75 protein-coding genes and 1 pseudogene are annotated in these 85310 nt (G+C 67.3%); 47 read left to right on the top strand and 29 right to left on the bottom strand.

Translation table 11 applies throughout. The annotated features are described in order from the left end of the window. Nucleotides 1-263 precede the first annotated feature (263 nt). A pseudogene (locus VLK31_RS32020) lies at nt 264-518 on the bottom strand (transposase); the annotation flags it as partial. Between the two features lie 311 nt (nt 519-829). Here VLK31_RS32020 and VLK31_RS32015 point away from each other — a divergent pair. The 18 genes from VLK31_RS32015 (at nt 830) to VLK31_RS31930 (ending at nt 22037) form a co-directional block, all read left to right on the top strand. Next, entirely contained in the window at nt 830-2023 is a 1194-nt protein-coding gene (locus VLK31_RS32015; RefSeq protein WP_409172525.1) for a porin, read from the top strand. 55 nt (nt 2024-2078) lie between these two features. After that, entirely contained in the window at nt 2079-2615 is a 537-nt protein-coding gene (locus VLK31_RS32010) for a nuclear transport factor 2 family protein (protein WP_409172524.1), read from the top strand. A gap of 158 nt (nt 2616-2773) precedes the next feature. Further along, entirely contained in the window at nt 2774-4435 is a 1662-nt protein-coding gene (locus tag VLK31_RS32005; protein ID WP_409172523.1) for a flavin-containing monooxygenase, read from the top strand. Between the two features lie 150 nt (nt 4436-4585). After that, the gene (locus tag VLK31_RS32000) at nt 4586-5344 is read left to right on the top strand and encodes an SDR family NAD(P)-dependent oxidoreductase (protein ID WP_409172522.1); all 759 of its coding nucleotides are present in this window, start codon (nt 4586-4588) and stop codon (nt 5342-5344) included. A 2-nt stretch (nt 5345-5346) separates the two neighbouring features. Beyond that, nucleotides 5347-7467 (top strand): acetate--CoA ligase family protein, encoded by a 2121-nt coding sequence (locus VLK31_RS31995; RefSeq protein ID WP_409172521.1) that lies wholly within the window; start codon nt 5347-5349, stop codon nt 7465-7467. Nucleotides 7468-7488: 21 nt separating this feature from the next. Next, entirely contained in the window at nt 7489-8196 is a 708-nt protein-coding gene (locus tag VLK31_RS31990; RefSeq protein WP_409172520.1) for a TetR/AcrR family transcriptional regulator, read from the top strand. Nucleotides 8197-8257: 61 nt separating this feature from the next. Continuing rightward, nucleotides 8258-9040: an SDR family NAD(P)-dependent oxidoreductase gene (locus VLK31_RS31985; protein WP_409172519.1), complete on the top strand. Its 783-nt coding sequence runs from the start codon at nt 8258-8260 to the stop codon at nt 9038-9040. Between the two features lie 44 nt (nt 9041-9084). Continuing rightward, complete coding sequence (locus tag VLK31_RS31980) at nt 9085-10731, top strand: 3-(methylthio)propionyl-CoA ligase (protein ID WP_409172518.1); 1647 nt, start codon at nt 9085-9087, stop codon at nt 10729-10731. Between the two features lie 83 nt (nt 10732-10814). After that, nucleotides 10815-13163, top strand: coding sequence for an acyl-CoA dehydrogenase (locus VLK31_RS31975; RefSeq protein ID WP_409172517.1), 2349 nt, complete (start codon nt 10815-10817; stop codon nt 13161-13163). 60 nt (nt 13164-13223) lie between these two features. Beyond that, nucleotides 13224-14459, top strand: coding sequence for an ABC transporter substrate-binding protein (locus VLK31_RS31970; RefSeq protein WP_409172516.1), 1236 nt, complete (start codon nt 13224-13226; stop codon nt 14457-14459). Nucleotides 14460-14476: 17 nt separating this feature from the next. Further along, the gene (locus tag VLK31_RS31965) at nt 14477-15715 is read left to right on the top strand and encodes an ABC transporter substrate-binding protein (RefSeq protein WP_409172515.1); all 1239 of its coding nucleotides are present in this window, start codon (nt 14477-14479) and stop codon (nt 15713-15715) included. Nucleotides 15716-15735: 20 nt separating this feature from the next. Then, a complete protein-coding gene (locus tag VLK31_RS31960; protein ID WP_409172514.1) occupies nt 15736-16887 on the top strand; it encodes an NADH:flavin oxidoreductase/NADH oxidase in 1152 nt (383 codons plus the stop codon). Continuing rightward, the gene (locus VLK31_RS31955; RefSeq protein WP_409172513.1) at nt 16884-17795 is read left to right on the top strand and encodes an SMP-30/gluconolactonase/LRE family protein; all 912 of its coding nucleotides are present in this window, start codon (nt 16884-16886) and stop codon (nt 17793-17795) included. The genes VLK31_RS31960 and VLK31_RS31955 overlap by 4 nt, the downstream gene beginning before the upstream one ends. Continuing rightward, nucleotides 17792-18577, top strand: coding sequence for an ABC transporter ATP-binding protein (locus tag VLK31_RS31950; protein WP_409172512.1), 786 nt, complete (start codon nt 17792-17794; stop codon nt 18575-18577). The genes VLK31_RS31955 and VLK31_RS31950 overlap by 4 nt, the downstream gene beginning before the upstream one ends. Then, a complete protein-coding gene (locus VLK31_RS31945) occupies nt 18570-19286 on the top strand; it encodes an ABC transporter ATP-binding protein (RefSeq protein ID WP_409172511.1) in 717 nt (238 codons plus the stop codon). The genes VLK31_RS31950 and VLK31_RS31945 overlap by 8 nt, the downstream gene beginning before the upstream one ends. A gap of 67 nt (nt 19287-19353) precedes the next feature. Next, nucleotides 19354-20238: a branched-chain amino acid ABC transporter permease gene (locus VLK31_RS31940; RefSeq protein WP_409172510.1), complete on the top strand. Its 885-nt coding sequence runs from the start codon at nt 19354-19356 to the stop codon at nt 20236-20238. A gap of 16 nt (nt 20239-20254) precedes the next feature. Further along, entirely contained in the window at nt 20255-21217 is a 963-nt protein-coding gene (locus tag VLK31_RS31935) for a branched-chain amino acid ABC transporter permease (RefSeq protein WP_409172509.1), read from the top strand. A 16-nt stretch (nt 21218-21233) separates the two neighbouring features. After that, the gene (locus VLK31_RS31930) at nt 21234-22037 is read left to right on the top strand and encodes an SDR family NAD(P)-dependent oxidoreductase (RefSeq protein WP_409172508.1); all 804 of its coding nucleotides are present in this window, start codon (nt 21234-21236) and stop codon (nt 22035-22037) included. Nucleotides 22038-22091: 54 nt separating this feature from the next. On the opposite strand, the gene VLK31_RS31925 is transcribed toward VLK31_RS31930, so the two are convergent. The 8 genes from VLK31_RS31925 to VLK31_RS31890 form a co-directional block, all read right to left on the bottom strand. Beyond that, nucleotides 22092-22859, bottom strand: a complete 768-nt coding sequence (locus VLK31_RS31925; RefSeq protein WP_409172507.1) for an enoyl-CoA hydratase/isomerase family protein — start codon at nt 22857-22859, stop codon at nt 22092-22094. A gap of 34 nt (nt 22860-22893) precedes the next feature. Continuing rightward, nucleotides 22894-23580: an SDR family oxidoreductase gene (locus tag VLK31_RS31920; RefSeq protein ID WP_409172506.1), complete on the bottom strand. Its 687-nt coding sequence runs from the start codon at nt 23578-23580 to the stop codon at nt 22894-22896. Nucleotides 23581-23611: 31 nt separating this feature from the next. Continuing rightward, nucleotides 23612-24367, bottom strand: a complete 756-nt coding sequence (locus VLK31_RS31915) for an SDR family NAD(P)-dependent oxidoreductase (RefSeq protein ID WP_409172505.1) — start codon at nt 24365-24367, stop codon at nt 23612-23614. Between the two features lie 2 nt (nt 24368-24369). After that, a complete protein-coding gene (locus tag VLK31_RS31910; RefSeq protein WP_409172504.1) occupies nt 24370-25371 on the bottom strand; it encodes a Bug family tripartite tricarboxylate transporter substrate binding protein in 1002 nt (333 codons plus the stop codon). A gap of 66 nt (nt 25372-25437) precedes the next feature. Continuing rightward, a complete protein-coding gene (locus tag VLK31_RS31905) occupies nt 25438-26427 on the bottom strand; it encodes a Bug family tripartite tricarboxylate transporter substrate binding protein (protein WP_409172503.1) in 990 nt (329 codons plus the stop codon). After that, the gene (locus VLK31_RS31900) at nt 26424-28112 is read right to left on the bottom strand and encodes an AMP-binding protein (protein ID WP_409172502.1); all 1689 of its coding nucleotides are present in this window, start codon (nt 28110-28112) and stop codon (nt 26424-26426) included. The genes VLK31_RS31905 and VLK31_RS31900 overlap by 4 nt, the downstream gene beginning before the upstream one ends. Continuing rightward, nucleotides 28109-29311 carry an acyl-CoA dehydrogenase family protein gene (locus VLK31_RS31895; RefSeq protein WP_409172501.1) on the bottom strand — a complete coding sequence of 401 codons (1203 nt, stop codon included), beginning with the start codon at nt 29309-29311 and terminating at the stop codon, nt 28109-28111. Before VLK31_RS31895 ends, VLK31_RS31900 begins: the two co-directional genes overlap by 4 nt. Before the next feature lie 3 nt (nt 29312-29314). Further along, a complete protein-coding gene (locus tag VLK31_RS31890) occupies nt 29315-30499 on the bottom strand; it encodes an acyl-CoA dehydrogenase family protein (protein WP_409172500.1) in 1185 nt (394 codons plus the stop codon). A gap of 235 nt (nt 30500-30734) precedes the next feature. Here VLK31_RS31890 and VLK31_RS31885 point away from each other — a divergent pair, with 235 nt between their 5' ends. From VLK31_RS31885 to VLK31_RS31865, 5 genes are all read left to right on the top strand, one after another. After that, a complete protein-coding gene (locus VLK31_RS31885; RefSeq protein ID WP_409172499.1) occupies nt 30735-31505 on the top strand; it encodes a TetR/AcrR family transcriptional regulator in 771 nt (256 codons plus the stop codon). A gap of 90 nt (nt 31506-31595) precedes the next feature. Next, the gene (locus VLK31_RS31880; protein ID WP_409172498.1) at nt 31596-32354 is read left to right on the top strand and encodes an SDR family NAD(P)-dependent oxidoreductase; all 759 of its coding nucleotides are present in this window, start codon (nt 31596-31598) and stop codon (nt 32352-32354) included. Nucleotides 32355-32363: 9 nt separating this feature from the next. Then, nucleotides 32364-33467 carry an amidohydrolase family protein gene (locus VLK31_RS31875; RefSeq protein ID WP_409172497.1) on the top strand — a complete coding sequence of 368 codons (1104 nt, stop codon included), beginning with the start codon at nt 32364-32366 and terminating at the stop codon, nt 33465-33467. 49 nt (nt 33468-33516) lie between these two features. Next, nucleotides 33517-33969 carry a hypothetical protein gene (locus VLK31_RS31870; RefSeq protein WP_409172496.1) on the top strand — a complete coding sequence of 151 codons (453 nt, stop codon included), beginning with the start codon at nt 33517-33519 and terminating at the stop codon, nt 33967-33969. A gap of 342 nt (nt 33970-34311) precedes the next feature. Then, the gene (locus VLK31_RS31865; RefSeq protein WP_409172495.1) at nt 34312-36468 is read left to right on the top strand and encodes a putative bifunctional diguanylate cyclase/phosphodiesterase; all 2157 of its coding nucleotides are present in this window, start codon (nt 34312-34314) and stop codon (nt 36466-36468) included. A 31-nt stretch (nt 36469-36499) separates the two neighbouring features. On the opposite strand, the gene VLK31_RS31860 is transcribed toward VLK31_RS31865, so the two are convergent. The 4 genes from VLK31_RS31860 to VLK31_RS31845 are packed head-to-tail and all read right to left on the bottom strand — an operon-like array spanning nt 36500 to nt 43032. Then, the gene (locus VLK31_RS31860) at nt 36500-37129 is read right to left on the bottom strand and encodes a TetR family transcriptional regulator (protein ID WP_409172494.1); all 630 of its coding nucleotides are present in this window, start codon (nt 37127-37129) and stop codon (nt 36500-36502) included. A gap of 7 nt (nt 37130-37136) precedes the next feature. Beyond that, entirely contained in the window at nt 37137-38636 is a 1500-nt protein-coding gene (gene adeC / locus VLK31_RS31855; protein WP_409172493.1) for an AdeC/AdeK/OprM family multidrug efflux complex outer membrane factor, read from the bottom strand. Nucleotides 38637-38649: 13 nt separating this feature from the next. Next, a complete protein-coding gene (locus VLK31_RS31850; RefSeq protein WP_409172492.1) occupies nt 38650-41805 on the bottom strand; it encodes an efflux RND transporter permease subunit in 3156 nt (1051 codons plus the stop codon). A gap of 18 nt (nt 41806-41823) precedes the next feature. After that, nucleotides 41824-43032, bottom strand: a complete 1209-nt coding sequence (locus VLK31_RS31845) for an efflux RND transporter periplasmic adaptor subunit (protein ID WP_409172491.1) — start codon at nt 43030-43032, stop codon at nt 41824-41826. A gap of 154 nt (nt 43033-43186) precedes the next feature. Here VLK31_RS31845 and VLK31_RS31840 point away from each other — a divergent pair, with 154 nt between their 5' ends. Then, a complete protein-coding gene (locus tag VLK31_RS31840; RefSeq protein ID WP_409172490.1) occupies nt 43187-43819 on the top strand; it encodes a TetR/AcrR family transcriptional regulator C-terminal domain-containing protein in 633 nt (210 codons plus the stop codon). A 23-nt stretch (nt 43820-43842) separates the two neighbouring features. Here VLK31_RS31840 and VLK31_RS31835 read toward each other — a convergent pair whose 3' ends face one another. Together VLK31_RS31835 and VLK31_RS31830 are read right to left on the bottom strand one after the other, a co-directional pair. Beyond that, complete coding sequence (locus tag VLK31_RS31835) at nt 43843-46389, bottom strand: excinuclease ABC subunit A (RefSeq protein ID WP_409172489.1); 2547 nt, start codon at nt 46387-46389, stop codon at nt 43843-43845. A gap of 141 nt (nt 46390-46530) precedes the next feature. After that, nucleotides 46531-46791 carry a hypothetical protein gene (locus tag VLK31_RS31830; RefSeq protein ID WP_409172488.1) on the bottom strand — a complete coding sequence of 87 codons (261 nt, stop codon included), beginning with the start codon at nt 46789-46791 and terminating at the stop codon, nt 46531-46533. A gap of 469 nt (nt 46792-47260) precedes the next feature. Between VLK31_RS31830 and VLK31_RS31825 the strand changes: the two genes are divergently transcribed. The 8 genes from VLK31_RS31825 (at nt 47261) to VLK31_RS31790 (ending at nt 55669) form a co-directional block, all read left to right on the top strand. Beyond that, nucleotides 47261-48211 carry a hypothetical protein gene (locus VLK31_RS31825; protein WP_409172487.1) on the top strand — a complete coding sequence of 317 codons (951 nt, stop codon included), beginning with the start codon at nt 47261-47263 and terminating at the stop codon, nt 48209-48211. A gap of 112 nt (nt 48212-48323) precedes the next feature. Then, complete coding sequence (locus VLK31_RS31820) at nt 48324-49637, top strand: cation:proton antiporter (protein ID WP_409172486.1); 1314 nt, start codon at nt 48324-48326, stop codon at nt 49635-49637. A gap of 379 nt (nt 49638-50016) precedes the next feature. Then, entirely contained in the window at nt 50017-51738 is a 1722-nt protein-coding gene (locus VLK31_RS31815; protein WP_409172485.1) for a molecular chaperone HscC, read from the top strand. A gap of 8 nt (nt 51739-51746) precedes the next feature. Further along, nucleotides 51747-53150, top strand: a complete 1404-nt coding sequence (locus VLK31_RS31810) for a hypothetical protein (protein WP_409172484.1) — start codon at nt 51747-51749, stop codon at nt 53148-53150. A gap of 137 nt (nt 53151-53287) precedes the next feature. Then, nucleotides 53288-53935, top strand: a complete 648-nt coding sequence (locus tag VLK31_RS31805; protein WP_409172483.1) for a hypothetical protein — start codon at nt 53288-53290, stop codon at nt 53933-53935. A 73-nt stretch (nt 53936-54008) separates the two neighbouring features. Further along, nucleotides 54009-54299 (top strand): DUF1330 domain-containing protein, encoded by a 291-nt coding sequence (locus tag VLK31_RS31800; protein WP_409172482.1) that lies wholly within the window; start codon nt 54009-54011, stop codon nt 54297-54299. Between the two features lie 51 nt (nt 54300-54350). Beyond that, the gene (locus VLK31_RS31795) at nt 54351-54929 is read left to right on the top strand and encodes a dihydrofolate reductase family protein (RefSeq protein ID WP_409172481.1); all 579 of its coding nucleotides are present in this window, start codon (nt 54351-54353) and stop codon (nt 54927-54929) included. 101 nt (nt 54930-55030) lie between these two features. Continuing rightward, entirely contained in the window at nt 55031-55669 is a 639-nt protein-coding gene (locus tag VLK31_RS31790) for a VOC family protein (protein ID WP_409172480.1), read from the top strand. Here the strand turns inward: VLK31_RS31790 and VLK31_RS31785 are convergent. Further along, nucleotides 55636-56562: an NmrA/HSCARG family protein gene (locus VLK31_RS31785; protein WP_409172479.1), complete on the bottom strand. Its 927-nt coding sequence runs from the start codon at nt 56560-56562 to the stop codon at nt 55636-55638. The genes VLK31_RS31790 and VLK31_RS31785 overlap by 34 nt on opposite strands. 76 nt (nt 56563-56638) lie before the next feature. Then, nucleotides 56639-57574, bottom strand: a complete 936-nt coding sequence (locus VLK31_RS31780; RefSeq protein ID WP_409172478.1) for an NADP-dependent oxidoreductase — start codon at nt 57572-57574, stop codon at nt 56639-56641. Nucleotides 57575-57720: 146 nt separating this feature from the next. On the opposite strand from VLK31_RS31780, the gene VLK31_RS31775 reads away from it, so the two are divergent. Beyond that, nucleotides 57721-58596, top strand: a complete 876-nt coding sequence (locus tag VLK31_RS31775) for a LysR family transcriptional regulator (RefSeq protein ID WP_409172477.1) — start codon at nt 57721-57723, stop codon at nt 58594-58596. Between the two features lie 43 nt (nt 58597-58639). Here the strand turns inward: VLK31_RS31775 and VLK31_RS31770 are convergent, their stop codons facing one another. After that, nucleotides 58640-59542, bottom strand: a complete 903-nt coding sequence (locus tag VLK31_RS31770; protein WP_409172476.1) for a LysR family transcriptional regulator — start codon at nt 59540-59542, stop codon at nt 58640-58642. A gap of 130 nt (nt 59543-59672) precedes the next feature. Here VLK31_RS31770 and VLK31_RS31765 point away from each other — a divergent pair, with 130 nt between their 5' ends. After that, nucleotides 59673-61130 (top strand): aldehyde dehydrogenase, encoded by a 1458-nt coding sequence (locus tag VLK31_RS31765; protein ID WP_409172475.1) that lies wholly within the window; start codon nt 59673-59675, stop codon nt 61128-61130. Between the two features lie 73 nt (nt 61131-61203). Then, nucleotides 61204-61635 (top strand): ester cyclase, encoded by a 432-nt coding sequence (locus VLK31_RS31760; protein ID WP_409172474.1) that lies wholly within the window; start codon nt 61204-61206, stop codon nt 61633-61635. Nucleotides 61636-61650: 15 nt separating this feature from the next. Here VLK31_RS31760 and VLK31_RS31755 read toward each other — a convergent pair whose 3' ends face one another. Further along, nucleotides 61651-62787, bottom strand: a complete 1137-nt coding sequence (locus VLK31_RS31755; RefSeq protein ID WP_409172473.1) for a pyridoxal-phosphate dependent enzyme — start codon at nt 62785-62787, stop codon at nt 61651-61653. Between the two features lie 12 nt (nt 62788-62799). Next, nucleotides 62800-63708 carry an amino acid ABC transporter substrate-binding protein gene (locus tag VLK31_RS31750; RefSeq protein WP_409172472.1) on the bottom strand — a complete coding sequence of 303 codons (909 nt, stop codon included), beginning with the start codon at nt 63706-63708 and terminating at the stop codon, nt 62800-62802. A gap of 173 nt (nt 63709-63881) precedes the next feature. Here VLK31_RS31750 and norR point away from each other — a divergent pair, with 173 nt between their 5' ends. Then, nucleotides 63882-65480 carry a nitric oxide reductase transcriptional regulator NorR gene (gene norR / locus VLK31_RS31745; RefSeq protein WP_409172471.1) on the top strand — a complete coding sequence of 533 codons (1599 nt, stop codon included), beginning with the start codon at nt 63882-63884 and terminating at the stop codon, nt 65478-65480. Nucleotides 65481-65525: 45 nt separating this feature from the next. Here the strand turns inward: norR and hmpA are convergent, their stop codons facing one another. Beyond that, the gene (gene hmpA / locus VLK31_RS31740; RefSeq protein ID WP_409172470.1) at nt 65526-66713 is read right to left on the bottom strand and encodes an NO-inducible flavohemoprotein; all 1188 of its coding nucleotides are present in this window, start codon (nt 66711-66713) and stop codon (nt 65526-65528) included. A 165-nt stretch (nt 66714-66878) separates the two neighbouring features. Continuing rightward, nucleotides 66879-67487, bottom strand: coding sequence for a hemerythrin domain-containing protein (locus tag VLK31_RS31735; protein WP_409172469.1), 609 nt, complete (start codon nt 67485-67487; stop codon nt 66879-66881). 105 nt (nt 67488-67592) lie between these two features. Here VLK31_RS31735 and VLK31_RS31730 point away from each other — a divergent pair, with 105 nt between their 5' ends. After that, the gene (locus VLK31_RS31730; protein WP_409172468.1) at nt 67593-68102 is read left to right on the top strand and encodes a universal stress protein; all 510 of its coding nucleotides are present in this window, start codon (nt 67593-67595) and stop codon (nt 68100-68102) included. Between the two features lie 10 nt (nt 68103-68112). On the opposite strand, the gene VLK31_RS31725 is transcribed toward VLK31_RS31730, so the two are convergent. Then, nucleotides 68113-68997 (bottom strand): MBL fold metallo-hydrolase, encoded by an 885-nt coding sequence (locus VLK31_RS31725; protein WP_409172467.1) that lies wholly within the window; start codon nt 68995-68997, stop codon nt 68113-68115. Between the two features lie 102 nt (nt 68998-69099). On the opposite strand from VLK31_RS31725, the gene VLK31_RS31720 reads away from it, so the two are divergent. The 3 genes from VLK31_RS31720 to VLK31_RS31710 are packed head-to-tail and all read left to right on the top strand — an operon-like array spanning nt 69100 to nt 70315. Beyond that, nucleotides 69100-69429, top strand: a complete 330-nt coding sequence (locus VLK31_RS31720; protein ID WP_409172466.1) for an ArsR/SmtB family transcription factor — start codon at nt 69100-69102, stop codon at nt 69427-69429. Next, on the top strand, nt 69429-69863 hold the full coding sequence (locus tag VLK31_RS31715) for a YeeE/YedE family protein (protein ID WP_409172527.1): 435 nt from the start codon (nt 69429-69431) through the stop codon (nt 69861-69863). Before VLK31_RS31720 ends, VLK31_RS31715 begins: the two co-directional genes overlap by 1 nt. Before the next feature lie 11 nt (nt 69864-69874). Then, nucleotides 69875-70315 (top strand): DUF6691 family protein, encoded by a 441-nt coding sequence (locus tag VLK31_RS31710; RefSeq protein WP_409172465.1) that lies wholly within the window; start codon nt 69875-69877, stop codon nt 70313-70315. On the opposite strand, the gene VLK31_RS31705 is transcribed toward VLK31_RS31710, so the two are convergent. Continuing rightward, the gene (locus tag VLK31_RS31705) at nt 70306-71490 is read right to left on the bottom strand and encodes a fatty acid desaturase (protein ID WP_409172464.1); all 1185 of its coding nucleotides are present in this window, start codon (nt 71488-71490) and stop codon (nt 70306-70308) included. The two genes, VLK31_RS31710 and VLK31_RS31705, sit on opposite strands and share 10 nt — an antisense overlap. A gap of 187 nt (nt 71491-71677) precedes the next feature. Here VLK31_RS31705 and VLK31_RS31700 point away from each other — a divergent pair, with 187 nt between their 5' ends. The 3 genes from VLK31_RS31700 (at nt 71678) to VLK31_RS31690 (ending at nt 76983) form a co-directional block, all read left to right on the top strand. Further along, a complete protein-coding gene (locus VLK31_RS31700) occupies nt 71678-74050 on the top strand; it encodes a phosphoketolase (protein WP_409172463.1) in 2373 nt (790 codons plus the stop codon). Between the two features lie 82 nt (nt 74051-74132). Beyond that, on the top strand, nt 74133-74888 hold the full coding sequence (locus tag VLK31_RS31695) for a winged helix-turn-helix domain-containing protein (RefSeq protein WP_409172462.1): 756 nt from the start codon (nt 74133-74135) through the stop codon (nt 74886-74888). Further along, on the top strand, nt 74881-76983 hold the full coding sequence (locus VLK31_RS31690; RefSeq protein ID WP_409172461.1) for a PAS domain S-box protein: 2103 nt from the start codon (nt 74881-74883) through the stop codon (nt 76981-76983). The genes VLK31_RS31695 and VLK31_RS31690 overlap by 8 nt, the downstream gene beginning before the upstream one ends. 38 nt (nt 76984-77021) lie before the next feature. Here VLK31_RS31690 and VLK31_RS31685 read toward each other — a convergent pair whose 3' ends face one another. Then, entirely contained in the window at nt 77022-77786 is a 765-nt protein-coding gene (locus tag VLK31_RS31685; protein ID WP_409172460.1) for a Crp/Fnr family transcriptional regulator, read from the bottom strand. Nucleotides 77787-78062: 276 nt separating this feature from the next. Here VLK31_RS31685 and VLK31_RS31680 point away from each other — a divergent pair, with 276 nt between their 5' ends. Further along, nucleotides 78063-78584, top strand: a complete 522-nt coding sequence (locus VLK31_RS31680) for an ornithine carbamoyltransferase (protein WP_409172459.1) — start codon at nt 78063-78065, stop codon at nt 78582-78584. A 33-nt stretch (nt 78585-78617) separates the two neighbouring features. On the opposite strand, the gene VLK31_RS31675 is transcribed toward VLK31_RS31680, so the two are convergent. Further along, on the bottom strand, nt 78618-79448 hold the full coding sequence (locus tag VLK31_RS31675) for a universal stress protein (protein ID WP_409172458.1): 831 nt from the start codon (nt 79446-79448) through the stop codon (nt 78618-78620). A 152-nt stretch (nt 79449-79600) separates the two neighbouring features. Here VLK31_RS31675 and VLK31_RS31670 point away from each other — a divergent pair, with 152 nt between their 5' ends. The 3 genes from VLK31_RS31670 to VLK31_RS31660 all read left to right on the top strand — a co-directional run bounded on the left by VLK31_RS31670 (nt 79601) and on the right by VLK31_RS31660 (nt 83434). Further along, entirely contained in the window at nt 79601-81187 is a 1587-nt protein-coding gene (locus VLK31_RS31670; protein ID WP_409172457.1) for an oleate hydratase, read from the top strand. Nucleotides 81188-81228: 41 nt separating this feature from the next. Beyond that, the gene (locus tag VLK31_RS31665; RefSeq protein ID WP_409172456.1) at nt 81229-81513 is read left to right on the top strand and encodes a hypothetical protein; all 285 of its coding nucleotides are present in this window, start codon (nt 81229-81231) and stop codon (nt 81511-81513) included. A gap of 646 nt (nt 81514-82159) precedes the next feature. Continuing rightward, complete coding sequence (locus tag VLK31_RS31660; protein ID WP_409172455.1) at nt 82160-83434, top strand: M20/M25/M40 family metallo-hydrolase; 1275 nt, start codon at nt 82160-82162, stop codon at nt 83432-83434. Between the two features lie 207 nt (nt 83435-83641). Here the strand turns inward: VLK31_RS31660 and VLK31_RS31655 are convergent, their stop codons facing one another. The 3 genes from VLK31_RS31655 to VLK31_RS31645 all read right to left on the bottom strand — a co-directional run bounded on the left by VLK31_RS31655 (nt 83642) and on the right by VLK31_RS31645 (nt 85230). Further along, nucleotides 83642-84106 carry a suppressor of fused domain protein gene (locus VLK31_RS31655; protein ID WP_409172526.1) on the bottom strand — a complete coding sequence of 155 codons (465 nt, stop codon included), beginning with the start codon at nt 84104-84106 and terminating at the stop codon, nt 83642-83644. 180 nt (nt 84107-84286) lie between these two features. Continuing rightward, nucleotides 84287-84604, bottom strand: a complete 318-nt coding sequence (locus tag VLK31_RS31650; protein ID WP_409172454.1) for a hypothetical protein — start codon at nt 84602-84604, stop codon at nt 84287-84289. Nucleotides 84605-84816: 212 nt separating this feature from the next. Continuing rightward, nucleotides 84817-85230 carry a hypothetical protein gene (locus VLK31_RS31645; RefSeq protein ID WP_409172453.1) on the bottom strand — a complete coding sequence of 138 codons (414 nt, stop codon included), beginning with the start codon at nt 85228-85230 and terminating at the stop codon, nt 84817-84819. Nucleotides 85231-85310: the final 80 nt, after the last annotated feature.

Raw genomic sequence — 85310 nt, 5'->3', positions numbered from 1 at the left:
CGCATCGACATGGTGATAGTTGCCGTGGATGTGGCCATCGCTGTACCTCGGATCCAGAAGCTGGACCGGGCCAACGATGCGACATTTCTATTTAGTCAAAACACGACATTACTAATCAGCCACTACAGTTAAAAATCACACAATAAAGCTTATGTTAAATAAGTTGCCTTGCCTTCTTTCGAGCTTGGCTACGCCGCGACACCCGCGTCACAGTTCCGCCTTGCGGCAAGGCTCACCGCGGCTGTCATCGGCGAGTTGCCCGCCAGAATGTCGCGTTCCATCTTCACCCGGGCCAGCTTGGCACGCAGCCGGCTGATCTCCATCTGCTCGACGTTCACGGGCTTGCTCTCAGCGCCTGTGAGCTTGCCCTCGCGATGCGCCTTGACCCAGTTGAACAGCGTTTGCTCAACCACACCCAATGTGCGCGCCGCCGCCGCGATGCTCTGTCCGCCTTCGAACAGCCGCACCGCCTCGTGCTTGAACTCCAGCGTGTAACGCGCTCTCGTCGTCTTCGTCATCTACGCAGCTGCCGCCTCACTCTGACGACGTCATTTCTTCAATAACTACCTGCCGGCCGGCTTTCCTCGTCCATGTTGTTGCATAAACCAGAATCGACCACTTCATCTAGTGGTTTTCCTTCTGAAAACAGCCCTGCGCCTGGCCTTTCAGTGCAGCGATTCTTCAATACACTCTACCTGTCGCACGGTTAGTAAAAGTAGTTCGAAGCGCAAGGCTCAATGTCATCGTGGACGCCCGGAAGGCATCACCAAACCTGTTTCCGTTGTCGCAAGACCCGCCAACACATCACAGTTCATCACTGAAAACAAAAATGAAACTTGCAATCGTCGGGATCGCAGCGCTCCAAGCTGCGAGCATCGCTTCCGCTCAATCGTCCATCACGCTCTTTGGCATCGCAGATGCAGGCATCAGCCGCTATGAGGCCACGGCGCGCAATCCGGTGACCGGTGGGGCAATCACTCAACGGCAATGGGCGTTGTCATCGGGCGGGAATGCGACGAGCCGACTGGGAATGCGAGGCACGGAGGACCTGGGCGGGGGCCTGTCTGCCGGTTTTTGGTTCGAGAGCGCAATCGCCCTGGACACCGGTTCGATCGGCGGGCCGGCCACTGCTGGCGCACCCTCGGCAACGGCCTTCTTCAATCGCCGCTCAACGCTGTCGCTGGCAGGGGGTCTAGGTGAACTGAGGTTGGGACGCGACTACAACCCGACCTTCTACAACGACGCGATTTTCGATCCTTTCGGAAACTGCGGCGTCGGCTCCAGCGTTTTGTTCACGCTCGGAAACTCGGCTGCCGTGGGTAACGCGAACTATGTTCGCGCCAACAATTCGGTGAGCTACTTCTTGCCCGCCGACCTGGGCGGCGTCTACGGCTCTGTGATGTACGGACTCCCGGAAAACACGAAGAGTTCGGGCTCCAGCGTTGCAGCCGAGAACGACAGGTCGGGCACGTACGTCGGCGGCCGTCTCGGCTACCTGGCGGGCCCACTGGACATTGCTATCGCCCACGGCGAGAGCAAGGCCAGTGACACAGCGGTGCTGCAGCGCGATTTCCGGACCACCAACATCGGCGCGTCGTATGACTTCGGTCTGGTCAAGGCCTTTGGGGAGTTGTCCCGCACGCGCGACCAGCGTCGAACGCCGTTGACTGCAACCGAAATTCATTTCGATGGCTATCTTGTGGGCGCAAGCGTGCCGGTCGGTGTGGGTCTGATCCGTGTCTCGTATTCGGCGGTCCGTTTCAAATCGGACGAAGGCTTCACGGGTTCCAGCGCACCACGCGTCAACAAGTTCGCAATCGGGTACACCCACAATCTTTCCAAACGCACGGCCATCTATGTCACGGCCGCGCGCGTCAACAACAAGAACGATGGGGCGTACGCCGGTCGGTTGCCAAGCGCCGCCATCACTGCCGGAGGCGCAGCATCTTTTTCTGGCGCTGGACAGGGCTATCTTGCGCAAAAGGCGACTGGCTACGACGTTGGCATCCGTCACGCGTTCTAAGCCAGCGCCAAGGGTCAGACCGACCCTCCGTCTCCACCCACCTCAGGAAAATCGTATGGACACGACCCGTGAAGCTGAACTGACCGAACTGTTGGACCGAGAGCGCATTCGCGATTGCATTCATCGCTACTGCCGCGGCATCGACCGCCGAGACGAGGCCGCGCTGCTCAGCTCCTACTGGCCCGGGGCCAAAGAGCGCCATGGCGCCTACGTGGGCAACGCGGAAGGCTTCATCAAGGTGGCCATGGCGCGCATGCAGGTGGGCGAGCGCTACATCCATTTCGTCAGCAACAGCACGTTCGCGTTCCGCGGCGCGGCAGCAGACGTTGAAAGCTACTTTCTGGTGCTGATTCGCGAGCCCGACGCGCACAACGTGCAGCAAGACGTGCTCCTGGCCGGGCGCTACATGGACGTGTTCAAAAAGCGCCAGTCCGAATGGCGCGTTGCCGAGCGCACGGTGCTGTTCGACTGGTTTCAGCCACTGGGCGCACCGGCAGGCACCGAGGCTGAGCGATTCGGCGCGCGGCTGCCGATTGGCTCGTTCTACCCGGACGACCCCACAAGCACCCTGTTTGCCCCGCATCACGGCTGATTCGCGCCGGCAACTCCTGGTTTTCCCCATGTTTACTTGCCGGTCGGCAAGTAAATTGGCATGATCCGCCACAACAAACAAGCCGCCCTGCGCTTTGGCCTTGCCGCCGAAGACGCTCCGGGCCCATTGCACTATTCCACCAATCCCAGGAGACAAACGTGCCGGAACTCAAGCCCTCTTCCTCTCAAGCTCAAGCAGACCCGCAGGCCCAGCGCCTCGACGTGATCATCGTCGGCGGCGGCTTCGGCGGCATGTACGCCGTGCACAAGTTCAACAAGCTGGGGCTCAAGCTGCAGGCCTTCGAGTCCGGCGGCGACGTGGGTGGCGTGTGGTACTGGAACCGCTACCCAGGCGCGCGCGTGGACCTGCCCAGCATCGACTACAGCTATTCGTTCTCCAGCGAGATCGAGCAGGAGTGGACCTGGTCCGAGCAGTTTGCCGCGCAGCCCGAGCTGCTGCGCTACATCGACTTTGTTGCCACGCGGCTCGACCTGCGCCGCCACTTTCAGTTCAACACCCGCGTCGAAAGCGCCGTGTGGGACGAAGAGCGCCAGCTCTGGACGGTGAAGACCAACCGCGGCGCCACCTTCGAGGCGCCCTGCTGCATCATGGCCACCGGCCCGCTCTCGGTGCCCAAGAAGCCGGAGTTCGAAGGGCTCGACCGCTTCAAGGGCCGCCTGCTGCATGCAGCGCGCTGGCCGCATGAACCGGTGGACTTTGCGGGCAAGCGCGTGGGTGTCATCGGCACTGGCTCGACCGGCATCCAGATCGTGCAGGAAGTGGGCCGCCAGGCTGGCGAACTTTTCGTGTTCCAGCGCACGCCCAGTTTCACGATGCCCATGCGCAACGTGCCGATCGAGGCCGAGTACATGGCCGAAATCAGGCGCCACTACGCCGGCATCCGCGAGGTGGCGCGCAACACCCACATCGGCGGTGTGCGCCCGACGTCCACGCGCGCCTTCTACACACTGGCGCCGGCCCAGCGCGCGGCACTGCTCGAAGACTCCTGGAAGCAGGGCGGCCTGGCGATGCTGGGCACCTTCGGCGACCTGATGATCAACGCCGAGGCCAACGAGCATGTGGCCGAATTCGTGCGCGGCAAGATCGGCGAGGTGGTGCAGAACCCACTGACGGCGGAGCAGCTCAAGCCCCGCGGCTACCCCATCTTTGCGCGCCGTCCGTGCCTGGACACGGGCTACTACGAAACCTACAACCTGCCCAACGTGCACCTGAAGGACTGCATCGCAGACCCGATCGTCGAGGTCACCGAAACAGGCGTGCGCACGCAGGCCGGCGTGACGGAGCTGGACATCCTGATTCTGGCCACCGGCTACGACGGCCTCACCGGCGCGCTGATGGCCTTCGACGTGGTGGGCCGCGACGGCCGCACGGTGCAGCAGAAGTGGAAGGACGGCGCGCGTTCGCACCTGGGCATCATGCTGGAAGGCTTTCCGAACCTGTTCATGACGACCGGCCCCAACGGCCCGGCGGCACTGGCCAACATCATCCGCATGAGCGAGCACGACGTCGACTGGATCGCCGATGCCATCACCCACCTGCGCAAGAACGGCCTGGGCAGCATCGAGCCGACGCGCAAGAGCGAAGACGACTGGATGGAAGTGGTGCGCACGCTGGCCCAGCACTCGCTCATCAACAAGGCCAAGACCTGGTGGACGGGCTCCAACGTGCAGGGCAAGCCGCAAGGGCTGACGCAGTTCATCGGCGGCTTCACGAAGTACCGCGAGCATTGCGCGGCGGCCGCAGCCAACGGCTATCAGCACTACACGCTCGAACCCGTGCGCCAGGCCGTCGCGGCCTGACCACCCCCGGCCGGGCGCGACCCAAAGGCGCCCCGGCCCGCACCGCACCCGAATCCCCTGCCCCTCGGCAAGGGGCTGTCCAAGGGTTATTGCCGACCAATTTTTTACTATCCGGCCGGTAGAATTTCTGCAACTGATGGGAACGATTTCATGGGAACACGACTGAACGGCAAGGTTGCGCTTGTCACTGGTGGCGCACAAGGCATCGGGCGCGGCATTTGCGAACGCTTTGCTGCTGAAGGCGCCGTGGTCGGCGTGCTCGACATCAAGGCCGACAACGCCGAGCGCGCCGCGCAGGCGCTGCGCGAGCAGGGCGCACAAGCCTTCGCCTACGCGGGCGACGTGGCCCAGCGCGCCACCTTCGAGGCCGCGGTGGGCGACCTGGAGCGCCGCTTCGGCCGCTTCGACATCATGGTCAACAACGCCGCCTGGGTGCGCTACGGCCCCATCGACGCCATTACCCCGGAAGTTCTGGCGCGCATGACGGGCACGGGCTTTCACTCGGTGGTGTGGGGCATTCAGGTTGGCGCGGCCGCCATGGCGCGCAGCGGTGGGGGCGCCATTGTCAACATCGCCTCCGCGGCGGGCTTTCTTGGCATTCCCTCGGGCATGGTGTACTGCGGCGTGAAGGCCGGCGTGCTGGGCCTCACGCGCTCCTCCGCCGTGGACCTGGGGCCGAAAAACATCCGCGTGAACGCCGTTTGCCCAGGCTCGGTGGCCACCGAAGGCGTGAGCATCAACGTGACCCCCGACATGGAGGCCAAGCGCGTGGCTCGCGCGCCGCTGGGCCGCATCGGCGCGGTGGGGGACATTGCCTCGGCCGTGTGCTTCCTGGCCAGTGACGAGAGCAGTTTCGTCACCGGTGAATCCCTGTTGGTCGACGGCGGCGTGACCCACGCCCTGCTTTGAACATGTCAACCGAATCCGACGCTACCCAGCCCGCCATGCACTCCCTGCACCCTCTGTTCTTTCCACAGTCCGTGGCATTGATCGGCGCCTCTTCCGACCCCGAGCGCATTGGCGGCCGGCCGCTGCGCTTCCTGCTGGAAGCCGGCTTCCAGGGCAAGCTGCACCCCGTCAACCGCAGTGGCGCGGCGCAAGTCCAGGGCCTGCCGGCGTACGAGAGCCTGCTCGACGTGCCCGGCCCCGTGGACCACGCCATCATTGCGGTGCCCGTGCAGGGCGTGGAGGCCGCGCTGCTGGAATGCGCGGCCAAGGGTGTGAAGGCCGTGCAGGTGTTCACCTCCGGCTTCGCGGAGGTGGATGCCGCCGGCGCCGAACTGCAGGCGCGCCTGGTCGCCATCTGCCGCGAGGCCGGCATGCGCATGGTCGGCCCCAATGCACTGGGCCTGCTGAACCCCTCCCACAATTTCTACGCGACCTTTTCCACCGCGCTCAACGGCCTGCGCCCCAAGCACGGCGTGATCGGCCTTGCAACGCAGAGCGGCGCCTTCGGCTCGGCCACCTACGGCATGGCCACGCTGCGCGGCATCGGCCTGTCGCGCGTGATTGCCACCGGCAACGAGGCAGACGTGGACGTGGCCGAGTGCATCGACTACTTGGCCGACGACGCCGACACGCACGTCATCTGCGCGGCCATCGAAGCCTGCAAGGACGGTGCGCGCCTGCGCGCCGCGTTGCGCAAGGCCGCGTCGGCAGGCAAGCCGGTGGTCATCATGAAAATCGGCAGCACCGACGTGGGCGCGGCCGCCGCGGCCACCCACACCGGTTCGCTGGCCGGCAACGACGCGGTGTACGACGCCGTGTTTGCCGAATGCGGCGCGCACCGCGCGCGGTCGGTGGAAGAAATGCTCGACATCGCCCACCTGTGCGCGGTGCTCAAGACGCTGCCCGCCAACGAGGACATCGGCATCATGACGGGCTCGGGCGGCATCGGCATCCTGATGGCCGACAACGCCACGGAGTCGGGCATGGGGCTTCCGGCCCTGCGCGAGCAGGCCAGCAGCGCACTGCGCGAACTGCTGCCCTATGCCGTGCCGGCCAACCCTTTCGACACCACGGCCCAGGTGACTGCGGTGCCCGACGGCGTGGCGCGCACGGTCGAGATCATGGTGCAGGCAGACGCGGCCTACGGCAGCCTGTTCGCCTACCTCGCGCACGTGGGGCTGTCGCCCCAACGCTTTCAGGCGACCGAAGACCGTTTGATTGCCATTCACCGCGACCGGCCCGCGTGCGCGCTGGTGGTGGTGATGCTCGCCGATGAAGGTGTCACACGCCGCCTGGAGGCCGCGGGCGTGGCCGTTTTTGCCGACCCCACGCGCGCCGTTCGCGCGGTGGCGGGCGCGGCGCGCATGGCCCGGCTGCGCCGCAACCTGCGCACCGTGGATGCACCCATCGAGGCCGCCGTGCAGAAGCTGCCGCTGGCCGCCACCGAGACCCAGGCCAAGAGCCTGCTCAGCGCGGCCGGCATTCCGGTGCTGGCCGAGGCCACCTGCACCAGCGCCAGCGCGGCGGTGGCCGCCGCCAATGCCATGGGCTACCCGGTGGTGGCCAAGATCGTCTCGCCCGACATTGCGCACAAGACCGAAGTTGGCGGCGTCATCGTCGGTCTGCAGAACGCAGACGCGGTTGCCGCGGCGCACGACACGCTCATGTCGCGTGCCGCCGAGCGCGCGCCGCACGCGCGCATCGACGGCGTGCTGATCGCGCCCATGGTGCGCGGGGGTGTGGAGACCATCATCGGCATCCACATGGACCCGGTGTTCGGCCCCATGGTCATGTTCGGCCTGGGCGGCACGGCCGTGGAGCTCTACAAGGACGTGGCCTTCGCCTCGGCCCCGCTGTCGCCGGCACAGGGCCTGGCGCTGGTGGACTCGGTGCGCGCATCGGCCCTGCTGAAGGGCTGGCGCGGCGGCCCGGTCTACGACACGCAGGCACTGGCGCAGACACTGAGCCACCTCTCCATGTTCGCCATGCGCCATGCCGACCAGCTGGCCGGCATCGACATCAACCCCTTCGTGGTGCAGACACAGGGCGGCGTCTGCCTGGACGCCCTGATCTCCACACGCTGAGCCTGAGAACACCGCAACGCCATGGCAACCGCCTCATCGGGGGACGCAGTCGATCCACTGGATTCGCGCGAGCACCAGTTGCTGGCCATCGCGCGTCGGTTGTTCGCGCAGCACGGGTACGACCGAACGTCGCTGCGCGACATTGCGCAAGCTGCCTGCATCACCAAGTCCGCGCTGTACTACTACTTTCCGAACAAGGACGCGCTGTATGAGCGCATCGTTCTCGAATCGGTGCAGTTGCTGCACGACCGTGTGGCGCGCGCCGTGGCGCAAGAGGTGGGGGGCGTTGCGCGCGTGCGGGCGTTCATGGCCGCGTCGGCGCAGGTGCAGGACCAGGGGCGCGACGGCTGGATCGCGGGCTCCAACGCCTTCTGGCAAGCGGCCACCGGCGGCCGCCGCATGGCCGCGCTCGAACTGCGCGACAGCTACGAGAACCTGCTGCGCCAGTGCATCAACGACGCCATGGCCGCCGGCGAGCTGCGCGCGGCGGACCCCGCCATGGTGGGCCGCCTGCTGCTGTCCGCGTTGAACCACATGCCGCGCTGGCACAAGCCCGGCGGCACGCTCAGCGGCGTCGAGGTGATGCAGCAGTTTGTCGACATGCTGCTGTACGGGCTGCTGCGCGAATCCAAGTCCGCCGTGCTCGCCGAGCCCGCCGAGCCTGCCGTAGCAGAACCGGCCGCCATTTTTTTGGCCCGTTCATTTACCGGCCGGCCAGTCAATCCATGAGCCGCACACATTCGCCGACGCACACCCGCGTGCGCCCTCCCCATTTCCGCATCGCTCCACCATGAACAACCCACACCCCCATCCGCCCTTCAATGCCGCCACCGCGCAGGTTGCCGGCCGCCTGGCGGGGCGGCGCATTCTGGTGACGGGCGCGGCCTCCGGCATTGGCCGTTCCGTTGCCGAGTTGTTCGTGCGTGCCGGTGCCTGCGTGGTGGCGCTCGACCGCCGCCGGCCCGTCGACCTGGCAGGCCCTGCATCGCAATGGCTGGCCGTCGAGGCCGACATCACCGACACATCCGCCGTGGCAAACGCCGTGCAGCAGGCGGTCGAGCGCTTCGGCGGGCTCGACGGTGTGGTCAACGCGGCCGGCATCGCCAACACCGACTGGGCCGACGCGGTGTCGCACGAAGACTGGCAGCGCGTGATCGACGTCAACCTCACCGGCACCTTCAATGTCTGCAGCGCCGCCATTGCGCAACTGCGCGCGGCCGGCGCGGGCACCATCGTGAACGTCTCGTCGGGCCAGGGCCTGCAGCCCTTCAAGCAACGCAGTGCCTATGCGGCCTCCAAGGCCGGCGTGATTTCGTTCTCCAAGTCCATTGCCATGGAATGGGCGCCGCAGGTGCGCGTGAACACCATCTGCCCCGGCGCCATCGACACCCCCATGGTGCGCGGCGGCTACAGCGCCGAAGAACTGCATGCGCGCGTGGGGCCCCGCTATGCGCTGGAGCGCATCGGCGAGCCGCAGGAGATTGCCATGGCCGCGCTCTACCTCAGCAGCGCCGAGTCTTCTTTCGTGACCGGCATCGTGCTGGCCGTGGACGGCGGGCGCAGCTACCACTGATGCGCACCGCCATCCCCACAACCCATTTCTGAAGGAACACTCACATGCAAGGCCTGATGCAGCAACACCAGCTGCTGCTCTCCGGACTCCTGGACCACGCTGCGGCGTTCCACGGCGAGCGCGAAATCGTGTCGCACATGGTGGACGGCAGCATCCACCGCAGCAACTGGCGCGAGGTGCGGCAACGCGCCAAGCGCCTGGCCAACGCGCTCACCACGCTGGGCGTGCAACCCGGTGAAAGGGTCGCCACGCTGGCGTGGAACACGCACCGCCATGTGGAGCTGTACTTCGGCGTCTCCGGCATGCAGGCCATTCTGCATACGGTGAATCCGCGGCTGTTTCCGGAGCAGATCAGCTACATCCTGAACCACGCGCAGGCGGGCTACGTTTTCTTCGACACCAGCTTCGGCGACGTGCTCGCGGCGCTGGCACCGCAGTTGCAGCATGCCAAGGGCTTCGTCGCCCTGTGCAGGCGCGACCAGATGCCGGCGCTGGATCTGCCCAACCTGATGTGCTACGAAGACCTGCTGGACGCTGCCTCGCCAGACTACAGCTGGCCGCGCTTCGACGAGAACACCGCTTCTTCGCTCTGCTACACCTCGGGCACCACGGGCAACCCCAAGGGCGTGCTGTACAGCCATCGCTCCACGGTGCTGCACTCGTTCACGGCCTGCACCAGCGACGGCCTGGGCCTGTCGGCGCGCGACAGCGTGCTGCTGGTGGTGCCGCTGTTTCACGTCAACGCCTGGGGCATTCCGTATGCGGGCGCCATGTGCGGGGCCAAGCTGGTGCTGCCCGGGCCCAACCTCTCGGGCGAGAACATCTACCGGCTGCTGCGCGAAGAGCGCTGCAACTTCTCGCTGGGCGTGCCCACGGTGTGGCTGGGCCTGTTCGACTACATCGAGCGCCACCGCGCGTCGCTCGATCTGTCGGAGATTGCGCTCAAGCGCCTGGTCATCGGCGGCTCGGCCTGCCCGCGCGCCATGATCGAAAAGTTCGAGACGCTGTTCGGTGCCTATGTGATCCAGGCCTGGGGCATGTCCGAAACCAGCCCGCTGGCCAGCATCGGCACGCTGCTGGACAAGCACCGCGGCATCGACCTGCAGCAGCGCTTCGACCTGCAGGCCAAGCAGGGCCGCGCCATCTACGGCGTGGACCTGGAAATCTTCGGCGAAGACGGCCAGCCGCTGCCGCACGACGGCAAGGCCTTCGGCGACCTGAAGACGCGCGGCCCCTGGGTGGCCAGCGGGTACTACCGCGCCGAGGGTGGCAGCGTGCTCGATGCCGACGGCTGGTTCGCCACCGGTGACGTGGCCACGCTCGACGCCGACGGCTTCGTGCAGATCACCGACCGCTCCAAGGACGTCATCAAGTCGGGTGGCGAGTGGATCTCGTCGATCGACCTGGAGAACGCCGCCATGGAACACCCCGCCGTGCACGAAGCCGCCGTGATTGGCGTGGCGCACTCGCGCTGGCAGGAGCGCCCGCTGCTGCTGATCGTGCGCAAGGACGGCCAGCGCGGCACGCGCGAGGAGATCCTGCAGTTCATGGAGGGCAAGGTCGCCAAGTGGTGGATGCCCGACGACGTGGTGTTCGTCGAATCGCTCCCGCACACCGCCACCGGCAAGCTGCAGAAGCTCAAGCTGCGCGAGCAGTTTCGGGGCCACACGCTGCCTACCGACAAGGCCTGAAAGCGCTTCGCCTCGCCCGGCCCTGCTCTGCCCCACATCACATCGCTTCGCCCCTTCCGCACCGCACCGCACCGCATTCCCTCATGACCCTTCTCGACGACACCCAGACCATGCTGCGCGACAGCGTGCAGCACTTTCACACACGGCACCCCGCGCCTGCACGCGTGCGCCGCCTGCGCGACCGGCCGGTTCCCTTCGACCGCGCGGTGTGGCTCGCCATTGCCGAGGCAGGCTGGCTCGGCGTGCTGGTGCCCGAGGCGCTGGGCGGCCTTGGCCTGGGCGCGGCAGAGACCGCATTGATCGCCAGCGAGCTCGGCCGCGGCCTTGCGCCCGAGCCCTATGTGGCCAGCGGCGTGCTGGTGGTGCAGGCCCTGGTGCACCTGGCGGCGGACGCCGACCATGCCGCGAAGGTGCGCCCGCTGCTGGACACCGTGACCGCGGGCACCACGCTGGCCGCGCTCGCCTGGCAAGAAGAAGCCGGCGCGCTGGACCTGGCCACCACCCGGCTGCAGGCGCTGCGCCATGGCGACGGCTGGCAACTGCAGGGCGCGGTGAAGCGCTTCGTGCCGCTGGCCAGCGCTGCCGACGGCTTTCTGGTGTACGCGCTGGCCGACACCACGCCAGCGCTCTTCTGGGTGGCCACGGGTACGGATGGCCCGCGCGTGCGCAGCACGCGCACGGTCGACGGCCTGGACTTTGGCGAACTCGCGTTCGACGGCCTGACGCTGCCGGCAGACGCCATGCTCGCGCGCGGCCCGGCCGTGCGCCATGCCGTGGCGCAGGCCATCGAGCTGGCCCGCCTGGCGTCGGCCTTCGAGCTGGTGGGCGTGGCGGAGCACGCACTGCAGACCACCGTGGCCTACACCACGCAACGCGTGCAGTTCGGCAAGCCCATCGCCTCGTTCCAGGTGTTGCAGCACCGGATGGTGGACATGTGGATGCACTGCCAGCTGGCCCGCGCGTCGGCTGAAAACGCGCTGCTGGACTGGACCGCGCCAGCCGACGAGGCCACCCGCCTGCAATCGCTGCGCGCAGCGCGCGCGCGCACCGGCAGCACCGCGCTGATGGTGGGCAAGGCGGCCATCCATCTGCATGGCGGCATGGGCATTGCGGACGAGACCGACATCGGGCTGTGCCTCAAGCGGGCGCTGGCACTGTCGGCCTGGCTGGGCAACCCGCTGTGGCAGCGCGGCCAGTTCCTCGACGCACTGCACCAGACCGGGCGCGTGCGCCAGGCCGAGGGCGGCGAGGCGATTGCGCCGCACGACGACGCAACCGTTGGCGAACTGCCCGACGCGCAGTTCCGTCGGGTGCTGGCCGAGTGGATCGCGGCCCACTACCCGACCGAAAAACGCTTCATGAAAAAGCGCGCCTTCTACAACGACATTTCCGACTGGTACCAGGCGTTGTCGAAGAAGGGCTGGCTCGCGCCGTCCTGGCCAAAGTCGCACGGCGGCATGGGGCTGTCGCCGGCCAAGCAGGTCATCTATGCCGAAGAGATGGCGCGCCACGGCTGCGCACGCATTCCAGACCACGGCCTGGCGCTGGGCAAATTGCTGCTCATGCACGGAACGCCCGAGCAGTTGAACCACCATCTGCCGCGCGTGCTCAACGGCGAGATCATGTGGTGCCAGGGCTACTCCGAGCCGGACGCCGGCTCCGACCTGGCGAACCTGCGCACCCGCGCGGAGCGCGAGGGCGACGAGCTGATCGTCAACGGCCAGAAGATCTGGACCACGCTGGGCTCAGGCGCGGACTGGATGTTCGCGCTGGTACGCACCAGCAAGATCGAAGGCGCCAAGCAGCGCGGCATCACCTTCTTGCTGATCGACCTGAAGACGCCTGGCGTGAAGGTGCGCCCCATCGTCAACCTGAAGGGCGAAGGCGAGTTCAGCGAAGTCTTTTTCGACAACGTGCGCGTGCCCGTGGCCAACGTGGTGGGCCGCATCGACGACGGCTGGAACGTTGCCAACTCGTTCCTGCGCGAAGAGCGCATCTTCTTCGGCACGCCGCGCCAATGCGAATCCGCGCTGACGCAGCTGGACCGGCTGGCCGATGCATCGGGCGCCATGGCGCAGGCGGATTTTCGCGACCGCTATGCCCAGCTGGTGCTGGACGTGCGCGACCTGAAGGCGGCCTTCGAGCGCTTCATGGGCCTGCTGCGCAGCGGCGAAGAACTGGGGCCCGACGTGTCGTACCTCAAGGTGTGGGGCACCGAAACCTACCAGCGCATCGCCGACGAGCTGGTGCAGCTTGCAGGCGACCACGGCGGCCAGATGGACGACGTGGTCGTCAACGGCATTGCCACCGACGTGATGGGCCAGTACCTGGACTCGCGCATGTCCCCCATCTTCGGTGGGTCCAACGAGATCCAGCGAAACATTCTCGCCAAGCAGATTCTGGGTTTGCCTTCGGGCAACCCGAGGCCCTGAGCCAGGCCTGCCGCCGCGGCGCTGCGCTCCCCCCATTTCCAGAAAAACCAGGAGACATACATGACAAGCTCGACAAAACTCAACACCGCAGTGCGCGCAGCCCTCACGGCGCTCGCGCTCGCAGGGGCCGCTGGCAGCGCCTGTGCCCAGATATCGGACAACGTGGTGCGCATCGCCGTCATGAACGACGCCAGCGGGCCTTACTCGGGCATCGGCGGCCCCGGCGCCGTGCTGGCCGCGCGCATGGCCATCGAAGACTTCGGCGGAAAAATCGACGGCAAGCCGATCGAGCTGCTTTCGGTGGACGACCAGAACAAGCCCGACGTGGGCCTGAACGCCGCGCGCAAATGGCTCGAGACCGACAAGGTCGACACCATCCTGACCGGCTCGACCACGTCCATCGCCCTGGGCGTGCAAACGCTCATGAAGGAAAAGCAGAAGCCCTTTCTGATCGCAGGCGCCTTGTCGTCCGATCTCACGGGCAAGGCCTGCTCGCCGATGAGCGTGCAGTTCCTGAACGACAGCTACGCGCTGCCCAAGGCCGGCGTGCAGGTGCTGGTCAACAAGGGCTTCAAGGACTTCTTCTTCATTACCGTGGACTACGCCTTCGGCACCGCGATGCAGGCCGAGGCCACGCGCTTCATTCAGGCCGCGGGCGGGCGTGTGGTGGGCTCGGTGAGGCACCCGCTGGGCGCCACCGACTACTCGTCGTACCTGCTGCAGGCGCAGGCCAGCGGCGCCAAGGCCATCGTGATCCTGAACGCGGGGCAGGACCAGTCCAACGCGCTCAAGCAGGCGGCGGAGTTCCGCATCACGCGCGGTGGCCAGACGCTCAGCGTGTTCGGCATGACCATCAACAGCGTGACGGCCATGGGCCTGGACATTGCCCAGGGCCTGACCATGACCGTGCCCTTCTACTGGGACCAGAACGACGCCACGCGCGCCTGGAGCAAGCGCTTCATGGAACGCAACAGCGGCGGCGCGGTGCCCACCTACATCCAGGCCAGCGTGTACAGCGCGGTCACGCACTACCTGAAGGCGGTGAAGGAAGCCGGCACCGACGCCGGGCCCGCCGTGGTGGCCCGCATGAAGGCCATCCGCGTCAACGACTTCATGACCCAGAACGCGCCGGTGCGCGAAGACGGCCAAGTGATGCGCGCGGTGTATCCGGTGGAGGTCAAGACGCCGGCGGAGTCCAAATACAAGTACGACTACTACAAGGTTGGCGCGGCCATTCCCGCGGAGCAGGTCTTTCGCCCGCTGGCCGAAGGCGGCTGCGATTTTCTGAAGAAGTAACCCACGGCAAGACTCCCATGGCACAACAACAGAATTTCAGCTTCAGCCCACTCGGCACCTGCCTGGCGGCAGCAATGGCACTCGCCTTGGCAAGTGGCGCGGCCCACGCACAAATCTCCGACAACGTGGTGCGCATCGGCGTCATGAACGACATGAGCGGCCCCTACTCCAGCGCGGCTGGCATGGGCGCGGTGATGGCCGCGCGCATGGCCATCGAGGACTTCGGTGGCACGGTGGGCGGCAAACCCATCGAGCTGCTGCTGGTGGACGACCAGAACAAGCCCGACGTGGGCCTGAACGCGGCACGCAAGTGGCTGGACATCGACAAGGTCGACACCATCGTCACCAGCTCGGCGTCTTCGATTTCGCTGGGCGTGCAGACGCTGATGAAGGAAAAGCAGAAGCCCTTTCTGCTGTCGGGCTCGCTGTCGTCCGACTTCACCGGCAAGGCGTGTTCGCCGATGAGTGTTCAGTTCCTTAACGACAGCTATGCGCTGCCCAAGGCCGGCGTGCGGCTGCTGATGGACAAGGGCATCAAGGACTTCTATTTCATCTCGGTCGACTACGCCTTCGGCGCCGCCATGCAGGCCGAGGCCACGCGCTTCATCCAGGAGCGCGGCGGCCGCGTGGTGGGTTCGGTGAAGCACCCGCTGGGCGCGACCGACTTCTCTTCGTACCTGCTGCAGGCGCAGTCCAGCGGGGCCAAGGCCATCGTGGTCGTGAGCGCGGTCAACGACCTGGCCAACGCGCTCAAGCAGGCGACGGAGTTCCGCATCACGCGCGGCGGGCAAACACTGAGCGTGTTCGGCATGACCATCGACAGCGTGACGGCCATGGGCCTGAACGTTGCGCAGGGCCTGAACATCACCGTGCCCTTCTACTGGGACCAGAACGAGGCCACGCGCGCTTTCAGCAAGCGCTTCATGGCCCGCCGCGACGGCGTCGTGCCCACCTACACCCAGGCCAGCACGTACAGCGCGGTCACGCACTACCTGAAGGCCGTGAAGGCCACCGGCACCGACGCCGGGCCTGCGGTCATGGCCAGCATGAAGGCCACGCCGGTCAACGACTTCATGAGCCAGAACACGCCCATCCGCGAAGACGGCCAGGTGATGCGCGTGGTCTACCCGGTGGAGGTGAAGTCGCCGGCCGAGTCCAGATACAAGTACGACTTCTACAAGCTCGGCGCGGCCATTCCCGCCGAGCAGATCGTTCGCCCGCTGTCCGAAGGCGGCTGCGACTTCCTGAAAAAGTAGACCCCCGCAAGGCAAGCACCATGACAAAACTCTTCACGCCCTACACGCTGCGCGGCATGCACGCGCGCAACCGCGTGGTGATCTCGCCCATGCAACAGTTCACCGGCGTGCACGGCATGGCCACGGACTGGCACGTGGGCCATTTCGCGCGCTTCGCGATGGGCGGGGCCGGCATCGTGTTCGTCGAATCCACCGCGGTGGAAGAGCGCGGGCGCAACACCCATGGCGACACCGGCCTGTGGAACGACGCACAAACGGCGCCGCTGGCACGCATTGCCGAGGTGCTGCGCATCAACGGCGCGGTGCCCGCAATTCAGCTCGGCCACACGGGCCGCAAGGCCGGCATGCAGAAGTCGTGGCAAGGCCACGGCCCGCTGAACGACGCCGACCGCGCGCGCGGCGAAGCGCCCTGGCCGGTGATTGCGCCGAGCCCGCTGCCGCTGGGGCCGGGCTGGCCCACGCCGCAGGCGCTGGACACCGCGCAGGTGGAAGCCCTGGTGCAGACCTGGGCCGACGCCGCGCGCCGCGCACGCGAGGCAGGCTTCGAGGCACTGGAGGTGCACGGCGCGCACGGCTACCTGATTCACCAGTTCCTCTCGCCGGTGACCAACCAGCGCAGCGACCGCTTCGGTCAGAACCGGTGGCGCTTTGCGCTCGACGTGGCCGAGGCCGTGCGCCGCGAATGGCCCGACACGCTGCCGCTGTTCTGGCGCGTGTCGCTGGCCGACGTGGTGGACGGCGGGCTGGAATTCGACGAAATGGCCGGCCTGCTGCGGGCCTTGAAGGACCGCGGCGTGGACGTGGTCGACTGCTCTTCGGGCGGCGGCATCGCGGGCTACCCGACGCAGGGGCGCTCGGTGTCCAACAGCCTGCTGTTTCGCGCCGAGCTGGCGGCGCAGCTGCGCGAGGCCAGCGGCCTGCAGGTGATGGGCGTGGGGCTGGTCGTCGACCCGCAGACCGCCGAAGACTATCTTCAGGCGCAGCAGGCCGACCTGATCGCCGTCGGCCGCGAGGCCCTCTACAACCCCAACTGGGCCGTGCATGCAGAAGCCGCGCTGGGCGCCAACCAGGACTACGCCACCTGGCCCCGCCAGTACCGCACGTACCTGAGCCGCCGCGCCGATGCCGCCGATGCACTGCGCAAGACACACGCCGCCAGGAGCACTGCATGACCAACACACCGCACCACGCGTCGGCCGTCACGCCACACATTGAAGTTCTCGGCAGCCGCCGCGACCGCCTGGGCGAATGCCCGCTCTGGGACACGCGAGACCAATCGCTGTACTGGATCGACACCAAGGGGCGCCGGGTGCGCCGGCTGCAGGGCGACAGCTACACCGAATGGGCGACGCCAAGCGACATCGGTTCCATTGCCCTCACGCGACGCGGGTGCCTAGTGCTTTCGCTCGAAGACGGCTTCCACCTGCTGGAGCTGGCCAGCGGCGCCACGCGCCGCCTGGCCGAAGTGCGGCACCCCGGCCCGTCGATGCGCATGAACGACGGCCGCACCGATCGGCAGGGCCGCTTCGTCGCGGGCTCCATGGTCATGGGGCGCCACGACCGAGATGGCGCCTACTACCGCCTGGAGCGCGACGGCAGCGCCACGCAGCTCTTCGACGGCATCGCGCTGGCCAACGCCACCTGCTTCAGCCCGGACGGCCGCACGCTGTACCACGCGGACAGCTTCAGCGACGAGGTGAGCGCGGTCGACTACGACCCCGCCAGCGGCACCACCGGCCCCCGCCGCATGCTGTTCAACACCCGCGCCCACGGCTCGGCGCCCGACGGCACCACGGTGGACGCCGACGGCAACCTGTGGGTGGCGCTGGTGCAGGCCGGCAAAATCGGCTGCTTCACGCCCGATGGCCAGCTGCTGCGCCTTGTCGATGTGCCGACGCCCTACCCCACCTGCCCCTGCTTCGGCGGGCCGGCACTGGACGTGCTCTACGTCACCAGCATCCGCAACAGCGGCAACATGTTGAACAGCGACCACCCGGACGCGGGCGCCGTGTTCGCAATTCACGGCCTGGGCGTGCGCGGCCTGCCCGAGGTGCTGTTCGACGACGAGGGCATCGCATGACGACGCTCCCGGCCAACAACCCAGCGGGCGCCGACGTCATCCTGCGCACCGAAGGGCTGAGCAAGCAGTTCATGGGCTTCCATGCGGTGCGCAACGTGTCGCTGGCCATCCGGCGCCACAGCGTGCATGCGCTGATCGGCCCCAACGGCGCGGGCAAGACCACCTGCTTCAACCTGCTGACCACCTCCATCCCGGCCAGCGCGGGCCGCATCCACTACAACGGGCGCGACATCACGCGCAGCGACCCCGCCAGCGTGGCGGCCAGCGGCATGGTGCGCTCGTTCCAGATCTCGGCCGTGTTCGGCCACATGAGCGTGCTCGACAACGTGCGCGTGGCGCTGCAGCGCCGGGCAGGCGGCACCTTCGCCTTCTGGCGCAGCGACAAGGTGCTGGACCGCCACACGCCGCGTGCGCGCGAACTGCTGGCCAGCGTGCACCTGGAGCGCTACGAACTGCACAGCGCGGCCGACCTGTCGTACGGCCGCAAGCGCGCGCTGGAGCTGGCCACCACGCTGGCGCTGGAGCCCGAGCTGATCCTGCTGGACGAACCCATGGCGGGCCTGGGCCACGAAGACATCGGCCCCGTGACGCGGCTCATCGCCGAGGTTGCCAGGCAACGCACCGTGCTGATGGTGGAACACAACATGAAAGTCGTGGCCGAGCTGTGCGACCGCATCACCGTGCTGCAGGCCGGCGAGGTGCTGGCCGAGGGCAGCTACGAAGAGGTATCGAACGACGCGCGTGTGCGCGAAGCCTATGTAGGAGGTGGCGCCCATGGCTGAGCACAACCCAACGCCTTGCCTGGAGGTGCGCGGCCTCACCGGCCACTACGGCGAAACCCAGGCGCTGCACGGCATCGACTTTGTGGTGCAGCCCGGCGAAGTGGTCTGCCTGCTGGGCCGCAACGGCGCCGGCAAGACCACCACGCTGCGCGCCATCGTGGGCCTGCTGGCCAGGCGACAGGGCCACATTGCGGTCAACGGCCGCTCCACGCAAGGCATGTCGCCCGAAGCCATTGCGCACCTGGGCGTGGCCTACTGCCCCGAAGAGCGCGGCATCTTCGCCAGCCTGAACGTGGAAGAAAACCTGCTGCTGCCCCCAGTGCTGATGCCCGGCGGCATGACGGTGGAAGAAATCTACGCGCTGTTCCCCAACCTCAAGCTGCGCCGCAAGAGCCCGGGCACGCGGCTGTCGGGCGGCGAGCAGCAGATGCTGGCCATCGGGCGCATCCTGCGCACCGGCGCCAAGCTGCTGCTGCTGGACGAATGCACCGAGGGCCTGGCGCCCGTGATCATCGACAAGATCGGCGAGGCCATCGCCTTGCTGCGCGCGCGCGGCTTCACGGTGCTGATGGTGGAGCAGAACTTTCGCTTCGCCTCGGGCGTGGGAGACCGCTTCTATGTGGTCGAAGAAGGCTGCGTGGTGGAGCAGTTCGACCGCCAGGCCATTGCGAACGACCGTGCGCGCATCGAAGCGCTGCTGGGCGTGTAGCCACGCGCACGCGCCGCACCGCACCCATCCGCTTCGCACAAGAACAACCACCCTGGAGACTTTCACAATGCCCGACACTTTGTTCGGATACCCGCTGGCCGCCATCTCGGGCCAGTTGCTGGTGGGCATGATCAACGGCTCGCTTTACGCGCTGATGAGCCTGGGCCTGGCCATCATCTTCGGACTGCTGCGCGTGGTGAACTTCGCGCACGGCGCGCAGTACATGCTGGGCGCCTTCGTGGCCTGGGGCCTGCTCGAATACGCGGGGCTCAACTACTGGTGGGCGCTGCTGCTGGCGCCGCTGCTGGTGGGCCTGTCGGGGGTGGCGCTGGAGCGCTTTCTGCTGCGCAGGCTCTACCACCTGGACCATGTATACGCGCTGCTGCTCACCTTCGGCTTCGCGTTGATTCTGGAGGGCAGCCTGCGCTACAAGTTCGGCGCCACCGGCCAGCCTTATCCCAACCCCATTGCCGGTGGCCTGGAAACGCCGATGGCCTTCTTCCCCTGGTACCGGCTCTGGGTTATTGCGGCGTCGCTGTGCATGTGCCTGATGACCTGGTTCGTGATCGAGCGCACCAAGCTCGGCTCTTACCTGCGCGCGGCCACCGAGAACCCGAACCTCGTGCGCACCTTTGGCGTGCGCGTGCCGCGCATGCTGATGCTCACCTACGGCCTGGGCGTGGCGCTGGCCGGCTTCAGCGGCGTGATGGCCGCGCCCATCTACCAGGTGAACCCGCTGATGGGCTCGCAACTGATCATCGTGGTGTTCGCCGTGGTGGTGATCGGCGGCATGGGCTCCATCGTGGGCGCCATCGTGGCGGGCTTCGGGCTGGGCGTGATCGAAGGCATCACCAAGCTGGTGTACCCCGACGGGGCCGGCATCGTGGTGTTCGTGGTGATGCTCATCACGCTCGCGGTTCGCCCCAACGGACTGTTCGGCAGCACCAAGTAAACACAAGGACTCCCAGATGACCCCCGCTTCCTCCCCCATCGCCCGCTACCGGCCCGCGCTGCTGATGGCCGGCGCCGTCGTGCTGCTGATTGCGCCGCTCGCCGCCTACCCCATCTTCCTCATGAAGCTGCTGTGCTTCGCTCTGCTGGCGGCCTCGCTGAACCTGCTGGTGGGCTACGTGGGGCTGCTGTCTTTCGGCCACGCGATGTTCTTCGGATCGGCCGGGTACGCCACCGCGCATGCGGTCAAGGTCTGGGGCCTGGAGCCCGCGCTGGGCGTGGCATTCGGCGTGGCGGCGGCGGCGGCGCTGGGTGCCGTTACCGGCTTGCTGGCGATTCGCCGCGCGGGCATCGCGTTCTCCATGATCACGCTGGCCAGCGCGCAGCTCGTGTACTTCATCGCGCTGCGCGCGCCTTTCACGGGCGGGGAGGACGGCATTCAGAACGTGCCGCGCGGCAAGCTGCTGGGTTTGTTGGACCTGTCGAACAACCTCACGCTGTACTACGTGGTCATGCTGACGGTGGTCGCCGCCTTCTGGCTGATCTGGCGCATCGTGCACTCCCCGTTCGGACAGGTGCTCACGGCCATTCGCGACAACGAGGCGCGCGCCATCTCGCTGGGCTACCGGGTCAACCGCTACAAGCTGCTGGCCTTCACGCTGTCGGCGGCGCTGGCGGGCCTGGCGGGCAGCATGAAAAGCATCGTGTTCCAGATTGCCACGCTCAACGACGTGAGCTGGGTGACCTCGGGCGAGGCGCTGCTGATGGGCATCGTCGGTGGGCTGCAGACCCTGCTGGGCCCGGTGGCGGGCGCCATCGTGGTGGTGACCATGGCCAATTCGCTGTCGGCGGTGGCCGAAGCCGTGCTGATCGTGCAGGGCATTGTGTTCGTGCTGGCCGTGATGCTGTTCCGGCGCGGCATCGTCGGCGAGCTGAACGCCTGGCTCGCGCGCCGTGCGGCACGCAACCCCCAACCCTGAAGACCGGAGTGAACCCATGACTGCTGAAACATCGCCTGCGCACCTGCTGGAGGGCAGCTTGCCGGAAGCCCGCTTGCTGGAAGGCCGCCTGGCCCTTGTCACCGGCGCCGCCGCCGGCATCGGCCGCGCCATCGCCGAGCACTACGCACGCGCCGGCGCGCGCGTCGTCGTGGTCGACCTGCGCGCGCAAGACTGCGCCGACACGGTCGCGGCCATCCATGCGGCAGGCGGCCAGGCCTGGGCCTTTGCGCTGGACATCACCGACGTGCCGGGCTGCGCCGCGCTGGCCGAAAGCGTGGGCCGCGACATCGGCTGCGTGGACACGCTGGTCAACAACGCCGCCATCCTGATCCGCGAGGGCATCGACACGCCCGACGTGCACCGCAAGATCCGCAAGGTGTTCGACGTGAACGTGATGGGCGGCTTCAACGTGCTGCACGCCTTCTTGCCCGCGCTGCGCAAGACGCGCGGCTGCGTGGTCAACATTGCCTCTGGCGCGGCGTTCATCGCGCAGGGCGGCTGCATCGGTTACTCGGCGTCCAAGGGCGCGGTGAAGATGCTCACGCAGACGATGGCGGTGGACCTGGCGCCCGACGGCATCCGGGTCAACGCCATTGCGCCGGGTGTCATAGAAACCGCCATGACAGTGGCCACGCGCGCGGATCCGCGCCGGCTGGCGTATTTCCTGCGCCGCACGCCGTCGGGCCGCCTGGGCCTGCCCGACGAAATTGCCGCGCCCGCCGTGTTTCTGGCCTCGCCGATGGCGAGCTACATCAACGGCGTGACGCTGCCGGTGGACGGCGGGGTGCTGGCGACCTGAGAAGGTGAGGTGGCCGCCCTGCCGCTGGCAACGCCGGCGACAGGGCGTGCGCTCTCAGCGTCCGTGGAACACCGGCGAGCGCTTCTCGGCGAAGGCGCGCATGGCCTCGCGCGAGTCTTCGGTCTGACCCAGCTCGGCCGTCATGTTCTGCTCGAAGCGGTAGCCGTCGCGCAGCGTCATGTTCTCGATGGTGGCGGCCGAGTTCTTGGCCGTGCGGCTGGCAATGGGGCTCTTGGCCGCAATGCGCGCGGCCATTTCCATTGCGGTGGCCATGAGGTTGTCGCGGGGCACGCAGGCCTCCACGATGCCGCGGCGGTACAGCTCATCGCCGCTGATGCGGTCGCCCGTGAGCATCATGCGGCGCGTCAGCGAATGGCCGCACACGCGCATGGCATGCCGGCCGCCGCCCATCAGGCCCACGTCCACTTCGGGCAAGCCGAACGATGCGTTGTCCGAGCACATCAGGATGTCGCAGGACACGGCAATGCCCATGCCGGCCCCCAGCGCAGGGCCGTTGACCGCGGCAATGACGGGCTTCTTGCACTCCATGATGGAGTAGCTCAGCTCGCGCGCGCGGCGCGAGTGGGCCCAGCGCTCGCCGGGCTCGAAGACCTTGTTGGCGCGGCTCTTGATGTCGGCGCCGGCGCAGAAGATCTTGCCCGCGCCGGTGAGCACCACGACGCGCACGTCGTCGCGGTCGCTCATCTGGTCGAAGGCGGCGATCATCTCGTCCATCAGGCCGGCGGACACGGCGTTGACGGGGGGTGCGTCCATGGTGATCACGGCCACAAAATTCTCGACGTTCAGTTTCAGGTATTCCATAGGTTCTCCTCGGGTGGATGGGGTCAGGGGGGATTCAGTTGATGGGTAGCGTTGGTGGCACTGGTTGCACTGGTGACGCCGCCATGGGGGGTCGGCGCGCTTCGCTCATGCGCATCGAGGCCAGGCCGTCGATCACCATGCACTGGCCGGTGATGCCGCACCGCGGCGCGGCCAGCATGCTCACGGCATGCGTCACGGCCTCGCGGTTGCGCGGCGTGTCCTGGCGCTCGTGGCTGAACTCGCTGGCCACCAGGTTCACGCAGTGGCCTTCGGGCTGCAGCTCCAGCGCCATGGATCGGGTCATGGCGGCCAGGCCGGCGCTGGCGGCCATCTGGTGCACGCCGCCCCAGGCGCCCTGGTGGCCACGAGAGCCCACGTGCACGATGCGCCCGCCTTCGCGCAGGCGCGGCAGCACGGCCTGCGCCGTGCGCACCACGGCCAGCAGCTGCGACTCGACGGCCGCCTCGAAGGTGGCATCGTCGATCTCGTCGAACGCGAGGTTGGCGCGCGCGGTGGGCGTCAGCGTGACCAGCGCGTCGATCAGCGGTGCCGCCGACAGCGCAGCCTGCAGCGCGGCATCGTCGCCGCCCTGCACCGCAATCACGTGGTGGCCGTCGCGCTGCAGGCGCTCGCGCACGCTGTCCGCCAGCGGCTGCTGGCTGCCCACGAGCAGCAGCGTGCCGGGGCGGGTGTCGTCGAAGGGGGCGGGAGTGGGGTTCATGGTTGGGGTGTGGGGGCGTGCGGTGCGGCGCTCAGAGCGGCGGCATGCCCACGCTCTTGCCGCCGTCCACAAACAAGACCTGGCCGGTGCACTGCGCGGCCTGCGGCGAGGCCAGGAAGGACACGGCGTGCGCAATGGTCTGCGGGCTGGCGGCGGCGCCGGCGGGTTCGCGCTGCTCGAGCGCGCGCCGCATCTCGGGCGTGAAGCCTTCGAGCATGCGGGTGTCGACCATGCCCGGCGCCACGGCATTCACCGTGATGCCGCGCCAGCGCAACTCGATGGCCATGGCGCGCACCATGCCCACCACGGCGGCCTTGCTGGCCACATAGTGCGCGGCGCCGGCACCGCCCAGGTAGCCGCGCGAGGCGATCTGCACCACGCGCCCGCCCTGCGGCATGCGGCGCACGGCCTCCTGCGCCACGATGAAGCTGCCCATCAGGTTCACGCCCAGCATGGCGCGCAGCTGGGCGGCGTCGAGTTCGCGAAACGGCAGCATGGACGAGGCGATGCCTGCGTTGTTGACCACCACGTCGATGACAGGCAGCGTGGCGAACAGGGCTGCCACGGCGGCACGGTCCTGCACGTCGAGCACGGCCGCGCGCACGTTCAGGCCCTGGGCCTGCAGGCGCTCGGCCTCGGCCTGCGCCACGTTGCCGTCACGGTCGGTGGCAAGCACCTGCAGGCCGTCGCGCGCCAGTTGCTCGGCAATGGCCAGGCCAATGCCGCGCGCCGCGCCGGTCACGACCGCGCAGCGCGCGGCCAGGGCAGTTGGGTCTGCTGCGGCCATGGTCACTCGAGCACGATGTGGGTCTTCTGCAGAATGTCGGCCCACTTGACACGCTCGGCCTCCACGCGCCGGCCCAGCGCCTCGGGCGTGCTGCCCACCGGCACCACGCCCACGGCGGCAATGCTGTCGCGCACCGACGGTGTCGCCAGCGCTTCATTGATGAGCTTGCTAAGGCGCTCCACGATCGGCTTGGGCGTGCCACTGCGCATGGCGATGTAGTTGATGGCGGTGACGTCGTAGCCCGGCAGGGTCGCGGCAATGGGCGGAATGTCCGCGGGAATGCCGGGCAGGCGCCTGGCCGCCGACATGCCGATGGCGCGCACCTTGCCGGCGGCGACCTGCGGCAGCGCGGCGGCGCTGCTGATGAACGCCGCATGCACCTGGCCACCCATGGTGCCCACCAGCGCGGGGCCTTCTCCGGTGAAGGGCACCATGGTCATGGTGGTGCCGGCCAGCAGGTTGAAGTAGGCCCCCATCAGGTGGCCCTGCCCGCCGATGCCCGCCGTGGCGTAGTTGATGGTGTCGGGCTTGGCCTTGGCGGCGGCCACCAGGTCGGCCACCGAATGAATCTGCAGCTGGGGGTCGACGACGAGGATGTAGGTGGCGTCCACCGTCTGGCTGACCGGAGCGAAGTCGGCAACTGGGTCGTAGCGCACCGACTTGGGCGCGAGGTACTGGGCCGCGGGGGTGCACCAGATGATGGTGTAGCCGTCTGCCGGCTGTGCAAGCCCGTAGCGCACGCCCACGGTTCCGGCGCCGCCGGGCTTGTTGTCCACCACCACGGGCTGGCCCAGCTGCCGGGACAGCACGGTCGACAATATGCGCGCCACGGAGTCGGAGCCACCACCGGGTGGAAAGGGCACGATCATGCGCACCGGCCGGTTCGGCCAGGTCGCCTCGGGGCTGGCGGCCAACGCGGCCACGGGCGTGGCAAGCGCTGCGACGCCGGCCAGCAGGGCGTCGCGGCGGCGCAGGCCCGTGCACGGAATCAGGGGGTGGCTCATGTCTCGGTGTCCTGTTGCTTTGTTTTTCTGTTGTGCGGAGAGAAGCAATTGCGGCGGCTTGCGCGGCTACTGCAGCACGATGCCCGCGCGCCGCACCGTCTCCTGCACGCGCTTGCGTTCGGCTTCGACGCGGCGGCTCACCACGTCGGGCGTGCTGGCCACCGGTGTCACGCCCAGCGCCAGCACCCGCTCGCGCACGGCCGGCTTGGCCAGCACCGCCTGCACGGCCTGGCTGAGCTGGTCGACCACGGGCTGCGGCGTGCCGGCGCGCACGGCCAGGTAGTTGATGGCCACCAGGTCGAAGCCCGGCAAAGCGTCCGCCACGAACGGAATGCTCTTGGGCACGCCCTCCATGGGCGCTGCCGCGGAAACGCCGAGCGCGCGCACGCGCCCGGCCGTTACTTGCGCCAGGGCGCCCGCTGCGCTGATGAAGCCCATCTGTACGTCACCACGCATCAGGGCCAGCATGGCGGGGCCTTCGCCGGTGTAGGGAATCTGAACCAGGTCGGCGCCGGCCGCGAGCCCGAAAGATGCCGCCATGTAGTGGCCGAACGAGCCCGTGCCCGCGGTGCCGTAGTTGATGGCGTGGGGGCGGGCGCGCGCGGCCTCCACCAGCTCACGCGTGCTGTGCCAAGGCTGCTGGTTGCCCACCACCAGCAGGTAGGACGCGGACACCAGCATGCTGACGGGCGCCAGGTCTTTCACCGGGTCGTAGCGCACGCTGCCCGCCGCCATGATCTGCGCCGAGGGCGTGCACCAGATCAAGGTGTGGCCGTCCGCCGGCGCCTGCAGGCCGACCGTCACGCCCAGCGTGCCCGCGGCACCGGCCCGGTTGTCCACGATCACGGGCTGGCCCAGTTGCTCGCCCAGGGCCTGCGCCACGATGCGCGCCACGGCGTCGGAGCCCCCGCCCGGCGCGGCCGGCACGATCAGCGTGAGAGGTTTGTACGGCCAGGCCCGCTCCGCGGCGTGCACGCGCGGCGCGGCCAGCCAGCTGGTGCCGGCCACGCAACCCAGCAGCGCACCGGGCAAGGCCTGAAGCAGGCGGCGTCTCATGGCGTGCGCAACAAGCTGTCGGCCAGCGCGCGCGCCGCCCGGTAGTCGCCCTTGCCGCTGTCGGCGCGCGGCAGCTGGTCCACGGCCAGGTAGTGCCTGGGCATCTTGTAGCCGGCCAGGTGCGGGGCAAGGTGCGCGCGCATGGCCTGCGTGTCGGGCAGGCCGCCGGGGCCGGTGCGCAGCAGGGCCACGATGGCGCTGCCCCAGCGCACGTCGGGCACGCCCACCACCAGCACGTCCTGCACGCCGGGCACGCGCTTCAGGGCTTCTTCCACCTCTTCCACATAGATCTTCTCGCCGCCCGAATTGATGACCAGGCTGCCGCGGCCCAGCAGTTGCATGGAGCCGTCGGCGTGGCGCTGCACGCGGTCGCCGGGCACCGAGTAGCGCTCGCCGTCGATGGTGCGAAACACCTCGGCCGTCTTCACCGGGTCACCGAAGTAGCCCTCGGGCAGCGGCTCGCCGCGTGCCAGCCAGCCTTCGCCCACCTGGCCTGCCGGCACGATGCGGCCGTCGTCGCCCACCATCACCGTGCGCGGGCCGGGCTCGAAGCGGCCCGTGGGCGTGGCGCGTTCGGTGGTGGTGATCGAATAGCCCAGGCCGGCGGCCTCGGAGGCGCCATAGATGTCGGCCAGCACCACCTTCGGCAGGTGCCGCAGCAAACCGGCCTTGACCTCTTCGCTCCACATCAGGCCGGCCGAACTGATCACGCGCAGTGCGGACAGGTCGTAGCGGCCGGGCTGCTCGTCCAGCGCCTGCAGCATGGGGCGCGCGAACACGTCGCCCACGATCAGGATGCGCGTGGCGCGCTCGTGCTGCGCCAGTTGCCAGAGTTCATGCGGATCGAAACTGCGCTGCGCCAGCAGCAGCGCGGTGCCGCCGCTCAGCAACTCGCTCAGCGTGCTGCTGATGCCCGCGCCGTGCATGAGCGGGCAGGCCGGCAGCACGCGGCCCGGCGTGTCGTTGGCCGCCACGGTGTCCAGGTGCTCCTGCAGGTTGGCCGGCCGGTGCTTGGCCAGCGGCGACTCCAGGTGGCATTCGCGGTAGCGGTTGCCGGGCCAGATCACGCCCTTGGGCTTGCCCGTGGTGCCGCCGGTGTACAGCAGCAGCGGGTCGCTTTCCGAACGCACGATGTCCAGCGCGCTGCCGTCGCCCTGCGCGGCCAGCGCCTGGAAGCTGGCCGTGGCCTCGCCCAGGCCTTCGCCGTCCAGGCACATGCGCGTGCGCAGCGCCGAGCCGCGTGCGGCCAGCGCGGCCACCAGCGGTGCAAATTCCTGTTGGTAGAGCAAGGCGGTGGCGCCGGCGTCGTCTAGCACGCCGGCCACCTCGTCCACCGTGTAGCGGTAGTTCAGGTTCAACGGAACCAGGCGCGCCTTGAGGCAGGCGACAAAGCCTTCGATGTAGCCGGGATGGTTGCGAGACAGAATGGCCACGCGCTCGCCACGGCCGTGCCCCAGCGTGAGCAAGGCGCGCGCCACGCGGTTGCTGCGCGCATCGAGTTCACCCCATGTCACCACGTGCGTGCCGTGCACGATGGCGGGTCGATCGGCGGGCACCCGACGGGCCACGCCGTCCAGGATGTCGGCCATGTTCCAGCCGGTGGTGGCGGTCGCGGTCGTGGTCGCGGTGTTGGTGGTGGTGGTGGTGGCGGTGGCGGCAGTGCCGATGGTGGTGGTCGCGCTCATGCGAATTGCTCCTGGTGTGCCGACGCGGGTTGCGTGGCGGGCGCGGGCATGGCCTCGGGCCCGGGCGCCGCGTCCGACAGCGCAATGAAACGGTCGCGCTGGAAATCTGCATTGCCGTAGGCCACGTCGATCATGGCCAGGCGCTTGAGATAGTGGCTGACGGCCAGCTCGTCGCTGGTGCCCACGCCGCCATGCAACTGCACGGCCTGATGCCCCACGTACAGGCCGCACTGCCCCACACGGGCCTTGGCGGCGGCCATGGCGCGCTGGCGTTGCGCGGGCTCCGCGTCCAGGCTGGCGCGCGCCAGCTGCAGCATGCCGCGCGACTCCTCGCACGCAATGCGCATGTCCACCATGCGGTGCTGCAGCGCCTGAAAGCTGCCGATGGTCACGCCGAACTGCTTGCGCACCTTGAGGTAGTCCAGCGTCATGTCGCTGACCGCGTCCATGGCGCCGCAGGCTTCGGCCAGGCGCGCCGCAATGGCGTGGTCCACCGCCTCTTCGAGCAATGCCAGCCCGCCGTGCAGCGGCCCTAGCAGCGCCGACGCAGGCAGCTGCACGCCCTCCAGCTGCAACTGGCTGATCTGCTGGTGGTCGGGGGCGCGAAAGTCCGTGCGCTGCAAGCCCGCGGCATCGGCCGGCACCAAGAACAGCGAGATGCCGGCGCGCTCGTCGACGGCGCCCTGCGTGCGCGCGGGCACGATGAGCCACTGCGCCGTGCTGGCGTCGGGCACCCAGGACTTGTGGCCGCTCAGGCGGTAGCCGGTGCCTTCGGCGGCGGCGCGCGTGTGCACGTGGTTCAGGTGAAAGCGGCCCGAGGCCTCCGCCAGCGCGGTGGCAATGCGCACGCTGCCGTCGGCAATGCCTTCGAACAGCTCGCACTGCTGTGCGGTGCCGCCGCGTGCCAGCAGCCGCACGGCCAGCACGCAGGTGCTCACGAAGGGCTCGCGCAGCAGGCCGCGCCCCATGCCCTCGGCCACGATCATGATCTCGGCCGCGGAGGCGCCGAAGCCGCCGTGCGCCTCGGGGATGGCCAGTGCCAGCCAGCCCATGTCGGCCATGCGGCGCCAGTTGCCCTCGTCATAGGGCCGGCCGGCGGCCGTGAGCTTGCGCCAGTCTTCGAAGCGCGCGTGTTCGCGAACGAAGCGATCGACGCCGTCGGAGAGCATCTGCTGCTCGGGTGTGTGGTGAATGTCCATGCCTTAGAGCCCTAGCGCGCGGCGCGCGATGATGTTGCGCTGGATTTCGTTCGAGCCACCGTAGATGCTGGTGACCCGGCTGTGCAGGTAGGCCGTCATGGGCCCCGACTGCTCGATCGGCACGTCGCCGGGGGTGGCGCCCACGGGTGCGAAGCGCGTGGCGTCGTAGCCCATGGTTTCCACCCACAGTTCGGTCGCACGCTGAAGCAGCTCCGACCAGCGCAGCTTGAGCATGGAGCCGCGCGGCCCGGTGTCCGCGCCCGCCACGTTGTCGGCGAGCATGCGCAGGCCCATCTGCTCGATGGCCTGCACTTCGATTTCGAGCTGCGCGAGCTTGGCCCGGAACACCGGGTTGTCGTACAGGCTGCGGCCACCGTCGGGCACCCGGCGTGCGTGTTCGCGCACCTGGTCGAGTTGGCGTGTGAGCCGCACGCCCAGCGTGGCCGTGAGGGCGCGCTCGCGGTCGAGCAGCACCTTGCCGTAGCTCCAGCCCCGCCCTTCCTCGCCCACCAGCTGGCCCACGGGCACGCGCACCGCATCGAGGAACACCTCGGTCACGTGCGCCTGCTCGTCCAGCGTGTGAAACGGGCGCACCGTGATGCCGGGCGTGGCCATGTCGATCAGCAACAGCGAAATGCCGTCCTGCTTGCGTGACTCTTCGCTGGTGCGCACCAGGCAGAACATCTGGTTGGCGGCGTGTGCGTAGCTGGTCCACAGCTTCTGGCCGGTGACCACGTAGTGGTCGCCGTCGCGCACGGCACGGGTACGCAGTGCGGCCAGGTCCGAGCCGGCCTGCGGCTCCGAGTAGCCCTGGCACCACCAGTCCTCGCCCGACAGAATGCGCGGCAGGTAGCGCGCCTTCTGCTCGGGCGTGCCGTAGGTGAAGATGATCGGGCCGATCAGCTCCAGGCCCTGGTGAAACTGGGGCGGCGCATCGGCGGCGGCGGTCTCTTGCTCGAAGATGTGGATCTGCACCGGCGACCAGCCCGCGCCCCCGTGTTCGCGTGGCCATGTGGGCGCGCCCCAGCCCTGGCGAAACAGAATGTCCTGCCACTGACGAAAGCCGGCGGGCGTGGCCCGATAGCCGGCGCGCACGCGCTGGCGCAGCGCCTGCGGCACCTGCTGCTCACAAAAGCGGCGCACCTCCAAGCGAAAGGCGCGGTCTTCTTCGGTCTGGTCTAGTGTCATGCGTGTTTACCTGTCGATCGGCAAGTGAAATCGTCTACGGTTTGATTTCTTCACTGCTGCTGGAGGCGCATTGCGCTGTTTGTTTTTACTTGCCGACCGGTTAATATTACAGCGCCGACCCCGCACACACAAGCCAGACGCCCCATGGTTAACCCGAACCGGGCGGTGGCGCTGGCATCTGCGGGACAGGTAACCTCTGGGCTTTCCGCCCTCCTCCCTCCTGAAAGTACGTTCCATGGCTACACGCGCCAGCGCCGATCCGAAGCAGTCTCCCGGCACCCGCGAAGAGCAGTTGCTGGACATCGCGCGCCGACTGTTCGCCAACCGCGGCTTCCACGCCACCTCGCTGCGCGACATTGCGGAGGAAGCAAAAATCACCAAGGCCGCGCTGTACTACCACTTTCCCAACAAGGACGAGCTCTACGAGCGCGTGGTGATTCAGTCGCTCGACGCGCTGGTGGCGTCGGTCGGGGCGGACGTTGCACGCGCCCACTCCCCCACCGAGCGCGTGCGCGCATTCGTGCGCTCTTCGGCCCACTTTCTCGACGAGCACCGCGAGCACTGGCTGGCGGGTGCCAACGCCTTTCGCGAGGCCGGCCAGACCGAGCGCCGCGGCGTGGCCCTGCATCTGCGCGACACCTACGAGAAGTTGCTGCGCCGCTGCATCACCGAGGGCATCGAGTCGGGCGAGTTCCGCCACCTGGATGCCGGCATGACCACGCGCTTCTTGCTGTCCGCCCTCAATTACGTGACACGCTGGCATTCGCCCACCGGCAAGCTCAACGTCAAGGAAGTGATGGCGCAGTTCGTCGACATGGCGTTGCTGGGCATCACGGTGCGCGAAGCTGAAGTCGGGGCTGTGGGTGGGCTTCCGACGTCCGCTGCCACCACCAGTTCGACACCGGCCGCGCAACCCGCAGCGCCGTCCACCAAGCGCGCGGCCGTGAAAACCGACACACCCAAAGCACCCGCGCCGGCACGCAAGAAAAGCGCTGCCAAAACCTGAGTCGGCTGGCCAGAGCGGCCGGCTTTTTTTTGCCCATTTACTTACCGGCCAGCCGGTATTTTTTCCAAAAAATCCTAGAGGAGACAAGCCATGGAACAAGGTCTGAAGAACAAGGTGGCGCTGGTCACCGGCGGTGCCCAGGGCATCGGTCGCGCCATCGCGCAGCGCTTTGCGGACATGGGCGCCACCGTGGGTGTGCTGGACATTCAGCTGGACCGCGCCGAACAGGCCGCGCAGGAGATCCGCGAGAGCGGCGGCAACGCGCAGGCCTTCGGTGGCAACGTGGCGCTGCGCGAAACCTTCACCTCGGCCGTGGCCGCCCTGGAGCAGCAGCACGGCCGCTTCGACGTGCTGGTGAACAACGCCATCTGGGTGCGCTACAGCCCCATCGATGCCATCACCCCCGAGATGCTCGAACGCATGACGGCCACGGGCTTTCATTCCATCGTCTGGGGCATCCAGGCGGCCACCCCCGCCATGGAGCGCAATGGCGGCGGCTCCATCATCAACATTGCGTCGGCCGCGGGCTTCCTGGGCATTCCGGGGGCGCTGGTCTATTGCGGCGTGAAGGCGGGAGCCCTGGGGCTCACGCGCTCGGCGGCGGTGGAGCTTGGCCCGCGCAAGATTCGTGTCAACGCCATTGCGCCAGGCTCGGTGCCGACCGAGGGCGTGCGCATGCACCTCGACGACACCTTGACCGCCAAACGCCTCGCGCGCACGCCGCTCGGGCGGCTGGGCCATGTGGACGACATTGCCGCGGCGGCGGCCTTCCTGGCGTCGGACGAGAGCAGCTTCATGACCGGTGAATCCATGCTGGTCGACGGCGGCGTGACCCACGCCTTGCTCTGAGGCTCAGCCATGCCGGACGCCATTCGCCAGGGGCCGATTGCGCCGGGCGGTGCCCCCATCGGCACCACCACCACCACCACCACCACCACCGTCACTGCCGCGCACCGCACGATCGCCTCGCCACGCGCAGACTGGCTGGCCCTGCACAGCGAGGACATCCTCGACCCGGCCCAGCCCATCGTGGACGCCCACCACCACCTGTGGGCACTGCCCGGCGCCACCTACCTGCGCCCGCAACTGCTCGAAGACCTGGACAGCGGCCACGACATTCGGGCGACCGTGTTCGTGGACTGTCACTCGCACTACCTGAGCAGCGGCCCGGCCGCTTTGCGGCCCACGGGAGAAACGGCGTTCGTCGTGGCGCAGGCACCGGCCGACGACGCCACGCGGGGCGGGCTTTGCGCCGCCATCGTCGGCTGGGCCGACCTGATGCTGGGCGAGCAGGTGAGCCCCGTGCTCGAAGCGCACATGCAGGCCGGGCAGGGCCGCTTTCGCGGCATTCGCAGCCGCCCTACCTGGCACGACGATGCCGAGGTGCACCCTTCGCGCGAAGGAAGCGCCGGCTTGCTGCGCGAACCCGCGTTGCAACGCGGCGCGCGCGCGCTCGGCGCCATGGGGCTGTCGCTCGACCTGTGGATCTATCACACCCAACTCGATGACGTGGCGCACCTGGCGGCGCACTGCCCCGACACCACGCTGGTGCTCAACCACTGCGGTGGCCCGTTGGGCAACGGGCCTTTCACCCACCGGCGCGCCGAGGTGTTCGACGACTGGCGCCAGCGCATCCGCAGCCTGGCGAGCCATCCGCAAGTGCACATCAAGCTCGGCGGGCTGGCCATGCCGCGCATGGGCTTCGGCCTGGAACTGGCGCAGCGGCCACTCGATTCGTCAGCGCTGGCCGCCGCCTGGGCGCCGTACTTCGAGACCTGCATCGAGGCTTTCGGCACGCAGCGGTGCATGTTCGAGAGCAACTTTCCGGTCGACAAGACCGGCTGCAGCTACGCGGTGCTTTGGAACGCCTTCAAGCGCGTGGCCGCCGGTTGCAGCGCCAGCGAACGCACCGACCTGTTCATGCGCACGGCCACACGTACCTACGGCATGGCGCAGCGGTGACGCCGAGGGGCTGCTTCTTCTGTGCATGGGTAGCGGCTCCATAACCGCCATGCTGCTGACCGGCTTGCTGAGCGCGCGCTTCGGCAGCAAGCCCGTCATCCTGGCAGGCGGGTTCGGGCTGGCCGTTTTGCTGCCGTTGCTGTCGGTCGCAACGACGCCGTGGGCCCTGGCCATCGTGCTGCTTGCGGCTCCGGTCCACCTGGTCAGGATGTCGGGCTTTCTTCTGACAGGGCTTGGCGCGTCCAATATCGTGCCTGTTCTCTTTCGCAAAGCAGGCGCGCAAACCGTCATGCCCTCAGCGTTGGCCGTAGGTGCCATCACCACTTCAGGGTACGCCGGCATCCTGGTGGGCCCAGCGGGCATCGGCTTCGTTGCGCATGCGCTCGGCCTGCACGCTGCTTTCTGGATCGTCGCAGCTTTGATGTGCCTGGTTCCTCTAACGGCTTATCTTGTCGCAGGTGACCCGCGCACTTTGGCCAATGACTCGTCGCTGCCCGAATAAGCGCCAAAAAACTGCACTGGCGCATCGTTCTCGCTCCTTCAGTATTCGCAATCAGCTTTCAATTCGTCTGTCGGTGTGATTGACGCGCCGTTCCCTACGCGGCACCAGCCGCTGTGCCATCCCTTGTTTGTGGGATATGTGCGATCGCACGCCCACGCCTTGGGTTTGTTGTCGATATTTGGCGTTACAAAAATGCAATGCCCCCCACAATGCGCTGATGAAAATCAACGACTTGTGCGCGTCCGGGCGTTGGCGTGCCATGGCGACATGACCGCACACCGCGCGGCACAAGGTCGGTCCCATCGATCGCAGCGGCCCTGGCACCTGCCCCGTGCAGCCCGCATGGCGGGCACCGCCCTCAGCGGCGGCATCGCTCTGTGGGTGTTGCTCGGTTACGCGATCAACGCGCCGGGCATGTGGCGCCCCGTGTCCGACCTGCCACCCACGCACCCCTACACCGCGCTCTGCCTGCTGATCCTCTCGGTCGCGCTGCTGCCCGGCAAGTCGACCGGGCTCCCCCGCGCGGTCGCGCGCGTCGCAGTGGTGGTTGCGCTGTGCCTCGTCGCAATCCGGCTGCTGGTGCCCCTGACCGGTAACACGCTCTTCAGCGCGTTGACGCCGTTCGCCGGCACGCTCGAATCGCAGCGGCAGGCCACCGGCAAGGGCATTGCGATGCCATTGAACGTGGCGTTGACCTTGTTGCTGCTGTGCCTCGGCGACATCGCAAGGCGCATGCGGTACTGGCTGGTGTCGCAGTTGCTGGCCACCGCCGCGCTGGCAATGCTCTTCGTGGCCTTCACCGGTTACCTGGGCGGCCTGCTGATCTTCAAGGGTGCGATGGCGCCCTTCACCGTGGCGGGCATCACGTCGCTGGCGCTGGCGCTTCTGCTGGCAACCTCGCGCCGGTCCTTCATGCGAGCCCTTACCGCGCGCTCGGAGCCGGGCCGCCTGGCGCGCCGCCTGCTGGGCAGCACGACATTGATACTGGCCGTCGGCGTGTGGCTCGTGGCCAAGCGCCTGCACAACCCCGGCATGCAGCTGCCTTCAGACGGCGTGCTGCTGATCTATCAAAGCGCATTCATCATCGGGTTGATCTGGGTGGTGGTCACCATCGGCACCGTGCGCGCCGACGGCGTGGACCGGCTGCGCGGCATTGCCGAACGCCTCACGCAGCGAGCGGCCGACCGTGACGCCCTCACCGGCCTGCTCACGCGCAACAAGATGATGCACATGCGCCGAAGCGCGACGCCCGCCGCGGTGTCGTGCGCCAGCGAGTTGCTCATCGACCTGGACGGCTTCAGGGCTGTCAATGAAGCCTTCGGCACCGAAGAAGGCGACCGCGTGCTGGTCGAGGTGGCAACGCGGCTGCGCAGTGTTGCCAGCGGCCACCCGGTGGGCCGCATCGGGGGCGACGAATTCGCCATCTACTGCGCGGACCTCACGGCCGACGAGGCCGAGGAGCTGGGCCATGCGGTCAGGCAGGCGCTGGCGCGGCCGTATGCGGTGCGCGGGCGCAGCTTTCGGCTGGCGGCCAGCGTAGGCACCGCCCACGCCAAGGAAACCGACGGCGCCAACCTGGCGCAAGCCGCCGACCAGGCCATGTATGTCGCCAAGGCCCGGGGCGGCAACCAGGCCGTGACCTTCGAGAACGCCATGCACGACCTGCGCAAGCAGGAGGTGGAGCTGGAGCAAGACCTGCATCAGGCGTTGATCAACGACGGCGAGCTCTGGCTTGCCTTCCAGCCCGTGGTGCGCGTGGCGGATCGCCAGATCGTGGCCGTGGAGTCGCTGGCGCGGTGGCGCCATCCGCGGCTGGGCGCCATTCCGCCCGACCGGTTCATTCTTCTGGCGGAACGCAAGGGGCTGATTGCGGCGCTGGGGCGCAAGCTGCTCGGCCTGGCGGTCGACCAGGCCGCGGCATGGGAGCAGGCGTCACCGGGCCAATGGCCCGTGATCAACCTGAACGTGTCGCCCGCGCAATTTGCCGCTGGCGACGTGGTGGCGGAGCTTCTGGCGCTCCTGGCACAGCAGGGCCTGCCGCCCGCACGCTTCTGCATCGAAGTGACCGAGGGCGTGTTCGCCGACGGCAACGCGGTGGCTGCGCTGGAGCGTGCGCGCCGGCACGGCTTCAAGGTGGCGATGGACGACTTCGGCGTGGGCTACTCCACGCTGTCGCAACTGCCTCGCATGCCCCTCACCTCGCTGAAGCTGGACCGCAGCTTCATCGTGAACGCCGGCGAGAGCGAGGGCGACGCCGCCGTGTTCAGCTCCATCGTTCAGCTCGCGCATGCGCTCAAGCTGCTGGTGGTCGCCGAAGGCGTGGAGACGCAGGCGCAGTTCGACCTGGCGGCCAGCTGCGATTGCGACGCCATTCAGGGCTACTTCATCGCGCGCCCCATGGCGCCTGCGGACTTCGACCGCTGGACAAGAGACGCGCTCGAAAGGCCCTCCTCCTCCACCGCCGCCGCCTCCTCCGCCGCCGCGCCAAGCTGCGCATAGCCGGCGAACGGATGCAGTCAATGCCGCAGGTTCATTCCCGCGCCGGCCGGCCCTGCGCACTCGCGCCCGTCAGAAACAGCTCGAAGCACAGCGCCAGAGTGCCTTCGTCGCAGGCAGCGCCCCGCGCCCATTCCGACAGCACGCCGACACCCATGGCGTGCAGGCACCGGCCGGCCTCCGACGGCGTCAGGCCGCCACGCAACTGAGCGCGCGCCTGCGCGATCTTCATCACGCGCACGAGCCGCACCACGCTGCGCGCCATGGTGTGTTCGACATGGGCTTGCGCACCGGGCGGCAGTTCCGGGCGCACACCAAGGCAAAGCGCCAGTTGCACCGAGCGCCATTGCATGGGGTCGTTCATGCACCGCGCCACCTGCGCGCACAGCTGCTCGCGCAGCAGCCGCAGCGGGTGGGCATGCGCCTGGTAGGCCGAGACATCGGCGCCGATGTCCAGCGGCCAGCGGCCTGCGTCCACCGCTTCAGCCACCAGCGCGGCCTTGTCCGCAAAGTGCCAGTACACAGCACCGCGCGTCACGCCCGCGCGGGCAGCCACGGCCTCCAGCGTGGTGGCGCGCACGCCGTCTTGCGCAAAGGCCGCGAGCGCGGCCTCCAGCAGCCGGGTGCGCGTGAGCGCGGCCTCGGCCTTGGTGTGCCTCGCCACGGTTTTTTCAGGGCTGCTTGTCAGTACTTGCCGCGGCCACCGGCGACCCCGTGTGCTCTACCCAGCCGCCGCCCAGCGTCTTGTAGAAGGTCACGAGGTTGGTGAAGCGCGAGAGCCGCGTGCTGATCAGGTTCTGCTGCGCGGTGTAGAGCGAGCGTTGCGAGTCGAGCACGCTCAGGTAGCTGTCCACGCCGCGCTTGAAGCGCGCGTCCGACAGGCGGTAGCTGTCTGCGGTGGCGTCCACCAGGGCCTGTTGCGCGGCAAGCTGTCGCCCCAGCGTGCCGCGCTGGGCCAGCGCATCGGACACTTCGCGGAACGCGGTCTGTATCGCCTTTTCGTACTGGGCCACGTAGATGTCGCGCTCTGTCCTGGCGATGGCCAGGTTGGCACGGTTCGCGCCGCCGTCGAAGATCGGCAGCGACACCTGCGGCGCAAAGCTCCAACTGCGCGAGCCGCCCTGGAACATGTTCGACAGGCTGGCGCTGGCGCTTCCCGCCGAGGCGGTGAGGCTGATGCGCGGGTAGAACGCGGCGCGCGCGGCGCCGATGTTGGCGTTGGCCGCCTTCAGGTCGCGCTCGGCCTGCAGGATGTCCGGGCGGCGTTGCAGCAGGTCCGACGGCAGCCCCGGCGGAATGCTGGCCAGCGGGCTGGCCGCGGCCGTGGCGGCATCGGGCAAGGCGTTCGGCAGCAGTTCGCCCGGCAGGTCTGCACCCACCAGCAGCACCAGCGCATTGCGGTCCTGCGCCACTTGGGCGGTGAACTTTTCCACGTCGACGCGCGCCGTTTCCACGCTGGTCTGCGCCTGGCGCAAGGTGAGCGCGGAGGCCACGCCCAGCTCGAAGCTGCGCTGGTTCAGCTTGTAGGTGTTGCCCTGGCTGGCCAGCGTGTCTTGCGCCAGCTTGAGCTGGTCCTGGTCGGCGGCCATGGTGAGCCAGGCGTTCGCCACTTCGGCCACCAAGGTGATCTGCGTGCTGCGGCGCGCCTCGGTGGTGGAGAAGAACTGCTCCAGCGCCTGCGCGTTGAGGCTTCGCACGCGGCCGAACAGGTCGAGCTCGTAGGCGCTGAAGCCCAGCGTGGCGCTGTAGCTGTGCGCCACCGTGGAAGCGCCCGATGCAGACAGGTCGCCCGGCGTTCGGCTGCCGTTGCCGCCGGCGCTCGCATTGACCGTGGGGAACAACGCGGCGTCTTGCACGCGGTACTGCGCGCGCGCCTTTTCGATGTTGAGCACCGCCACGCGCAGGTCGCGGTTGTTGGCCAGCGCCATGTCGATCACGCGCTGCAGCGCGGGGTCGGTGAACACATCGCGCCAGCCGAGCTCGGCCACGGGCGCGGTGGCCGTGCCACCGCTGCCACCGGGGTCACCTGCGAAGGTGGCCGGCACCGGCGCGGCGGGCTGCTGGTAGGCCGGCATCAGGCTGCAGCCCGCGAGCAAGGCGGCCAGTGCCACAGGAACGAAAGGAGCGAAAGGAACGAAAGGGAAAAACGGGGTAAGGATGAAGCGAGACATGTCTTGCACCTTCTTAAACGGCCGCGGCCGGTGGTTCGTGCGCAGGCGCCTCTTCGGGCGGCGCGGGCTTGCGCTGGAACAGGCCGCGCACAAGAACGAAGAAAAGCGGCACGAAGAAGATCGCGAGGATGGTGCCGGACAGCATGCCGCCGATCACCGCGGTGCCCAGCGCGTGCTGCGCGCCGGAGCCCGCGCCGCTGCCCAGCACCAGCGGCAGCACGCCAAGAATGAAAGCCAGCGAGGTCATCAAAATAGGGCGCAGCCGCATGCGCACCGCTTCCATCGCTGCCTCCACCAGGCTCATGCCCTGCTCGTGCAGGTCCTTGGCGAACTCGACGATCAGAATCGCGTTCTTCGACGCCAGGCCGATGGTGGTGAGCAGGCCCACCTGAAAGTACACGTCGTTCATCTTCCAGGTCAGGATGGCGCCCAGCAGCGCGCCGAACACGCCCAGCGGCACGACCATGATCACCGAGAACGGAATCGCCCAGCTCTCGTAGAGCGCGGCCAGGCACAGGAACACGATCAGGATCGACAGCGCATACAGCAGCCCCGTCTGCCCGCTCGACGCCTTCTCCTGGCGCGACAGGCCGGTCCATTCGTAGCCGATGCCCGGTGGCAACTGGGCCACGGCACGCTCCACGATGGCCAGCGCCTCACCGCTCGACGCAGTGCCCGGCTTGGCCATGCCCAGAATTTCCACCGACGGCACGCCGTTGTAGCGCTCCAGCCGCGGCGAGCCCGACTGCCAGCTGGCCTTGGCGAAGGAGGTGAAGGGCACCATGGTGCCGGCGCTGTTGCGCACGTACCAAAGGTCGATGTCCTCCGGCAGCATGCGGAACGGCGCATCGGCCTGCAGCAGCACCTTCTTCACGCGGCCCTTGTCGATGAAGTCGTTCACGTAGTTGCTGCCCCACGCGGTGGAGAAGGTCTGGTTCACGTCGCTCATGCTCAGGCCGAGCGCACCCACCTTGTGCGGGTCGATCTCCAGGCGAAATTCAGGCGTGTCTTCCTGCCCGTTGGGCCGCACCGCCACCAGGCCGTTCTCTTTCGAGAGCATGCCCAGCAGCTGGTTGCGCGCCTGCATCAACGCCGCGTGGCCCAGGTTGCCCTGGTCCTGCAGCATCAGGTCGAAGCCGGTGGCGTTGCCCAGCTCCGACACGGCCGGCGGCGAGAACGCGAACACCTGCGCGTCGCGAATTGCCGCAAACGCCGCGCTGGCCTTGGCCGCCACGCCCGTCACGCTCAGCGCTTCGGTCTTGCGCTCGTCCCACGGCTTGAGCTTGACGAACGCAATGCCGGTGTTCTGGCCGCTGCCCGCAAAGCTGAAGCCCGACACGGTGAACACACCGGCAACCGCATCTTTCTGGTCGACCAGAAAGTGGTGCTCCACCTGGCGAATCACGTCCTGCGTGCGCGCATCGGTGGCGCCCGGCGGCAGCTGAATGAGCGTGAACAGTGTGCCCTGGTCTTCGTCGGGCAAGAAGCCGACCGGCAGCTTCATGAAGCCGAACACCACCGCGGCCAGCAGCACGGCATAGATCGCCATGTAGCGCCAGCCCTTGCCCAGCATGTGCCGCACCACGCCCTGGTAGCGGTGGTTGCCGCGGTCGAAGCCGCGGTTGAACCAGCCGAAGAAGCCGGTGGTTGCCATGGCGTGGCCCTTTTTCACCGGCTTGAGCAGCGTGGCGCACAGCGCCGGCGTGAGCACCAGCGCCACCAGCACCGACAGCGTCATCGCCGCCACGATGGTGATGGAAAACTGCCGGTAGATCACACCCGTGGAACCCGCGAAGAACGCCATGGGCACGAACACCGCGGCCAGCACCAAGGCCACACCCACCAGCGCGCCGGTGATCTGCCCCATCGACTTGCGCGTGGCCTCCTTGGGCGACAGGCCTTCTTCGGTCATCACCCGCTCGACGTTTTCCACCACCACGATGGCGTCGTCCACCAGCAGGCCGATGGCCAGCACCATCGCGAACATGGTCAGCGTGTTGATGGTGAAGCCAAAGGCCGCCAGCACGCCGAAGGTGCCCAGCAGCACCACCGGCACCGCAATGGTGGGGATCAGCGTGGCGCGGAAATTCTGCAAGAACAAATACATCACCAGAAACACCAGCACGATGGCCTCGACCAGCGTCTTGACCACGTCTTCGATCGACAGGCGCACGAACGGCGTGGTGTCGTAGGGCTTGTTCACCTTCATGCCCTGCGGAAAGAACTTTTCCAGTTCCGCCACGCGCGCGTCGATGGCCTTCACGGTGTTCAGCGCATTGGCGCCGGTGGCCAGCTTGATGGCCAGGCCGGCGGCCGGCTTGCCGTTGTAGCGCCCCACGGTGTTGTAGGCCTCGCTGCCAAGCTCGATGCGGGCCACGTCGCGCAGGCGCACCTGCGAGCCGTCGGTCTGCGTGCGCAGCAGGATGTCTTCGAACTCCTCGGCGGTCTTGAGCCGCGTCTGCGAGGTGATGGTCGCGTTCAGCTGCTGGTTGCTCGCGGCGGGCAGGCCACCCAACTGGCCGGCGGACACCTGTGCGTTCTGCGCCTGGATGGCGGTGCTCACGTCCAGCGGTGTCAGCTTGAAGTTGGAGAGCTTGTTCGGGTCGAGCCACACGCGCATGGCGTACTGGGAGCCGAACAGCGTGGTGTCGCCCACGCCCTCCACGCGGCTGAGCGCGTCCTGCACATTGGCCGCCACATAGTCCGACAGGTCGGAGCCGTTCATGCTGCCGTCTTCCGACGTGAACGCGAGCACATTCAGAAAGTTGGCGGCCGACTTGGTGACCGTCACGCCCTGCTGCTGCACTTCTTGCGGCAGCAGCGGCGTGGCCAGCGAGAGCTTGTTCTGCACCTGCACCTGGGCTGTGTCGGGGTTGGTGCCGTTCTCGAAGGTCAGCGTGATGGTGACCTGGCCGGAGGCCTCGCTGGTCGAGGCCATGTAGCTGAGCCGGTCCAGCCCCTTCATCTTCTGCTCGATGACCTGGGTGACGGTGTCTTCCAGCGTCTTGGCGGAAGCGCCCGGGTAGCTGGCGGTGATGGCGACGGCGGGCGGCGCGATGCTGGGGTACTGCGCAATCGGCAGCGTGAAGATGGACATCACCCCGGCCAGCATCACGATGATGGCGAGGACCCACGCGAAGATGGGGCGGTCGATGAAAAAGCGTGCCATGGGAGTCTTTCCGGCCGATCAGTTCGCGGCGATCTTCGGCGCTGAGGCGGGCGCGCCGGGTGCCTGCGGTGCCGGTGCGGGCTTGGGTGCCCACGGTGTGGTCTTCACCTGCGCACCGGGCGTGGCGCGCTGCTGGCCGTCCACCACGAGCTGGTCGCCGGCCTGGATGCCGCTGCGCACCAGCCACTGGTCGCCCACCGTGCGGTCGACCTCCAGCACGCGTCGCTGCAGCTTGCTGTCGCTGCCCACCACATAGGCGGTCGGCTTGCCGGTGCCGTCGCGCGTCACGGCCTGTTGCGGAACCAGCAGGCCCTGCGCCTTCACGCCTTCCTGCAGCACCGCGCGCACATACATGCCGGGCAGCAGCACGGCGTCGGGGTTGGGGAACACGGCGCGCAGCGTGATGGCGCCGGTGTTCTGGTCCACGGTAACGTCGGAGAACTCGAGCCGGCCTGGCAGCGGGTAGGCGCTGCCGTCTTCCAGCATCAGCTGCACCTTGGCCGCATTGGCGCCCACCTTCTGCAGGTCGCCGCTGGCCATGGCCTGGCGCAGGCGCAGCAGCGAGGCGCTGGGCTGCGTGACGTCCACGTAGATGGGGTCGAGCTGCTGAATGGTCGCCAGCGCGGTGCTCTGGCTGGCCGTGACCAGCGCGCCCGGCGTCACGCTCGACTTGCCGATGCGCCCGGAAATGGGTGCGTCGACACGTGCATAGGCCAGGTTGATGCGGCTGGTCTCCACATTGGCCTTGGCCGAGGCCACGTCGGCCTCGCCTTGGCCCAGCGAGGCGGCCGCGTCGTCGTAGTCCTGCTGGCTGACGGCCTGAATGGCCACCAGTTCCTTGTAGCGCTCGGCCTTCAGCCGGGTCGTCTTCAGGCTGGCCTGTGCCTTGGCCAAGGCCGCCACGTTGCTGTCGTAGGCGGCCTTGTAGGTGGCGGGGTCGATCTGGTAGAGCGCGCTGCCCGCCTTCACGTCGCTGCCTTCGCGGAAGTTGCGCGTCTTGACGATGCCGTTGACTTGCGGGCGCACATCGGCAATCAGATAAGGCACGGTGCGCCCGGGCAGCTCGGTGCTGAGCGCCACGGACTGCGGCTGCACGGTGACGACACCGACGGTCGGCATGCCCTGCGCGGGCGGCGCGCCTCCGGGAGGCTTGCCGCAGGCGGCGAGCAGGCAGGCAGCGCACACCGCTGCGGCAAGGGTCGCGCTATAGGTCATGACAGGACGCATGAGAGTTCTCTCCAGAAAAACGAAGGCACAGGGACCGAGCGGCACCGCTAAATCAGAATTAACAATACCGTACCGTTCAGTAATGTGCCTTGACGCCAGCGGGCCGTCAAGCAATACTGAACGCTATCGTTCAGAAATAAAGGAGGCCCGAGGTATGAGAGTCAAAACGGAGGCGAAGCGCGAAGCCATCATCGAAGCGGCCGCGCAGGCGTTTCAGGAGCTGGGTTTCGAGGGCGCGTCAATGACCGACATCGCGGCCCGCGTGGGCGGCTCCAAGGCCACGCTGTACGGCTACTTCAGCTCGAAGGAAGAGCTTTTCGTCGAGGTCACGCACGAGGCGGCACGGCACCATTTCGAGCCCATCTTCGCGGCGCTGGAACAGGAGCACGACGACGTGCGCAAGGCCCTTCAGCGCCTGTCGGAGCGAACCTTGACGGTGCTGTGCGGGGAGCAGGCCATTCGGGCGCGCCGCGCGATCATTGCGGAGTCAGGCCGCAGCGACATCGGCCTGCGCTTCTTTCAGAACGGGCCGCAGAAGGGCCTGGACGAGCTGGCGGCTTTTCTCGACAAGCAGATGGCGCGCGGCAAGGTGCGCCAGTGCGACCCGCTGGTGGCCGCGCGCCACCTCACTGCGCTGCTGGATTCGGAAACCGTGACACCCGTGCTTTTCGGCCTGGAGAAGAAGCTCTCGCAAACGGCCCTGCGCCAAGCGGTGAGCCGGGCGCTGGACGCGTTCATGCGCGCTTACGGCGCGGATGGCTCCGACGGCACCAAGCGCGCGTCCTGAAGCCCCGGCAGACACGCGCGCAGTTACTCGCGAAGACACTCACGCAGACACTCGCGAAGATAGGGCGCGGTGCGGCTCGCTTTCACCTGTGCCACATCGCGCGGCGTGCCGGTGGCCACGATGCGCCCGCCCTCCCCGCCCGCACCCGGCCCCATGTCGATCACCCAGTCGCAGGCCGCGACCCAGCGCATGTCGTGCTCCACCACGATGACGGTGTTGCCCGCGTCCACCAGCCCGTTGAGTTGCGCCATGAGCTTGTCCATGTCCGCAGGGTGCAGCCCGGTGGTCGGCTCGTCGAGCACGTACAGCGTGTCGCCGCGTTGCGCGCGCTGCAACTCGGTGGCCAGCTTGATGCGTTGCGCCTCGCCGCCCGACAGCTCGGTGGCCGGCTGGCCAAGCCGCAGGTAGCCCAGGCCGATGGCGCGCAGCAGGCGCAAGGCCCGCTCCACGGCCGCGTCAGCCTCGAAGAACACATGCGCTTCGTCCACCGTCATGCCCAGCACGTCGGCAATCGATTTGCCGCGCAGTTTCACTTTCAGCGTCTGCGGGTTGAAGCGCGCGCCGTGGCAGGTGGGGCACGGCGCGTACACGCTGGGCATGAAGAGCAGCTCCACGCTGACAAAGCCTTCCCCCTCGCACGCGGGGCAGCGGCCCTTGGCCACGTTGAACGAGAAGCGCCCGGCGTCGTAGCGGTGCTTGCGCGCGGCCGGCGTGGCCGCGAACAGCTTGCGCACAGCGTCGAACAGCCCGGTGTAGGTGGCCAGGTTGGAGCGCGGTGTACGGCCGATGGGCTTCTGGTCGACCTGCACCAGCCGACGGATGCCGTCCATGCCCTGCACGATGCGCCCGCCTGATCGCTCGACCACGGACGGCGCGCCACTGGCCTCTTCGTCGGCCTCCGGTGGCTCGTGGCCCAGGTGCGCCGACACCAGCTCGACCAGCGCCTGCGTCACCAGGCTCGACTTGCCCGAGCCAGACACACCGGTCACCGCGCTCAGCACCCCCAGCGGAAACGCCGCGGACAAGCCGCTCAAGTTGTTGCGACGAATGCCGGTCAGCTTGAGCCAGCCAGTGGGCGTGCGAACCGCTCGCGTGCGCGACGCTGCATCGGGCTCGGCAAAGAGATAACGCGCGGTGTGCGAGCCCTGCACGTTGCGCAGGCCCTCCGGCGGCCCGCTGTACAGCACCACGCCGCCCTGCTCGCCCGCATCGGGCCCGACGTCGACCAGCCAGTCGGCGCGGCGCATCAGCGAGAGGTCGTGTTCCACCACAAAGAGCGAATTGCCCGCGCGCTTGAGCATGTCCAGCGCCACCACCAGTGCCTCGCCATCGGCCGGATGCAGGCCGGCGGAAGGTTCGTCCAACACGTACACCACGCCGAACAGGTTGGAGCGAATCTGCGTGGCCAGCCGCAGCCGCTGCAACTCGCCGGGCGACAGGGTCGGCGTGCGCCGGTCGAGCGACAGGTAGCCCAGGCCCAGGTCGAGCAAGGTGCGCACGCGCTCCAGCAGGTCATGGCAGAGGCGCTGCGCCGCGATGCGTTTTTCTTCCGCATGCCCGGCCAGCTTGCCGGCCGCGATGGGCGCCAGCACGCGGGCGAGTTCGTTCAGCGGCATCTGCGAGATGTCGCCGATGTCGTGCCCCGCCACGCGAACCGACAGCGACGCCTTCTTCAGCCGCTTGCCTTTGCAAGACGGGCACAGCGCGCCCACCATGAAGCGGGACACGCGGTTTTTCATGAGCGCGCTTTGCGTGGTGGCGAAGGTGTGCAGCACGTACTTGCGCGCGCCGATGAAGGTGCCCTGGTAGCTGGGCGCCATGTTGCTGCGCACGGCGGCGCGCGTCTCGGCCGGGGTGAAGCCGGCGTACACGGGGGCGGTGGGCTGCTCGTCGGTGAACAGAATCCAGTCGCGCGCTTTCTTCGGCAGGTCGCGCCAGGGTGTGTCGACGTCGTAGCCCAGCGTGACCAGAATGTCGCGCAGGTTCTGGCCGTGCCAGGCCGGAGGCCAGGCGGCGATGGCGCGCTCCCTGATGCTCAGCGAGTCGTCGGGCACCATCGATTTTTCCGTCACTTCGTAGACACGGCCCAGGCCGTGGCACTCCGGGCAGGCGCCCTGCACGGTGTTGGGCGAAAAGTCTTCCGCGTACAGCATGGGTTGGCGCGCGGGGTAGTCGCCGGCCCTGGAATACAGCATGCGCAGCAGGCTGGACAGCGTGGTGACGCTGCCCACCGACGAGCGCGCGCTGGGCGTGCCGCGTTGCTGCTGCAGCGCCACGGCGGGCGGCAGGCCTTCGATGCTGTCGACGGCCGGCACGCCGACCTGGTCGATCAGCCGCCGCGCATACGGCGCGACCGATTCAAGGTAGCGCCGCTGGGCTTCGGCGTACAGCGTGCCGAACGCGAGGGACGATTTGCCCGAGCCGGAGATGCCGGTGAACACCACGAGCGCGTCGCGCGGGATGTCCACATCGACGTTCTTGAGGTTGTGTTCGCGCGCGCCGCGCACGCGCACAAATCGGCTGGCGGGGTGCGAGGGATCAAGCACAGGCTCTGGGTGCCGATCGTCCATGGGCGGCTGCGCGCGCGGCGGCTTGATTGGCGGTGTTCGCTTCATGGGGCCGTTCGCAATAACGTGGTGGGCAGCCACAGTGCCCGTGTCTGTGTTCGTGCTCTGTCGGACGCTGCCCCGTTCGCGGGCTTGGTGGGTGTCCTACGGTGCGGCGGCGCGCCGCTGGTCGATCACGTGCTGCAGGGCGGCCTCCATGGTGGGCCAGTTGGCGAAGAGATAGAGCTTTTCCTGGTCGTCGAAGCGGGCGCCAAACTCTGCCAATGTGGCGGCGAAGCTGGTGGGGCTGCCCAGGAGAGCGGGTTGCAGGTGACCGGAAGGCGAGGGGCAGTGGCCGACGGCGCACCCGAGTTTGGCGGCCAGGGCCTGCGCGCGCTCGGAGCCGCTGGGAGGTGGAAGAAGCATTGGCGCATTTTCGCTGCGTGGGCGCCTCTTTTCGTGTTCGTTTCTCGCAGCTTGAAACTATTTACTTTCTAGGCGGGTTCGGGTTCAGTTCAGGGCGCGTGCACAGGCCGCCGGGTACTCCCCTCCGCGAATGTCCCCCGGGCTTCGCCCTCCTCCTTTATTTCGCTGCGGGGAGCACCCGACGCCCTGTGCACTGGGGCACGCTGCTGGTGATCGCGCGATCAACCACGGCTCTGTCCAACGCTCACGCCGATGGGGTGCCTTGCGCAGCGAAATAAAGGAGGAGGGGCGAAGCCCCGGGGGACATTCGCGGAGCAAGGCACCCCGTCGGCGTGAGCGTCGCCCTGAACAACGACCGTCAAAAACACGCAACCCCTCGGGCCCATCGCCTACCCGGCTTCGCGTGCGGGGATGACCAACACCCCCCGCCCCACGCAGAACAGTCGGCGCTCCACCACCAGGAGCAAACATGCCCCCCTACGAAGTACACGGACTGGACACCGACGCAGATCCGATCGTGGCCAGCGCCAACCGAAGCGGCGTGTCATGGGGCGCCATCTTTGCCGGGGCAACCGGCGCAGCGTCTCTGTCGCTCATCCTGCTGTTGTTGGGAACGGGTCTGGGCATGTCGTCGATCAGCCCATGGACCAACCAAGGCGCCAGCGCCACGGCCATCGGCATTGCGACCATTCTGTGGCTCACCTTCACGCAGATCGCCGCGTCGGGCATGGGCGGCTATCTGGCCGGACGGCTGCGCACCAAATGGGATGGCGTGCACACCGACGAGGTGTACTTTCGCGACACCGCCCACGGCTTCCTGGCCTGGGCCGTCGCCACGCTGCTGACGGTCGCGCTGCTGGGGTCCGTGGTCAGCTCGATCGTGGGGGCCGGCGCGCAAGCCGGTGCCACCGTGGTCGGCGGTGCCGCCACCGCAGTCACGGCCGCCGGTGCAGGAGCGGCCGGTGCCGCAGGCTCGCGGGCCGAGTCAGACGCAGGCCCGGGCGGCATGAACTACTTCATCGATTCGCTGTTTCGTCGTGACCCGAACGGTGCTGCACCAGCCACCACTACCGCCCCTGACGGCACGGCCGCGCCCGGCGCCACCAATGCGGAGGTCAGCCGCATCTTCCTCAACAGCATTCGCACCGGCGCGTTGCCACCTGACGACGCGAAGTACGTGGCATCGGTGATCGCGCAACGCACCGGCCTCAGCCAGGCCGATGCCGAGAAGCGCGTCAACGACACCTATGCCAAGGCCCAAGCCACGTTGAAGGAGGCGCAGGCCAAGGCGAAGGAAGCCGCAGACGCCGCACGCAAGGCGTCTGCCTACGGCGCGCTGTGGCTGGTGATCTCCATGCTCATCGGCGCCTTCGTTGCGAGCTTCGCGGCCACCTATGGCGGCCGCCGTCGCGACCTTTGAACGACTTCCACTTTCAAGGAGAACCCCATGCGCTCGCTTCTGCTGCTTTTTCTCGGCGTGCCGATTCCGGTCATCATCCTGATCGCACTCTTCTTGCACTGAACCCTGTCCGATGACCGCAGCGACCTGGGACTTGATGATCGGCGCGCTGCTGATCCTGATGGCGCTGTCGGGCACTCTGCTCAAGACCCTGCCCATCAGCGCCGCGGCGCTCTACATGGGCCTGGGCTTCGCGGTGGGGCCGGGGGGCTTCAACCTGGTGAAGCTCGGTATCAAGGCCGACGCGGCGCTGATCGAGACCATCACCGAGGTCGCGGTGCTGGTCTCGCTCTTTGCAGTGGGCCTGCGGCTTCGCATTCGCAGGCAGGTGTCGAGCTGGGTGCAGCCGGTGCTGCTTGCCACGCTGGGCATGGTCATCACCATCGCGCTGATGACGCTCGCCGGCCTCGCGCTGCACCTGACGCTGGCGGCCGCTTTGCTGATGGCCGCCATCCTTGCGCCGACCGACCCGGTGCTGGCGTCCGACGTGCAGGTGAAGCATGAGAACGACCAGGACGACCTTCGCTTCGGCCTTACCGCAGAAGGCGGCCTGAACGACGGCGCCGCCTTTCCGTTCGTGATGCTGGCGCTCGGTTTGGCAGGCGCACATGGGATGAGCACTGCGGGCCTCGGCACCGCAGGGCTGCGCTGGCTCGGGCTGGACGTCGTGTGGGCCATTGGCGGTGGCCTGGCGCTGGGCTGGACCTGCGGCGCGGCATTCACTCGGCTCGTGCTCTTTCTGCAGGCCGAGAAGAAGCAGGCGCTTGGCATGGAGAGCTTTCTGGCGCTGGGGCTGATCGCGTTGACGTACGGCATCGCGTTGCATGCTTCGGTCTATGGTTTTCTGGCGGTCTTCGTGGCCGGGCTGAGCATGCGCAACGTCGAGCGCGCGGTGGAGGCCGAGGCTGCGCATGCGCGCACCGCGCCGATGCCGCCCCGGGCTAAAGTGGTGGCCGTTGCACAGGCCAAGACTGCCGACGACATGACGCGCGACGTGCTGGCGTTTGCGAAGGAGCTGGAGAAGTTCGTGGAGCTGGCGGCCATGCTGCTCATCGGGTGTCTGCTGCGCGCGGAGATGCTGACGCTCAAGAACGTTTTGATCGCTGCCTTCCTCATCGTGGTTGCCAGACCTGTGGCGATCTATATCGCCACGCTGGGCGGGCGCTGGACGGCGTCGCAGCGTCGGCTTGGCGCGTGGTTCGGCATTCGCGGCGTGGGCTCCATCTACTACCTGGCCTACGCCTCGACGCATGGCGCTCCTTCCTCCGAAATCGGCGCCATCGGCAGCACGGTGCTTGTCACCGTGGCGCTCTCGGTGGTCGTGCACGGCATATCGGCCACGCCGCTCATGAGCATTTACCAGGCTGCGACGCAGCGCAGGCATTGAGATTGAAGTCATTCATGGCTCGTGCACAGGCCGCCGGGTACTCCCCTCCGCGAATGTCCCCCGGCCTGCGGCCTCCTCCTTTATTTCGCTGCGTGGAGCACCCGACGCCCTGTGCACCTGGGCGCGCTCTGAGTGATCGCACGATCAACCACTGCACTGTCCAACGCTCACGCCGATGGGGTGCCTTGCGCAGCGAAATAAAGGAGGAGCGAAGCGGGGGACATTCGCGGAGCAAGGCACCCCGTCGGCGTGAGCGACGCCCTGAACGACCCAGTTCGCTGCTCGAAGCAACACAGCAACCGCGGCACAAAGGAACAGCCACGCGCATGCGGCATCATGACGGCCTCGCGCCAAAACGAAGCGCAAAGGAGGAGCTCCCTTGACGATCATCGGTATCGACCTTGGCACCACGCACAGCCTGGCCGCCATCTGGAAAGACGGCCGCCCCCACCTGGTGGTGAACGCGCTGGGCGCCTACCTCACGCCCTCGTGCGTCAGCCTCGACACAGACGGCAGCGTGCTGGTCGGCCAGGCCGCACGCGACCGGCTGCAAACGCACCCGCAGCTGACCGCCTCGCTGTTCAAACGCTACATGGGCAGCGACAAAACCTTTGCGCTGGGCACGCGCAGCTTTCGCGCGGAAGAACTGTCGTCGCTGGTGCTGCGCTCTCTCAAGGCCGACGCCGAAGCCATGCTCGGCGAGCCGGTCACCGAAGCCGTCATCACCGTGCCCGCCTACTTCTCCGACAGCCAGCGCAAGGCCACGCGCATCGCAGGCCAGCTCGCCGGCTTGCAGGTCGAACGGCTGGTCAACGAGCCCACCGCCGCTGCATTGGCCTACGGCCTGCACCAGGACGAAGACGCCACCCAGTTTCTGGTGTTCGACCTGGGCGGCGGCACCTTCGACGTGTCGATCCTCGAAATGTTCGAGGGCGTGATGGAAGTGCGCGCCACGGCGGGCGACAACTTTCTGGGCGGCGAAGACTTCGTCAACGAGATCGTGCAGCTCTTCTTCGCCGAGACCGGCCTGCCCGAATCCGCCCGAGAAAACGGCAGCTTCATGCAGCAACTGGTGGCACGCGCAGAGCTGGCCAAGCGCGCACTGTCGGACAGCGAAAGCGCCACCCTCACGCTGCACTGGCAAGACCGCGAACACACGCTCGCGCTCACGCAGGAGCGCTTTCGCGCCATCAGCGAGCCGCTGCTGGCGCGGCTGCGTGCGCCGGTGGAGCGCGCGCTGCGCGATGCGAGCATTCGCGCGGGCGACATCGACAACGTGGTGCTGGCCGGCGGCGCCACCCGCTCGCCCATCGTGCGGCAGATGGTCACGCGCATGTTCGGTCGCTTTCCCGCGATGGACATCAACCCCGACGAAGTGGTGGCGCTCGGCGCCGCCGTCATGGCCGGCCTGAAGGCGCGCGACCAGGCGCTCAAGGAAGTGGTGATGACCGACGTGTGCCCGTACACGCTGGGCGTGGAAACCGTGCACCGCATGCCCGGCGGCGGCGAGGTGGACGGCTATTTCTCGCCCATCATCGAGCGCAACACCGTCGTGCCGGCCAGCCGCGTGAAAAGCTACGTGCCGGTGCGCGACGGCCAGCGCATGCTGAGCCTGGAAATCTTTCAGGGCGAGGCACGGCTGGTGCGCGACAACATCAAGCTGGGCACGCTCGAAGTGCCGCTGCCCGGCGGCCCGCGCGACCAGGCCAGCGTGGAGGTGCGCTTCACCTACGACGTCAACGGCCTGCTGGAAGTGGAGGCGACCGTGGTGGCCACGCATGAAGTGCACCGGCTGGTGATACAGGGCAACAGCGGCGTGCTGAGCGACATGGAGATCGCCGCGCGCCTGCAGCAGCTGGCCGAGCTCAAGATCCACCCGCGCGACAAGGCCGAGAACCGCGCGCTGGTGGCGCAGGCCGAGCGCGTGTTCCAGCAGCTGCGCGGCGACGCACGCGAACGGCTGGGCGACGAAATTTCGCGCTTCGAACTCATGCTCGAGTCGCAGGAAGAACGGCAGATTCGCCCGGCGCGCGAGCGGCTGCGCAAGGCCGTGGGCTTCTTCGAGCGCGACAGCCACTTCGACCCGGACTTCGTGTTTTGAGCGCCGGCATGTTGTTGAGCGCTGCCTTCGAGCGGCTCGGCATCGCGCCGACCCGCGACCTCAAGACCATCAAGCGCGCCTACGCCGTGGCGCTGAAGGCCATCGATCAGGCCACGGAGCGCGAAACTTTCGAGCGGCTGCGCCAGGCCTATGAGCAGGCGCTGGCCTGGGCCACGCGTGTGGACGATGCGGAAGATGCGGACGCTGAAGGTGACGAGGGCGATAAGGACGATGAGGACGAAGACGAGGACAGTGAGCAGGAGGTCGATCACGGCGACCAACGCGCGCCCGACATCGCCCTGCCCGCTGCGCCGCAGCCCGATCCTCGTCGCATGGATGCGCCCCCGCCACCCACCGAGCCCACCGCAGCGCCGCCTGTCGTTCCCGCGCCCGTCACGCCAGCCCCCGACGAAGCTCGCCAGGCGCTGCGCCATTGGACCGACCAGCTGCGCAACGCACCGCCCGCAAGCGTCGCGGCCGTGCTCGAAGCGGCCCTGGCCGACGCGCGGCTGCTGCACCTCGACAGCCACGCACAGCTGGAGGCCCGCATTGCCGATCTGCTGCACACCGACCCCACCGGCCGCGCCGTGCTGTTCGACACCGCAGCCGCCCGCTTCCACTGGACCGATCGCAATGCCCGCCCCTTCGCGAGCACCGACGCCGCGCACTGGATCTCGCGCGTGATCAACCAGAGCCTGCAGTGGCAGGCGCAGAAGTCTTCGACCATCGATTTGCAGCTCAAGGCGCTCGACACGGTCGCGAAGGTGGCCTCGCCCGACGCCGAACAAACGCGCCGCTTTGCAGAGGTTCTTGCCGACATGGCCGGTGACTTTCCCGACTGGTTCGCGCTGCACCTCGGCACGCAAGGCCACGCCCATCTGCCGGCTTGGCAAGCGGTCAACGCAAAGCTCGCGCCGCAGTGGGCGCGGCAGGTCGAGCGAAAGGAGCGCTACTTCGGCACGCGCAAAAAGACCGTCAGCACGCTGGTCGGCGCCTTCTTCGTGCTGCTGCTGGTCACTGCCGTGCTGTCGGGCGTGATGAACCGCATGCTCGCCAACCATGCACCGCCGGCAGTGGCCGCGGCCACCGGCAAGCCCGGCAAGCCCGGCGTGGAGGCGCCTGCCGCCGCGCCCGAGCCGGTGCTGGCCTATGAGTTCACCGGCGCCGTGACGCGCGACAGCTGCGAGAGCGCCGAGGAATTTGTGCACGAGTCCAACTGGCTGGAGATCGACGACAGCGATGCGGTCGCGCTGCTGGCCACCCGCGCCATGCGCTGCCAGGACAAGGGCCTGTGGTCGCGCAAGGCCGACACGCTCATGACCTGCCTGCGCGCCGAGCGTGCCGCGGCGTTGGGCGCGGGCCGGCCAGAGAATTTGCCGCGCTGCCTGCCGCCCAAGGCGGGAAGCTCGTAGACGGCTTCAGAGAAAAATACGACATGCCATTCGTCCATTCATCGCTCGCTGCGGCTTTCGGAGAAGGGAGACGAAGTACCCAACGGCGCGAGCGCGCCTTGAAACAGAAAATCCGAACTGACGAGGACTGCATCCGCATGTTTTTTTCCCGCAAACCGAAGCCGCCCAATGCGCGGCTCATTCAGCTTCACGAGTACCTCGACCTGCTACAGGGAGGCACCGAAGATCACGCCGCGAGCGATGCCGTCAAGCGCAGTGCCATCGCGCTGGCGCACAGCCTGCGTGATCCTCTGAAATTGAAGGCCTGGGCTGCGCCCGAGCCGGCGCAGGTCTTCGCCCGCTTCTCCAAGGCGCACGACGCGCTGCTGGTGCATGTGCCGCTCGGCATCGCCGATTGCTTCTTCATCGCCATCTACAAAGGCGCCGAACCCGACGCGCAGGAATACCTTTTGTTCGACATTGGCGCGGAGTACCAAACGCCCATGCTGCAGTGCCCCGATTTCGGCATCGCGGAGCCGGCGAACGAAGCCAACATTCGCCGCTGCATGCCGTTTCTGCAAGAAAACACATCCGCATTCGCCATCATCGAACTGCGCGGCGGCACTTACATGCAGGTGTTCGTCGACCACAAGGGCTTTCATCTGGAGCACCAGTTGGTCAACACCGGCACGCACTACAGCAGCGCCGAGCCCGTCAGCGCCCAGGTGGCCGCAGACACGCTGTTGTCCTATGCCTGCGGCAAATACGAGTGGGCCTACAGGCGCTGGGAGCGGCTCGAACTGTAGGCCGCAGACACCGCACGCCGACCGCTCCACAATCCGTGTCTTTGTTCGTTTCCCCAACCTGAAGGAAATCACCATGGCAAAAGCCTACTGGGTCAGTGCATACCGTGCCGTCAACGACGCCGACAAACTCGCGGCCTACGCCAAGCTGGCCGGCCCCGCCATCACTGCGGGCGGCGGTCGCTTTCTGGCGCGCGGGCTGCCGGCGCAGACGTACGAGTTCGGCCTGGCCCAACGCACGGTGCTGATCGAGTTCGACAGCGTCGAACAAGCCAAGGCCGTGCACGACAGCCCCGACTACCAGGCCGCGCTGGATGCCCTGGGCGACGGTGCCGAACGCGATCTGCGGATCATCGAAGGCGTCTGAGCCGCGTCCACAGAACCGCCAAGCGCCCGACCCCCCGACCCGGAGACCCGCATGAGAAAACTCAAAGTCATGGCGCACGTCTCGCTGGACGGCGTGGTGCAAACCTCCGGCGAAGACGGCTTCCCCTACGCCGACTGGACCGCGCCCTATCGCACGCCCGAGGGCCGGAACGAGGTGTTCGCGGCGCAGGGCGCGCGCTTCGATCTGCTGCTGGGGCGGCGCACCTACGACATGTGGTCGGGCTTCTGGCCCAAGGCGCCGAGCAGCCCGATGGCGGACGCACTGAATGCGGCCACCAAGCATGTGGTGACCCACCGCCCTGAAAGTCTGGCGTGGGGTCCGTTCCAAGGCATGGGGCCGGACATGGTCGACGGTGTCACCCGCATCAAGTCGCAGGCCGGGCCGGACCTGGTGCTGTGGGGCAGCTCCACGCTGACGTCGGCGTTGTTCGAGCACGGGCTTGCGGATGAAGTGACCTTGGTGGTCTATCCGGTGCTGTTGGGCACCGGGAAGCGCCTCTTCGCACAGGGCACGCCGGCACGCGCGTTCGAGCTTGTCAGCACGAAGGCCTTGCGGTCGGGTGTCGTCGTCAGCGCCTACAAGTTCGCTGGGGCTTTGAAGGCCGCTTAGTCAGCGGCAAGCTCGAAGCGAGGCGCGAGCGCCCTGCCCCCGTTCGACAACAACCGGCCGATGTCCTCGCACGCTGGTCAAGGCCTCATCTCCTGGACAACATGCCGAAACTCGACCATCTGACGGTCATCGCCCCTTCCTTGGAAGAGGGTGTTGCACACATTCGATCCTGCCTCGGCGTGGACATCGCGTTCGGCCGCAAGCACGCCCACATGGGTACGCACAATCATCTGTTGTGCTTGGGTGACGGCATATACCTCGAGGTGATTGCCATCGATGAAGACGCACCGCGCATCGCTGGCCCCAGGTGGTTCGGTCTCGACGATCGCGCGGGTGTTCGCAAAGCGTGGGATGCAGGCAAGCGCCTGCGCGGCTGGGTGGCGAGCACGGATCACTTTGAGCGTCACATGGCCGAGCACGCATCGAGCTATGGCGAGCGAAGACAGTTCCAGGGCGGCACGTCGAGCTACTTTTTCTCGGTCCCCATGGACGGGGCACTGCCGCTGGACGGCGTGGCACCTTCGTTGATCGACCGCCAAGGCCAAAGGCCGTCTCTGCCGCCAGAAGCGCAAAGGGGCTGCTCGCTGCTCTCGTTCGCCATCGAACACCCCGATGCCATGAAAACAGAAGGCCTGTACCGGGCCCTGAACATTGTTGGCTCGCCTGCCGTGGTTCAAGCTGAGGTGTTCAGGTACACCGCCACGATTCAAACGCCTGCGGGAGTCAGGGTACTCACTTGACCGACCTGCAGCTCACGATGCAGGCGGGAGTCGGCAAGCGCCTCTTTGACAAAGCCGCCGTACGTACGCAGCGGCCGGCCCAGCATGGCCTGCAGGTGTTCCACCGCGCCTTTCGCACCGTGCATGCCGTGCTTCTGAATGCCGGCCATCATCAGGCGCATGTCGTAGGCGAGCCAGGACGGTGCCGATGTGGCCATCTGTGCTTCGAAGGCCGCCACGTCGTCTCCGCCGTAAGTCACTTCGCGGCCGAGCGCGGCGCTCCAGATTGCGGCAATCGATTCGCCGGTCAACAGCTCGGGCCCGACCAGCTCCAGGGTCTTGCGCGGTGAAGGCGTGGGCGCGCGGTCGCGGCGCAGCAGTTCCGCGACGGCGGCGTCCGCAATGTCGCGCGCATCGATCATCGCGACGCCCGCCGAGCCGATCGGCATCGGGTACACGCCGTGGCCCTGAATCACCTGTTGGACCATGCGCTCGTTCTGCATGAAGTAGGCCGGCCGCAGCATGGTCGCCGGCATGTCGAGGCTCTCGATCATGCGCTCGACTGTGTGCTTGCCGGTGAAGTGCGGCACATCGGTGAACTTGTCCGCATGGATGACCGACAGGTAGACGATGCGCTCGATGCCTGCCTCGCGCGCCAGGTTCAGCGCGACGAGGGCCTGCGTCACTTCGTCGGGCGTGACGGCGTTCAGCAGAAACAGCGTGCGCACCGACGCGAGCGCCGAGCGCAGAGACGGCACGTCGGTCAGGTCGCCCACGACCTCCTTCACGCCGGCCGGAAAGCTGTGCTTTGCGGGTGTGCGAACCAACGCGCTGACTTGCGCGCCGGCAGAGGCCAGGCCTTGAACGACGAGGGAACCGATGGTGCCGGTGGCACCGGTGACAAGAATGCTCATGAAAATCTCCAGGGGTTGAGGGGGAACGGATTGGCGGGGTTTGAGGGGTCGGAAGGCTCAGAGAGACAAGAAGCGATCAGCGCGAAAAGTCCGCAACGGCCTTGCCCATGCGAGGGCCTGTGCGGTTGCGTTCGATGGCTGCGGGGATGTCGCTGAAGCCCACCACTTCACCGAGCGTCGAGATCAGCGTGCCTTGGGCGATTTCCGCCGCCAGCCGCTCCAGAAGGAGGGTGTCCAGCTGGTTCACGAACCACAGGCCGCGACGGCCGCTCGGCGTGCGCGCAAGAATGTCGGGCGACGACGTGCCGACGATTGCGCCGTCTTTCGCCAGCACCTGCCATGAGCGATCGAGCACTTCACCGCCGACGTAGTCGAGCACCAGGTCGATGCCCTGCACGACCGATTCGAAGCGCTGGGTGCGGTAGTCGATGACGTGGTCCGCGCCCAGGCTGCGAACGTGGTCGACGTGCGCGGTGGCTGCGGTTGCAAATACCTCGGCGCCTGCCCTCTTGGCGTACTGCACGGCATAGCCGCCCAGGCCTCCCGCTGCGCCGTGAATCAGGATTCGCTGGCCTGCAAAGACAGGTCCGGCAAGGTGCAAGCTGTGCCAGCCCGCCACGGCGGCCACGGGCACGCTGGCCGCCTGCGTGTCGCTCAGGCCGTGCGGCGTGCGTACCAGGTTTGCCTCGTCGACCGCCACGAACTCGGCATAGGCGCCCAGCCCGCCGAGCGGCCCCATGACACGGTCGCCCACCTGAAAGCGCGAGCTGCCCGGCCCGACCGCATCGACGACGCCCGCGAGTTCGATGCCCAGCACGGCGGGCAGTTGAAGCGGAAAAGCCTGCTGAACAAGGCCGTCACGAACCTTCCAGTCGATGCCGTTCACGCCGGCGGCCCGAACCCTTACCAGAACCTGGCCCTGTCCGGCTGCGGGCCGGGCGATCTCGGCGACCTCGGCGGCGGCGGCACCGCCATAAGCCCGGATCAGGACTGCACGTTGGGTGGTGGTCATTTCAAATTTCCTCATGTTCAAGTTGCGATGAAGAGAAGGTTAGGCCGTTGCATCGGTAAAACGAAGATGCAAAAATGAAGACACCTCGTTTCAAAATTGGAACACTGCAGCGCAACGGATGGACCTGAACACATGGACCTCAACACATGGACCTGAATGCATTGACCGACTTCGCGCTGGTCGCGGCGAACGGAGGCCTTGGCAAGGCAAGCCGCGCGAGCGGGCGATCGAAAGCGACCCTGTCCCGGCGCATCGCGGAGCTGGAAGAGCAACTCGGCGTGCGGCTCATCGAGCGCAGCGCGCGCGGGCTCAAGCTCACCGAGGCCGGCCAGATGCTGATGGACCGCACCGAAGCGCCCATGCACGAGGTGGCCGACGCCATGACTTCCGCGCGCGAGGGCTTGTCCGTGCCGCGCGGGCGCTTGCGGGTGGCTTCGCCGGTGCTGTTCTCCCAGTTGGCGATGGGCCGCATCGGCGCCGAGTTCTGCGCGGCTTACCCCGACGTGTCTTGCGAGGTGGTGGCCGACGATCGGCTGGTCGATCTGGTCGAGGAACAGTTCGACGCCGCGATCCGCATCAATCCAAGCCCCGACAGCAGCCTGGTGGGCCGGTGCTTTGCCAAGGACCGCATGGTGGTGGTGGCTGCGCCCTCCGTGCCCATGCCGAGCGCGGGCAAGGTCAGCCCCGTTCCAGCCATCGTGTCCACGAGTTTCGAGCCCACGAACTGGACGCTCGACAACGGCCGCCTGGTGCTGGAGCCGATGCCGAGGCTGCGACTTTCCTCATTCCTGATGATTCGCGACGCCGCGGTCGCAGGCGCCGGCACCGCGCTGATGCCGCAGTCCATTGCGTGGGCCCAACTGACGCGCGGAGAGCTGGTTCAGTGGGGCATGGTCTCGGGCGTGGAGGTCGCGCTCTGGGTGCTGCACACGTCGCGGCGGCTTCCCGCGCCCAAGGTTCGGGCGTTTGTCGATTTCATGTGCGAGCGGTATCCGCAGGGGTCGCTCGTGCTGAACGGCTAGAAGTTTGCGCCGGGCCCCTGCGCCGAACCCCCTTCGCCAAACCTCAACGCACAACCGCCGTCAGCTCCCGCACCAGATCGACGAACACCCGAAGCCCGGCCGGCACATGCCGGTGGCCCGAGTAGTACAGGCTCAGGCCGGGCGATGGCGGCGTCCAGTCTTCCAGCACGCGCACCAGCTGGCCTGAGGCCAGGTGGTCGGCCACTGCCCAGTCGGCCACGTAGCCGATGCCCATGCCGTTGACGGCGGCACGCACGATCAGCGTCTGGTTGTCCAGCGTGAGCGTGCCGGGCACGTCCACCTCGAAGACCTCACCGTTTCTTTCGAACTCCCAGCGGTAGATGGCACCGGCGGCAAGCCGCGCGCGAATGCAGTTGTGCGCGGCCAGCCCGTCCGGGTGGGTGGGCCGCTCCCGGCCCTCGAAGTACGCCGGCGACGCCACCACGGCATGGCGCAACGGCGGGCTGCAGGGCACGGCAATCATGTCTTGCGGCACGTTCTCGGTGAAGCGAATGCCGGCGTCGAAGCCGGCCTTGACGATGTCGACCAGGCGCCCGTCGGTCACCAGTTCCACCGCCATGTCCGGGCAGCGCCGCAGAAACTCCCCGACGATGGGCACCAGCACCAGGCGCGCCGCCCCCTCCGAGGTGTTGATGCGCAGCGTGCCGACGGGTTTTTCGCGAAAGGCATTGGTCGCGTCCATGGCCGCGGCCAGTTGCCGCAGCGCGGGCCGCACCCGCTCCAGAAAGTCTTCGCCGGCCTGGGTGAGGGCCACGCTGCGCGTGGTGCGGTGGAACAGGCGCACGCCCATCTGCTCTTCGAGCCCCGCCACCGACTGGCTCAGCGCCGAGGGCGACACACCCAGTTCCGCCGCCGCCTTGCGAAAGCTGCGGTGCGCGGCCACGGCCACCACGCCATCGAGTTCAGACAGACCGTTGCGCTTCATGCGGGCTCCAATTGTTTTGCATGGCTAACCAAGCCGTGCGAAATTATCTGGCTAGTCGAATCAATCGCCGAATCCTAGAGTCCGTTCCACCCCCACACAACGCCTGTTTCACGGGCAAAGGAACTGACAAATGAACGTCTTCGAACAACTCTTCATCGGCGGCCGGCGCACCGATTCGCTTGGCGGCCCAATGCTCGCGCTGCACTCCCCGCATGACGGCAGCCTCGTCGGGCGCACGCGCGCCGCCAGCACCGCCGACATCGACGCGGCCGTGGCCGCGGCGCGCACCGCCTTCAACGGCGGCGACGGTGCCTGGCCCACCATGGCGCCGGCCGAGCGCCGCGCGGTGCTCGCGCGTTTCAGCCGACTGCATGCCGAGCAGGCCGAGGCGTTTGCGCAGCTGGTCTCGCGCGAAAACGGCTCGCCGCTGTGGTTCACCCGCCTGCTGCACGGCGGCATCGAAGCGCAGAGCGAGGCCTACCTGCAGGCGGCCGACAACTACCCGTGGGAGGCCCGCATGCCCGGCCAGGGTTTCGGGCAGACCGTGTGGCGTCGCGAACCCGTGGGCGTGGTCGCGGCCGTCATTCCGTGGAATGCGCCGCACCAGTCCGCGCTGGCCAAGCTGTTTCCGGCGCTGCTGGCCGGCTGCACGGTGATCCTGAAGCTGGCGGAAGAAACCGCGCTGGACGGCCAGTTTCTGGGCGAACTGTTCACCCAGGCCGGCCTGCCGCCCGGCGTGCTGAGCATCGTGGCCGCCGACAAGACCGTCAGCGAATACCTGGTCAGCCACCCCGGCGTGGACAAGGTGGCCTTCACCGGCTCCACCGCCGCGGGCCGGCGCATTGCCGCCATTGCCGGCGGCCAGCTCAAGCGCTTCAGCCTGGAGCTGGGCGGCAAGTCTGCCGGCATCGTGCTGGACGACGCCGACGTGCCGGCCTTCGCCATGAACATGGTGCTGGCCGCCTTTGCCAACAACGGGGAATCGTGCGTGGCCAAGACGCGGCTGCTGGTGCCCTTCGAGCGCCACGACGAGATCGTGGCCGCGCTGGTGGCCGTGGCTTCGCAACTGAAGGTGGGCGACCCGTCGAGCCCGCAAACCGTCATCGGCCCGCTGGTCTCCAAGGCGCAGCAGGCGCGCGTGGCCGGCTACATCGAGCTGGGCATCGCCGAAGGCGCGACCCTGGCGATGGGCGGCCCTGGCGTCCCTGAAGGCCTGGATGGCCAGGAAGCCCTGAACCGAGGCAACTACGTGCGGCCCACGATCTTCAGCAACGTGAACAACGCGATGCGCATTGCGCGCGAAGAAATCTTCGGGCCCGTGCTGTGCGTCATTCCCTATGACGGCGTGGAAGACGCCATTCGCATCGCCAACGACTCCGACTACGGGCTGGGCGGCCAGGTCTGGACCCGCGACCCGGCACGTGGCCTGGCGGTGGCCCGCCGCATTCGCACCGGCACCTTCGAGGTGAACGCCGCCGCGCCGGATTTTCGGGCGCCCTTCGGTGGCTACAAGCAAAGCGGCATGGGCCGCGAGTTTGGCGCGGAAGGGTTGGGCGAATACGTGCAGCACAAATCCATTGCGATTTGAAAGCGCTTTGAATCAATTCCCGGTTTAGTCCGGGAATAAAAAATTCCCTATAAACCCGAAATAAAACCAAATCATGAATAATTCCGAAACCCATACCGCAATCGCTCGACGCTTTTTTGATGAAGTCGTCAATGGCGGAAATTCAGCCCTCATCGACGAGCTATTGACACCCGGCTACGTGTTCCACGGTGGATCCCTGGGGGACTACATCGGGCTCGATGCGTACAAGGCATTTTTAGCCGCCAATGGCCCGGGCGCCTTCACCGGAATACATTTGGCAATCAGCCGAATAATTCCCCAAGGCGATGAAGTTTTTGTGCTCTTCACCAACAGTGGCATCCACACCGGGGAATTCATGGGCATGCCCGCCACCGGCAAACATGCGCTATGGAGCGGCACCGTGCTTTTTCGCTTTGAAGGCGCGCAAATTGCCGAGGCCACTTATGTCGAAGACATTCTTCATCTGTTTTTGCAGCTCGGCATCAAAACATTGCCAGGCGCCTGAATACGGCGCCCTTGGCTAAGCGGCAAAAAGATCTGTCATGAATTGCGTCGACTTCAGCCCGGTTCCTGTCAGCAGCACCACGGTGGCCTCCGTGGGCTTTATCACACCGCGTTCCGAAAGCAGATCGATGGCCGCCGCCGCGGTTGCGGCGGTGGGCTCGGCATAAAGCCCGTTCGAAGCCAAACGCCGAACCGCAGCCGCAATCTGTTCTTCCGTGATTGCGACCGTCAGTCCATTGGTTTCCCGCAGCGCCTTCAATATTTCACGCAGACGGATGGGGCGTTTGATGGCCGTGCCTTCCGCAATGGTGGCGCTGACAGCCCGCGCAACCGGCCCGTCAATGCCTGCGCAGAAGCTGGCATCGATGGGGGAGCAATTCAAAGGCTGGGCGATGAGCAGGCGCGGCATTTTCTTGATTTGCTGCGCAGCGAGCAATTCCTTGAAGCCGATATAGCAACCAAGCACATTGCTGCCGGCACCGGCCGGTATCACGATATTGTCCGGCGCCACAAAACCAAGGTCTTCCCACAATTCATAGGCGAGCGATTTGGTGCCTTGCAAAAAGAATGGATGCCAATTGTGGCTCGCGTAAAAGATGGACGACGATTGCCGAATTGCCTCGTTTTCAGATTCTTCACGCGGGCCGTCCACCAATTGCACGTTCGCGCCAAAAGCCCTGATCTGCGCGACCTTGGGTGCGGGCGTATAGCTTGGCGCGAGAATTTTCACAGCCAATTCGGCCGCGGCGCCGTAGGCGGCAATGGCTGCGCCGCCGTTTCCGGAGCTGTCTTCCAGCAGTGACTGAATGCCGCTCTGCTTCAGGAACGAGACCATCACCGATGCGCCCCGGTCCTTGAAACTGCTGGTAGGGTTGAACCACTCCAATTTGAAATACGGCTCCACGCTGCCCCAGCGCCGTTGAACGAGCGGCGTGCATCCTTCGCCCAGGGAAATCGGGTTTTCAATTCGCACCGGCAATGCCGCTTGGTATCGCCAGATGGAGCGAGCAGACGAAACAATATCGTCCCTGCCAATGCCGGGCAAATCCGTGATCAGCATGGGATTGCCATCGTCGGAGCGCCAGCGGCGTTCTGACAAGTCGTAAGTGGATTCCGTGGTCGGGTCGATATAGCGCGGGACGGTCGTGTTCATGGCAAATCTTCTTTATTGCTTGGGCAGATAAGCCTCTGCCGGTAAATCATTGGGTGCGGCCACGAGTTTGCGCAAGGTGGCGCTCATGGGCAGGTTCAGAGAAACGTTGCGCGGAGGAATTGGCGAAATAAACCATTTTTCATAGATCTTTCCAAGTTCCCCGCTTTTCATCAGCGCTTCTATTTGCTGGTCTACAACTTTCTTGAAAGCGGCGTCGTTCTTGCGGATCATGATGGCAATGGGTTCCACGGCCAATGTTTCGCCAACAATTCTGAAATCAGCAGGGTTCTTTGCGGCTGCGATATTGCCGGCAAGAATGTTGTCGTCGTCCACCATGGCGTCGGCGCGGCCTGTTTCCAGCAGCAGAAAGCTGTCGCCCGTGTCCTTGCCGTAAACCTCCTGAAAATTGATTGAGGCGGCTTTTTTATGAAGCCGCAATGTCTTGACCGCGGTAGACCCTGTAGTGACCGTCACGTTTTTTCCGTCGAGTTGCGCAACCGATGTAATGCCGGACTTGGCATTCACCGCCATGCGCACTTCAGTCACGAATGTGGTCAGCGCAAAAGCGACTTCGCCAAGCCGCGCCGTATTGTTCGAGGTCGTGCCGCATTCCATATCGACCCCTCCGTTCTGCACAAGCGGAATACGGTTGGAAGAACTCACGACCTGGTATTTGATTGCGAGCTGCGGCAATTTCAATTCGCGCTGCAGCCCGGCGACGATGCGTTCGCACAGCTCGACGTGATAACCGCTGTAACGCCCGTCGCCCAGCGAATATGAAAGTGGCGCGCCGGAATCGCGCACGCCCATGACGATCGTTCGGGTGTCCGCAATTTTTTGCAGCGTGTCGGCATGCGCGGCAGAGGCAGTCAGCAATGCAAATGCCAACGCCCCTGCGCCGAATATCGATCTTGTGATCATGGTGGTCCTTCTCGATGGATGGTGAAACTCGTCGACCTGCACTCTTCGTCGGAGAATGGATAATATATCCAATTCTAGACAAATTGTGTGGAAATTTCCAGTCCGCGGCGTTCCGCGTCCAGCGGCCGCCAGCCTGGTGATGCACAAGGGATGCAGTCAAAATGACCGTCCCCATGACACCTCCCAGCCTGCTTACCGCCCTGCTCCCCCTGATGGCCGACTTGGCGCAAGACCTGCCCGAGGCCGAGCGCCATCGGCGCCTGCTTGAAACGCTGCGCGTGCTGCTGCCTTGCGACGCCACCGCCATGCTGCGGCTCGACGGCGACTGGCTGGTGCCGCTGGCCGTCAACGGCCTGAGCGGCGACACGCTGGGGCGGCGTTTTCGCGTGGCGGAGCATCCGCGCTTCATGCAACTGCTGGCCGCGCCGGGCCCCGTGCGTTTTGCGGCCGACTGCGGCCTGCCCGACCCCTTCGACGGCCTGGTGGACGGCGTGCAGGGCCACCTGCCGGTGCACGACTGCATGGGCTGCGCGCTGCAGGTCGACGGCCGGCCCTGGGGCCTGCTGACGCTCGATGCACTGGACGTGGGCCGCTTCTCCCGCGTGGCGCTCGACGTGCTGCAGGCCTTTGCCAGCCTGGCCGCCGCCACGGTCGCGCTGGCCACGCGCATGCACGGGCTGGCGGCGCGCGCGGAAGACGAACGCCTGCGCGCCGACAGCTACGCGCAGGCTGCGGGTCACAGCAACCGTGGCCCGCGCCAGTTGGTCGGCCACAGTGCCGCGCACAAGCGGCTGATGAAAGAGATTGCGCTGGCCGGTCCCACCGACCTGTGCGTGCTCATTCAGGGCGAGACCGGCACCGGCAAGGAGCTGGTGGCGCAGGCGCTGCACGCGGCCTCCGCGCGCTCGAAGCGCGCGCTGATCAGCATCAACTGCGCGGCGCTGCCCGACAACCTGGTCGAGAGCGAGCTTTTCGGCCATGTGCGCGGCGCCTTCACCGGCGCGGTGGGCGACCGGCGCGGCAAGTTCGAGCTGGCCGACGGCGGCACGCTGTTTCTGGACGAAGTGGCCGAGCTGCCGCTGCAGGTGCAGGCCAAGCTGCTGCGCGTGCTGCAGGGCGGCCATCTGCAGCGGCTGGGCTCCGACCGGGAGCACCGCGTCGATGTGCGCGTCATCGCGGCCAGCAACCGCAACCTGGCCGAAGAGGTGCGTGCGGGCCGGCTGCGCGCCGACTTCTACCACCGCCTGAGCGTGTACCCGGTGCTGGTGCCGCCGCTGCGCGAGCGGGGGCGCGATGTGCTGCCCATCGGCGGTTTCTTTCTGGAAGAAGCGCGTTCGCGCATGGGGCTGGGCGCGGTGCGGCTCGATGCCTCTGCGCAGGCCGCGCTGCTGGCCTACGACTGGCCCGGCAATGTGCGCGAGCTGGAGCACCTGCTGGGCCGCAGCATGGTGAAGGCACTGGGGCGGCATGCGCAACGGCCGCGCATTCTGACGCTGGGTGCGGACGATCTGGGGTTGGGTGTCGCCGCGGCGGGCGCCACGGCAAACTCCGCCGATACGGCCACCGACACTTCCCAGGTCAACGCCCAGGTCAACACCCAGGTCCCCCAGGGCCTCGGCCTGCGCGACGCCGTGGCAGACCTGGAGCGCCGCATGGTGCTGCAGGCGCTCGCGCAGCAGCACAACCAATGGGCCGCCGCCGCGCGCGCCCTGCAGATCGACCCGGCCAACCTCGCGCGCATGGCCAAGCGGCTGGGCATCACGCGGGGCTGAGCGACGCGGGCCTGAAACCCGGGGGTCTGTTGCCTGCCGCCGAACTCACTCCAGCGCCGACGCCGGCCCGAAAAACTCGAAGCGCGACTGCGCCTCCGGCACGCCCCACGCACGCAACCCACGGCGCACCTGCTGCATGAATGGCTTGGGCCCGAGAAAGTAGGCATCGACGTCGCGCGTGTGCGCCGGCAGCCACGCGGTCAGGCGGTCGAGGTCGAGCCGGCCGACCGCGTGCGGCGCGGGCGCAGTGGCATCGCTCACCTCGTCGTAGCAATAGAAGCGCTGCAACGTGGGGTGGCGCGCGGCAGCCGCTTCGATCTGCTCGCGAAACGCGTGCACGTCGCCATTGCGCGCGCAGTGAATGAACACCACCTCGCGCTCGGTGGCCAGCGCCTGCTCGAGCATCGCCAGCGTGGGCGTGATGCCGACGCCGCCGCTGATGAGCACCACTGGCCGGTCGCTGTCTGCCAGCACGAATTCGCCCGAAGGCGGCAGCAGCCGCAGCGTGTCGCCCACCTGCACATCGTCATGCAGGTGGTTGGACGCCGCCCCGCCCGGCTCGCGCTTCACGCTGATGCGGTAGGTGGCGCCGTTGGGCGCGGCCGACAGCGAGTAGTTGCGCCGAATGTCCTTGCCGCCCACCTGCAGCAGCAGGCCGATGTACTGGCCGGGCGCGAAATGCATCAGCGCGCCGCCATCGGCCGGCGCGAAATGGAACGAGGCAATTTCCGCGCTCTCCGCCACCTTGCGCGCCACGGTGAAGTCGCGCGTGCCGCGCCAGCCGCCCGGCGCCGCGGCCTGTGTGTCGTACAGCTGGCGCTCGGCGCCGATGAGGATGTCGGCCAGCTGCCCGTAAGCGGCGGCCCAGGCGTCGATGACCTCGTCGGTCGCCACGTCGGCGCCCAGCACGTCGCGAATGGCGCGCAGCAGGCAACCGCCGACGATGGGGTAGTGCTCGGGCATCACCTGCAGCGCCACGTGCTTGTTGACGATTTGCGTGGCCAGCGGGCCCATGGCCTCCAGGCGGTCGATGTTCTTCGCGTACATGAGCACGCCATTGGCCAGCGCGCGCGGCTGGTCGCCCTTGGCCTGGTGCGCCTCGTTGAAGAAGGGGCGCACCTCGGGGTGCTCGGCCAGCAGCATCTTGTAGAAATGCGTCGTCAGGGCTTCACCGCCCTGTTCGAGCAAGGGCACGGTGGACGAGACGATGGCGCGTTGGGCTGCGGTGATCATGGAACCTCTGGGTCGTTGGTGGAACCATTCCTTTGCAACTGGCGTGCCGTTTGGCAATTCCATTCGAATCAATGACTTGGCGGCGATCACCGTCACAACGACATTGCACAATTACCAGTCTTATTGACATTTAAATGTCGAAATGACTTTTTCAAGATCACGTCTTCATCGCCCAACCGCCGGCCCCAACCCGATGGGCGCCGGCACGCTGTTGACGATGCGCGTGAACAGCGCGCTGTAGGCCAGGTCGGGCACATGCCCCGTCATCGGGTCGCGGTTCTGCGCAAAGGCCTCGTCCAGCTCGCGCCAGTCGGCCTCGGTCAGCACGCGCTCGGCCAGCGGAAGAATCTCGCGCTCTTCCAGGGTCATGTGCGCCAGGTAGAAATCGACGTACTGCCCCATGGCCGTCTCGAAGGCCTCGCGGCGTGGCTCGCCGAGCATCTCGAAAGCCAGCAGCGCGTGCTCCACGTGGCGGATGCGGCGTTCGCCCCAGGCGTGGTCGCCGTCGAGCTTGTCGATCAGCTCGCGCGACAGGGGCGTCCTGGCGCGCAGCTTGGGAAAAAGCAACTCGGTTTCCTTGCGGTGGTGCCGCTGCTCCGGGAACTCGTCGACGTAGAACAGCATGGCCCGCAGCACCGCGAAGTCGGGCATCGTGGCCTTGTGGCGGTGCTGTTCCAGCAGCATGACGATGGAGCGCAGCATCGCGGCCAGCGCGGCATGCTCCTGCCGAATGATGCGCACGGCGGCGTGGGTCGTGAGGGGTTTGGCTTGCATGCCGCAAGCATCGCGGGGCGCGGGCCGCGCGCACTTGATCGATGTCAAGGCCGCATGCCGCGTCGCTGCCGATACTGGTTGCCACTCCTCTCTCGAAGGCATGCCATGTACCAGCGAATTCTTGTTCCCGTCGACGGCAGTTCGACCTCCGGCCGCGGCCTGGCCGAAGCCATCCGCCTGGCCAAGCTCACCGGCGGCCGATTGCAGCTTGTGCATGTGATCGACGAGCTGTCGTTCGCGCTCGGCATGGACGCCTATGCGGGCTATGCCGGCAACTGGCTAGACGAGCTGCGCGCCAAGGCCAAGGCCCTGCTGCAGGAAGGCCGCGCACAGGCCGCCGCCCAAGGCGTCAGCGCCGACGTGCTGCTGTGCGACAACGTCAAGGGCGCCGTGCACGACCAAGTCATTGCGCAGGCGGTGGCTTCGCAGGCCGACCTGATCGTCATCGGCACGCACGGCCGCCGCGGGCTCGGGCGCTGGGTGATGGGCAGCAGCGCGGAACACATCCTGCGCATGTCGCCGGTGCCGGTGCTGCTGATTCGCGCGCCAGAGGTGCAGGCCAAGGCCGAGTCGGAAGGCTTCAGGCTGCCGGTCGGCGAAGTCGCTAGCCAGTAAAAAACCGACGCTAACGCCCCAGCGCGTTCAGCGGAATGCGCAGGTAAGACACACCGTTGCTCTCCGGCGGCGGCAGCCGGCCCGCGCGCACGTTGACCTGAATCGACGGCAGGATGAGCGTGGGCACATCGAGCGTGGCGTCGCGCGCGGTGCGCATGGCGACGAAGGCGTCTTCCCCGATGCCGTCGCGCACATGGATGTTGAGCGCGCGCTGCTGCGCCACCGTGCTCTGCCAGGCCGGCGCGCGCGACGCCGGCGGATAGTCGTGGCACACGCAAACGACGGTCTCCGCCGGCAACGACAGCAGCCGGCGCATCGACCGGTAGAGCGCCCGCGCGTCGCCACCCGGAAAGTCGGCGCGGGCGCTGCCCAGGTCGGGCATGAAGAGCGTGTCGCCGACGAACACCGTGCATTCGAACCGGTACGCCATGTCCGCCGGCGTGTGGCCCGGCACGCCCCATGCGGTGGCCTGCGTGTGGCCGATGTGGAAGGTTTCGCCGTCTTCGAACAGGTGGTCGAACTGGCTGCCGTCGGGCAGGAAAGCCGGTTCCAGATTGAACAGCGTCTTGAAGGTCGCCTGCACCTCGCGAATGCGCGCGCCTATTGCAATGCGACCGCCGAACTGCGCCTGCAGATGGCGCGCGCCCGAGAGGTGATCGGCATGCGCATGCGTCTCCAGAATCCATTCGAGCTGCAGCTGTTCGGCCTGCAGAAAGGCGGCCACGCGGTCGGCCGATAGCGTGCTGGTGCGGCCGGACTTGAAGTCGAAGTCGAGCACCGGATCGATCACGGCGGCATGGCGCGTCGCGTGGTCCCAGACCACGTAAGACACGGTGCCGGTGGCGGGGTCGAAGAAGGCCTGTGTGGTGGTTTTCGTTGGCGTGGGTTCAGACATGGGGTGCCTCCTTGCGGGCCATCGATCTATTGCCAGACAATATATCTGTTGATATATTGATGTCAATCCCGAAGCCCATCGTTTCACCCGCCACATCCGCTCATGCCCCGCAAGAAAACCACCATCGACCCCGAACGCCTGCGCGAAGGCGCCACCCGCGCCGTGGCCGCGCTCAAGCTGCTCGCCAATGAAGAACGCATGCTGCTGATGTGCCAGCTGGCCCAGCAGGAGCTGTGCGTGAGCGAGCTGGAAGCGCAGCTCGGCATTCGCCAGCCCACGCTGTCGCAGCAGCTGGCCGTGCTGCGCAACGAGGGCGTGGTGAACACGCGGCGCGAGGGCAAGAACATCTACTACAGCGTGGCCGACCCCGCGCTGCTCGACATCCTGGCGGTGCTCTACCGCCTGTACTGCCCGAAGGAGGCGACGGCATGATCTCTGTCGACTGGCAGGCTTTTACACCTTGGTCTTCGCTTGCGGGCGGCGTGCTGATCGGGCTGGCGGCGGCGATGTTCGTGCTGCTGAACGGGCGCATCGCGGGCATCAGCGGTGTGCTCGGCGGGCTCCTGAAACCGGTGCGCGGCGACGTGGCATGGCGGGCGGCTTTCGTGGCTGGCCTGGTCGCAGCGCCGCTGGTCTTTCTGGCATTCGGCGCATGGCCTGCGCTGCGCATCGATGCCGGCTGGGGCACGGTGGTGGCCGCGGGCCTGCTGGTGGGCGTGGGCACGCGCTACGGCGGTGGCTGCACCAGCGGGCATGGCGTGTGCGGGCTGTCGCGTTTGTCGCCGCGCTCGCTCGCGGCCACGGTGGCTTTCATGGCCATGGGCTTTGTCACGGTGTTTGTGGTGCGCCACCTGTTCGGCGCTTGAAGGAAGCTCGCATGCTCGTTGTCACGTCTTTTCTGTCGGGCCTGCTGTTCGGCATCGGCCTGCTCGTCTCCGGCATGGCAGACCCGGCCAAGGTGCTGGGCTTTCTGGACCTGCTCGGCCACTGGGACCCGTCGCTCGCGCTGGTGATGGGCGGCGCGGTGGCTGTCGGCATGGTCGCGTTCTTCATCGCCGGGCGGCGCGCACGCTCGCTGCTCGGCGCGCCCATGCAGTTGCCCACTGCGCGGCGCATCGATCGGCGGCTGCTCGTGGGCAGCCTGGTGTTCGGCGCGGGTTGGGGGCTGGCGGGCTTCTGCCCCGGCCCGGGCCTGGTGGCGCTGGGCATGGGGCAAGGCAAGGCTGTGGCCTTTGTCGCGGCCATGCTCGTCGGCATGGCGGTGTTCGAGTGGGTCGAACGGCGCCGGCGCGCCAGTTCGCTGTCGGCTCAGGCGTAGGAGCGCAGCCGCACCGAGAAGTCGGCCAGCGGCGCAATGCCGCTGTCTTCCGCGCGCTCGCACCAGTCCTGCAGGCGGTGCACCAGTTGCTCGCCTGTGGCGCCCGAGCGGGCCCACAGCGCCGTCAGCTCGCGGCGCATGGCGTACATGGTCTGCAGCGCCTGCGATGCGCGCAACGCCGCCGCCAACTGGGCTTGTCGGGACGCGCCGAGCGCGCCCTCGTCCTTGCCCAGCCAGGCCTTCACGCCACGCAGCGCGCGCGCCTGCTGCGGAGACTGTTCGCGCAGCCGGCCGAACTCGCGGGCATAGGCCTTCTTCAGCGAGCGCGTGTAGCTCAACAGCACGTCGTAGTTGTGGCGTATCACGGCCTGCACCGTGTCCAGGTCGATGGTGGCGCGCGGTGCCACCAGCCGCGGCGTGGGCGCCAGGTGCTTCACCCTGGCCAGGCCCAGCGCCTGCAGCGTGCGAATGTAGAGCCAGCCGATGTCGAACTCGTACCACTTGCTCGACAGCTTGGCCGATGTCGGAAACGCGTGGTGGTTGTTGTGCAGCTCCTCCCCGCCGATCACGATGCCGATGGGAAAGATGTTGGTGCTGGCGTCGGCCGCCGGCCAGTTGCGGTAGCCCCAGTAGTGGCCGATGCCGTTGACCACGCCGGCGGCCCAGAACGGAATCCACGCGATCTGCGTGAACAGAATCAGCGCGCCCGGCAGCACGCCGAACAGCGCCATGTCGATCAGCCCCATCAGCACGATGCCCAGCACCTGGTGGCGGGTGTACAGCCGGCGCTCGATCCAGTCGTCGGGCGTGCCGTGGCCGTAGCGCGCCAGCGTTTCCTTGTTGGCCGCCTCGCGCGCATACAGCGCCACGCCGCCCCACAGCACGCGGTTCAGGCCGTGCACCTGGGGGCTGTGCGGGTCTTCGGGCGTCTCGCATTTGGCGTGGTGCTTGCGGTGCACCGCGGCCCATTGCTTCGTGACCATGCCGGTGGTCAGCCAAAGCCAGAAGCGAAAGAAGTGGCTCACCGCCGGGTGCAGGTCGAGCGCGCGGTGCGCCTGGTGGCGGTGCAGAAAGATGGTGACCGACGCAATGGTGATGTGCGTGAGCGCCAGCGCCACCAACACAAGGCCCCACCAGGGAAGATCTGAAACGCCGGAAAAAAGCAGTGAATGCATGCGTGCCTCTTGAACGAAGCGGCAATTTTCTGGAGCGGATGGCCAAGCGCCCTTGCGCCAGATCAAACACACCAAGCAGCGCAAATTGCGCCCCGTGCAGTGCCATTGCGCATTGATGCACATCAATGCGCGCGCATGGCCGGCCTTCCATACTGGCCCGGTTCTTCCACGCACCAGGTACCTCGACATGGCCACACCCTCGCACGCGCAGGTTCCCGAAGACTTCACCCTGCTCGACGCCTGGTGGCGCGCCGCCAACTACCTGGCGGTGGGGCAGATCTACCTCATGGGCAACCCGCTGCTGCGCGAGCCGCTGCAGCTCGAGCACATCAAGCCGCGCCTGCTGGGCCACTGGGGCACCACGCCGGGCCTGAACTTCATCTACGCGCACATGAACCGCGCCATCAAGGCGCGCGACCTGGACGCGATCTTCATCGCCGGGCCGGGCCATGGCGGCCCGGGCGTGGTGGCCAGCACCTACCTGGAAGGCACCTACAGCGAGGTGTATCCGCACATCTCGCGCGACGCACAAGGCCTGAAGCGGCTGTTCACGCAGTTCTCGTTTCCGGGTGGCATTCCCAGCCACGTGTCGCCGGAAACGCCGGGCTCCATTCATGAAGGCGGCGAGCTCGGCTACTCGCTGCTGCACGCGCACGGCGCGGTGTTCGACAACCCCACCCTCCTGGCGTGCTGCGTCATCGGCGACGGCGAGGCCGAGACCGGTGCGCTGGCGGCCAGCTGGCATTCGAACAAGTTCCTCAACCCCGCCAGCGACGGCGCGGTGCTGCCCATCCTGCATCTGAACGGCTACAAGATCGCCGGGCCGACGGTGCTGGCGCGCATCGGCGACGAGCAGCTCACGCAGCTGCTGCGCGGCTACGGCTACGAGCCGCGCTTCGTGTCGGGCGACGACCCCGCGCTGATGCACGGGCTGATGGCCGCGGCGCTCGATGCGGCGCTCGACACCATTCACGCCATTCAGGTGGAGGGGCGCTCCGACGGCTTCAGCCGCCGCCACCGCTGGCCGATGCTGGTACTGCGCTCGCCCAAGGGCTGGACCGGTCCTAAGACGGTGGACGGCGTGCCCATCGAAGGCACGCAGCGCGCGCACCAGGTGCCGCTGACCGGCTTTGCCGACCAGCCCGCGCACATCGCGCTGCTGCAGCAATGGATGCAAAGCTACCGGCCCGAGGAACTGTTCGACGCCGAAGGCACCTTGCGCGCCGACATCGCCGCGCTGGCCCCCCAGGGCACGCGCCGCATGAGCGCCAACCCGCATGCCAACGGCGGCCTGCTGCTGAAGAACCTGAAGCTGCCCGACTTTCGGGATTACGCCGTGGCGGTGCCCCAGCCCGGCGCGGTCGATGCCGAGGCCACGCGCGTCATGGGCGAGTTCTTGCGCGACGTGATGCGGCTCAACGCGTCGGACAGCAACTTTCGCCTGATGGGCCCCGACGAAACCGCCTCCAACCGGCTGGGCGCTGTGTTCGAGGTGAGCAACCGCACCTCGACCGCCGAGATACGGCCCGGCGACGACCATGTGGCGCCCGACGGCCGCGTGATGGAAGTGCTGAGCGAGCACCTGTGCCAGGGCTGGCTCGAAGGGTATCTGCTGACCGGGCGGCACGGCTTCTTCTCTTGCTACGAGGCCTTCATTCACATCGTCGACTCCATGTTCAACCAGCATGCGAAGTGGCTGAAGGTGACGCGGCACATTCCGTGGCGCCGGCCCATCGCGTCGCTCAACTACCTGCTGACCAGCCACGTCTGGCGGCAGGACCACAACGGCTTCAGCCACCAGGACCCGGGCTTCATCGACCACGTGGTCAACAAGAAGGCCGAGGTGGTGCGCGTGTACCTGCCGCCCGATGCCAACACGCTGCTCTCCGTGACAGACCACTGCCTGCGCAGCCGCAACTACGTGAACGTGATCGTGGCCGGCAAGCAGCCCGAGGCGCAGTGGCTGGACATGGCCGCGGCCGAACGCCACTGCACCATGGGCCTGGGCATTTGGGAGTGGGCCAGCAACGACAACGGCGTGGCGCCCGACGTGGTGATGGCCTGCGCGGGCGACGTGCCCACGCTGGAGACCATGGCCGCGGTCGACCTGCTGCGCACATTGCTGCCCGAGCTGAAGGTGCGGGTGGTGAACGTGGTCGACCTGATGGCGCTGGAGTCGCCCTCAGGCCATCCGCACGGGCTGGACGACGCGGTGTTCGACTCCATCTTCAGCACCAGCGCGCCGGTGATCTTTGCCTTTCACGGTTATCCGGCGCTGATTCACCGGCTGACCTACAAGCGGCGCAACCACGCCAACTTTCATGTGCACGGCTACGAGGAAGAAGGCACGACCACCACGCCCTTCGACATGACGGTGCTCAACAGGCTCGACCGTTTCCACCTGGCGGCCGATGCCATCGACCGCGTGCCGCGCATGCGCGACACCGCCGGCCATGTGCAGCAGCACCTGCGCGACCGCTTGCTGGAGCACCGCGCCTACATCACGCGCCACGGCACCGACATGCCGGAGATTGCGCACTGGCGCTGGACCCCGCGCTGAGCGCTGCGCAGCCCCTGCAAAGAGGGTCCGCTCAGAGGGCATGCGTGCTACCCTCGCCCGGATTCCGCACGCCCCCTCCCGCATGAAACCCGCACCCCACATCGCGGTGCTCGACGACGAAGTCGACATCACGCAACTCCTGGCCACTTACCTGCAGAGCCACGGCTTTCGCGTGACCCAACTGCACAACGGCGGCGCCCTCATGGCGCTGATGGCCAGCGACCCGGCCGACCTGGTGCTGCTCGACCTGGGGCTGCCCGGTGAAGACGGTTTTTCCATTGCGCGGCGCGTGCGCGAGCGCTGGCGCTGCGGCCTGGTCATCGTCACCGGCCGGGGCGATGCCGTCGACAAGGTGGTGGGCCTGGAGGTGGGCGCAGACGACTACGTGACCAAGCCCTTCGACCTGCGCGAACTGGTGGCGCGTGTGAAGGCGGTGCTGCGCCGCCTTTCACCCGAGCCACTGGTTGCGCCGGCCGCCATGGCCATTGCAGCGGCCCCCGCCATGCCTGCCGCACCCCAGGGAAACCTGCGCTTCGCCGGCTGGCAGCTCGACACCGCCGCGCGCCGCCTTTGCGACCCGCAAGGCCAGGAGGTGGTGCTCACCGGTGGCGAGTTCGACCTGCTGTGCGCCTTTGCGCGGCACCCCGGGCGCGTGCTGTCGCGCGACTTTCTGCTGGAGCAGACGCGCGGGCGCGAAGCCGCGCCCTTCGACCGCACGATCGACGTGCAGGTCGGCCGGCTGCGCAAGAAGATAGAGCCCGACGCGGACGCGCCGCAGCTCATCAAGTCGGTGCGGGGCGCGGGCTACATCCTGGTGCCGACGGTCTCGCATGGCTGACGCGGCACACGGCCCCGCATTTCTGTCGCTGCCCTCGGGCATCGAGGAAGGCAGCGTGTTCCGCTCGCTCTTCATCGCCTACCCCGACGCGCTGCTGCTGGTCGACCAGGCCGGCGTGATCGTGCTGGCCAACCCCTCGGCCGCGGCGCTGCTGGGCTACACCGTCGGTGAATTCATGGGCCTGAATGTCGACGTGCTGGTGCCCGACAGCATTCGACCGCGCCATGCCTCCTACCGCGAGGCCTACGGCCGCGCGCCGCGCCCGCGCCCCATGGGCACGGACATGGAACTGGTCGCCAAGCGCAAGGACGGCAGCGAGGTCATGGTCGAGATTGCGCTCAGCCCGCTGCAAGACCACGGCCTGCCCTTCGTGGTGGCCGCCATCCGCGACATCGGTGCCTACCCGCGCGTGAAGCAGGCGCTGCAGCGCGCGCGCTACAGCGACCACCTGGCCCGGCTGGGCCGCCCGGCCGTGGACACGCGCGACCTGAACGTGGTGCTGGAGCAGGTGCCGCACATTGCCGCGGCCGGCCTGGAGGTCGAGGTGGCGATGGTGCTGCTGCTGGAAGACAACGGCCTGGCGTTTCGCGTGGCCAGCGGCGTGGGCAACGTGGCTGGCGAAGAGGTTGGCGCGCGCATTGCCAACCGGCCCGACACGCCGCCGGGCTACGTGCTGTCGCAGGGCCGGCCGGTGGTGATTGCGGACTACCGCGAAGAGCGCCGCTTCGCCGTGCCGCCCGGCTACCTCGACGCCGGCCTGGTCAGTGCCATGGCGGTGCCGCTGTCGGACCGGGGCCGGGTGATCGGCATGCTGTCGGTGCGCTCGCGGCAGGCCAAGCGCTTTGGCGACGATGAGCTGCGCTTTCTGGAGTCGCTGTCCAACCTGCTGGCCACCAGCCTGCAGCGCGTGCGGACCGAAGAGGCGCTGGCCCACGCCCAGCGGCTGGAAAGCGTCGGCCAGCTCACCGGCGGCATTGCGCACGACTTCAACAACCTGCTCACCGTGATCCAGGGCAACCTGCAGGTGCTCGAAGAGCTGCCCGCGCTGGCGCACGACCCCCATGCGCAACAACTGGTTGCAGCGGCCACGCGCGCAAGCCGGCGCGGCGCGGAACTCACGGGCAAGCTGCTGGCCTTCTCGCGGCGCCAGATGCTGCAGCCCGACGCGGTCGACACGCACGCCCTGCTGCACTCGCTGGCCGACATGCTGCGCCGCACGCTCGACCAGCGCATTCACATCGCGATCGACACCGCAGCCAACTGCCCGCCGGTGCTGGCCGACCCGGTGCAGCTGGAGTCGGCGTTGCTCAACATTGCCATCAACGCGCGCGACGCCATGCCCGAGGGCGGCACGCTGCACTTTCGCTGCGAAGACTGCGGCCTGCTGCCGACCAGCCTGCGCACCGAGCGCAACGACCCGAACGTGCATGCGCACGGGCGCTTCGTTTCCATCTCCATCACCGACAGCGGCACCGGCATGGCCGACGACGTGAAGGAGCGCGCCTTCGAGCCCTTCTTCACCACCAAGGAAGCGGGCCGCGGCACGGGGCTGGGGCTGAGCACGGTGTACGGCTTTGTGAAGCAGTCGAAGGGCGCCATCGCCATCCAGAGCCAGCCGGGCGCGGGCACCACCGTCACGCTCTACCTGCCACAGGTGCAGGTGCAGGACCAGAACCGCGCCGCCCCGCCCGCCGTGGAAAACGAACGCGCCGACGCCCCCGTTCCCCCGGGCCTGCGCGTGATGCTGGTCGAAGACGACGCCGAGGTGCGCAAGGTGGTGCACACCTTTCTGGTGACGCTGGGCTGCACGGTGGAAACGGCCGCCAACGGCGAGCAGGCGCTGGCCAGCCTGCGCGCGGGTGCCACGCCGTTCGACTTGCTGCTGAGCGACATTGCGCTGGGCGCCGGCATGCGCGGCACGCAGCTCGCCACCGAGGCGCAGCAGCTCTTTCCGGGCCTGGCGATCTTGCTGATGTCGGGCTTTTCGTCGGAGCTGCTGGACGCCGACCGCGACATGCCGCCCAGCTGGGAGCTGCTGCCCAAGCCCTACACGCGCGCCGACCTGGCGCGGGCCATTGCAAGGCTGCTGGGCTGAGGCCCTCAGCGAAACCTCACTGCAGCTTCACTGCGGCTTCACTGCAGCATGGCCGGGACCGCCACCGGCACCGGTGCCAGGCAGCGCTGAACAAAGGCAGACAGCGCGCCCACGTCCGGAATCTGCACGTCGCGCCGGCCCTTCTCGGCAAAGCCGATGACCTTGTCGCGCGCCAACCGCGAAAGCGCCCGGCTCACCGTCTCCAGCGTCATGCCCAGGTAGTTGCCGATTTCGGCGCGCGTCATGCGCAGCGTGATCTGGTCGGTGCGCATGCCGCGCTCGGCCAGCGACTCGGCCCAGTAGCGCAAGAAGTCGGCCACGCGCGCGTCGGCCGGCAGGGTGCACACCGACATCAGCGAGTCGCGGTCGCTGGCAATCTCGCGGCTCATGGCCGCATGCAGCACCTGCAGCAACGAGGGGTTGACCTTGCAGGCGGCCATGAACACTTCGTACGGCACCACCCAGATCTCGCCCGTGTCCATGGCCACCGCGTCGCAGCCGTAGCAGCCGCTGGCAATGCCCTCGAAGCCGAGCCAGTCGCCACGAAACTTCAGCCCCACCACCTGCTCGCGCCCGTCGGCGGAGAGGTTCACGATCTTGTAGAAACCGGCGTTCAACACGTAGAGGTTCTCGAAGCGTTCGCCGGCCTGGTAGATCACCTCGCCGGTGTGCACCACGCGGCGCTGCGGGTGCAGCAGCGCGGCCAGGCGCTTGAGCGTGTCGGTGGTGGACTCGTGGGCGGTGTCGTGGTGGGTATCTGGGTGGGTATCTGGGTGGGTATCGCGGTGGGCGGTGTCAAGCATCTGCAACTCCTGGCGGTCTGGTGTCACGCGAGGGCGTCACGTGTCGATGGACCGATGCTAGGAAGCACGAGGCACCGCAGTGACAACGCTCGGCATCGGCCGGTAACGTTCGGTGATCGTTCGGTGAATGCTTTGTGTCCGGTGTGTATCAGCGGCGGGGCCGCTCGCGCGCCTTGATGCATATCAAGCGCCGCGCGAGCCACAGCACTAGCCTTGACGGCGTCACACCCTTGCCGCGCCATGCTCTCGCCCTTCGGAAACGTTCATCCGCCAGCCTTGCCCGCACAGCCTCGGCCGCTGCCACAGACACAGGCACAGGCCGCCGACCTGATCGCGCTGGCGCTGTGGCTGCGCCAGCTTGCACGCGGCGGCGCGCTGCCGCAGTTGCTGCGCGCCAGGAACATCGCGCTGCTGTGCGACGGCACGGCCACGCAAGACCCGGCGCCGCTGCTGCGCGCCGCCAGGGAACTGGGCGCGCACGTGGCCACGGTGCGCTGGAGCCTGTCGGGCGCAGGCAAGCAGGGTGAGGTGCTGCACACCGGCCGCATGCTGGGGCGCCTGTACGACGGCGTGGTGTGCCAGGGCATGCCGGCGGCGCTGGTGAGCCAGATCGCGCAGGCTGCGGGCGTGCCCGTGTGGGACGACATCGCCAGCGATGAGCACCCTTCGGCGGGCCTGGTCGATGAGTTGGAGAAAGGGTTGGAGAAGGCGTTGGGGGACGCGTCATGCGAAGAGACGGTGGCCGGCGACAACCGGCGCTTCGTGCTGCAGGCCTTGCTGGTGGACGGGCTGGCCTAGGCACGACGGCCGCGCCTGCCAGGCCACCGCCGCTCAATGCGACATCAGCACCGGCAGCGTCATCGACTGCAGCATCGACTGCGTGGCGCCGCCCATCACCCATTCGCGCGCGCGGCTGTGGCCGTAGCAGCCCATCACCAGCAGGTCGGCGCCCAGGTCGGCGGCCAGCGACAGCAGGCGGTTGCCCACGTCGCCTTCGTCCCGGTCGCCGAAGTGCAGCGTCGGCTCGGCGATGCCCTGGGGGCGCAGATAGCCGCTCAAGGCCTGAAGCGATGTCTCGGCCTCGCCGCCGTAGGACACCGCATGCACGCGCGACGCCGCGCGCAGCCACGGCAGCGAGGCCGTCACCGCGCGCGCCGACTCGCGCGTGGCCTTCCACGCCACCAGCACCGTGCGCCCGACAGGTGCCACCGGGCCCACGCAGGGCAGCACCAGCGCGGGCCGCCCGCTCTCGACCAGCGCGTGGGTAAGAAAGTCGCCCGGTAGTTCGGCGTCGAAGGGGTCGTTGCGGTCGCGCTGGCCCATCACCATCAGGTCGGCATAGAGCGCGCGCCGGGCAAAGCCCCAGGGCGCGTCGGGCAGCGGCTGCGACCAGTGCATGCGCTGCGAGCCCACGGTGTGCGCCGTGAAGGTGGCATGCATGCGCTCGCGCGCCTCGTAGTCGAGCGACTGCATGATCGCCATGGCCTCGCTCTCGGCCGTGCCCTCGATCGCCAGCGGGTAGCGCATGAGCGACGACAGCGTGCAGGGCTGCGCGGTCACTTGCGCGTCGAAGGTTTCGGCGAGGAGGCGCGCCAGCTGGATGCGCTCCACCGTGCGGGCCGAGCTGTCGAGGTGAAGCAGGATGGACCGGGGGGTCTGCATGACGGCACTCCATGGAGAAGCGATCGCTTCGATGGCACCACCTTAGGCCTGGGCATTGCCACGCGGCTTGCGCTGGATCAAGCCCGCGAGGCGCAGGCGTCGGTAGCCTTGCGTCGCGCAGCCTTTGCGTGCCCGCTTTGCACAGGAACACCATGCCCCCTTTCCAACAGGCCCTAATCGTCGGCAGCGGCATCGGGGCGCTCAGCGCGGCGGTGCTGTTGATAAGGGATGCCGGCATGCACGGCTCGCGCATCCGCATTCTGGAAGAGCTGCCGCTGCCCGGCGGCGCACTTGACGGCGCGGGCAACGCCAGGCAGGGCTACGTCACCCGCGGCGGGCGCATGTTCACCGACGAGACCTACACCTGCCTGTGGAACGTGCTCGACAGCATTCCGTCGCTGGGCACGCCTTCGCGCACGGTGCACGAAGAGGTGCGCGCGTTCAACCAGCAGGTGCACTCCCACGCGAATGCGCGGCTCATCGACCGGCACCACCGCATTCTGGACGCCAGCGATCTCGGCTTCGACCTGCAGGACCGGCTGGAGCTGATGCGCCTGCTGGCCATGCCGGAGCGCGCGCTGGGCACCAAGCGCATCGAGGAGTGGTTGTCGCCGCACTTTCTGGACACCAACTTCTGGGCCATGTGGCGCACCACCTTCGCCTTTCAGAACTGGCACAGCGCGGTCGAGCTCAAGCGCTACATGCTGCGTTTTCTGCAGGAGCTGCCGCGCATTCACACGCTGGGCGGCGTGCGCCGCACCGAGCTCAACCAGTACGACACCATCGTGCGGCCGATGGTGCGCTGGCTGCTGGCGCATGGGGTGCTGTTCGAGTTCGGCACGCGCGTGGTCGATGCGGACTTTGCCGATACGGGCGCCTCCGGTGAGTTGCGGCTGCAGACGCTGCACTGCGTGCGCGACGGTCGGCCGGTGACCTACGAACTGGGCCCGCAGGACTGCGCCCTGCTCACCCTGGGCTCCATGACCGCCGACTCCCGCAACGGCGACGACCACCAGGCCCCCGAGCTGGTGCGCGAGCCGCGCGACGGTGCCTGGACGCTGTGGAAGAACCTGGCGCGCAAGGCCCCCGGCCTGGGCCGGCCCGAGGCCTTCTGCGGTCATGTGGACGAGAGCAAGTGGGAGTCTTTCACGCTCACCATGCGCAGCCCGGCGCTGCTGGAGCGCATCCAGGCCTTCACGGGCAACGCGCCCGGCACCGGCGGCCTCATGACCTTCAAGGACTCGAGCTGGCTGATGTCGATCGTGGTGCCGCACGCGCCGCACTTCGATGCCCAGCCCGAGGGCGTGTTCACGCTCTGGGGCTACGGTCTGTTGCTGGAGACGCGTGGCAACTACATCGACCGCACCATGGCGCAGGCCACCGGCCAGGAGATCCTCACGGAGCTGTTGCACCACCTGGGTTTCGAGGACATGCTGGACGACGTGCGGCGCACCACCACCGTGGTGCCGGTGATGATGCCGTACATCACCAGCGAGTTCGAGTGCCGCGCCTACTCCGATCGGCCACCGGTGATTCCGCACGGCGCAAAAAACTTCGCGTTGCTGGGTCAGTACGTGGAGATTGCGGAGGACGTGGTGTTCACCGTCGAATATTCGGTGCGCGGCGCCATGCATGGCGTGTACGGGCTCATGGGCGTGGACAAGCAGGTGCCGCCGATCTACCACGGCATTGCCGACCCAAAGGTGGCGCTGGCGAGCCTGCGCACGCTGATGGGCTGAGGCCGTGGCGCCATGACGAGCCCAGGAGCCCCGCGATGTGCATGAACCTGCTGCGCACGCTGGCCCAAGCGCCGATGCCCTGCATGGCGGCAGACCCGGTGCAGATCGACCGGCTGCGCGTGCTTCAGGCCGCGGGTCTGGTCGACGCGCACATTCCGCAGCCGCGCCGCGACGGCCTGACGCAAGACCCGGCCGCAGTCCACGCGATCACGCCGCGCGGTTGGAAGGTCTTGCGCACGAACAGGATCGACGCCGAGTTGTCGCAGGCCCCTGGGACCCAGCGCGTTAGGCCCGCAGCTGGTGAACGTTCTCATCGCACCGGTTGATCGGCCGCATAACGACAGCAGGGTTGCTGTGCCACTGCTTCAAGCGGGTTGACCAATGCGGGTGCTTCAGGGCGACGCTCACGCCGACGGGGTGCCTTGCTCCGCGAATGTCCCCCGCTTCGCTCCTCCTTTATTTCGCTGCGCAAGGCACCCCGTCGGCGTGAGCGAGTTCAGATGTCGATCGCTGCGTTAGCCTGTACAGCTAGGCCTTCACAATCAACGACTTACAGGACTTTCGCTCGCGAAGATCTGAACCCCTGTGTCATCTAACTCGGAATTCAGGGTGATCTGTCTCAGCTAACTCGGAACTTTCGGCTCGCGCAACCTGTTTTGCGCGTAGCGCGTCGTTGAACCTTCGCAATTTTCGATTTCGCGCCATTGGAACCACGCGTGTGTGGCGCTCTTGCCTCGACCCGTGGGCTCGCGACTGGCCGCTTTGGGCGAGGCCCAATGTCTCAGATGGGCCCGAAGCCGACTTTCCGGCTTCGCCGAAGCTGCCGTTCGTGGACGAGTTATGGCCGACGCTGCACGTCCCGTCTCGAGGCCACGTCCTCGGACTGGCCGGCACCCTGTCGCCCATTTACTTCGCATCGCGCCTCGCCTCGCTATCATTCGGCCCGCCATTCACTCCAAGAAAAGTGACTTTATGACCCAGTCTTCATCCTCCCTCCTCTCGCTGCGCTCCATTGCACTGGCGTGCGCCCTCGCCTTGAGCGGCGTCGTGGCTGCCCAAGCCGCCCCCGACGCCAAGCTGCTCGCCGCGGCCGAAAAGGCGCAACCAGCGGTAATCGATAACCTCAAGGAGATGGTGCTGATCGAGTCGGGCAGCCTCAACGTCGACGGCCTGATGAAGATGGCAGACGTAGTGGAGGGCCGGCTCAAGGCGGCCGGCTTCAAGGTCGAGCGGCGCAAGGCGACTGGCGGGGCGGGCGCGGACATCGTGATCGGCACGATGAAGGGCAACGGTAAGCGCAAGATCATGCTGCAGGGTCACATGGACACGGTCTACCCGCCCGGCATCCTGAACACGCAGCCCTACAAGGTCGACGGCAACCGGATCTACGGGCCTGGCATCGCCGACGACAAGGGCGGGCTGGCGGTAATCATGGCCTCGCTCAAGATCTTGAGCGAGGCGGGCTGGCGCGACTACGACACGCTCACGGTGCTGATGAATCCCGACGAGGAAGTGGGCTCGGTAGGTTCGGGCGAGCTGATCGCCAGCACGGCCGACCTGCACGATACGGTGCTGTCGTTCGAGCCCACGGCGGCGAAGTCCGTGGTGAAGGGCGAGTCGCTGCTGCTCGGCGCGGCCGGCATCGCGCAGGCCACGCTTGAGGTGAAGGGCCGCGCCGCACACGCGGGTGCCGCGCCCGAACTGGGCCGCAATGCGCTGTACGAACTCTCGTACCAGATGCTGCAGACGAAGGATCTTGCGAAGGACATCCCGGGTGTGACGCTCAACTGGACGGTGGCGCGCGCGGTGGGCCCGATCAACCAGATCACCGAGAAGGCGCAGGCGCTCGGCGACGTGCGCATCACTGAACCCGGCGCTGAGAAGAAGCTCGATGCGGCGCTGCAGGCGAAGATCGCGAGCGGCAAGCTGATTCCGGACACAGAGACGAGGGTGAAGGTAGAGGTGGGCCGCCCGGCCTTCGTGGCGGGCGAGAGGGGCCGCGCACTGGCCGAGAAGGCACAGGCGATCTACAAGGAGATCGACCGCGAGCTGGCGCTCACGCCGATGACCGGCGGCGGCACAGACGCCGGCTACGCGGGGCGCTCGGGCAAGGCGACGGTGGTCGAGAGCTTCGGCCTCGCGGGCTTCGGCTACCACGCGCGCGACGAGTACATCGAGGTCGATTCAATCGTGCCGCGGCTGTACCTCGTGACGCGGCTGCTGACGGAGATCGGCAAGGGCCGCTGAGGCGCGTCACTTGACGCGAGAAAGGCGCATGCGAAGGACTCGCATGCGCCTTTTTTCTTTGCTGGTGAAGGCGAAGATAAGTCGGCGAACGACGAACCATAGGCAGCGGACTTACGTTTGGGTGCTTCATCAGATAAGTTGCTCACCGTCCGCTCGTGGCCGACTGTAGCCTGTCGCCTCATTAGAGCAAAGGGCCCATAGCGGACGTCAAGCCCGCTCGTCGTTAGAAGGACCTACAACAGACTTGCGCCCTGGATCGGCATAGTTGAATCGCTGCCGCTCGAATTTGTCTTCCAGGCTGTCGATGCCTTGCCTCACTTTGAGGCGAAGTTCATCAGCGGTGATCGGCACAAGCCAGTAGCACTTGACGCAACCTTCTTCGTCTGAGAAATTCTCAAGGTCAGGCCCGTCCAAATAAGGCCGTGAAACCAAGCCGTACTCGCATTGCGAAGAGTCGAGCCAAGGCCGACCGAGATTGACTGTGTGAGCCCAATCAAGACCGGGCCCGTTGCAGTGATAGTGGGCCACGGCGTACAGCAACTCGACCAAACCCAGCGATTTCCTAGGGCTGAATAGGTGGAGTTCGATTGCAGGGACACGCCTATTGCTCGAGAGTCCCGCGGTTGCGTATGTCCAGAGCACTCGCTTCGCGCCGGGGGGCGCACAGAGCACCTCGAAGCCAGACGGAAGCTCTTGGACAGGCCCTGCGTCGAAAGGACACTCTTCCGTGGGTCGAGACCATATGCGCTCGTAGTGACGCTGAAGCCGGGCGGTGCGATTCAAGGATGCTCCCCATTCAGTCGAGATATCAGACAAAAATGCCCGCTTCTGGACGGTTTCCGTCTGTGCTGGCTAGTAGCCGGGTAGCCAAGGCTCCTGCTCGATAGCCGCAAGATTTCCCTCAGCCAGATGTCGGAACAGCTCGAGAATCTTGCTTGCTGGCAACTCGTCCATGTGTCGTTCGCCTCTGCCCTCAGCTTCGAGATTCTCGAAGGTGATGTAGCCGCCCCGTGATGCAGCCAAGCTCCACTCGGATTCATGGGTGACTGCCACTGAACCATGCTCGGTATCTTCCGGCCTATCTTCAAGCTCGCGCAACAACGCCAGGAAGTCAGAGTTGGAACTGCCCGAGTCCATGCTGCCGTAACGGTGCGTCAGATTGAATGCCATGGTCGATGGTGATAAGGGTTAGGGCGCAAGGTCTGCTTCTGGCCGACTTTAGCCCGACGGCGACCAGGCGCTTCGGGCCCATAGGAGCTGGTGGGCCTGCGGTGCTAATGCGCCTGGAGGCGGCCTCTCGATGAGCGACCTGAGGGTTGGCACCAGGCCCGCTTGCGATGTCAGTTCAATGGCAGAGGCATTCCCGAGCCGGCCTACCCGGGTCAGCCCTCAAGCGCCCGCGCCGCCGCATCGGCCGTGTCCTGCGGCGTCGTGTTGAACGCAAGGGCTGCACCGGGCGCGGCCAAGTGAACGGCATTCACCAACTGCTCGAAGAGCAGCAAGCTCTTCGGCGGGATGCGGATGCCGCCGCCGATCACGACGCAATCGTAGACTTTGCCTGCGAGCTGCTTCGTCACCATCTCGGTCGCCGAGTCGTCAGGCGGCACAAGGCACAGCTCGGCGGCCCAGCCGCGAGCGGCCATCTGCTGCATGCCGATCGCGATGCCGGCATGGATCTTTGCGGCATCGAAGCCGGGTGGCAGCGCCGGGTCCGAAAAATCGACGGTCTCGGGCTGCTGGCCGATGAACGTAAGCGTCCGGCAATCCCATCTTGAACGCGGCGGCGGCCGCGGCAAGGATGGTGTCCACCAAGACAAGTTAGGTGGACACCCTGGAAGACTCCAAACAATCCTCGCGGCGGCGTCACAGCGCCGCC

The sequence above is a fragment of the Variovorax sp. H27-G14 genome (assembly GCF_046156345.1).
Lineage (GTDB): Bacteria > Pseudomonadota > Gammaproteobacteria > Burkholderiales > Burkholderiaceae_C > Variovorax.
The sequence above is the reverse complement of the archived record's forward strand: the minus strand, read 5'-3'. Positions and strand labels throughout refer to the sequence as shown.

What these genes read in the sequence shown, in the direction of transcription:
- VLK31_RS31900 (WP_409172502.1), bottom strand. Translation starts at nt 28,112, where the DNA reads ATGAGCGCGACCACCACCATCGGCACTGCCGCCACCGCCACCACCACC.
- adeC (WP_409172493.1), bottom strand. Translation starts at nt 38,636, where the DNA reads ATGTCTCGCTTCATCCTTACCCCGTTTTTCCCTTTCGTTCCTTTCGCT.
- VLK31_RS31675 (WP_409172458.1), bottom strand. Translation starts at nt 79,448, where the DNA reads ATGCAGACCCCCCGGTCCATCCTGCTTCACCTCGACAGCTCGGCCCGC.
- VLK31_RS31940 (WP_409172510.1), top strand. Translation starts at nt 19,354, where the DNA reads ATGCCCGACACTTTGTTCGGATACCCGCTGGCCGCCATCTCGGGCCAG.
- VLK31_RS31770 (WP_409172476.1), bottom strand. Translation starts at nt 59,542, where the DNA reads ATGAAGCGCAACGGTCTGTCTGAACTCGATGGCGTGGTGGCCGTGGCC.
- VLK31_RS31760 (WP_409172474.1), top strand. Translation starts at nt 61,204, where the DNA reads ATGAATAATTCCGAAACCCATACCGCAATCGCTCGACGCTTTTTTGAT.
- VLK31_RS31790 (WP_409172480.1), top strand. Translation starts at nt 55,031, where the DNA reads ATGCCGAAACTCGACCATCTGACGGTCATCGCCCCTTCCTTGGAAGAG.
- VLK31_RS31950 (WP_409172512.1), top strand. Translation starts at nt 17,792, where the DNA reads ATGACGACGCTCCCGGCCAACAACCCAGCGGGCGCCGACGTCATCCTG.
- VLK31_RS31700 (WP_409172463.1), top strand. Translation starts at nt 71,678, where the DNA reads ATGGCCACACCCTCGCACGCGCAGGTTCCCGAAGACTTCACCCTGCTC.
- VLK31_RS31895 (WP_409172501.1), bottom strand. Translation starts at nt 29,311, where the DNA reads ATGGACATTCACCACACACCCGAGCAGCAGATGCTCTCCGACGGCGTC.
- VLK31_RS31885 (WP_409172499.1), top strand. Translation starts at nt 30,735, where the DNA reads ATGGCTACACGCGCCAGCGCCGATCCGAAGCAGTCTCCCGGCACCCGC.
- VLK31_RS32010 (WP_409172524.1), top strand. Translation starts at nt 2,079, where the DNA reads ATGGACACGACCCGTGAAGCTGAACTGACCGAACTGTTGGACCGAGAG.
- VLK31_RS31705 (WP_409172464.1), bottom strand. Translation starts at nt 71,490, where the DNA reads ATGCATTCACTGCTTTTTTCCGGCGTTTCAGATCTTCCCTGGTGGGGC.
- VLK31_RS31755 (WP_409172473.1), bottom strand. Translation starts at nt 62,787, where the DNA reads ATGAACACGACCGTCCCGCGCTATATCGACCCGACCACGGAATCCACT.
- VLK31_RS31650 (WP_409172454.1), bottom strand. Translation starts at nt 84,604, where the DNA reads ATGGCATTCAATCTGACGCACCGTTACGGCAGCATGGACTCGGGCAGT.
- VLK31_RS31915 (WP_409172505.1), bottom strand. Translation starts at nt 24,367, where the DNA reads ATGGCCGCAGCAGACCCAACTGCCCTGGCCGCGCGCTGCGCGGTCGTG.
- VLK31_RS31850 (WP_409172492.1), bottom strand. Translation starts at nt 41,805, where the DNA reads ATGGCACGCTTTTTCATCGACCGCCCCATCTTCGCGTGGGTCCTCGCC.
- VLK31_RS32000 (WP_409172522.1), top strand. Translation starts at nt 4,586, where the DNA reads ATGGGAACACGACTGAACGGCAAGGTTGCGCTTGTCACTGGTGGCGCA.
- VLK31_RS31800 (WP_409172482.1), top strand. Translation starts at nt 54,009, where the DNA reads ATGGCAAAAGCCTACTGGGTCAGTGCATACCGTGCCGTCAACGACGCC.
- hmpA (WP_409172470.1), bottom strand. Translation starts at nt 66,713, where the DNA reads ATGATCACCGCAGCCCAACGCGCCATCGTCTCGTCCACCGTGCCCTTG.
- VLK31_RS31965 (WP_409172515.1), top strand. Translation starts at nt 14,477, where the DNA reads ATGGCACAACAACAGAATTTCAGCTTCAGCCCACTCGGCACCTGCCTG.
- VLK31_RS31765 (WP_409172475.1), top strand. Translation starts at nt 59,673, where the DNA reads ATGAACGTCTTCGAACAACTCTTCATCGGCGGCCGGCGCACCGATTCG.
- VLK31_RS31690 (WP_409172461.1), top strand. Translation starts at nt 74,881, where the DNA reads ATGGCTGACGCGGCACACGGCCCCGCATTTCTGTCGCTGCCCTCGGGC.
- VLK31_RS31890 (WP_409172500.1), bottom strand. Translation starts at nt 30,499, where the DNA reads ATGACACTAGACCAGACCGAAGAAGACCGCGCCTTTCGCTTGGAGGTG.
- VLK31_RS31945 (WP_409172511.1), top strand. Translation starts at nt 18,570, where the DNA reads ATGGCTGAGCACAACCCAACGCCTTGCCTGGAGGTGCGCGGCCTCACC.
- VLK31_RS31875 (WP_409172497.1), top strand. Translation starts at nt 32,364, where the DNA reads ATGCCGGACGCCATTCGCCAGGGGCCGATTGCGCCGGGCGGTGCCCCC.
- VLK31_RS31845 (WP_409172491.1), bottom strand. Translation starts at nt 43,032, where the DNA reads ATGCGTCCTGTCATGACCTATAGCGCGACCCTTGCCGCAGCGGTGTGC.
- VLK31_RS31830 (WP_409172488.1), bottom strand. Translation starts at nt 46,791, where the DNA reads ATGCTTCTTCCACCTCCCAGCGGCTCCGAGCGCGCGCAGGCCCTGGCC.
- VLK31_RS31980 (WP_409172518.1), top strand. Translation starts at nt 9,085, where the DNA reads ATGCAAGGCCTGATGCAGCAACACCAGCTGCTGCTCTCCGGACTCCTG.
- VLK31_RS31730 (WP_409172468.1), top strand. Translation starts at nt 67,593, where the DNA reads ATGTACCAGCGAATTCTTGTTCCCGTCGACGGCAGTTCGACCTCCGGC.
- VLK31_RS31960 (WP_409172514.1), top strand. Translation starts at nt 15,736, where the DNA reads ATGACAAAACTCTTCACGCCCTACACGCTGCGCGGCATGCACGCGCGC.
- VLK31_RS31920 (WP_409172506.1), bottom strand. Translation starts at nt 23,580, where the DNA reads ATGAACCCCACTCCCGCCCCCTTCGACGACACCCGCCCCGGCACGCTG.
- VLK31_RS31810 (WP_409172484.1), top strand. Translation starts at nt 51,747, where the DNA reads ATGTTGTTGAGCGCTGCCTTCGAGCGGCTCGGCATCGCGCCGACCCGC.
- VLK31_RS31725 (WP_409172467.1), bottom strand. Translation starts at nt 68,997, where the DNA reads ATGTCTGAACCCACGCCAACGAAAACCACCACACAGGCCTTCTTCGAC.
- VLK31_RS31660 (WP_409172455.1), top strand. Translation starts at nt 82,160, where the DNA reads ATGACCCAGTCTTCATCCTCCCTCCTCTCGCTGCGCTCCATTGCACTG.
- VLK31_RS31670 (WP_409172457.1), top strand. Translation starts at nt 79,601, where the DNA reads ATGCCCCCTTTCCAACAGGCCCTAATCGTCGGCAGCGGCATCGGGGCG.
- VLK31_RS31910 (WP_409172504.1), bottom strand. Translation starts at nt 25,371, where the DNA reads ATGAGCCACCCCCTGATTCCGTGCACGGGCCTGCGCCGCCGCGACGCC.
- VLK31_RS31665 (WP_409172456.1), top strand. Translation starts at nt 81,229, where the DNA reads ATGAACCTGCTGCGCACGCTGGCCCAAGCGCCGATGCCCTGCATGGCG.
- VLK31_RS31685 (WP_409172460.1), bottom strand. Translation starts at nt 77,786, where the DNA reads ATGCTTGACACCGCCCACCGCGATACCCACCCAGATACCCACCCAGAT.
- VLK31_RS31975 (WP_409172517.1), top strand. Translation starts at nt 10,815, where the DNA reads ATGACCCTTCTCGACGACACCCAGACCATGCTGCGCGACAGCGTGCAG.
- VLK31_RS31780 (WP_409172478.1), bottom strand. Translation starts at nt 57,574, where the DNA reads ATGACCACCACCCAACGTGCAGTCCTGATCCGGGCTTATGGCGGTGCC.
- VLK31_RS31985 (WP_409172519.1), top strand. Translation starts at nt 8,258, where the DNA reads ATGAACAACCCACACCCCCATCCGCCCTTCAATGCCGCCACCGCGCAG.
- VLK31_RS31870 (WP_409172496.1), top strand. Translation starts at nt 33,517, where the DNA reads ATGCTGCTGACCGGCTTGCTGAGCGCGCGCTTCGGCAGCAAGCCCGTC.
- VLK31_RS31795 (WP_409172481.1), top strand. Translation starts at nt 54,351, where the DNA reads ATGAGAAAACTCAAAGTCATGGCGCACGTCTCGCTGGACGGCGTGGTG.
- VLK31_RS31750 (WP_409172472.1), bottom strand. Translation starts at nt 63,708, where the DNA reads ATGATCACAAGATCGATATTCGGCGCAGGGGCGTTGGCATTTGCATTG.
- norR (WP_409172471.1), top strand. Translation starts at nt 63,882, where the DNA reads ATGACACCTCCCAGCCTGCTTACCGCCCTGCTCCCCCTGATGGCCGAC.
- VLK31_RS31720 (WP_409172466.1), top strand. Translation starts at nt 69,100, where the DNA reads ATGCCCCGCAAGAAAACCACCATCGACCCCGAACGCCTGCGCGAAGGC.
- VLK31_RS31995 (WP_409172521.1), top strand. Translation starts at nt 5,347, where the DNA reads ATGTCAACCGAATCCGACGCTACCCAGCCCGCCATGCACTCCCTGCAC.
- VLK31_RS31785 (WP_409172479.1), bottom strand. Translation starts at nt 56,562, where the DNA reads ATGAGCATTCTTGTCACCGGTGCCACCGGCACCATCGGTTCCCTCGTC.
- VLK31_RS32015 (WP_409172525.1), top strand. Translation starts at nt 830, where the DNA reads ATGAAACTTGCAATCGTCGGGATCGCAGCGCTCCAAGCTGCGAGCATC.
- VLK31_RS31695 (WP_409172462.1), top strand. Translation starts at nt 74,133, where the DNA reads ATGAAACCCGCACCCCACATCGCGGTGCTCGACGACGAAGTCGACATC.
- VLK31_RS31710 (WP_409172465.1), top strand. Translation starts at nt 69,875, where the DNA reads ATGCTCGTTGTCACGTCTTTTCTGTCGGGCCTGCTGTTCGGCATCGGC.
- VLK31_RS31905 (WP_409172503.1), bottom strand. Translation starts at nt 26,427, where the DNA reads ATGAGACGCCGCCTGCTTCAGGCCTTGCCCGGTGCGCTGCTGGGTTGC.
- VLK31_RS31935 (WP_409172509.1), top strand. Translation starts at nt 20,255, where the DNA reads ATGACCCCCGCTTCCTCCCCCATCGCCCGCTACCGGCCCGCGCTGCTG.
- VLK31_RS31925 (WP_409172507.1), bottom strand. Translation starts at nt 22,859, where the DNA reads ATGGAATACCTGAAACTGAACGTCGAGAATTTTGTGGCCGTGATCACC.
- VLK31_RS31930 (WP_409172508.1), top strand. Translation starts at nt 21,234, where the DNA reads ATGACTGCTGAAACATCGCCTGCGCACCTGCTGGAGGGCAGCTTGCCG.
- VLK31_RS31865 (WP_409172495.1), top strand. Translation starts at nt 34,312, where the DNA reads ATGGCGGGCACCGCCCTCAGCGGCGGCATCGCTCTGTGGGTGTTGCTC.
- VLK31_RS31990 (WP_409172520.1), top strand. Translation starts at nt 7,489, where the DNA reads ATGGCAACCGCCTCATCGGGGGACGCAGTCGATCCACTGGATTCGCGC.
- VLK31_RS31735 (WP_409172469.1), bottom strand. Translation starts at nt 67,487, where the DNA reads ATGCAAGCCAAACCCCTCACGACCCACGCCGCCGTGCGCATCATTCGG.
- VLK31_RS31835 (WP_409172489.1), bottom strand. Translation starts at nt 46,389, where the DNA reads ATGGACGATCGGCACCCAGAGCCTGTGCTTGATCCCTCGCACCCCGCC.
- VLK31_RS31970 (WP_409172516.1), top strand. Translation starts at nt 13,224, where the DNA reads ATGACAAGCTCGACAAAACTCAACACCGCAGTGCGCGCAGCCCTCACG.
- VLK31_RS31805 (WP_409172483.1), top strand. Translation starts at nt 53,288, where the DNA reads ATGTTTTTTTCCCGCAAACCGAAGCCGCCCAATGCGCGGCTCATTCAG.
- VLK31_RS31955 (WP_409172513.1), top strand. Translation starts at nt 16,884, where the DNA reads ATGACCAACACACCGCACCACGCGTCGGCCGTCACGCCACACATTGAA.
- VLK31_RS31820 (WP_409172486.1), top strand. Translation starts at nt 48,324, where the DNA reads ATGACCGCAGCGACCTGGGACTTGATGATCGGCGCGCTGCTGATCCTG.
- VLK31_RS31880 (WP_409172498.1), top strand. Translation starts at nt 31,596, where the DNA reads ATGGAACAAGGTCTGAAGAACAAGGTGGCGCTGGTCACCGGCGGTGCC.
- VLK31_RS31825 (WP_409172487.1), top strand. Translation starts at nt 47,261, where the DNA reads ATGCCCCCCTACGAAGTACACGGACTGGACACCGACGCAGATCCGATC.
- VLK31_RS31840 (WP_409172490.1), top strand. Translation starts at nt 43,187, where the DNA reads ATGAGAGTCAAAACGGAGGCGAAGCGCGAAGCCATCATCGAAGCGGCC.
- VLK31_RS31775 (WP_409172477.1), top strand. Translation starts at nt 57,721, where the DNA reads ATGGACCTGAATGCATTGACCGACTTCGCGCTGGTCGCGGCGAACGGA.